The organism is Grimontia marina (genome assembly GCF_900060185.1).
GTDB classification, from domain to species: domain Bacteria; phylum Pseudomonadota; class Gammaproteobacteria; order Enterobacterales; family Vibrionaceae; genus Enterovibrio; species Enterovibrio marinus.
In genome coordinates, this window is the sequence record NZ_FIZY01000006.1 from 57,672 (window position 1) to 152,315 (window position 94,644).

At 47.1% G+C, this 94,644-nt stretch carries 97 protein-coding genes, 1 tRNA gene and 1 pseudogene (1 of these 99 cut by a window edge); 32 read left to right on the top strand and 67 right to left on the bottom strand.

What is annotated here, in order from left to right; genetic code table 11:
* Window positions 1-626, bottom strand: partial view of a spermidine/putrescine ABC transporter ATP-binding protein PotA gene (gene potA, locus GMA8713_RS04725; protein WP_062706280.1) — the 5' portion only. Its footprint begins 490 nt before the window's first position; only the first 626 of its 1,116 coding nucleotides appear in the window; it begins with the start codon at window positions 624-626; its stop codon lies off the left edge, out of view.
* Window positions 627-968: 342 nt separating this feature from the next.
* Between potA and GMA8713_RS04730 the strand changes: the two genes are divergently transcribed.
* The 11 genes from GMA8713_RS04730 (at window position 969) to GMA8713_RS04780 (ending at window position 11,521) form a co-directional block, all read left to right on the top strand.
* Window positions 969-1,778, top strand: coding sequence for a DUF2189 domain-containing protein (locus GMA8713_RS04730; protein ID WP_062706283.1), 810 nt, complete (start codon window positions 969-971; stop codon window positions 1,776-1,778).
* Window positions 1,779-2,552, top strand: a complete 774-nt coding sequence (locus GMA8713_RS04735; RefSeq protein ID WP_062706287.1) for a glucosaminidase domain-containing protein — start codon at window positions 1,779-1,781, stop codon at window positions 2,550-2,552.
* Complete coding sequence (locus tag GMA8713_RS04740; RefSeq protein WP_062706291.1) at window positions 2,549-3,193, top strand: DUF2987 domain-containing protein; 645 nt, start codon at window positions 2,549-2,551, stop codon at window positions 3,191-3,193. The genes GMA8713_RS04735 and GMA8713_RS04740 overlap by 4 nt, the downstream gene beginning before the upstream one ends.
* A 179-nt stretch (window positions 3,194-3,372) precedes the next feature.
* Window positions 3,373-4,266, top strand: coding sequence for a tRNA 2-thiocytidine(32) synthetase TtcA (ttcA, locus tag GMA8713_RS04745; RefSeq protein WP_062706294.1), 894 nt, complete (start codon window positions 3,373-3,375; stop codon window positions 4,264-4,266).
* Window positions 4,267-4,552: 286 nt separating this feature from the next.
* Window positions 4,553-5,020, top strand: coding sequence for a TRAP transporter small permease (locus GMA8713_RS04750; protein WP_062706297.1), 468 nt, complete (start codon window positions 4,553-4,555; stop codon window positions 5,018-5,020).
* Window positions 5,021-6,325, top strand: a complete 1,305-nt coding sequence (locus tag GMA8713_RS04755; RefSeq protein WP_062706300.1) for a TRAP transporter large permease — start codon at window positions 5,021-5,023, stop codon at window positions 6,323-6,325.
* Window positions 6,326-6,350: 25 nt separating this feature from the next.
* On the top strand, window positions 6,351-7,358 hold the full coding sequence (locus tag GMA8713_RS04760; protein WP_062706304.1) for a TRAP transporter substrate-binding protein: 1,008 nt from the start codon (window positions 6,351-6,353) through the stop codon (window positions 7,356-7,358).
* A gap of 50 nt (window positions 7,359-7,408) precedes the next feature.
* Entirely contained in the window at window positions 7,409-8,386 is a 978-nt protein-coding gene (locus GMA8713_RS04765; protein ID WP_062706307.1) for a VOC family protein, read from the top strand.
* Between the two features lie 6 nt (window positions 8,387-8,392).
* Window positions 8,393-9,889, top strand: a complete 1,497-nt coding sequence (gene mhpA, locus GMA8713_RS04770) for a bifunctional 3-(3-hydroxy-phenyl)propionate/3-hydroxycinnamic acid hydroxylase MhpA (protein ID WP_062706310.1) — start codon at window positions 8,393-8,395, stop codon at window positions 9,887-9,889.
* A complete protein-coding gene (locus tag GMA8713_RS04775; protein ID WP_062706313.1) occupies window positions 9,886-10,728 on the top strand; it encodes a fumarylacetoacetate hydrolase family protein in 843 nt (280 codons plus the stop codon). The genes mhpA and GMA8713_RS04775 overlap by 4 nt, the downstream gene beginning before the upstream one ends.
* 19 nt (window positions 10,729-10,747) lie before the next feature.
* Window positions 10,748-11,521 (top strand): DNA-binding transcriptional regulator, encoded by a 774-nt coding sequence (locus GMA8713_RS04780; protein WP_062706316.1) that lies wholly within the window; start codon window positions 10,748-10,750, stop codon window positions 11,519-11,521.
* Between the two features lie 92 nt (window positions 11,522-11,613).
* Here the strand turns inward: GMA8713_RS04780 and uspE are convergent, their stop codons facing one another.
* The 10 genes from uspE to ccoN all read right to left on the bottom strand — a co-directional run bounded on the left by uspE (window position 11,614) and on the right by ccoN (window position 20,539).
* Window positions 11,614-12,564: a universal stress protein UspE gene (gene uspE / locus GMA8713_RS04785; protein WP_062706319.1), complete on the bottom strand. Its 951-nt coding sequence runs from the start codon at window positions 12,562-12,564 to the stop codon at window positions 11,614-11,616.
* A 140-nt stretch (window positions 12,565-12,704) separates the two neighbouring features.
* Entirely contained in the window at window positions 12,705-13,448 is a 744-nt protein-coding gene (gene fnr / locus GMA8713_RS04790; protein ID WP_062661551.1) for a fumarate/nitrate reduction transcriptional regulator Fnr, read from the bottom strand.
* Window positions 13,449-13,511: 63 nt separating this feature from the next.
* Window positions 13,512-14,186: a sulfite exporter TauE/SafE family protein gene (locus GMA8713_RS04795; protein ID WP_062706323.1), complete on the bottom strand. Its 675-nt coding sequence runs from the start codon at window positions 14,184-14,186 to the stop codon at window positions 13,512-13,514.
* Window positions 14,187-14,378, bottom strand: a complete 192-nt coding sequence (gene ccoS, locus GMA8713_RS04800; RefSeq protein ID WP_062706327.1) for a cbb3-type cytochrome oxidase assembly protein CcoS — start codon at window positions 14,376-14,378, stop codon at window positions 14,187-14,189. It abuts the gene before it with no gap.
* A 4-nt stretch (window positions 14,379-14,382) separates the two neighbouring features.
* On the bottom strand, window positions 14,383-16,776 hold the full coding sequence (locus GMA8713_RS04805; RefSeq protein ID WP_062706331.1) for a heavy metal translocating P-type ATPase: 2,394 nt from the start codon (window positions 16,774-16,776) through the stop codon (window positions 14,383-14,385).
* A complete protein-coding gene (locus GMA8713_RS04810; protein ID WP_062706334.1) occupies window positions 16,773-17,264 on the bottom strand; it encodes a FixH family protein in 492 nt (163 codons plus the stop codon). Before GMA8713_RS04810 ends, GMA8713_RS04805 begins: the two co-directional genes overlap by 4 nt.
* A gap of 78 nt (window positions 17,265-17,342) precedes the next feature.
* On the bottom strand, window positions 17,343-18,314 hold the full coding sequence (gene ccoP / locus GMA8713_RS04815; RefSeq protein WP_062706337.1) for a cytochrome-c oxidase, cbb3-type subunit III: 972 nt from the start codon (window positions 18,312-18,314) through the stop codon (window positions 17,343-17,345).
* Window positions 18,311-18,478, bottom strand: a complete 168-nt coding sequence (locus GMA8713_RS04820; RefSeq protein ID WP_002537147.1) for a CcoQ/FixQ family Cbb3-type cytochrome c oxidase assembly chaperone — start codon at window positions 18,476-18,478, stop codon at window positions 18,311-18,313. The genes ccoP and GMA8713_RS04820 overlap by 4 nt, the downstream gene beginning before the upstream one ends.
* 9 nt (window positions 18,479-18,487) lie before the next feature.
* Window positions 18,488-19,099: a cytochrome-c oxidase, cbb3-type subunit II gene (gene ccoO, locus GMA8713_RS04825; RefSeq protein ID WP_062706340.1), complete on the bottom strand. Its 612-nt coding sequence runs from the start codon at window positions 19,097-19,099 to the stop codon at window positions 18,488-18,490.
* A gap of 12 nt (window positions 19,100-19,111) precedes the next feature.
* Window positions 19,112-20,539 (bottom strand): cytochrome-c oxidase, cbb3-type subunit I, encoded by a 1,428-nt coding sequence (gene ccoN, locus GMA8713_RS04830; RefSeq protein WP_062706343.1) that lies wholly within the window; start codon window positions 20,537-20,539, stop codon window positions 19,112-19,114.
* Between the two features lie 275 nt (window positions 20,540-20,814).
* On the opposite strand from ccoN, the gene GMA8713_RS04835 reads away from it, so the two are divergent.
* Entirely contained in the window at window positions 20,815-21,225 is a 411-nt protein-coding gene (locus GMA8713_RS04835; RefSeq protein WP_062706346.1) for a hypothetical protein, read from the top strand.
* A 115-nt stretch (window positions 21,226-21,340) separates the two neighbouring features.
* On the opposite strand, the gene GMA8713_RS04840 is transcribed toward GMA8713_RS04835, so the two are convergent.
* A complete protein-coding gene (locus GMA8713_RS04840; protein WP_062706349.1) occupies window positions 21,341-21,961 on the bottom strand; it encodes a hypothetical protein in 621 nt (206 codons plus the stop codon).
* A 156-nt stretch (window positions 21,962-22,117) separates the two neighbouring features.
* On the opposite strand from GMA8713_RS04840, the gene GMA8713_RS04845 reads away from it, so the two are divergent.
* Together GMA8713_RS04845 and GMA8713_RS04850 are read left to right on the top strand one after the other, a co-directional pair.
* Window positions 22,118-23,311 carry an FIST signal transduction protein gene (locus GMA8713_RS04845; protein ID WP_062706352.1) on the top strand — a complete coding sequence of 398 codons (1,194 nt, stop codon included), beginning with the start codon at window positions 22,118-22,120 and terminating at the stop codon, window positions 23,309-23,311.
* A complete protein-coding gene (locus GMA8713_RS04850) occupies window positions 23,308-25,389 on the top strand; it encodes a PAS domain-containing sensor histidine kinase (RefSeq protein ID WP_062706355.1) in 2,082 nt (693 codons plus the stop codon). Before GMA8713_RS04845 ends, GMA8713_RS04850 begins: the two co-directional genes overlap by 4 nt.
* Before the next feature lie 46 nt (window positions 25,390-25,435).
* Here GMA8713_RS04850 and GMA8713_RS04855 read toward each other — a convergent pair whose 3' ends face one another.
* The 5 genes from GMA8713_RS04855 to GMA8713_RS04875 form a co-directional block, all read right to left on the bottom strand.
* Entirely contained in the window at window positions 25,436-26,362 is a 927-nt protein-coding gene (locus GMA8713_RS04855; RefSeq protein ID WP_062706357.1) for a LysR family transcriptional regulator, read from the bottom strand.
* A gap of 34 nt (window positions 26,363-26,396) precedes the next feature.
* The gene (locus tag GMA8713_RS04860; RefSeq protein ID WP_232314354.1) at window positions 26,397-28,745 is read right to left on the bottom strand and encodes a nitric oxide reductase activation protein NorD; all 2,349 of its coding nucleotides are present in this window, start codon (window positions 28,743-28,745) and stop codon (window positions 26,397-26,399) included.
* 32 nt (window positions 28,746-28,777) lie between these two features.
* Window positions 28,778-29,599 carry a CbbQ/NirQ/NorQ/GpvN family protein gene (locus GMA8713_RS04865; RefSeq protein WP_062706363.1) on the bottom strand — a complete coding sequence of 274 codons (822 nt, stop codon included), beginning with the start codon at window positions 29,597-29,599 and terminating at the stop codon, window positions 28,778-28,780.
* Window positions 29,600-29,712: 113 nt separating this feature from the next.
* Complete coding sequence (locus GMA8713_RS04870; protein ID WP_062706365.1) at window positions 29,713-30,072, bottom strand: ribulose bisphosphate carboxylase small subunit; 360 nt, start codon at window positions 30,070-30,072, stop codon at window positions 29,713-29,715.
* A 29-nt stretch (window positions 30,073-30,101) separates the two neighbouring features.
* Window positions 30,102-31,520, bottom strand: coding sequence for a form I ribulose bisphosphate carboxylase large subunit (locus GMA8713_RS04875; RefSeq protein ID WP_062706368.1), 1,419 nt, complete (start codon window positions 31,518-31,520; stop codon window positions 30,102-30,104).
* Window positions 31,521-32,022: 502 nt separating this feature from the next.
* Here GMA8713_RS04875 and tkt point away from each other — a divergent pair.
* The 7 genes from tkt to GMA8713_RS04910 all read left to right on the top strand — a co-directional run bounded on the left by tkt (window position 32,023) and on the right by GMA8713_RS04910 (window position 39,784).
* Window positions 32,023-34,131, top strand: a complete 2,109-nt coding sequence (gene tkt, locus GMA8713_RS04880; protein ID WP_084387651.1) for a transketolase — start codon at window positions 32,023-32,025, stop codon at window positions 34,129-34,131.
* A gap of 36 nt (window positions 34,132-34,167) precedes the next feature.
* Window positions 34,168-35,232: a class II fructose-bisphosphate aldolase gene (gene fba / locus GMA8713_RS04885; RefSeq protein WP_062706371.1), complete on the top strand. Its 1,065-nt coding sequence runs from the start codon at window positions 34,168-34,170 to the stop codon at window positions 35,230-35,232.
* A gap of 45 nt (window positions 35,233-35,277) precedes the next feature.
* Window positions 35,278-36,204, top strand: coding sequence for a phosphoribulokinase (locus tag GMA8713_RS04890; RefSeq protein ID WP_062706375.1), 927 nt, complete (start codon window positions 35,278-35,280; stop codon window positions 36,202-36,204).
* A gap of 9 nt (window positions 36,205-36,213) precedes the next feature.
* Entirely contained in the window at window positions 36,214-37,263 is a 1,050-nt protein-coding gene (locus tag GMA8713_RS04895; protein ID WP_062706378.1) for a class 1 fructose-bisphosphatase, read from the top strand.
* A 90-nt stretch (window positions 37,264-37,353) separates the two neighbouring features.
* Window positions 37,354-38,232: an inositol monophosphatase family protein gene (locus GMA8713_RS04900; protein ID WP_062706381.1), complete on the top strand. Its 879-nt coding sequence runs from the start codon at window positions 37,354-37,356 to the stop codon at window positions 38,230-38,232.
* Between the two features lie 123 nt (window positions 38,233-38,355).
* On the top strand, window positions 38,356-38,868 hold the full coding sequence (locus GMA8713_RS04905; RefSeq protein ID WP_062706384.1) for an SLATT domain-containing protein: 513 nt from the start codon (window positions 38,356-38,358) through the stop codon (window positions 38,866-38,868).
* Window positions 38,869-39,355: 487 nt separating this feature from the next.
* Window positions 39,356-39,784, top strand: coding sequence for a phage protein (locus tag GMA8713_RS04910; RefSeq protein ID WP_062706387.1), 429 nt, complete (start codon window positions 39,356-39,358; stop codon window positions 39,782-39,784).
* Window positions 39,785-39,822: 38 nt separating this feature from the next.
* Here GMA8713_RS04910 and GMA8713_RS04915 read toward each other — a convergent pair whose 3' ends face one another.
* The 23 genes from GMA8713_RS04915 to GMA8713_RS05010 form a co-directional block, all read right to left on the bottom strand.
* Complete coding sequence (locus tag GMA8713_RS04915) at window positions 39,823-40,227, bottom strand: hypothetical protein (RefSeq protein ID WP_062706391.1); 405 nt, start codon at window positions 40,225-40,227, stop codon at window positions 39,823-39,825.
* Between the two features lie 146 nt (window positions 40,228-40,373).
* Entirely contained in the window at window positions 40,374-40,523 is a 150-nt protein-coding gene (locus GMA8713_RS27230; RefSeq protein WP_157515470.1) for a hypothetical protein, read from the bottom strand.
* Window positions 40,524-40,526: 3 nt separating this feature from the next.
* Window positions 40,527-40,667, bottom strand: coding sequence for a hypothetical protein (locus GMA8713_RS27655; protein WP_198159449.1), 141 nt, complete (start codon window positions 40,665-40,667; stop codon window positions 40,527-40,529).
* Window positions 40,664-40,789, bottom strand: coding sequence for a hypothetical protein (locus tag GMA8713_RS28410; protein WP_269747439.1), 126 nt, complete (start codon window positions 40,787-40,789; stop codon window positions 40,664-40,666). The genes GMA8713_RS27655 and GMA8713_RS28410 overlap by 4 nt, the downstream gene beginning before the upstream one ends.
* On the bottom strand, window positions 40,789-41,013 hold the full coding sequence (locus GMA8713_RS04920; RefSeq protein ID WP_062706393.1) for a hypothetical protein: 225 nt from the start codon (window positions 41,011-41,013) through the stop codon (window positions 40,789-40,791). Before GMA8713_RS04920 ends, GMA8713_RS28410 begins: the two co-directional genes overlap by 1 nt.
* Entirely contained in the window at window positions 41,006-41,329 is a 324-nt protein-coding gene (locus tag GMA8713_RS04925) for a hypothetical protein (RefSeq protein ID WP_232314356.1), read from the bottom strand. The genes GMA8713_RS04920 and GMA8713_RS04925 overlap by 8 nt, the downstream gene beginning before the upstream one ends.
* Before the next feature lie 46 nt (window positions 41,330-41,375).
* Window positions 41,376-41,828, bottom strand: coding sequence for a structural protein (locus tag GMA8713_RS04930; RefSeq protein ID WP_232314358.1), 453 nt, complete (start codon window positions 41,826-41,828; stop codon window positions 41,376-41,378).
* Window positions 41,770-42,078, bottom strand: a complete 309-nt coding sequence (locus tag GMA8713_RS04935) for a hypothetical protein (protein WP_062706407.1) — start codon at window positions 42,076-42,078, stop codon at window positions 41,770-41,772. The genes GMA8713_RS04930 and GMA8713_RS04935 overlap by 59 nt, the downstream gene beginning before the upstream one ends.
* A complete protein-coding gene (locus tag GMA8713_RS04940; RefSeq protein ID WP_062706410.1) occupies window positions 42,075-42,524 on the bottom strand; it encodes a hypothetical protein in 450 nt (149 codons plus the stop codon). Before GMA8713_RS04940 ends, GMA8713_RS04935 begins: the two co-directional genes overlap by 4 nt.
* Entirely contained in the window at window positions 42,524-43,051 is a 528-nt protein-coding gene (locus GMA8713_RS04945; RefSeq protein WP_062706413.1) for a hypothetical protein, read from the bottom strand. Before GMA8713_RS04945 ends, GMA8713_RS04940 begins: the two co-directional genes overlap by 1 nt.
* Window positions 43,051-43,485 carry a hypothetical protein gene (locus tag GMA8713_RS04950; RefSeq protein WP_062706415.1) on the bottom strand — a complete coding sequence of 145 codons (435 nt, stop codon included), beginning with the start codon at window positions 43,483-43,485 and terminating at the stop codon, window positions 43,051-43,053. Before GMA8713_RS04950 ends, GMA8713_RS04945 begins: the two co-directional genes overlap by 1 nt.
* The gene (locus GMA8713_RS04955; protein WP_062706417.1) at window positions 43,475-43,870 is read right to left on the bottom strand and encodes a hypothetical protein; all 396 of its coding nucleotides are present in this window, start codon (window positions 43,868-43,870) and stop codon (window positions 43,475-43,477) included. Before GMA8713_RS04955 ends, GMA8713_RS04950 begins: the two co-directional genes overlap by 11 nt.
* Window positions 43,848-44,057: a hypothetical protein gene (locus tag GMA8713_RS04960; protein ID WP_062706419.1), complete on the bottom strand. Its 210-nt coding sequence runs from the start codon at window positions 44,055-44,057 to the stop codon at window positions 43,848-43,850. The genes GMA8713_RS04955 and GMA8713_RS04960 overlap by 23 nt, the downstream gene beginning before the upstream one ends.
* A gap of 9 nt (window positions 44,058-44,066) precedes the next feature.
* Window positions 44,067-44,381, bottom strand: coding sequence for a hypothetical protein (locus tag GMA8713_RS04965; RefSeq protein WP_062706421.1), 315 nt, complete (start codon window positions 44,379-44,381; stop codon window positions 44,067-44,069).
* 9 nt (window positions 44,382-44,390) lie between these two features.
* Entirely contained in the window at window positions 44,391-45,182 is a 792-nt protein-coding gene (locus GMA8713_RS04970; RefSeq protein ID WP_062706422.1) for a major capsid protein P2, read from the bottom strand.
* Between the two features lie 226 nt (window positions 45,183-45,408).
* The gene (locus GMA8713_RS04975) at window positions 45,409-46,062 is read right to left on the bottom strand and encodes a hypothetical protein (protein WP_062706423.1); all 654 of its coding nucleotides are present in this window, start codon (window positions 46,060-46,062) and stop codon (window positions 45,409-45,411) included.
* A complete protein-coding gene (locus tag GMA8713_RS04980; protein ID WP_062706425.1) occupies window positions 46,052-46,543 on the bottom strand; it encodes a hypothetical protein in 492 nt (163 codons plus the stop codon). Before GMA8713_RS04980 ends, GMA8713_RS04975 begins: the two co-directional genes overlap by 11 nt.
* 30 nt (window positions 46,544-46,573) lie before the next feature.
* The gene (locus GMA8713_RS04985; RefSeq protein ID WP_062706427.1) at window positions 46,574-46,801 is read right to left on the bottom strand and encodes a hypothetical protein; all 228 of its coding nucleotides are present in this window, start codon (window positions 46,799-46,801) and stop codon (window positions 46,574-46,576) included.
* A 2-nt stretch (window positions 46,802-46,803) separates the two neighbouring features.
* Entirely contained in the window at window positions 46,804-46,989 is a 186-nt protein-coding gene (locus tag GMA8713_RS04990; protein WP_062706429.1) for a hypothetical protein, read from the bottom strand.
* A complete protein-coding gene (locus GMA8713_RS04995) occupies window positions 46,973-48,757 on the bottom strand; it encodes a rolling circle replication-associated protein (protein WP_062706431.1) in 1,785 nt (594 codons plus the stop codon). The genes GMA8713_RS04990 and GMA8713_RS04995 overlap by 17 nt, the downstream gene beginning before the upstream one ends.
* Window positions 48,747-48,968 carry a hypothetical protein gene (locus GMA8713_RS27660; RefSeq protein ID WP_062706433.1) on the bottom strand — a complete coding sequence of 74 codons (222 nt, stop codon included), beginning with the start codon at window positions 48,966-48,968 and terminating at the stop codon, window positions 48,747-48,749. The genes GMA8713_RS04995 and GMA8713_RS27660 overlap by 11 nt, the downstream gene beginning before the upstream one ends.
* A complete protein-coding gene (locus tag GMA8713_RS05005; protein ID WP_062706435.1) occupies window positions 48,965-49,195 on the bottom strand; it encodes a DUF3850 domain-containing protein in 231 nt (76 codons plus the stop codon). Before GMA8713_RS05005 ends, GMA8713_RS27660 begins: the two co-directional genes overlap by 4 nt.
* Window positions 49,192-49,359 (bottom strand): hypothetical protein, encoded by a 168-nt coding sequence (locus GMA8713_RS05010; RefSeq protein ID WP_157515475.1) that lies wholly within the window; start codon window positions 49,357-49,359, stop codon window positions 49,192-49,194. The genes GMA8713_RS05005 and GMA8713_RS05010 overlap by 4 nt, the downstream gene beginning before the upstream one ends.
* A gap of 137 nt (window positions 49,360-49,496) precedes the next feature.
* Between GMA8713_RS05010 and GMA8713_RS05015 the strand changes: the two genes are divergently transcribed.
* Both GMA8713_RS05015 and GMA8713_RS26550 read left to right on the top strand, forming a co-directional pair.
* A complete protein-coding gene (locus tag GMA8713_RS05015; RefSeq protein WP_062706439.1) occupies window positions 49,497-49,760 on the top strand; it encodes a helix-turn-helix domain-containing protein in 264 nt (87 codons plus the stop codon).
* Window positions 49,761-49,946: 186 nt separating this feature from the next.
* Window positions 49,947-50,114, top strand: a complete 168-nt coding sequence (locus tag GMA8713_RS26550) for a DUF3653 domain-containing protein (RefSeq protein ID WP_306456045.1) — start codon at window positions 49,947-49,949, stop codon at window positions 50,112-50,114.
* 168 nt (window positions 50,115-50,282) lie between these two features.
* On the opposite strand, the pseudogene GMA8713_RS28015 reads toward GMA8713_RS26550, so the two are convergent.
* Window positions 50,283-50,468 (bottom strand): annotated as a pseudogene (locus tag GMA8713_RS28015) (hypothetical protein); the annotation flags it as partial.
* A gap of 246 nt (window positions 50,469-50,714) precedes the next feature.
* Here GMA8713_RS28015 and GMA8713_RS05025 point away from each other — a divergent pair.
* Window positions 50,715-51,008, top strand: a complete 294-nt coding sequence (locus GMA8713_RS05025) for a putative outer membrane beta-barrel protein (RefSeq protein WP_062706441.1) — start codon at window positions 50,715-50,717, stop codon at window positions 51,006-51,008.
* Between the two features lie 148 nt (window positions 51,009-51,156).
* Here the strand turns inward: GMA8713_RS05025 and GMA8713_RS05030 are convergent, their stop codons facing one another.
* From GMA8713_RS05030 to GMA8713_RS05040, 4 genes are all read right to left on the bottom strand, one after another.
* The gene (locus tag GMA8713_RS05030; RefSeq protein WP_084387654.1) at window positions 51,157-53,040 is read right to left on the bottom strand and encodes a methyl-accepting chemotaxis protein; all 1,884 of its coding nucleotides are present in this window, start codon (window positions 53,038-53,040) and stop codon (window positions 51,157-51,159) included.
* Between the two features lie 226 nt (window positions 53,041-53,266).
* On the bottom strand, window positions 53,267-53,728 hold the full coding sequence (locus GMA8713_RS05035) for a GNAT family N-acetyltransferase (RefSeq protein ID WP_062706443.1): 462 nt from the start codon (window positions 53,726-53,728) through the stop codon (window positions 53,267-53,269).
* 99 nt (window positions 53,729-53,827) lie between these two features.
* A complete protein-coding gene (locus GMA8713_RS27235; RefSeq protein WP_157515477.1) occupies window positions 53,828-53,980 on the bottom strand; it encodes a hypothetical protein in 153 nt (50 codons plus the stop codon).
* 15 nt (window positions 53,981-53,995) lie between these two features.
* A complete protein-coding gene (locus tag GMA8713_RS05040) occupies window positions 53,996-54,619 on the bottom strand; it encodes a phosphotransferase-like protein (RefSeq protein WP_422615190.1) in 624 nt (207 codons plus the stop codon).
* 251 nt (window positions 54,620-54,870) lie between these two features.
* Here GMA8713_RS05040 and GMA8713_RS27240 point away from each other — a divergent pair, with 251 nt between their 5' ends.
* A complete protein-coding gene (locus GMA8713_RS27240) occupies window positions 54,871-55,023 on the top strand; it encodes a type 1 glutamine amidotransferase family protein (protein WP_157515479.1) in 153 nt (50 codons plus the stop codon).
* Window positions 55,024-55,356: 333 nt separating this feature from the next.
* Here GMA8713_RS27240 and GMA8713_RS05045 read toward each other — a convergent pair whose 3' ends face one another.
* From GMA8713_RS05045 to GMA8713_RS05070, 5 genes are all read right to left on the bottom strand, one after another.
* Complete coding sequence (locus GMA8713_RS05045) at window positions 55,357-55,749, bottom strand: sortase family protein (RefSeq protein WP_062706449.1); 393 nt, start codon at window positions 55,747-55,749, stop codon at window positions 55,357-55,359.
* Between the two features lie 13 nt (window positions 55,750-55,762).
* Window positions 55,763-57,886, bottom strand: coding sequence for a marine proteobacterial sortase target protein (locus GMA8713_RS05050; RefSeq protein WP_062706451.1), 2,124 nt, complete (start codon window positions 57,884-57,886; stop codon window positions 55,763-55,765).
* Window positions 57,887-58,090: 204 nt separating this feature from the next.
* A complete protein-coding gene (locus GMA8713_RS05055) occupies window positions 58,091-59,317 on the bottom strand; it encodes an RtcB family protein (RefSeq protein ID WP_062706453.1) in 1,227 nt (408 codons plus the stop codon).
* A 56-nt stretch (window positions 59,318-59,373) separates the two neighbouring features.
* The gene (locus GMA8713_RS05060) at window positions 59,374-60,528 is read right to left on the bottom strand and encodes a slipin family protein (protein ID WP_062706455.1); all 1,155 of its coding nucleotides are present in this window, start codon (window positions 60,526-60,528) and stop codon (window positions 59,374-59,376) included.
* 239 nt (window positions 60,529-60,767) lie between these two features.
* Window positions 60,768-60,836, bottom strand: a tRNA-His gene (locus tag GMA8713_RS05070).
* A gap of 294 nt (window positions 60,837-61,130) precedes the next feature.
* On the opposite strand from GMA8713_RS05070, the gene rtcR reads away from it, so the two are divergent.
* Window positions 61,131-62,738 carry an RNA repair transcriptional activator RtcR gene (rtcR, locus tag GMA8713_RS05075; protein WP_269747440.1) on the top strand — a complete coding sequence of 536 codons (1,608 nt, stop codon included), beginning with the start codon at window positions 61,131-61,133 and terminating at the stop codon, window positions 62,736-62,738.
* 189 nt (window positions 62,739-62,927) lie between these two features.
* On the opposite strand, the gene GMA8713_RS05080 is transcribed toward rtcR, so the two are convergent.
* From GMA8713_RS05080 to matP, 3 genes are read right to left on the bottom strand one after another with little or no spacing between them, the layout of a single operon-like run.
* Window positions 62,928-63,332 (bottom strand): PPC domain-containing DNA-binding protein, encoded by a 405-nt coding sequence (locus GMA8713_RS05080; protein ID WP_062706457.1) that lies wholly within the window; start codon window positions 63,330-63,332, stop codon window positions 62,928-62,930.
* A gap of 17 nt (window positions 63,333-63,349) precedes the next feature.
* Entirely contained in the window at window positions 63,350-63,640 is a 291-nt protein-coding gene (locus GMA8713_RS05085; protein ID WP_062706459.1) for a DUF3634 family protein, read from the bottom strand.
* 9 nt (window positions 63,641-63,649) lie between these two features.
* The gene (gene matP / locus GMA8713_RS05090; RefSeq protein WP_062706460.1) at window positions 63,650-64,099 is read right to left on the bottom strand and encodes a macrodomain Ter protein MatP; all 450 of its coding nucleotides are present in this window, start codon (window positions 64,097-64,099) and stop codon (window positions 63,650-63,652) included.
* 262 nt (window positions 64,100-64,361) lie between these two features.
* On the opposite strand from matP, the gene GMA8713_RS05095 reads away from it, so the two are divergent.
* Together GMA8713_RS05095 and fabA are read left to right on the top strand one after the other, a co-directional pair.
* Window positions 64,362-66,044, top strand: a complete 1,683-nt coding sequence (locus tag GMA8713_RS05095; RefSeq protein ID WP_062706509.1) for an AAA family ATPase — start codon at window positions 64,362-64,364, stop codon at window positions 66,042-66,044.
* Window positions 66,045-66,107: 63 nt separating this feature from the next.
* Complete coding sequence (gene fabA, locus GMA8713_RS05100; protein WP_002537089.1) at window positions 66,108-66,626, top strand: bifunctional 3-hydroxydecanoyl-ACP dehydratase/trans-2-decenoyl-ACP isomerase; 519 nt, start codon at window positions 66,108-66,110, stop codon at window positions 66,624-66,626.
* A 219-nt stretch (window positions 66,627-66,845) separates the two neighbouring features.
* Here the strand turns inward: fabA and rmf are convergent, their stop codons facing one another.
* From rmf to pepN, 10 genes are all read right to left on the bottom strand, one after another.
* Complete coding sequence (gene rmf, locus GMA8713_RS26560; protein WP_082111327.1) at window positions 66,846-67,016, bottom strand: ribosome modulation factor; 171 nt, start codon at window positions 67,014-67,016, stop codon at window positions 66,846-66,848.
* Between the two features lie 165 nt (window positions 67,017-67,181).
* The gene (locus tag GMA8713_RS05105; RefSeq protein WP_062706462.1) at window positions 67,182-69,035 is read right to left on the bottom strand and encodes a DUF3466 family protein; all 1,854 of its coding nucleotides are present in this window, start codon (window positions 69,033-69,035) and stop codon (window positions 67,182-67,184) included.
* Window positions 69,035-70,954, bottom strand: coding sequence for an ATP-binding cassette ATPase Uup (uup, locus tag GMA8713_RS05110; protein WP_062706464.1), 1,920 nt, complete (start codon window positions 70,952-70,954; stop codon window positions 69,035-69,037). The genes GMA8713_RS05105 and uup overlap by 1 nt, the downstream gene beginning before the upstream one ends.
* Complete coding sequence (locus GMA8713_RS05115; RefSeq protein WP_062706466.1) at window positions 70,941-71,195, bottom strand: glutaredoxin family protein; 255 nt, start codon at window positions 71,193-71,195, stop codon at window positions 70,941-70,943. Before GMA8713_RS05115 ends, uup begins: the two co-directional genes overlap by 14 nt.
* Complete coding sequence (gene rlmKL / locus GMA8713_RS05120; protein WP_062706511.1) at window positions 71,195-73,327, bottom strand: bifunctional 23S rRNA (guanine(2069)-N(7))-methyltransferase RlmK/23S rRNA (guanine(2445)-N(2))-methyltransferase RlmL; 2,133 nt, start codon at window positions 73,325-73,327, stop codon at window positions 71,195-71,197. The genes GMA8713_RS05115 and rlmKL overlap by 1 nt, the downstream gene beginning before the upstream one ends.
* 1,136 nt (window positions 73,328-74,463) lie before the next feature.
* Window positions 74,464-75,012, bottom strand: a complete 549-nt coding sequence (locus GMA8713_RS05125) for a cell division protein ZapC (protein ID WP_062706468.1) — start codon at window positions 75,010-75,012, stop codon at window positions 74,464-74,466.
* A gap of 141 nt (window positions 75,013-75,153) precedes the next feature.
* Window positions 75,154-76,164, bottom strand: coding sequence for a quinone-dependent dihydroorotate dehydrogenase (pyrD, locus tag GMA8713_RS05130; RefSeq protein ID WP_062706470.1), 1,011 nt, complete (start codon window positions 76,162-76,164; stop codon window positions 75,154-75,156).
* Window positions 76,165-76,221: 57 nt separating this feature from the next.
* Window positions 76,222-81,039 (bottom strand): NAD-glutamate dehydrogenase, encoded by a 4,818-nt coding sequence (locus GMA8713_RS05135; RefSeq protein ID WP_062706472.1) that lies wholly within the window; start codon window positions 81,037-81,039, stop codon window positions 76,222-76,224.
* A 155-nt stretch (window positions 81,040-81,194) separates the two neighbouring features.
* On the bottom strand, window positions 81,195-81,422 hold the full coding sequence (locus tag GMA8713_RS05140; protein WP_062706474.1) for a DUF2835 domain-containing protein: 228 nt from the start codon (window positions 81,420-81,422) through the stop codon (window positions 81,195-81,197).
* A 67-nt stretch (window positions 81,423-81,489) separates the two neighbouring features.
* On the bottom strand, window positions 81,490-84,099 hold the full coding sequence (pepN, locus tag GMA8713_RS05145; protein WP_062706476.1) for an aminopeptidase N: 2,610 nt from the start codon (window positions 84,097-84,099) through the stop codon (window positions 81,490-81,492).
* Window positions 84,100-84,496: 397 nt separating this feature from the next.
* On the opposite strand from pepN, the gene pncB reads away from it, so the two are divergent.
* Window positions 84,497-85,657, top strand: a complete 1,161-nt coding sequence (gene pncB / locus GMA8713_RS05150) for a nicotinate phosphoribosyltransferase (protein WP_062706478.1) — start codon at window positions 84,497-84,499, stop codon at window positions 85,655-85,657.
* A 61-nt stretch (window positions 85,658-85,718) separates the two neighbouring features.
* Here the strand turns inward: pncB and GMA8713_RS05155 are convergent, their stop codons facing one another.
* The 4 genes from GMA8713_RS05155 to GMA8713_RS05170 form a co-directional block, all read right to left on the bottom strand.
* Window positions 85,719-86,384, bottom strand: a complete 666-nt coding sequence (locus tag GMA8713_RS05155; protein ID WP_062706480.1) for a lipocalin family protein — start codon at window positions 86,382-86,384, stop codon at window positions 85,719-85,721.
* 249 nt (window positions 86,385-86,633) lie between these two features.
* Entirely contained in the window at window positions 86,634-88,637 is a 2,004-nt protein-coding gene (prc, locus tag GMA8713_RS05160) for a carboxy terminal-processing peptidase (RefSeq protein ID WP_062706482.1), read from the bottom strand.
* 17 nt (window positions 88,638-88,654) lie between these two features.
* The gene (gene proQ / locus GMA8713_RS05165) at window positions 88,655-89,311 is read right to left on the bottom strand and encodes an RNA chaperone ProQ (RefSeq protein WP_062706484.1); all 657 of its coding nucleotides are present in this window, start codon (window positions 89,309-89,311) and stop codon (window positions 88,655-88,657) included.
* Window positions 89,312-89,425: 114 nt separating this feature from the next.
* The gene (locus GMA8713_RS05170) at window positions 89,426-89,884 is read right to left on the bottom strand and encodes a GAF domain-containing protein (protein ID WP_062706486.1); all 459 of its coding nucleotides are present in this window, start codon (window positions 89,882-89,884) and stop codon (window positions 89,426-89,428) included.
* A gap of 330 nt (window positions 89,885-90,214) precedes the next feature.
* On the opposite strand from GMA8713_RS05170, the gene GMA8713_RS05175 reads away from it, so the two are divergent.
* The 3 genes from GMA8713_RS05175 to GMA8713_RS05185 all read left to right on the top strand — a co-directional run.
* Entirely contained in the window at window positions 90,215-91,429 is a 1,215-nt protein-coding gene (locus GMA8713_RS05175) for a paraquat-inducible protein A (protein ID WP_062706488.1), read from the top strand.
* Complete coding sequence (locus GMA8713_RS05180) at window positions 91,416-94,040, top strand: PqiB family protein (RefSeq protein WP_062706490.1); 2,625 nt, start codon at window positions 91,416-91,418, stop codon at window positions 94,038-94,040. The genes GMA8713_RS05175 and GMA8713_RS05180 overlap by 14 nt, the downstream gene beginning before the upstream one ends.
* 170 nt (window positions 94,041-94,210) lie before the next feature.
* On the top strand, window positions 94,211-94,644 hold a 434-nt coding region (locus GMA8713_RS05185; RefSeq protein ID WP_198159450.1), incomplete at its 3' end, for an IS110 family transposase.

Here is a 94,644-nt window from a genome sequence, read left to right on the forward strand (position 1 = left end):
GACATCGACAGGGCTTCTTCCTGATCGTGAGTAACGAAGATGAAAGTAATGCCAAGCTTACGCTGGAGCTGTTTCAGCTCCATCTGCATTTGTTTACGCAGTTTGTAGTCCAGCGCTGAGAGAGACTCGTCCAATAGGAGTACTTTTGGTTTGTTAACCACGGCTCGTGCAATTGCAACACGCTGTTGCTGACCGCCTGAAAGTTGGTGTGGTTTACGGGGGGCGAATTTCTCAAGTTGAACCATGCGAAGGGCTTCCATCACACGTGGTTCGATTTCACTTTCAGCCACTTTCTGCATACGCAGGCCAAAAGCAACGTTGTCGAACACAGTCATGTGCGGAAACAGTGCATAACTCTGGAAAACGGTATTTACATGACGTTGTTCTGCGGGGATAGCAGTCACGTCCTGCTCATCAATGATAATTTGGCCATCGTCTGCATCTTCAAGACCAGCAATCAAACGAAGTACTGTGGTCTTGCCACAACCTGACGGACCTAGAATCGTTAAAAACTCACCGTTGTTTATTTCAAGATCAAAGTTCGAAATAATCTCTTTGCCATCGAAGCTCTTACACAGCCCTTTCAACTGGACAACGGGTTTTTTAATTGGTTGTGTTGCGTTCAATTCTACTCTCACTCCTTACACCGTGGGCGATTAGCTAAGTAAAAATTCCCCTAAAAATAGACGGCGCATGATAGACGCGCGAATCATGAAGTTAAAGCGTTTTTTTATGTTTTATCGGCAATTTTTCACCCTAAAATTGACGCGGTGCAGGAATTTGTAGAAACCGCGAGCAAATCCGATTCTTGCGACCTGCGTCGATAAATTAGGGACGAAGGCGTTCGGTAGTATAGACCGTTAAGGTGACGTCTAAAAATGCGACACCTTGAGACGTGTTCAAAAAATATCACCTATAACTTTAAGAGTGGGGAGATTTCTTAGGCTAAAGACAAAAGTTACTTTGCTATGAATAAACAACAGTTGAGCAACGCACTTCACGTTGGCGGCACCCTAGAAAATGCGCTGAGTGGCAATTATACGCTAAGTGCTTCCAGTGTGGTTCAAGAAGCGGTCAAGCTGACGCAGAAGCATTTTTGGCAATTCCTACCTGCGACAGTGGTTTTGACCATAGCGCATGTGTTGATTTTCCTGGTTGCGCTTACGATTATGCAGGACACACCCTATACGGTGATGGAAGCCTTTATCGGGAAACGGCAAATGACACCTGATCTTATGGCGTCAGCCAGAATTGCTGTTTTCGCTGCAACAGTATTATCGGCACCGCTATATGCAGGGGCGAGCCTGATGGGCCTAAGCCATGCCATCGGGTTTCGGACCAAGCCACGACACATTATTAAGGGTTTGGCTTATGCACTTGCCGTAACGCTGGCCATGAGCTTTATCAACGCATTACAAAGCTTCAGCAGCCAACTCATCCCGTTGCTGGGAATCTTCCTCGGCATTACCTTCTCCATGACCATTCTGCTTATCTGTGAAAAGCGGTTGCGCCCGGTGGAGGCGATGATCGTTTCATTTAGGGCGATTATAAAAAAACTGATACCATTGACCTTGGTTTACATCGTCATTGCTATCTTGTTTGTCTTTTCTTATGCGACAGCAGGGTTGGCCTTGGTCTGGGCGCTACCATTCATGTTCAATGTTAAGGGCGTGCTTTACCGAGAAATGTTCGGTGTTGGTATTGAAGTGACCGTGTCACAAGAAGGCGATGATGATTCTTCTTCTGATGACGGTAATAAAGAGGTTTTCAACGCGTAAATGAAGCTTTCTCATGCTGTATTGGCTTCGGCTCTATTTCTTTCTGCGTGTAGCGACGCCCCACAACCCCCTCTCACTGTAGACACACTCCAACAGGCTTCTCCGCCACCTTCGATGGTCGAGAAGCCTGATTTTGGTTCTTACCAAATTGTTGATGAGAAGAAAAAAGCGTTTGTGGATTTTATGAAACCCGGCATCAACTATATCAACGGACTGATCGAAAACGCGCGCACACGACTGGTTGAATTGGAAAAAGGCAAAACGCCAACGACAGAAGACAAAGCGTTCATTGCCCGTGTCGCCGAGTTGTTTAATCTGACGCTTCCAGGAGCAGGTGCTGATCAAAAATGGTATCAAGAAGCACTTAAACGTGTTGATGTGATACCTGCAGATCTTGTTTTAACTCAGGCAGCTAAAGAATCTGGATGGGGTACATCACGCTTTGCCCGTGAAGGAAATAACTACTTTGGACAGTGGTGTTACACTTCTGGCTGCGGCATTGTGCCAAGCGCACGTTCGCAGGGTAAAACCCATGAAGTCGCCGTGTTCAAAGACACTTATCAATCAATTCGAGCGTATTTCCTTAACGTCAACCGTAATAAAGCGTATGCCCCGTTGCGAGATATTCGTGCTGAACTGAGAAAATCAGGTAAGCCGGTTATCGGCGTTGCATTGGCTAATGGATTGAAAAGCTACTCTGAACGCGGACAAACTTACGTCGAAGAAGTGCAAAGCATGATTCGATATAACCAGAAGTATTGGAGCCAAGGATGATTAGAGGACTTACGGCAGTCTTACTGGCCGCTGTAATTTCATCACCTGTCGCTGCGGCGCAGGTGAAATTCAGTTACAGCAAGCTATATACCCAGCTTAAGCATAACTATGGTGAAAACCATCCAGATGTGAAAATTGGATATTTTATGATTTCTCCTAGCAATGGGGACACTTGCAAAATCACCAAAGCCTGGATGACCAAAAAAGCGCATTACGAAGAATTTGAGATCCCGGCATCGCAAGAACTCCCGCTTCCTATCGACAGTCACCTTCGTAAAGTGAATCCGGACGTGTTTATTGAGACCGCCGGCACTCAAGCCTGTGATATTTCATTTCAGGTAATGGCAAAGAAAAGTTTCGGTTCAGAAGTGACGGAAGAACAGGTCAATAATCTTGTTCCTCAGATGACGACCATGATGAAGGATTTAGGGGGGATGTTTTCCTCCTGGTTTATGCCGGAAGTTGAAGGGGTGACCGTTCATTTTGCTAATGTCCAACCCGAACTAAAAACCTCTGAAGGACGCGCTATTAATGTGGAAGGGAAAGTTGCCATTATCCGTTTGAATGAGATGAAAACTGGAGAACGTGTTTTCTTTCCGCAAAAGCCACTGAAAGTCACGCCTTGGATCCCGCAACATTAAACCTTTAGTCGCCTCGTTAGCCATGGTTGTAGGGAGGCACTAATCAGGTCGCCTGAATGGAATTGGACATAGGCGGTTTCGGATTTTTCACCCAGGGATTTCAACGCTTCTAAAAGATACGTATAATCCACCGCCTGTTAAAATACACCGTTGACTCAGTCGACACTTTGAGAACGCCAATGAATCAGAAAGATACGAGAAAAGAGACACTTGAATTCAACAAACTCCAAAAACGCCTGAGGAGGAATGTTGGTAGTGCTATCGCCGACTATAACATGATCGAAGAAAATGATGTTGTGATGGCATGTATCAGCGGTGGTAAAGATTCATTTGCTATGCTCGATATCTTACTGAACTTGCAGGCGGCAGCACCTGTAAAGTTTGACGTAGTTGCGGTCAACTTAGATCAGAAACAACCTGGTTTCCCAGAGCATATTCTACCTGAGTACTTCGAAAGCCTGAATATCCCTTATTACATTGTTGATAAAGATACCTATTCAGTTGTTAAAGAAAAGGTCCCTGAGGGAAAGACGACCTGTGGTCTTTGTTCGCGTTTACGTCGAGGGACTTTATACTCATTTGCAGAGAAAATTGGTGCGACCAAATTAGCACTTGGCCATCACATGGATGATATCGTTGAAACTATGTTTCTCAATATGTTCCATGGCTCCCGATTGAAAGCAATGCCGCCAAAACTGCGCTCAGATGATGGAAGAAATGTTGTTATCCGGCCTCTAACTTATTGCCGAGAGAAAGATCTAGTTAAGTACGCTGAGCATAAAAACTTCCCAATCATTCCTTGTAACCTTTGTGGGTCGCAAGAAAATCTCCAGCGTCAGGCAATCAAATCGATGCTAAACGAGTGGGATAGAAAAACACCTGGCCGCGTGGAGAGTATCTTTAAGTCCATCCAAAATGTTAGCCCAAGTCAATTGGCAGACCGAGAGCTCTTCGATTTTGTTAATTTGCCTCTGGATCGTGAAGGCAACCGCGGTGAATATGAGTTCAGTGAGGCAGTAGTTTCATCGACAAACATTGACGAATCACTTTGTATTGACGTCACTAACGTGTAGTCATGTACTTCATTTATAAATTGCAATATAAGAAGGGAGCCATCGGGCTCCCTTTCTGTATCCATTCCTGAACATTATCCCTGATGTTTTCCTGAAGTTCGTATGAATAAAAACTGCCATATCAAATTCAATGGATGGCAGCTATTTCTATAAAGTCTTGCTTCTTTCAGTATCAACGACTCTAAGTGTCCGACAGGCGGACAAAGTAAGCCCTTCTGTGGAAACATTTTGTTAACAACATTACCGTTATATTACAGGTCTAGACTGCGTCGTAGAGGTGGTGTGCATGAGTGGCGAAGTTGTTAACCGTTATTCACTTATTTTGTCGGCACTGTGCTTTATGCTTGGTGCGATGATGACAGTGTTAGACGTCTTTCTCCGTGCTATTTGGAACGCTAATTTGCCAGGAGTCATCGAAGCTACTGCTTTGTCTATCGGCTTAGGGGCGCTGCTCTCAATGCCGGCTTGTTATCTTAAGGATTCCAATGTTACGGCGCGCCTGCTTAGTGAGTTGAAACCTAAATTATTCGAGCGCCCACTTCTTATCTTGGGTAGCGCTTTTTCACTTGTGTTTGCCATTTCGCTTTTCTACATCATGACAACGTATGTCATAGAAAGTTGGGGCACACCAGAATCCACGCCTGATTTGGGTCTCCCAAAAGATTTGCTGCTCTTGCTTATCTCCCTGTCTTTCTTTATCGCAATATTAGCGGCATCTATGCGTTTGACCAAAGCGCTGAAGGGAGTCAACTAAATGGATGCGGGGATCGTAATCGGTGGGATTGGTTTTGCTGCGACATTGGTGCTTATCCTCCTCGAAGTGCCAGTTGGCGTTGCAATGGGACTGGTCGCACTGGCAGGTTGCAGTTATATCATCGGTACTGAAGGGATGCTGACAATTGGGGCAACTACCGTTTGGGAGTCTCTGACTAATTACACCCTCGCTATGCTCCCCCTTTTTGTTTTTATGGGTAATATTGCAGTGCAATGCGGGCTATCGAGTCGACTCTATGAGGCCATGCGAACGTTGTTAGGCCATCAGCGGGGTGGTTTAGCCATGGCGACGATCAGCGCATCTGCAGGTTTCGGTATGATCTCTGGCTCTTCTCTTGCTACAACAGCAACAATGGGGCGAATAGCATTGCCGGAAATGGCGCGAGCAGGTTATTCACAAAGTCTGGCTTCGGGCACAGTAGCAGCTGGCGGCACATTAGGCATTTTGATTCCTCCCTCGACAGTGTTAGTGATTTATGCGTTTCTCGCAGAGCAGTCTATTCGTCAACTCCTTTTAGCCACTGCTGGCCCCATTTCCATTGCTATTCTGCTTTACTTCTCTGCCATCTGGTTTTCACTAAAAATTAGCCGCTCAAGCGCTACTGAACGCCCAAGAGCCTCTAAGCAGGAAAGATTGAATGCTTGGAAAGAATTGGGGCCGCCAGTAAGTGTTTTCAGCTTGATTATGTTAGGTCTATATAGTGGCTACTTTACGGCTAACGAGACGGCGGCTGTGGGGTTAGTGCTTGTGCTCGGATATGGCGTGCTCAGTCGACGCCTTTCTAAAAATGGGTTTGTTGAAGCCGCAACGGATACAGCCAAAACTTGCGGTGCTCTCTATCTCGTGCTCATCGCTGCAAATTTATTCAACTTTTTCCTCGCGCTTTCCGATTTACCTTTCTCATTGACGGCGATTTTTTCCGGTGTTCTCGATTCACCACTGATGGTGATTCTCTTAATGACATGCATCTATCTGGTTTTAGGAACCCTGATGGATAGCCTGGCAATGTTGTTATTGACCGTTCCGCTATTTGTCCCTGTCGCGGATGCCGCAGGTATAGACCTGGTTTGGTTCGGTATTTATGTGGTTATGGTCGTAGAAATGGGGCTGATTACACCACCTGTAGGAATGAATTTATTTGTTTTAAAGGCGACGAATGCAGACATACCCATGGTTGCTCTTTGGAAAGGGGTTCTGCCTTTCGTCGCCGCAGATTTTATACGGATAGGCTTGATTATCGCCTTTCCAGTACTGGTTATGTGGTTGCCCGATGCTGCCAAATAGCATCTGACTCAAGGAGGGTCGTTTTATGAAAAAGACAATGCACTTTTTGTTCGTAAAATCAGGCTTGCTTGCCGTTTTGCTTTCGCTGACGGGATTTGACGCTATTGCAAAACAAATGAGGGTGTCATCCTTTGAACCAGCCAAAGGCTTTTTTTCTCAAACACTTCAGGCTTGGATTGATGAGGTAAACCCCAAATTAACAAAAGGAAATAGATTTAAACTCTATCCCGGCTCGATCCTAGGCGCTCCACCTGCTCAGGCCGAGTTAGTGGCAAAGGGCGTCGCTGATGTTGCTTTCGTTGTTCCCACTTACACCTCAGGCTTGTTTCCCATGACTACAGTTTCCGAAATACCCGGACTAGTCAAAGACTCGAAAACGGGTACGCGAATACTCAACACCCTCAAACAAGAAGGCCTGTTGGGCACTGAATTCGCAGATTTTAAGGTGATCGCATTGTTTACCACACCTGGGTATCGGATCTTCAGCGCCGATAAACAGATCAAAGTGCCGAGCGACTTATCAGGCATCAAAATGCGGTCTCCTTCACCTTACGGCTCCGAGTTACTTAATGAAATGGGGGCTTCTGGAGTGCCTATTCCAGCTCCACAAGTTTATGAAAATATGGAGAGAAATGTTGTAAGCAGTGCAGCATGGACAATGGATGCGTTTAAGAGCTTTCGGCTGTATGAAGTCGCTCCGAATGTGACAAACACACGCTTTATTGCGACACCATTGGCTTTTCTGATGAACAAGAAAACCTATGAGCGTCTGCCAGATAAGGATAAAGCAGCTATCGATTCTATGTCTTTAAGCGAAAGAAGCGCCTGGGTAGCTGAGCGTATCGATGCTAGCGAGACAGATATTGAAGCGCAGATGAAAGCTAAACCTGAGCTTCACTTTATACAGCTTAATACAGAGCAAAACGCAGCATGGACTGATGCTTTTGTCGATGCGAGAAACTTGTGGCTATCAGGAAAGCCAGATGGCGCTGAAGTAGTACTAAAAAGGGCAATTGAGATTGCCGAAGAATGAGTGAGTACCTTTCTAGACATTGTTAGTTAAAGAAAAAAGGGGACTGAATTTTGGCGATATGTGCTTTAGGTTACCTCGGCATTGGCTCTGACAAATTGGATGACTGGGCTTCTTTTGCCAGTCACATCCTTGGGATGCAGAAAGTTGACCGAGCAGGTCATTCATTGTCGTTTCGCATGGATGATAGAGAGCAGCGTCTCCATATTTCAGGTGAAAAAGGAGATACACTCGCTTTCATTGGTTGGGAAGTAGAGTCTGTTGATGATTTAACATTTTTCGCTGCAAAGCTAGATGCTGCAGGGTATCAAGTTAATCTGGGTACACAAGAACTTGCAGACAGACGCTTTGTTGATGCGCTCATTTGGTTTTTCGACCCCATGGGTAACCGTGTTGAGCTCGTATTTAAACCTGCAATTACTTCAGACCCCTTTATTCCTGGCCGCCCAATTGATGGATTTAATACAGGTCCCCTCGGTATGGGGCATGCTGTGCTGCACGTGGAAAATATTGAAGTCATGTTGCCTTTCTACCGAGATCTTCTGGGTTTTAATGTCTCTGATTACGGCCTGTCTCCTTACGGCATGTACTTTTTCCACGTCAATGGGAGACATCATAGTTTTGCGATGATTGGATCTGGCCAGGTTGGCTTTCATCACTTTATGGTCGAATACCAAAATCTTGATGACGTCGGACAAGGCTACGATCTTGCGCAACTTAGAGAAGATAGCATTGCTTACACGCTTGGACGGCACACCAACGACTACATGACGTCTTACTATGGCTACTCACCTTCCGGTTTTTTTGTAGAAAGTGGTTGGGGGGGGAGAGTCATTGATACTTCCACATGGAAGCCACATGAAACCACGGTCGGACCGAGCTTCTGGGGTCATGAACGCCTTTACCTTCCCGAAGATGGCGGACGCAAAAGGCTCCGAGACATGCGTCTTCAAGCTGCCGCCGAAGGGTTAAGAGCGCCCCCCATTATCGATTGCCCCTGGCTATACAACAAACTTACTTCTCAAAGGTAAATCACAATGAAAATCGCTGCTGAACATGACATTTATGATGTCGTGGTAGTTGGTTTGGGCCCAGTGGGAGCAACGCTGGCTAATTTACTCGGTATGTCGGGTGCCAAAGTGCTCGTACTAGAGCGAGAGGCATTGGCTTATCACTTACCAAGAGCCGTTCATTTTGACGATGAAGTGATGAGGGTTTTCCAATGGATTGGTATTGCAGAAAAGCTCTTGCCTAAGATACGCATCAACCCTGGGATGAAGTTTGTTTCAGGCGATGGTGAGCTTTTATTGGACTGGCCAAGGCCACAGGAAGAAAGTCAGCATGCCTGGCATCCCAGTTGGCGGTTCCATCAGCCGGATTTAGAGGCCTCACTGAGGCAAGCGCTAGAGACTTACCCAAACGTGACGATAATGAATCGTTGCGAAGCTTTCATGATCGATGGTTTGCAGGACGAAGTGTCTATTCGATTTGAGAACATGTCCAACGGAGAAATCAAACACGTTAGGGCCTCTTATCTCGTTGGGTGTGATGGGGCGCGATCTCTTGTAAGGCGTTTTATTGAATCTCCAATGAAGGACTTTGGGTTTCATGAGCGTTGGTTGGTCGTTGACGCTGTGTTGAAAACAAACAAACCAAGCCTTGGTGATCACTCCATCCAGTATTGTGACGCGACCCGGCCAGCGACATACATAAGAGGTCCTGGCAAGCGCCGACGCTGGGAGATATCCGTTAATCCTAGCGAAAATAGTGTTGATATAGCGAAAGAAGAAAGTGTCTGGAATCTTCTTGCACCATGGTTGACACCAGATGAGGCAGAAATTGAAAGAAGTGCTGTTTATACCTTTCATTCTCTTGTGGCTAAAACATGGAGTAAAGAACGCTTATTCATCGCTGGGGATGCCGCCCATCAGACGCCGCCATTTATGGGACAGGGAATGTGTGCAGGTATTCGAGATGTCGCAAATTTGGCATGGAAGTTGGTTGCCTGTTTACGCCACGGACATAACCCAACACTTTTAGACACTTATCAAACTGAAAGAAAACCCAATGCAGAGGCCTTTATAGAAACGGCTATCAGGCTTGGACATTTGATAAATACGGCAAATGGCAAGCCTGCGCTAGAAGCTGCAATAAAAAGTGATGATGGACATAGAGAGATGACATCACTTTATCCTCCTCTTGGCCAAGGGCTTGGCGACGGCGTGCATTGTGGGAAACAGTTTAGTCAGCCCAAAAATCATCTTGGTCAACGAATGGACGACTTGTATCCATACGAGTGTTTGTTTGTCGTTGAGAACGCAATGGAAAATGAAGTTAAACAACTTACAGGTATTGATGTCGCATCGACTTCAGAGTTTCCGTCACTCAAATACTACCTCGATGGGCTCGATGCTAAAGGTGTTTTGTTACGCCCTGACAGATACATATTGGGCACGGGAAATACGGTAGATGAGATCGTTGAACTGATATCACTCCTACCGTATGACATTAAAAATGGAGAAGGCATAAAATGAAATTTTGTTCATTTAAAGCAAAAGGAAGAGAGTCTTTTGGCATAGTGAAAGACTCTGGCATTGTTGATTTAGGCAAACGTACACATTTTTGTTCTCTGAAGGACTTTATTGCTATGGGGGACTTGGTAAACATCGACGCTCTCACCAAAATTCCCTCTGATTATGCCTTCGATGAGGTCGAGCATCTGCCTGTGATACCAAATCCCGATAAGATTATATGTGTAGGCCTTAACTATCATGATCACATTAGCGAAACGGGCAGGGAAGAAACCCCAAATCCTGTTTTATTTGCTCGCTTTTCTGGTAGCCAAATTGGCCATAATGCGAATCTTATCAAACCATTAGAATCAGATAAGTTTGACTATGAAGGTGAGTTAGCCGTCATTATTGGTAAAGAATGCAGACGTGTTCCTGAGGAAAAAGCACTAGATGTAGTGGCTGGCTATGCGTGTTACAACGATGCGTCAGTACGTGATTGGCAGAAGCATACCCATCAGTTTATGCCGGGTAAAACATTCTACGGAACAGGCCCATTTGGCCCTTGGATGGTGACCTCGGATGAAATACCGGACCCTTCAAAACTGTATTTGCAAACACGATTGAATGGAGAAGTGATGCAAGATACCACCACGAATTTAATGATTGCTTCTGTTCAAAGGCTCATTGCTTATTGTTCAACTATTCTTCCATTGTTACCTGGTGACGTTATTGTTTCTGGTACGCCCGGTGGCGTGGGTGCTCGTCGTAATCCGCCAGTCTTTATGAAAGAAGGTGATGTTTGTGAAATTGAAATTTCGGGTATTGGAATACTGAAAAACCGCGTTATTTCAGAGAAGTAGGATTTAGTCAGGAGAAGCGATGCATACACGTTATTCAGATACAGTCAGGGCATTAAAGCGGGGATTGGACGTATTAAAGTTCATCAATCGTCAAGGTGTTTGCAAAGTGTCTGAAATCGCAACTGCATTAGACATACCCAGACCTACCGTTTATCGCTTATTAGAAACGCTGGAAGAGGAGGGCTATGTTGCATTTTCCTCCACTTCGAAACGTGTTCGGGTGACACGGATGGCTGCCTCGCTAAGTGATGGGTTTGCCGCCACAACTGAAGTCTGTCAATTGGCTGGCCCACTGCTTGCCAAGTACTCGAAAAAGCTAGTATGGCCTTTAGATTTGTCTACCTATGACAACGGGGCAATGGTGATACAAGAAACTACGCATATGAGGAGTCCTTTATCCATAGATAGAGGAATGTCTGGCTTTAGATTACCTATGCTAAGAACTTCACCAGGACGTTGTTATCTGGCGTTTTGTCCTCCGGAAGAACGAAGGATGATTATTGAGCATATTCGGCGACTCCAAGATCCCCTTGATCCTCCGTTTTTGCTCGACCATGTTTTGCTTGCCATGATCAAAGAGGTTCAATTTAATGGTTATGCAACGCGTATTGGTCAAGAGTTTCAGTCAAAGACGTCATCGTTCGCGGTACCTGTTTTTTCATCAGGTCGGGTCGTCGCATGCGTTTCTATGGTTTGGACAAGAGAGGCTATGACGCTAAAGCAGTCCCTGAAGATGGCGGAGAAGGAAGTCAAAGAAATAGCAACAAAGATTAAAGCGGGACTGGATACATAAGGTAGAAGCGAAAAGTAAACATCTAACACTTACTGAGGTAGGTCGTTTAGGGTTGAAAAAAGCGCCTTTCGGCGCTTTTGGAAATATTCAAATTAACCCAATCCAACATTGGGGGCGAGTGGGCTAATATAGCCGTCAGGTTTAATAGCCAATACGTCGCAATTGAGTTGGTCAATGGTGTGCTCTGCTGTATTGCCTATAAAGATAGCGGACAGGCCGACACGCCCTGTAGTTCCCAGTATCACCAATTCGGCATCTAACTCTTTGGCAACGGCGGGGATAACATCCTCGGGTAAGCCTTCCATACAGAAAGTCTGATCTTCATCAATGCTATGTTTTTGCCGCAGCGCTTTCATTTGAAGCAAGTGATGGCCCCTTACAGCATCGGTATAGGAAGCAGGATCGAACTCGGGCAGTTCAATGGTGACATTCACCGGTGTCGCAGGATATGCGTTGACCAGATTCACTTCTGCGGTGAGAAGTTTGCTCATGGCCTTGGCTTCATCGATGAGCTTATCGTTGAGCGGCTCATGGGTTTCATTTTCAGAAGAGACGTTCACCGCAGTAAGAATTTTTCCGTTTTCAGGCCAGCTATGTTCTTTAACCAAAAGAACCGGACAAGGGCACTTGCGGAGCAAATGCCAGTCGGTAGGAGTGAAGATCAGTGAACCGAGCTTGTCGTGTTGATGTGTCGCTTTGATTACCAGATCATGTTCGCCATCAAACACTTTTGCGATCATGCTTTCGTATGGACGGTTATGCCAAACAACGTGTTTAACGATCTCAAGCTCTTCAGACGCATTCTTTTCAATGACTGAGTCTATCCACTCTTCACGTTGCTTAAGCACTCCTGCTCGCATTGCCTGACGCTCTTCTGCAGAAAGCATAGAGGTCATTTCATAAGAAAAGTCATAAATGGCAAGGAACAGGGTGATTGTCACTGGTGCACAGGATTTTCTTGCGATGTCCTTCGCACGGGACAGAGCAGGCTGTTCTTCATGGTCGGGATCTATAGCGACGAGCAAGTTGGTATATCTGTTCATAACAACCTCCAGCTTTGTGATGCCGATACTTTAATTTAACTCATTGTGGCAGGATCTTGCGATAAATTCAGATAGATATAAGCCAAAAAAGAGAAATGGCGCGTATAGCGCCATTTCGAGATCTATATTTAAAGAAGGGTTTACTTGGATACACCTGCTAAACGGCTCAGTTCTTCATGATCAAGAATGGTGATATATTTGCCTTTTACACTCAGCATGCCACTTTTCTGGAAACGACCCAGCAGGCGGCTGATGGTTTCAACAGTCAGGCCAAGATAGTTACCGATATCACCACGTGTCATGGTAAGGCGAAATTCTTTCGCTGAGAAACCACGTGCAGAAAATCGGGTAGACAGGCTATGAAGGAATGCTGCAAGGCGCTCTTCAGCATTTTTCTTAGAGAGAAGCAGGATCATTTCCTGGTCGCCTTTAATTTCACTACTCATCAAACGCATGATTTGCTGGCGTAGCTTGGGCATTTTACCTGACAGGTCATCGAGTATTTCGAATGGAATCTCACATACCATAGAAGTTTCCAACGCCTGAGCAAAACTAGGGTGGGACATATGGTTAATTGCATCAAAACCCACTAAGTCACCAGCTAAATGGAAGGCTGTAATTTGTTCATCACCTTGTTCTGTGATGGTGTAGCTCTTGATAGTGCCTGAACGAATGGCATACAGAGAACGAAGTTGATCACCGGCTTGGAATAAAGGCTGACCTTTTTGAATCGGCTTTTTACGCTCGATAATTTGGTCAAGCTGATTCAGTTCACTCTCGCTTAACGTAAAAGGGATACAAAGCTGACTGATGCTACAGTCCTGACAATGGATTGCGCAACCACCAGATTGAACACGTTTAGTAGGAATTTTGTCTTGAATCATGAGCCTGCTTAGCCGAATTGATTTGAGTCAATATTTTACCATTTCCTAAAAAGAAAGCGAGACTTAGTACAACTGATTGTATACAGAATAAGCGGTAATAATTCCATACATTAATAGTATCAATGATGATAATCTTCTAAAAATCAAGTTGTTAAGTAGGTTTCTTGTTACTTCTGCAGCAGAGCCAACCAAAATCATTGCGGGGAGGGTACCTAAACCAAATGCGAGCATTATCAACAATCCATCTAACGCATTTCCGGCCACTGCGGCCCAACTCAGAGCTGAATAAACGAGCCCACATGGTAACCATCCCCACAGCATACCAAACGGCAGAGCTGCAAAAGGCGATTTCAGCGGTAGCAACTTAGACGAAAGTGGAGAAACTCGCTTCCAGAGTAGCTGTCCCAAACGCTCTATGTAGGCGAGACCATTCCAGAAACGGCCTATATAAAGCGCAAGAAGAATCATCATGATGGCTGCGACCAATCTGAGCCAAAGAAGCTCTTGTGTTACTAGAGTAACGCTCATCACTCCAGAAACTAAACCGCCAGCAATTGCCCCGATTATTCCATAAGAAAACAGGCGACCGCCATTATAGAAAAGCAGGAAGGGAAGTTTATGTTGGTTTTGTGGAGTACCGATAGAAACGGCAGCGGCGACGCCGCCGCACATGCCTAAACAGTGACCTGCGCCAAGCAGGCCAACCGTGAAGGCAGCAAAAAGATCAGTGACGGGCATCTACTTATCGTCCGAGTTAATGCCATCCTCTCTCTTGGACTGGGAAGAAGAATCGTCGTCGTCGAGAAGAATATTCATGCCTTGTCTTTCCAAATCTTCAAATTGCTCTGATTTCACCGCCCAAATGAAAATACCGACGGCAAAGCACACCAGAACAATAGCAATAGGGATGAGGATATAGAGACTTTCCAAACTGTTACACTCCCTTCAGCGTTTCAATCAAATCTTTTTTATACAAACGGAGCGAGTTTGTAACAACGATTACCGAACTGCCGGACATACCTGCTACGGCCACATATGGTGCGACAAATCCCATCACCGCCAGTGGCAAAATCACCAGGTTGTATCCTAAAGCCCAGGCCAGATTCTGCCGAATAATTTTTTGTGTAAAAGCCGCCAATTTGCGTGCATCAAGCAGTTTTGTCAGGTCATCACCCAGTAAGACCATGTCGGCAGAAGCCTTGGCGACGTCCGTGCCGCTTCCCATAGCAACCGATAGGTGTGCGCCGGCTAAAACTGGTGCATCATTCACACCGTCACCAATCATCATAGTGATTTGGTCGCCCGGGAGGAAGTTCAAATACTCGAGCTTACCCTGCGGAGAAACACCTGCGACTAACTCGTCAATACCAAGTTTGTCAGCAACGGCTTGGGCGGTGGCTGAATTGTCACCCGTCAACATCGTGACTTTGATGCCCGCTTCGTGGAATTTATCGATTAGCGTTTTACTGGACTCACGGATCGGGTCAACCAAAAGGAAAGAGGCAATTGCTTCGCCATCTCGTGATAACCAGATTTGGTGAGGACTATGTTCAGCAATGGTTGAGTTGCTTAGTGCAAATTCAGGTTTACCGATCCGCCATTCATCGCCTTCGAATTGACCTTTTAAACCTTCACCGATGACGTTTTCTACGGTCTCTACGCCTTCAGCTTTGTCGACATCGCAAAAGGCTGCCGAGATAGGGTGGTTGGCATAGGATTCCAAAGACGCAGCGATTGAGGTTGCCCGCTTCGCATCGATGTTCGCGTAAAGCTGGGTCTCAGAAATCGAAACGTTACCTTCGGTTAGTGTGCCGGTTTTATCAATGACTACACGGTTAATGTGCGTCAGCGTTTCAAATACATGACCCCGACGCAGAAGAATACCTAATTTGCCAAAGGTTGATGTCGAGCAAGTCAGTGCGGTTGGTGTCGCCAATGACAATGCACAAGGGCAGGTAGCTACCAGAACAGAAAGCATAATCCAGAAAGCATCTTCTGGGCGGTGGCTTTGCCAATACCACCAGGTGCAGGCTGATATAATCAGAATTGCTGCAACAAAGTAACGCGCTACGATATCGGCGACCTCTGCCACTCTTGGCTTGGCGAGCTGTGCAGCATCTTGAAGCTGAACGATATGCGCAATAAGCGAGTCTTTTTTCTCAGCGATAACCTCAACATCGACGTTTCCATCGATATTCATGGTGCCCGCAAAGACTTTATCTCCGTTTTGTCGAGACTCAGGCATAGATTCGCCAGTGAGCATAGACTCATCGACTGTTGTCACACCGTCAACGACTAAACCATCAGCAGGGAAGGGTTCACCGGGAAGAACACGGACAACGTGACCAATAGTTAAGGATTTCGCGGGAATTTGTTCACCTGATGATAGCGTTGCCAAACGCGGTATCAGCTTGAGAAGGTTCGCGCTGGCGGCTGCAGCTGTTCTTCGTGCTCGCATTTCCAGAAATCGCCCTATCAACAGGAAAAAAGTAAACATGGCGATAGACTCAAAGAAGACTTCCCCTTTACCAGTCATGGTGGCATACAAGCTGGCGAAATAAGCGAACAGGAGCGCTATAGAGACAGGGACGTCCATCCCCAGCGTTCTTGCCTTCAGGTTCCGCCAGGCATTGACATAAAACGGCATCGCAGAATAAAGAAGAACGGGGGTGGCGAAGATCAAACTAACCCAGCGGAAGTAGTCGCGAAAAGACTCATCCATATCGCCAAACACTTCGAAGTACATTGCTACCGCAAGCATCATGACTTGCATGGTAGCGAGCCCTGCGATACCCAGCTTATACAGGTATTGCTTCATAGTGTGATGATACTGTGCTTCCTGGTTGTCCGCTTCAAAAGGAGCTGCTTTGTAGCCAAGTGCATGGATCTTGTTTAGTAGGGTGCTTAGCTTGGTCTTAGATGGTTCCCAACGAAGTGTGGCACGGTTTGTGGTGGTGTTAACGCGAATACGAGATACACCTTCCTGATTGTTCAACTGCTTCTCAATCAGCCATGCACAAGCTGCACAAGATACACCATCAACGGACAGCACCACCTCGTCGATGCCATCTTCATGACGCACGAACTCCTGTTGGACATCTTCGTTGTCATAAAGTGAAAGGGATTGAAGTTCTTCTGGAACAAGGTTGGCTTTTTCAGCTGGTGCCGTGCGGTATTCATAGTAAGAGGTGAGGCCGCTTGCCACTATCGTAGTGGCGACCGCTTCACACCCAGGGCAACACATGATGCGGTAAACACCCTGAATTTCGACTTTATAGGAGTCACCAGTGAGAACCGGCTCTCCACAGTGATAACAGTCTTTTGTCATTCCTTGCTCTGACCATACAACTTAACAGGGTCTTCAGAGGGGAAATTCGCTCGGCCGTTCAAGGCCCATGTTCCATCAAATGCGTTTACTTCAACATACCAGGGGCCAGAGAGCGGTTCACTCAAAGGCAGTCGATAACGGCCAGAAGCGTCGGCATTAACCATTTGTTCAATATCTCTATCAGCAAGTGTACGGTGTTGGAATGTAATTTTTAGCGTAGGATATTGCATGAGCTCACCTTTATCCAAGGTGAAAACTGCAGTGTCATTCTGTGCAGACAGGAAAGCGGAGATGGAAAGTTCATCGGCTTTCTTTAAGCGGGATATATCGAGGTTAATTCCTTTGCCTTCTTTGTAATAGTCTTCCGCTACAAGAGATACCTGATTTTTACTGAAAAGAGTAAAGGTAAAAAGACTAGCAACTACAACGCTGCCTGGAAGGGCAATCAGGAACCAGGGCCAGAACTGCTTATACCATGGCTTATTCATATCGCTTTCCTGTGTGTACTGAAATTCTTGGGGAAAAAAGCCCCTATAAGCAGGGGCTTAACAAATAAAATAATAATTTTATTGATTTTGTGGTGTGCCTAGCTGCCAAACGTAAGCAGAAAGCAACTGGATCTTATCTTCGTCCAGTATGTCTTTCCATGCTGGCATAACGCCTTGACGTCCGTAACGGATGGTTTCTTCAACCGCTTTACGCGAACCGCCAAATAACCATACGTTGTCTGTCAGGTCAGGTGCACCAAAGGCTGGGTTACCTTTACCGTCAGTGCCGTGACAGGCTGCACACACTACAAAGCGTGTTTTACCTTTCGCCGCTTCCTGGGCATCAACCTTGCGACCAGACAGGCTCAGTGTGTAAGAAGCTACTTCACGGACGCCGTCATCACCTAAAGCGTCGATCCATGAAGGCATGTTACCCACACGACCGTGCAATATAGTTGCCTTGATAGTATCTGGCTCGCCACCATACAGCCATGCTTTATCAGTCAGGTTAGGAAAGCCCGACTGGCCGCGTGCATCAGAGCCGTGGCACTGAGCACAGTTCTGGATGAACAGACGCTGGCCTACCTTGATTGCTTCTGGATTCTTAGCAATTTCAGCAATTTCCAACAGCTCATCTGAACCTGGTTTGTAAGCGAGCTTACGGTAGGTTTCACCAAAGATAGCATTTGCAGTGGTTAACTCACGCGCGTATTGATTAATAACATCGCTGTCTGCGAGTCTCTGACGAGACTCTTCAATGTTTGCAACGTCCTGCGCGGAACTCTGCCAGTTAAATACGCCTTTCCAGTTACCCAGACCAGGATACAGTACGAAGTAAACTGCACCGAATACGATGGTCGCCCAAAACATGTACGACCACCACTTAGGCAGTGGATTATTCAGCTCACGAATACCATCGTATTCGTGGCCCATATCTTCACCATCAGCTACGCCATCAAGGTCTTTGCCACACCAAATAATCAGTGCGGCACAACCTACTAACGTACCGATAGTAATGACAGTGATAAATAGACTCCAAAACGTAGTCATTTGTTATCTTCTCCTGTCTTTTTATCGCCCTTTTCCTCATCAGCGAAGACGAGGTTAGCAGCTTCGTCGAATTCCTTTTTACGGCGACTGCTATAGGCCCAAAGCACAATCACAATGAAGCAGACGAAAATCGCTAGCGTCCATAGGGCATGAAAAGATGCCATAAGAGCTCCTTACTTCATCGCGTGGCCGAGTGACTGCAGGTAAGCGATGACGGCGTCCATCTCAGTCTTACCTTCAACGTCTGTTTTCGCATTTGCGATTTGTTCATCAGTGTATGGGACACCGAACATATCGCGGAAAACAGTCAGTTTCTTAGCTGTGTTGTCGCCAGTCAGAACATTCTCTTCCAACCAAGGGAAGCCAGGCATGTTTGACTCAGGCACAACCGCACGAGGATCGATAAGGTGAACGCGGTGCCACTCATCAGAGTAACGGCCACCAACGCGCGCCAAATCTGGACCTGTACGCTTGGAACCCCACAGGAATGGGTGTTCCCAAACACTTTCACCCGCCACAGAGTAGTGGCCATAACGCTCAGTTTCTGCGCGGAATGGACGGATCATTTGACTGTGACATACGTTACAACCTTCACGGATGTATATGTCACGCCCCTCCATTTCAAGCGCAGTGTAAGGGCGCAGATTATCGACAGGCTCGGTCGTTTGCTTTTGGAACAGCAGTGGCGTGATTTCAACAAGCGCGCCCATGCTGATAGCAATGACCGTTAGAATGGCGAAAAGACCAACGTTCTTTTCAACTATTTCATGACGACTAGAACTCATTCGTTGGTCTCCTTATACTGCTTGCTCGACGGATTTGAGGCTTGCTTTTGGTGCGGCAATGGTCTTGTAGGTGTTGTAAGCCATTAAGATCATGCCTGACCAGAAGATTGCGCCACCAACGAAACGAACAAAGTAGAACGGATAAGAAGCTTCCAAAGACTCTACAAAGCTGTAAGTCAGTGTGCCGTCAGTGTTAACTGCACGCCACATCAGACCCTGCATTACGCCGGAAATCCACATTGCAACGATGTACAGCACGGTACCAACAGTTGCTAGCCAGAAGTGGACGTTGATCAGGTTGATAGAGTACATACGCTCTTGCCCGAACAACTTAGGTACCAGATGGTAAACTGCACCGATAGAGACCATAGCCACCCAGCCTAACGCGCCTGAATGAACGTGGCCGATTGTCCAATCGGTGTAGTGTGACAGTGCGTTGACTGTCTTGATTGCCATCATCGGGCCTTCGAAGGTAGACATACCGTAGAAAGACAGAGAAACAATCAGGAATCGGAGGATTGGGTCATAACGTAGTTTGTGCCAAGCACCTGACAGCGTCATGATACCGTTTATCATGCCACCCCAAGATGGAGCAAACAGGATAATAGACATCACCATACCCAGTGACTGAGTCCAGTCAGGCAAGGCTGTGTAGTGCAGGTGGTGAGGACCCGCCCAAATGTACAAAGATACCAGCGCCCAAAAGTGAACGATAGAAAGGCGATAGGAGTAAACCGGACGACCTGCTTGTTTAGGTACGAAGTAATACATCATACCCAAGAAACCTGCAGTCAAAAGGAAGCCTACAGCATTGTGACCGTACCACCATTGGATCATGGCATCTATTGCGCCTGCATATATCGAGTAAGACTTCATTCCAGATACTGGAATAGCCATGCTGTTCACAATGTGCAGGACAGCGACGGTGATGATGAATCCACCGAAAAACCAGTTCGCTACGTAAATGTGCGAGGTTTTTCTTTTGATTAGCGTTCCGAAGAACACAACGGCGTATGAGATCCATACAACCGCAATAGCGATATCGATTGGCCATTCCAGCTCTGCATATTCTTTACCGCTGGTGAAACCCATTGGTAGTGTTATTGCTGCAGACAGAATGATTGCTTGCCATCCCCAGAAGGTAAACTCGGCCAGCTTGCCTCCGAACAGCCTTGTCTGACAGGTGCGCTGCACAACGTAATAAGACGTCGCAAACAGTGCGCTTGTACCGAACGCAAAAATCACCGCATTAGTATGCAGTGGGCGTAAACGGCTATAAGTCAGATAAGGAATGTCGAAGTTCAGCGCGGGCCATACCAGCTGAGCGGCAATTAGAACACCAACACCCATGCCCACAATTCCCCACAGGATAGTTACCAGGGTGAATTGACGGACAACGCGGTAATTGTATTCCAGTTCAAGCTGCTTTTCTTGGCTCATATTGCATGCTTCCACTTTTTGATTACTACACTCACGTATTACAAAGTGACTCAAATGTCACAATGCCACCCCAGAATCAATGCAATGCAAATAGTGATTGATTTATATCCACTTGATGCATTCCATTGCTATTTCATTGTAAAAGTGGCATTTTCGACAGTGATAATACTTCAGTTATTCAGTTAAATACAGGGTCGCACTCTCACTCGATTTACGCTCGGGTAACATTTCTACTAAAACTTTGAGCTCTGTAACACGGGAAAAGTATAGTTCTTATGGCAGCAGAAAAATTAACCACAGGTCGTTTAGTTCAAATATTAGTCGTTATGGCTGTACTCATAACTGCATTTATCTGGAGAACGCTAGAACACAATGAACCCGCCACCATGGTGAAATGTTCTGTTGTGGTGGGTGCTTGCAGCGTTTCTTTAAACGCTGAAACGATCGAGATTAAGACTGAAAATCAAGATGATAATTCACGGGTTTTAGTAGTAAATTCAGTGTACGAACCAGGTGAGCTTCGTTTGTTAGGTGACCCTGAAATTGTCATAACTTCTCAGAAAATTATGAAAAGTGCTGGGGAAAAAAGCGCCTATATTTATGCTTTACCCGATGATGTTAAATATGAGTCAACGCAAAAATGGATTTTAATCATTGATCGAGATCAATTGGTAATTAACTTTTAACATTGAATTAATAATTGTGCGATATGGATTAACAATTTATCATTTGGACACTCAATTTAATCGAACGCGCCAAATTTCATACCAAAGTAGCTATAAGCTGCTTTTTTACTGACAACTAGTCTTCTGAATTACTAAAATAAAAAGCTTGGTGACGTACCGCGTTAGCACTTTTAGAGGAGAGGTAATGGATGAGATCTGAGGCGTTAGTTGCTATTTCGACACACTTTTCGCCTTGGGTGTATTGATAGCAACTGATGACGATGTGATTAACTTTTATTCCTTTGTCCTTGGTATTGTTTTTGTGTGAAAGCTGACAAAGCTTTAAGTGAAGGTCCTCAAGAGAGTGACTGGTTTCTTTGTCATTATCAGGGACGATGACGTATGTTAGGGTTAGTTCGCAATCTGCTTGTGATATGTCATAGGATAACGCCGCAAAGAAGCTCTCTTCCAGTGGCATTGTTAACTGGTCAATCGATTTCTCAGAGACGAGGACAATAATACCATTGACCGGCGCGACATTCCTTGTGACCCATTTAAACTCTTCTGCGATCTTGGAATGAACGAAGGGAAAACAGTGGCGATATCGGACCCGGGGTTCATCTGCTGCGATAGCGTATCCATCCTGCTCATTATCTGCCAGATAAACCACGTTATTACCTTTTTGGGCGAGACGTTTGCTAATTATTTGTCCTAAAAGGAGATTCGCATTAATTACAATATAAAGCTGGCTGTCCATAGCGCGCGCGGATTTTTGGAAAGATACTGACGATTCTATCGTCTATTAATAGAGAATTCAGTGATTAAGCGTAAAGAATTACAGTAAAAACTGGTATTTACAGAAGTGGGGGAGCTATTATTTAAGGCATTGCCGCAAATAGCCGTGTAGATCTAAATGAGAATTGCGACATCATCATCGAGTGCTCCTAGTGCCATAGAAGCTATTCAAGCCATCGCGGAAGAGATTTCGAGAAAGATTTCGACCCCTTCTTTGATGCTTGTTTATTACACCGAGACGCAGGATGCAGAATGTATCAAGCGAGAACTCAATCGGCATTTTCCCAACACATGTGTTATTGGCTGTTCATCATGCCAAGGCACTATGACGGATAAAGGCTATGTAGGTGGACACACCTTGGCTGTTTGGGCAGTAGAAGATGTGGAAGGTGCTTATGGATCAGCGCTTTGCGAATTAAATCCAGATGATGACATAGCAGAATCGGCTAGGGCAGTTCTTAGTCGCGCCATCGACAGCAGCGGTAGACCCGGTGAACTTCCGGCGCTCATCACGCTTCATGCAACACCTGGTCATGAGGAAACCATCCTCACTGCAATTCGCGAAGAACTTGGCATAAATATCCCCATTATTGGTGGCTCCGCTGCGGACGATGGCGTCAGCGGCAAATGGTCGCTAATGGATAATCAGCGTGTCACGTCGTGCGGCATTTCAATGGCTGTATTTTTTCCCTCTGCACGTGTCAGTTACTCTTTCCATAATGGCTATGCAGCAATGGGGCCAAGTGCCGTAGCCACTAGAGTTGATGGCAGAACTTTGGTCGAGTTAGACGGGATGCCCGCTTTTGATATATATGCTAAGTGGTATTTCGACGCTACAGGCACTGAGATAAATACCGAAGCTTTGTTTGCCCGATCTACACTCTTTCCGCTGGGACGTCAGACGGGCAACATTCATGGCATGCCTTATTACACGCTTTCTCACCCGGCAACTGTATCATCGGAAGGTGGAATCCAGATGTTCTGTAACATTCAGGAGGGTGAAACAGTGCATTTCATGTCGGGTACGACAGAGATGTTGGTTTCCCGGGCAGGACGCGTTGTCGATTCAGCCAATGACCACGATAAAAATACTTGCGATCCAATCGGTGGATTAGCAATTTATTGTGCAGGATGCATGTTACATGTTAGTGATTCTCTGCACAGCGTCGCAGCGAACATGCGTCTTTCTATGCATCATGCTCCTTTTATTTGCCCGTTCACATTTGGCGAGCAGGGACAGTTTCTCGGCGGGGAAATTGCCCACGGTAATTTGATGATATCCGCCGTTTTGTTCCACAAGGAAGAGCTATGACAGGAGCAATCTCAGAGAAATTGCAGGAAACACTGTTTGAACTGAACCGTGTTGAAGAGAGAGAGCAGAAATTTAAAGAAGAAAACCGCGCAATCCTGTCGGCAATATCAGCCATGTCTGGTGCAAGCAATAAAATTGAAGTCTTCAATACGTTACTGACAGTGATTGAACGTTATGTATCCTTTGATAATGCTTTGGTACTCACCCGAAACAAAGAAACAGAAGACTCGTATTCCTGTCTGGTTTCAACTTCGCACAACGTAGAGAATTTCCTTTGGCAGGATGGCGGCACGTTTTCGCGTTGTGTGAATGGGCAGACAGTGGTGCTCTACGCGCCAGAGCGTGTAAAAGAGTTCGAACGGCTACAAAGCGAGGATTTTGATTCCTGTCGCTCAGCAATTATTACTGGCATGACGGTGAATGCCAGCGAGTCCATTTTAATCCTGTTCGCAGCAGAGAAGGGACGTTTCGATACCAAAGCGCAGCAAGTTGTCGAACGCTTTCGGCCACTTATTGAACGTACTATCATTGATATTGATTACCGTGAACGTCTTCAATGCTTGGTTTCGGTTAAAACCCAAGAACTGACAGCGAGTCGGCAACGTTTCCGGGACTTTGCCAAAACCGCTGGCGACTGGTTCTGGGAAATTAACAACAATCTTCAGTTTACCTATTTGTCGTCACCTTCCAATGAATCGTTTACCGCTGAGCCTCAGGCGATCATGAACCAATTTAACCGGCAGCCGGATGTGAAGCACAGACTTTTGGATCTCATCCAACTGGAGCAGCCTTTCTCAGAAGTAGAGTGGAAGGTTTACCAAGAAGGAAGAGAACAGTGGATTAGCCTTTCCGGACGTCCTTATTACGACAAACGCGGCAATTGCATGGGTTTTCGCGGTACAGCAAAAGATATTACTGCTCGTAAGCAGCGTGTTCATGAACTCCAGCAGGCGAGACAACAAGCCGAATCGGCCAACGCCGCGAAATCTCAGTTTTTGGCAATGATGAGCCACGAAATTCGCACGCCATTGAATGCAGTGATGGGATTATTGGATACGCTACAGCAGTCACCGCTTGATGGAGAACAGGCTGTTTGGGTTTCCCAAATGGATAAATCAGCACAATTACTGCTCACGATCATCAACGATGTCCTTGATCTATCGAGAATAGAATCGGAGCGATTCTCACTGCATCCTGAGGCGATTAATCCTCGTGACAGTGTCACTGTTGTGTTTAATCAACTACATGAAGTGTCATCCCGCAAAGATATTCAGATGGAAATGGACATTGCAGATGATGTTCCAGAGAGTATTTATCAGGATGGAAATCGATTTACTCAGATCCTGTTGAACCTTGTTGGGAACGCTGTGAAATTTACCAATCACGGCAAAGTAAAGGTCTCTCTGCGTGTCTTTAACGGAAGACTGATACTCTCGGTGGAAGATACAGGAATTGGTATTAAGCCTGAGCGTAAGAAAGATATATTCCAGCCTTTCACGCAGGCAGATGGAAGCATTACCCGTCAGTACGGTGGGACCGGATTGGGGCTGTCTATATGTAAGAAGTTAGTTTCCATGATGAAGGGCAGTATTGATTTTGAAAGCGAGCTTGGAGTAGGCACCACTTTTTATATTGATATCCCATTAGTCGAATCCTCACCGACTGAGCACGTGAAGAAAGATAATACTGACGACAACGACCTAGACTCATTAAATATTTTGGTAGCGGAAGATAGCAAGGCTAACCAGATGGTTGTGAAGTTGATGCTTGAGAAAGCAGGGCATCATGTCGTTGTTGCGAACAACGGAAAAGAAGCCATCGATTTTGTTCACGACGGACATGTGCAATTCGACATGATTTTGATGGATATGTCGATGCCGGTACTTTGTGGTGTTGAAGCAACAAAACAATTACGTGCTGAAGGATACACATTGCCAATTATCGCTTTGACCGCAAATGCAATGAACGAAGACAAAGAGCGTTGTATGGAAGCAGGGATGGATGATTTTGTCACCAAACCAATTCGCGCAGTCGTACTTAAACAGGCGTTACGCCGTCACGTGAAGGTTGAAAGCTGAGCAAAGCGAGGAAATCGCCTTTACCTTAGAGATAAAAGTGACAATGTCAGATTTTAACAATGCGCTGTTCGGCGAACATATCCTCATGATTATTTCTACTTAACAGATAGTTACTGAACGCTTTGGCAATAGGTGATAATGCTTTATCGCTTCGGTGCACTAAATACCAGTGTCGGATAATCGGCATATTTTCCACATCTAACACTTTCAGTTTTCTGGCTTCGAGCTCAAGAGAAATCGTGTGACTGGACACGATGCCCAGACTCAATCCCGCAGATACCGCTTGTTTGATCGCTTCACTGGCACTCATTTCTGCGGAGACATTTAACTCGTATCCATGTTGATGGAAGAAGCGCTCAATAGAAAATCGTGTGCCAGAACCTTTTTCTCTGACAACCATGGGCTCTCTGGCGATGACGGACAGGGGAATATTTCTTTGTTGGCAAAGTGAATGGTTAACAGGAGCGATAACAACCAAAGGATTTTCCATAAATTCCACCGCTTCAACATCAAATTCAGCCGGGGGCTTACCCATGATCACCAAGTCACAATCGTTGCTCTTAATGTCTTTGAGCAATTGTTCTCTGTTTGTCACTTTCAGACTGATTTTAACGTCAGGATGTTGCTGGGAAAACTCAGCCAGAAGTTTGGCAGCAAAATAATTCGCAGTGCTCGCGACGGTTATTTTAAGTTTGCCGCAGGTTAGCGATTTCATTTTTTCAAAAGCATCTTCAGCATCACGCAGTTGTTCAGATATCCGCTCGCAATAACCTAAAAGTTCATCACCGGCATGAGTAAGAAAAAGTGATTTCCCCAAATGTTCGAACAGTGGGAGGCCAATGTTATCTTCGAGTTGTTTGATTTGCATAGAAACGGCAGGCTGAGTGAGGTGCAGTTCAGCGGCTGCGCGCGTGAAGCTTAAATGCGTTGCTACCGCCTGAAATATGTTGAGCTGTCTTAACGTCAAATGCATAACAACCTTCCTTGTTACTTATGCAGAGAGGGCTTTAGGAAGACGTTCGGGTAATGCTCGCGAATAAATGCGGTAAAACCTCTGGAAGTCTACTTGTATCATCCAATACTGAGTAATGTCCTTCACCAAATATCTGACCAACATAACTGTCTGCTTCTGGATCAATCGTCAAACAGAAGGGGGTGATGCCTTGCATCAACACATCATCTATTGCGTTTTTGGTATCAGCCTGAAGATAAAGCGGATCACGACTGTCTATGTCAGCGGGTTCGCCATCGCTGATCATTAATAGTAGCTTTTTTCGCTGGGGTTGCTGAGCCAAATATGTTTTGGCATGTCGCAACGCTGCGCCCATTCGTGTCGATAAACCACCTTCCATAGCAGCTAACCGGGATTTTGTTATGTCATCGTATGCTTCATCAAAATCTTTAAAGCGTTGGTAACGAACATCACTTCGTCCGTTGGAATTGAACCCATGAATGGCAAATGGATCTCCAATACCGTCAATCGCCTTTGCCAACATCACTGTCGCTTCCTGGGCAATATCCAGCACTCTAAGATCCCCGTGATCTCCAGGCAGTGAATCCATGGTCGATTGAGAGAGATCCAGTAGAACCAATACAGCTAAATCCCGCTCGCGCCGAATAAGCCTTTGGTCAATGTTCATATCCGGCAGCGCGCCACGACGAATTTCTTTCATGGCATCAATTGCCGCATCAAGATCTAATTCATCACCTTCAAACTGTTTTCTCAGTCGCTGAAGCCCTTTAGGTTGAAGCGCTTCAACGATGGCTTTGATTTTCCTGAGTTGAGCTTGTCGGCTTTCTACGAGTTCATCGATTTTAGAAGCAGTGCTTTTTTTTACCGAACGCTCTGTGAGTGTTACCCATGCAGGGCGCATTTGATTTGCCGTATAGTCCCATTCTGGATAGTGGAAGGGGGATGATATTTGTTGTTTGCCTTCCAATTCATTCATGCTGACGTTTTCAGGATCGCCATCCCGAAAAAACTCAGACTCAAGAATCCACACTTCCTGCGCGTTATCATCAGCCAGTTCGTTGTCTATTTCATTGACCATTTCCATCACATTGACGGTTCTCTTAACCTGAGGTTCGGAAAGAAGCGGCCATTGATAAAACTCATCACCGTTTTCAAACCAGAGGTAAGTATTATCGTCACGATAAAAAAGCTGATTAGGCAAATTGCCTTCATCATTGATATCTATATCAGAAGCTAAACGTCGGGCTAGCGTGTCTTTATGGACTTCCTGTTCTAAAGAGTTATCTATGCTCAACAAAGCATTGAACCTATTAACGACGTAAGTGAGATGAGCTGGCGCATCTTCAGCATTACCTGATAGCAATGCCAGTGACAGTTGGTTGGTTTCATCGTTGCTTTTTTTGACTTGCTCAAGATGGAAGGGCATCCATAGCTGGCGCAATCCAGGAAAATCTCTGATTGCTAACGCTTCGACGCGGGCATCTTCTACGAGTCCGTAACAGTAGCGCTGAATGTCAGAGAAACCGCCGTGTGGTTTTGGTCGAGAAAACATCAAGTGGGCTGCGGCATGCGTCACAGACGCCCGGTATAAATTTTTCGCCGAAAGTGTTGGATTGCTGGGATCCTGAGCTTCCATGGCATCCGGCAACAAAATAGTGCCGCTGTGAATAGCAGATAGTGGCGAAGAATTTTCTTCATTTTCGGCGTCATTGATCTCGATGATTCTGGGACGGAGAAAGAAATCGCGGCCCCAGATGGCACGTAGGTAAAAATTAAGTTGGCGCTGGGTATCTACAAAAAGGGTACCGCGGCGCTGTCTTTGAAAAATATTCTGACTTTCCGGTGACGCGAGTGTGAAGTAACTGTGTAGGGAATCTATCTGGTTTGCATGTGCTTTAGCGCCAATGAGTGCCCAGTGACGTAAGCCTAAAATGGGTAACGATGTGAGAAAACTGGGAGATCGCGTGAGAAATACTTTAAGGCACCTAGGCGCAGTTCGAGCTAATTCCTCAACAAGCTTTTGGTAGATGTTCAAGCCGTCCTTTGAGCAAAGCCTTTCCGCGACAGCAGGCAGGGTATTCAGATATTGCGATAGGCGCTCCGAACCTAACCATTCAGACAAGATAACAATGGTATCTTTCACATCAACAGTGACACTGTCACTTAATTGCTTCTGAATATTTGGAACGGATAACAGGAACGCAGAAACTGATTCATCTGATTGATATTTTGAGAATAAATCTAAGACGGCCGTCAGGTATTCATTCAAATCAATGACGTTCATCAGCGCTTCAGCTTCCTGAAAGCCAGTTTCAAAAGCGAGCTTTAATCCATCCGTTTTTTCTACCAACTGCGCTTCAACTCTTCGTTTATTCGCGCGCATTTTATCGTCCATAACCAGCCCCAAATATCGTATCAAAAGCAACCTTGAACCGTCGCTTCCAACGTTTCCCGAATATCAGCGTCATCACTCAAAGGGCGAACCAAGGCCATGTGACAAGCAGCCACAGGGGGAATTCCTTTTTGAATGAGTTGTGCGGTATAAACCAATAGTCGGGTTGATATACCTTCGTTGAGTCCATGCCCAACCAGGTTCCTGGCATGTTTTGCTATTTGAATTAGCCGGCCCGCTGTAACTTTGCCTATCCCGGTTTCATGGCACACGATAGAAACTTCGGTTTCCTCGTCCGGATATTCGAACTCTAATGCTGCGAAACGCTGTTTGGTAGACGTCTTAAGATCTTTCATCAGCGTCTGGTATCCCGGGTTGTAGGAAATCACTAACTGGAAGTCCTCATGAGCCTGAAGCAGCTCACCTTTTTTCTCTAATGACAACGTTCGGCGATAGTCTGTTAGAGAATGGATAGCAACAGTCGTATCCTGTCGTGCCTCCACCACCTCATCGAGGTAGCAAATTGCACCAATTCTCGCTGCGGTCGTGAGAGGGCCATCTTGCCAATAGGTGCCATCAGCATTGAGGAGATAGCGACCAATCAAATCAGATGCCGTCATGTCCTCATGACAAGATATAGTGATAAGCGGTTTACCTAAACGCCACGCCATGTGTTCGATAAAACGGGTTTTACCACAGCCTGTTGGACCTTTTAACATCATTGGAATGCGTGAATCATAAGCCGCTTGGTAAAGAGAAATTTCGTCGCCGGATTCTTGATAATACGGCTCGCTGGGAATCAAATATTGATTCTCCCGAGGCATACTTTGAATTGCCTGAGTCATAACTAACTCCATGTTTCTTGTTAGGTAAAAGAAAAAGGGCTGGGATACACAGGACTAAACGTTCCCAGCCAAAGCCAAACTACACCGGAGAGAGAGCCTGGGTAGATCCGGGGTTACTCAAATCCTGGGGCGCGGTAAATAACCATCGATGCCCCCTGACTTTGGCGGTAATTGTCATATCCAATCAAACGAACATGGTGGTTCGGATTGAGGTTATGGCATAGTTGCGCCTCGTTCAGGATCTTATCGACATTGGTTTCACCAAACATGGGCAGTTTCCACATGTACCAAAATGAACCCGTTGCCTCTTCTGGCTCGGTATGCTCAATGGCAGGGTTCCAGCCTTTACTGACGATAAACTCAACCTGACGGCGAATTTGATCAGCGGTCATTCTTGGTAAGTAAGAGAAGGTTTCGAACTTTCGGCTGTGCGGATCCGTCAATCGCGACGAATAATCCATAACTTCACTCATGAGAATCTCCTTGATGTTGTCGCAAGTGACTAGGCATGAACCACGTCCAGCTTGTCTACTGTGTCGAATTCAAACTTAATTTCTTTCCAGGTTTCCATCGCTGCTTTTAGCTCGGGACTATGTTTCGCTGCAGCAGTGAGAATATCTTTGCCTTCTCGCTCAAGTGAGCGTCCTTCATTGCGTGCTTGTGTACAGGCTTCCAACGCCACCCGGTTAGCCGCCGCACCAGCAGCATTACCCCACGGGTGTCCCAAGGTACCGCCACCAAACTGGAGTACGGCATCATCGCCAAAGATGGAGACTAAAGCAGGCATATGCCATACGTGGATGCCACCAGAAGCTACCGGTAATACGCCGGGCATAGAGCCGAAGTCTTGGTCAAAGAAGATTCCACGAGAACGATCTTCCTTAATAAAACGATCACGCATGATGTCTATCCAGCCCAGCGTTGCTTCACGATCGCCTTCGAGTTTACCCACTACGGTACCTGAATGAAGATGGTCACCACCGGATAGGCGCAGACATTTCGACAGCACTCGGAAGTGAATGCCATGGTGTGGATTTCGGTCGAGAACGGCGTGCATTGCGCGGTGAATGTGCAGCAGCATACCGTTCTGACGACACCAATTTGCAAGACCAGTATTGGCGGTAAAGCCTGCTGTGAGGTAGTCATGCATAATGATTGGCATGTCGAGTTCCTTGGCGAACTCTGCGCGACGATACATTTCTTCGGGGGTAGGCGCAGTCACATTCAGGTAGTGGCCTTTACGTTCGCCGGTTTCGCGTTCTGCGCGATGAACAGCCTCAGCGACGTACTCAAAGCGATCTCGCCATCGCATAAAGGGTTGAGAGTTAACGTTCTCATCATCTTTAGTAAAGTCGAGCCCACCACGAAGACCTTCGTAACAAGCACGGCCATAGTTTTTTGCAGACAAACCCAATTTGGGTTTGATGGTACAACCCAGTAGAGCACGGCCATATTTATTTAGCTTATCGCGTTCAACCTGAATACCATTTGGCGGACCACCGCAAGTTTTCACATAGGCAATTGGAAAACGGACATCTTCAAGGCGCAAAGCACGAATTGCTTTAAAGCCAAATACATTGCCCACTAGCGAAGTCAATACGTTAACTACTGAGCCTTCTTCAAATAGGTCAATGGGATAGGCGACAAATGCATAGAAAGAAGTATCGTCACCTGGGACATCTTCGATCGCATAAGCGCGGCCTTTGTAGTAGTCCAGGTCGGTCAGTAAGTCTGTCCATACTGTTGTCCAAGTTCCTGTAGAAGATTCCGCAGCCACAGCAGCGGCTGCTTCTTCTCTAGGAACCCCTGCTTGAGGCTCTATTTTAAAGCAGGCCAGAAGATCGGTGTCGGCGGGGACGTACTCGGGCATCCAATAGGTTTCCCGGTATTCCTTTACACCTGCCTGATAACTCTTTGCCATAACCAATTTCCTTATTTATTGCCGTTGAATTAAATATCATCGCAGTATAAATGCGAACTGCGCTTGCCATTTATTTAGTGTTGTTATTTTTAAATTAAAGTGAAATTGGAAGTTTTTATGACAAGGATAACTATTATTTAGCATGCTGTTTTTAATGGCCATCATGAATGAAAAAGAAATATTTTAATCTGTATTTTAAAAATAAAATCTTTAAATAACATATTCATACATTAATTTTGCGTCAGGAAAAAATCAAAGGAAGCAATCAAATAGAAAGAAATAAGTTTTTCTTATCTTTTTCAGAAATATTCCTGATTGGAGAGTTTAATCCAATCTGTTTAATTTCAAATTCAATCACCTTTTATATGTAAGGTTTTGCGTGATTAATTTGAAACTAAAAAATAATGACTTATCACGCTAACGCATTGGAAAGAAAGAATAAAAGCGACAACCCATTCCGGTTGACGCTAATTATCAGGAAATAAAGATAGGGAATACTTCAATGAGCAAGGTAAGTCAGTTATCTGAGGAGTACAAAACGGCTGAAGCCGAGATACATTTTTCACCCACATCCGACGAAATTCATGAAGATTGCGCTAACGCTTTGCGTATTTTGGCCGTCGATATGGTTCAAAACGCCAACTCAGGACACCCCGGTGCTCCCATGGGGATGGCCGATATTGCGACAGTCCTGTGGCGTGAATTTCTGAAACACAATCCACGGAATCCAGATTGGTCAAACAGGGACCGCTTCGTGCTTTCAAATGGTCATGCTTCCTGTTTGATTTATGGTCTTCTGAATCTGACCGGATACAACGTCACCATTGATGACCTTAAGCAGTTCAGACAATTAGGAAGTAAAACGCCAGGGCATCCAGAGATTGGTGTAACGCCAGGCGTAGAAACAACTACTGGTCCCCTTGGGCAAGGGCTTGCGAATGCGGTGGGCATGGCGCTAGCAGAGAAAACCCTTGCGGCACAGTTCAACAAACCCGGTTTCTACATCGTTGATCATTACACCTATACCTTTTTTGGTGACGGCTGTCTGATGGAAGGCATTTCGCACGAAGTGTGCTCATTAGCAGGCACAATGAAGCTGTCAAAGCTCATCGCCTTTTATGACGACAATGGCATCTCTATTGACGGTGACGTAGAAGGCTGGATGACCGACGATACACCGCAGAGATTCCGTGCCTATGGTTGGCATGTGATTGAAGATATCGATGGGCACAACCATTACTCCATTCGTGAAGCCATCATGGATGCCCGTGCGGTTGAAGATAAGCCAGTGTTGATTTGCTGTAAAACTGTCATCGGCAAAGGATCACCAAACAAAGCAGGATCGCATGATGTGCACGGTGCGCCGCTGGGTAATGATGAGGTAGCCAAGACCCGTAAGTCCATGTCCTGGAATCATGATCCTTTCGAGATCCCCAAGAAAATCCAAACTTATTGGAACGACAAAACACAAGGTGCTTTAAGGGAAAACCTGTGGAATGCGACTTTTGCAGCCTACAAAGATGAATATCCCGAGCTTGCAGCGGAATTTACCCGTCGTATAGAAGGGCAACTGCCTAGAAATTGGGGAGAGGAGTCGGAGCAATTCGTTAGAAAAGCGGCATTGCAGGCCCAAAGCATCGCCAGCAGACAAGCTTCTCAGCAATCGCTAAACGCCTTTGGTCAGATTTTACCAGAACTGATAGGCGGATCTGCCGACCTCAGTCCTTCAAACAATACGTTTTGGAAAGGCGCTACCGATAACAACCCTGAGTCACCAGACGGTAACTACATACGTTTTGGTGTGCGTGAGTTTGGTATGAGCGCAATAGCAAACGGCCTTGCACTCCACGGCGGATTTATCCCTTATTGCGCGACGTTTTTGGTGTTTTCTGACTACGCGAGAAATGCCATCCGGGTAGCTGCGCTTTCCAAGGTCCACGCTATTTTTGTTTTCACTCATGACTCCATTGGGCTGGGTGAAGATGGCCCAACACACCAACCAATCGAACACCTAACCAGCTTTAGGGCGATGCCAAACGTGAAAGTGTGGAGACCCTGTGATGCGGTTGAAACGGCGGTTGCATGGAAGAAGGCGATTGAAGATCAGTCTGGTCCTCATATTTTGGTGTTTTCACGTCAAAGCCTTTCATACCAGCTTCGCCGTGCTGACCAACTTCCACTCATCGAGCGGGGCGGTTACATCCTGCAAGAACATGAAGGACGCATGGGTGATGAACCTGACATGATTCTTATCGCCACAGGCTCTGAAATCGAACTCGCTGTTGAAGCCGCTATTTTACTGAACCGTAAATCGATTCATGCCCGCGTGGTCTCTATGCCTTGCGCTGATGTTTTTGACCAGCAGCCTGCCCACTACCGGAACAGCGTACTTCCATCATCCATAAAATGCCGGATATCAATCGAAGCCGGTTCCACGTTGGGCTGGCACAAATATGTGGGAAGTGACGGATTTCCTTTAGGTATCGACACCTTTGGCGAATCCGCACCTGCCGCTGCGCTATTTGAACACTTTGGCCTGACGGTAGAAAAAATCGTCCGACGCGCAGAACGCATGGTCAAGCAATTACGCCCGTCCAAGTCACAGCGTTAAACGACTTCTGAATCATTGAAATGCAAGGAGAGAGTTATGGCACTCGTTAGTATGAGACAAATGCTAGATCACGCTGCAGAGCAAGGATATGGCGTCCCTGCTTTTAACGTGAACAATATGGAACAGGTTCACGCCATTATGGGGGCAGCTGCCGCCTGCGATGCACCTGTGATTCTTCAAGCTTCTGCCGGCGCGCGTACCTATGCCGGTGCGAGTTTTCTCCGCCACCTAATGCTGGCTTCAGTAGAGCAGTGGCCTTCAATTCCAGTTGTGGTTCACCAGGATCACGGCGCTTCACCTGCGGTGTGTTTGCAATCGATCCAACAGGGGTTCACCTCCGTCATGATGGACGGCTCATTGCATGAAGATATGAAAACACCTGCAAGTTACGAATATAACTGCGACGTGACCGCGAAGGTAGTGGAAATGTCCCACGCCTGCGGCGTATCGGTTGAAGGAGAACTTGGCTGTCTTGGCTCATTGGAAACAGGTACTGCTGGTGAAGAAGATGGCTCCGGCGCTGAGGGTGTGTTAAGTCATGATCAACTTCTGACCGACCCAGAAGAAGCCGCGATGTTCGTGCGACAAACTGGGGTGGATGCATTGGCTATCGCAATCGGCACCAGCCATGGCGCGTACAAGTTTACCCGACCGCCAACGGGTGACATTCTTGCGATTGACCGAGTAAAAGCAATTCACGAAAGGATCCCTGATACACATCTCGTGATGCACGGTTCATCTTCTGTTCCTCAGGATTGGTTGCAAATTATCAATGAGTTTGGCGGCGACATGGGCGAAACCTATGGTGTGCCGGTAGACGAAATTGTGGAGGGCATCCGCCACGGGGTACGCAAAGTGAATATCGATACCGACCTCCGCATGGCGAGCACTGGAGCAGTCCGTCGTTTCCTTGCTCAGAATCCAAGTAACTTTGATCCACGCAAGTTTCTTGCTGCCGCAACGAAAGCCATGGAGGCACTCTGTAAGGAGCGTTATGAAGCCTTTGGCTGTGCGGGTATGGCATCGCAGATCAAGCCAATAAACCTTGAAGACATGTCAACGCGATATGCTTCGGGTGAATTAGACCCTTCCGTCAGATGAGTTCTAGCTGATTGTTACTCACATTCCATCTGAAGGAGAAAAACTATGTCTGTAAAACATCCTATTGTGGCGGTAACTGGCTCATCTGGAGCAGGAACGTCCACAGTAAAAAATGCGATGGAGCAAATTTTCCGTCGTAACCAATTTCAAGCTGCAGTTATTGAAGGCGACAGCTACCACAAATACGACCGTGCCGACATGCGCGAGCGTCTAAAACGCGCCCAGGAAAAGGGTAAAAACCTAAGTCACTTTGGCCCTGAAGGTAACGACTTCTGCGAGCTCGAAAAGACATTTCGTGCATACGCTGAAACAGGCACCGGACTGCGACGTTACTACATCCACAATGAAGAAGAAGCAATGCTTCACGGTTCGAAACCTGGCACCTTCACTCAGTGGTCGTCAATTCCAGAAGGCTCAGACCTTCTCTTCTATGAAGGTCTGCACGGCGGTGTTGTAACCTCTAACAGTAATGTAGCGCAATACGTGGATCTGCTTATTGGTGTCGTGCCGATTGTTAATCTTGAATGGATTCAGAAAATCCATAGAGATACCAATGTGCGTGGTTATAGCCGAGAAGCGGTAACGGACACTATTTTGCGTCGTATGCACGATTACGTTCATTACATCACACCACAGTTCTCGCTGACGGATATCAACTTCCAGCGTGTTCCCATGGTAGATACATCAAACCCCTTTATCTCCCGAGATATTCCAACGTTGGATGAAAGCATGGTGGTGATCCGTTTCCGCGATCCAAAGAAAGCCGGTGTCGATTTCCAATACCTTCTTAACATGATTGATGGTTCAGTCATGTCACGCCGCAATAACATTGTAGTGCCGGGTGGGAAAATGGGTTTAGCGATGGAGCTCATCATGCAGCCATTAATTGAGGAGCTAGTGCTGCATGGCTCAAACCGAGTAAGTGTTGAAACCACTCATGACCGCTTTTCAAAGCGCGTCCCCGCGCTTTAAGGAGGCAATATGATCAGGAAAGGGACAACATTTACCCGGTTTATTATCGAAGATCTGAGAAAGCTTCCGGAAGCAACGGGAGACTTTACGCTTTTGTTAAGCACAATCGTCACTGCATGTAAGGAGATTGCTGATGATGTGAGCCGCGGACAGCTTATTAACGTGTTAGGATCCGCGGAAACTGAAAACATTCAGGGTGAAACCCAAAAGAAACTTGATGTCATTTCTAACGATATCCTTATTCGCGCCCTTGAATGGTCTGGCCATCTTGGTGGCATGGCGTCAGAAGAGATGGAGGAAGCGTATCCGATCCCGGCCAAATTCCCTAAGGGAAAATACCTGCTGGTCTTTGACCCGCTTGATGGCTCATCAAATACCGAAGTGAATGTGTCGATTGGGACAATCTTTTCCATTCTTCGCTGCCCGCCGGGTATTGTCGAGCCTACCGAAGATGATTTCCTTCAGGCAGGAGCAAAACAAGTCTGTGCGGGGTATGTTCTATATGGACCCGCTACCAATCTGGTGCTGACGACGGGTCAGGGTGTGAATGGATTCACCCTGGATAGAGACATTGGCGAATTTATCCTCACACATCCAAAGCTAACTATCCCGGAAAAAACCAACGAGTTTGCCATCAATATGTCGAATCAGCGCCACTGGGAACCTGCAGTGAAACGCTATATCGACGAAGTGGTAGCCGGACAAGAAGGGCCAAGAGGAAGGGACTTCAACACTCGCTGGGTTGCATCCATGGTCGCAGAAGTCCATCGAATCCTGATGCGGGGTGGCATCTTCCTTTATCCCAAAGATAACCGAGAGAATGTGAAAGAAGGGCGCCTACGTCTCCTTTATGAAGCGAATCCCATGAGCTTCATCATTGAGCAAGCTGGAGGTGCGGCATCAACGGGAAGAGAGCGGATCCTTTCCGTAAAGCCACAAAGGTTACACCAACGCATCCCCGTCATTATTGGTGCAAGAGAGGAGGTTGAGCGGGTAGAGCGCTATCACCTGACAATGGATAAATTACAGAGTGAATCCCCGCAAACCACCATTGGCTAGTACCGGAAAAGGCCCACAAAAATGGGCCATTTTTTGCGAATAAACCAAATGGCACTAAAGCGTCGATGACCAAAAGGAAAGGGGAGTAGAATGAAGATGGAACCGTCAGATACCCATGAAAAAAACACACTGCAGACTTTATTGAAAATGACGGAAATAGATGTCAGATCTCTTCTGTCCGATATAGTGCGAAGTGCAGCAATCAAAGCGGTTTTACCAAAATTCCACCGAGGGATAGCGACATCAGACATCAACTACAAGGCTAATTGTGACATTGTCACAGGTGCAGATTTGGAAATGCAACAGCTGCTAATAGAGGCACTAAGAACATATTGGCCGCAAATACCAGTCCTGGGAGAAGAACAGTCCCGGGCTATTCAATTCTCGATATTCGAAGAACAAGATCAGCCTTTTTGGGTATTAGATCCTATAGATGGCACCAGTAACTTTGCTTTTGGCATTCCTTACTTCTGCACATCGCTCGCATTGCTTTACAAGGGTCAGGTTTGGTTGGGGCTGGTTTACGACCCGAATAGAGACGAGTTGTTTTATGCCACTTTGGGCAGAGGTGCAACATTGAACAGTATTGATTTAGACTTTACTGAACTGAAAGCATGCGACGACTTGAAGAGTTCTATGGCGTTGATCGACTTTAAACGCCTGCCCAAAGAATTGGCATCCCATCTGGCAGCTCATCCACCTTATCGCTCACAGCGCAGTTTTGGTGCTAGCGCTCTAGATTGGTGTTGGATTGCTGCTAATCGTTGTCAACTATACCTTCACGGCAATCAAAAGCTTTGGGATTACGTCGCTGGGAGTTTGATCCTGCAGGAGGCGGGTGGTGCTTGTTCGTCTTTTGATGGTACAAAGATTTTTGATAACAGCATGCATTCAAAGGCGGTAATCGGAGCAACCTATCCGGATCTGTTTAGACAATGGCGCGATTATCTTGATCCATTTCTTTCGTAGCTTGAGGAAGGTTCCGAGTTCTACTGTTTGAGAGTTTTAGATACGAATTCTAATAATATAGGCATAGAATCTACGGGGGCGAACTAAGCTTTTCTTGTCTATATTATTGATATTGCGTGAACTATGTGTATTCAAGAACTACGGAAAGAATTCGAAGCTGCGGTCGAAGTTGCGCAGGCAGAAGCCGACTATTACAAAAAATGGCAAGGTCGATTTCGGCGGGCGTCATTTTTTATCAGGGTATTTTCCGTATCCGCATTTTTGATAGCGACAGTTACAGCGTTTGGGGCGAAAGATAGCGAGAAGCTTAGCTTGGCACTAATGGCAGTAGCCGGGATTCTGGGGATTTGTGACCAGGTATTCTTGATTAGTAGCAATTGGCGACGTTACGCCAAAGCTAGGTTAGAAATCGAGTTACTCATAGCGGTCGCCAACATTGAGTGGGCTGAACTGTTGAGCAAAATGACGAGTGAAGATGTCGTTAGCCCTGAACATCGACAAGCAGCATTTCAGCTTTTCAAAAATTTGGTGAAGGACACCAAGGAAATTTCAATTTCGGAAACCAGAGGTTGGGATTCGGAGTTGGAAGTAGCAATGAAGCAACTTGGAGAACTGACCAAATCCAGCAACGGCTAAGCGGATTCCAGTGCAAAAGCTTTTCACGATAATTCACCAAAGCTAGAAGAACTCTGTTGGAACAGAATGATCCGATATGAGCGTCTTAGAGAATTGGTAATTATCTATTTTATGGTAAATAGATAATTACGTTCAATATACTGAAATCCTTGAAGAAAGCGGGTAATGACAGACATAGGAGGGGCAGATTTAGCGTAGCTATAGATAGTATTTAACATAATATACATAATGCGCACTGAGAGCCTGATATTTAACAAATGCCCGTTTCCTGATTCGGTATCACTTCATGTTACTGATTTTAGACATTTTTTCCCGATACATTTCACCTGCGCTACCTTGCCTCGTTTCACTCACACTCTGCATACTATTTTACGCAGTTTAACCCTGTTGCCTTCGTGCGTCCGGTTAAATCTGCTTTGCCGATGGTGCGCGCCGTCATTAATCGAAAAAAACATTCAAGCAACGGTTAGTTGTGTGAGGTAAACCCATGTTACTTGATGCGTTCCGCGCGCTGTTCTGGCGTGAATTCAACTCGATACACGATGGCGCGGCCTATTTTCATGTGCGACCTGTGACGGTCAAACGCTGGCTGGATGGCTCGACGCCACCCAATCCGATGGCTGAAAAACTGCTGATTATCAAAGCCCGCGGCTACCTGCCGAACGATTTGAACTGGCAAGGCTTTAAAGTCAATGAAGCCCGCGCCGTGATTATCACCCCGGATGGCCGCGAGTTTGCACCGCGTGAGCTGGAAGCCTTTCCGCTCTGGCGTGACCAGTACCACGCGCTGAAAGACCGCTACGGCCTGATTGAGCGCCCGCCTGTCAAACCTGCCGCCGCGCCTGTCACAATCTACCGAGGAGGGAAACGCAAGCAGCCCGCGCCGTGGATACCCACAAGGGACAAAATGAAGTGAAGTAATAAAAAAGCCCGCGATTGCGGGCTTCTTTGTAGTTAACGTTTTTCAATTTTATCTGACATGAATTGATAGACTTGAACAACCCAAGTCTCGGTGTGCTCTTCGATGTCTGAAAATTTAATTTGAAACTCTTCTTTTTTGGGGAGTTTGACGAGCGCTACGGTGCTGTTGCGAGGTATCATTGAAAAAACTTTCACGTCACCTAAACAGACTTTAACTGAATTTAGGACGCTAGTAGCTTCAAACTTGACGTCACGAGACTGTTTATTGATTTTTTCAACTGCATTTTGCATTGCATTGTAAAGAGCGTCTGCCTGCTTTTGCACGATGTTGTCCTTTTCTTCCTGCTCCAACCTTGCCTTTTCTTTTTTCAGCCTGTCAGATTCAATATTGGCTTTTCGTTGTGCATCAATTTTGTTTAGGGACTCTTCTAAAGACATTGCTGATACCTCCTATATGTTAAACAGCCATACATATATGGGGGTTATTGCATAATTTTCAATGCTTACTAAGAAAATATTTTCATTATTTTCAATTGATTAAAAAAGCCGCACTGTGGCGACTTTGTGTTCGAACCTAGCACTAACTAAAACAGCTTTCTCTGCTTTCTGGCTTTTGCGCCTTTCTTGCCTGCGGCGCTCAATACCTTTTTCATCCGGGTGCGAAATTTGGCGTCATTCTTCCACTTGCGCGCGGTGGCCTGACCGCCCTTTTTACCTGCCTGCTTGACGTTCATGTTTTATCCTTTCAATCGTTTCATGGCCAGCGCACCAATCACCACGACGAACCCTGCCAGCAACATAGTGCGTTCAGACACGTCTATGGTGAATTTCAGCGGCTCCGGGGTGGCGACGTTTACGCCAAATTCGTTCGGTATCATGCGACCTCCATCCGGGTTTCAATGACGGTAATGCGTCGCTCCATACGCCAAATCAGCAGCCCCACCCCAATTAGCAATGGAGAAAGCCCCATTTGATTCAGTTCAATGAGCGTTTGACCCATTACGCCCCCTTGAACTGGTCGCGAACGGTTTCCCAGAAACCGACCGCAAACGGAATCGCTGCGCCAACAATGCCGCCATAGCTGACGCCTGCATCAGTCACGGTCGCGGTGAATAAATGCCCCTGACCGCTTGCCAGTGCCACGCCTGAGCCAATCAGCGCCAGCCCGCGCACCGTGGAGGGTTGTTTCAAACGGCGCTTTAACGCCTCAAGATAGTTAGCCATTAAATGAAATCTCCTGATTAATGAGCGGACGGTAACGGGGCAGCATCGCCCCGCCCCGTTCCCCGAAAAGTTTGGTCAGTGCAGGTTGCCACGGCTCCCAATTCCAAAGCGTTGCTTCTGCCTCTGGGGTTAACCGGTACTCGCTGGTGAGGTAGAAATCACGAATCATCAACGGGCGTAATTCCACCTCATAAGAGCCGCTTTGCCATTGGGTGAACTCAGCGAGCAGCGAGCCCGCCGGGGCGGTAGCGTCGCTCACTGCGTCATTGACCGCACTGACGGCCTTACCTGCCAGTTTTCGCGTGAGGTACCACACCGCCACGCCACCCAAGACGACGAAACCTAAATCGACCAGACGCCGATTAAGCGAGGGCGATAGCTTGAGTGATGAGGTCATCGTCATAAGGCTGCATCCCGTTTTCGTGTTTGATAATGGTTTTCAGCAATAGCGGATAGTGACCCAATCCCAACGGCGCGTCAGGCGAGACACCAAGTCTAGAAGCCACATGATGGATATACGCCTCTGTGTTGTTTTCATGGGATGGCGCCCAGCGGTTGATAATGCCGCGCACCGTGTGAATCTGATGCTTGTGGCGGTAAGTCATCAGCACGCGGTAAAGCGCACGAATCCCCCACTGTGGCGCGTCGAAGATGATAAAACGGCCATCATTGCCGCGATAGCCTTTCCACGGTGTGCCGTTGTCTTCGATGTTGCCCGGGTTATGGTTGCGGATGCCTCGCGGCGAACTGGATGATTTAGAGAGCATCAACACCCCCGCCAGTGCCGCCAGAATCAACAGGTGTTGCTGCTTCATCGGCCTTTTCCTTTTCTACGGCGCGTTGATGTTCATCCAACAGCCACGCATAGTGCTTATCAAACTCTGTCTGCGTCAGGGCGCTATTATTGCGGGCGTCGGTGTATTCCACCTCGCCGCGTCCGGTCACGGTGTCAAAATGCACCGCCCATTCCCCGCGACGCATTTCAAAGCCGCCATGCGGCCTCATGTCAACGCCTACGCCGTTAACAATGATGAGTTGGTCTTGTGTGATGGCTGTGATTTTCATAATTTTCTAATCCAAATAACGGCGATTGATTTTTGACGGGTATTAATCGTGGTTGATGAACTGGACGCCCCCGAACCGTGACTGTGTGCATGTGAAGAGCCATTGGAGCCTGTATTGGTCGAATAACCACCGGAAAGGTTTCCCGATTTCGGTGAATAAGGTAATGAACCGCTACCACTGGATTTTGACTGCTGCATGCCATGCGTATGACTTGGCATTTGCGCATTGCTTAACGTGTGATTATTCACCCAAACTCTTGTTGTGATAATTGGCCTAGCTTCATCTGAGCCAAACTGTTGGCCAGCCTTGTAAGCACGACCCGCACCCACCACGGCGCGGTCAACCATATCGGCGGCCAACACCCACCCGCTCGGAATGTCGTTCAGCGTACCGGAATGGATTTTTACATCCCCCGATTTCCAACCGCCTGCATTTAGCCGTGGCATCAGTTCAGCTCCTCTAAGGTGCGAACGGTTGCCGCCGTTGGGGAAAACCCAAACACCGCCGCCTGTGTGCTGATTTCAAGGCTTTCGCCAGCATCGACACGAATACCTGTTTCTGCATCCAGCCCCGTCCCGCCGATATAGGTCAACACATCGCAGAAAATCAGCACACTTCGACGGCCAAGCCTCGCAGGAACGATTTCCGCCGCTTGATTGGCCGTTAATGTTGCTTTACTGCTTTGCAGGGTGGCGGCACCAGTGAGAACGGTTTCTAAACGGTCATCAACCAACTTTGCGAGACTCGCAAAAACCGTTAAATCCTGCGGGGTGCCTGACGAGATAAAAAAGCTTTTAAACGGCTTTGGGTGCTCAATGGCAAGCCCCTGGTACAGCACCGTTTCCAGCTCGCTGTCGTCGTGGTACTCAAACCGCACATTGACTGAGCCTGACGCACTGACCACCTTGAAAAAAGTTCCGGTCAGGCCATAAGGCTTAGGCAGGGTATCCGCTTTGATTTTTAACATGCTCATCAGAACTTACCCCGCAGCGCGACGGCCACGCCTACTGCTGCCAGAGACAAAGCGACGTATTTAGTCATGGTTTGCGCAGAACCCGCTTCACTGGACAGGGAGAGGTTTTTTGCCACATCCAGCGCGGCACTTGTGGCACCCGCTGAGGCGGTCAGAGATTGACTAACAACGTCGCGTGACAAATCCCCCATTTCACTGATTGCCAAACGTGAAACGGCCTCATTGCTTTCCAGTGCTTCAGAGCTTGATTTGCTCATCGCTTGCAGTGCTGCCGATACTGCGCCGTGGTCGGTCATGGTAGCGTGAATCGTGGAATCTGTGACACCACTTAGGACGACGCCATTATTGGCACCCTGAATCCCCACGCTCGAATTCAGATTGGTGGTCGTGGTGGTGTTGGTTGTGGTGTTACTGGAGCTACTTTTACCGCCCATGCAAAACCATCCTTAAAACGTATTCATTGGAGTCCGGACGCCATTCGACAAGATGGAACGGCAAGCCCAACATATTGAGAAAACGCAGCTCCCCGCGCCGCTGGGTGTGCACCCGAATAGAAGTACAACCAACCCTTTCAGCCGTTTGCACGATGTGAGGTGCAACACTGGCAAGGCGGTGCCTCCCGGTAAACCCGACAACAACCAGTTCGCGCCCTTCGGGGCGGAGACACATCACAGCGCCGTTACAGCCAAAAATAAACTCATTACCGAGTGCGGTTTGCTCTTTGGCGTCCGTGATGTAATCCCCAAGGCTGAGCGCCAGTGCAGGCGCGGCCACCTCAAAAGGGAGCGGAAACAGGTCAGTTTTTGCGGGTGTAGACATACAGTGCCGCGAGCCCGGTTAACAACAGCGCCCAAGAGGGAATCCCGTTGTTACTGCCGAAATTAATCGCGCCCCCTGTAAAGCCGCTGTTGGTGGTGTGCGTGGTGGTGTTGTGCGCGGCAGAGGGTCCCGCGCTGCCACCTTGCAGCCCACCGCCACCCGTAAGCGAGGTCATCGAGCCAAACATGATGCCCCCTTACTTTTTCAGCAGCAGGACAACAGCACAGACACCCAGCGCGCCAATCATCAGCATTTGATTGCTGACACCCGGCACCAGTGAACCGCGCATCGGTTGCGGGTTAATCTGGCTGGAGTGCTCCGGCTGGCTGGCTACGGGTTGCTGTGAGGCGCCCGTCGCGTCCTGCCCTGCCTGAATGCGTTCATATTCCAGATACGCCCCGGCGGCAGAGCTGAAAAGGTCGCCCGCCTTATCGACAAAGCCACCCCACCATGCATCACCCGAAGGTGCGCTCACGGCGTTAGGGTTCAACGCTCCAATTGCTTGCGCCATCTCGCCCCCTTAGATGCCTTGGTATTGGTCGAGGTACTCGACAACCACATCAACGGCGCCCGGATTTGCCAGCGTCGGACGGATACGGAAATCCTGCACGCCTTCCAGTACCAGCGCCTGAGACATATCGCCTTCGAGCATGAAATCGAGCGACATTTTGTGGGACGATTGCGGGTCGCGGGCATAGTCGGTCTGGATTTTGGCCGCGAGTGTCTTGTCCATCTCGAACACACGCAAGCCGTTCATGTCCAGCTCGCAGCGGGTCACGTCCGGGCTGTAGAGATGTACCGACGCAATGCGGGCACCGCGTGGAAGCGGCAAGTTGTCGATTTCCTGCTCGCCAGCGGTGGCAAACGATACCGGGAAGGTTTTCACCTTGGTGATGATACCCAGCGGTGACTGGTTGCCTTTGATGGCGTGCCCGGTCAGTTTTGGCGCGGTCGCATCGTCTGCAATATCAATCAACAGGGTCAGGGTTTGCACGTCTGAGGTGCCGACCGCGAACACTCGCTGCTGCGCCGGGTCATCCATCTCGGGACGGATAAACCAGATAGGTAGACTCGAAGCCGTGGCCGTGCCGCGCTTGTAGTGCTTGTTCAGGGAGTTCAGGCGCTCGCCATCTTTCCACTTCTGCACCACTTTGCCGTTCACTTCCAGACGGATGTTTTTCATCTGGGCCAGCGCCATGCCGGAGAACTCCAGCAACAGCATGTGATACGCCAGACCTAACGGCAGTTCAAGTGTTGCGGTTGCGCCTGCAACGACGTTCGAAAAGGAAGGGAGTTTATGGGTTAAACGCATAAGTCATACCCCCTTATGCGTAAACGATTTTTTTCACGGGCTCAACGCGGTTAGCGACCCACAGGGTAGCCAGTGACACCAGAATGAGCGGCGCGTATTTCTTAATCATGTGAGTTTCTCCAAAGTGACGTCTCACGACGTGAACAGGGACGCTTCACAGCGTGCCAAGGAGTTATTAGTCAATATCATATTGACGCTGTTTTCAAAGGTTTTTTACAACTTTCCGTTACGTTACGGGCGCTCGGACTACGGTCTCCCGTTGGTGGGTCAAATTGCCCTTTGTGACGGATAAATCCGAACGTTTGAACGCCACCCAATCGAGTTTCACCAGTCCGGCCAGTTCGTCCGGGTTGATGTTCATTTCACGGGCGACGCTGACCCGGTCAGCATCGCGCCCCAACAACCCGGTACGGATAACCGCCGCCTGACTGAGTGCGGTTTTATCCGCCTCTGCGGGGCGTTGGGTCACGGCCATCACCTTAATCGCCCGCTTACGGCCACGGCGCAGCAATCGTCCCCATGCAGGCGGCGCTTTGGCCGGGGTGGTGACATCGGCGATTTCTTCTGCCACCGCCACACAGCGCCCCCACGCAAACACCGCATTACCCCAAAAATCAAAGGCGTCCTGTCCTTCACTGACGAACGCAATTTTTAACCCGCCCGCCGGATGGCGGTAAAGATAATCGAGAAACTGCCGCGCACTGGTCACACGGACAAAGCCGGGCTGGTCTCCATATTCGTCATCCGGGTCAAACACGGCCACGCGGGGCGCCTTATCAATGACGCGTTTGACGTGGGAGGACTTGCCCGCGCCCGTCGTCCCGCATATGTATTCATGCTGTGCATCGAGTGAGGTATCAATCCGTTTCCTATTGCTCATGCAGTACCCCTTCTTGTAAGGCGTTGTCAGGATTGTGTACCGCGCCCGCCGTGTCGTCCGGCAGAGCGTCCTGTTGCGTTTCCGGTGGTTTCTCCTTCGGCGGGATACCCATCGCCAGACGTGACCCGGCGACGCCTGCCACCACCAGACCAAAACCCACCGCCGGGTGGTCAAGGTTGGCGTCAGGGAAATAGTGTTGCAGACACACAGTGCCGCTTTCGGCAATGGCGTCCACCTCTTCGGGCTGGATTTTCCAGTTGGGGCAAACCAGCGCAGACAATACCGTGGTTAGCGTGGCAATAGTGCCTTTGAGCACCGGGTCAGCCGCCATCGGCTCAGCGGGTGCGGCGTCAAATTCCATGCCCTCGCCCGGGTCGCTTTGTGGCGCGTCAGCAGGCAAAGGTTCGCCACCGTCGAGTGCGACGGCAGCAGGCGCGAGCAGTTTCAAATCTGCCCGCACGTCGTGAAGTTCATTATCCATGTCTCTGTCTCCCGACAGTGAGTTGTGTGATTATCCCCAAAGGGCTTTCATGAAACCCTCTTCCTCTGGAGGTGTTTCTTGGTTGTGCTCAGGCAAAGGAATCATTTGCTTTTTGAGCCAGTTTTGCCCGGCGGGCAGATTGGGCTTAATCATACCCGCCTCGCCCAAGTAGTAGAGCTTGCCGCGCTTGTCCTCGCGCACTTCGGCCATGTCGCCCGCAATCGGGCACTTTACGTGCCCTATCGTCTCTCTCGGCATGGTTAGCCCTCCCCGTTTTCAATGGTGGCAGGCTGGCGCTCATCGCTGTTCATGTAAGCGCGGATTTCACGAAGTTCGGTGTTGACCGCTCTCACCCAAACCACCATGAGGCGCAGCGGTGCCAGAAATCGCCCATACACCGGGTGACTGGTCGCCTTTTTCACCTCTTGGTCAATCTCGTTCGTCACTGTCTCCAAATTCTTGTTTTTCGCCATAGCTGTTTAGCTCCAGTTGTTCCGGGTCCCACCCGGTTTCTTTTAGCCAATTGACGCGCGAATCATGAATCATCAGCTCATCCCTGTACGCGGTCAGTTCCCCTGAAAATTGTATTTTGATTTGTTGTTTTAACAGGCGACAGTTCTCAATGTCATCGCTCTGCATATCCCACCCACGACACCCCGTCGCCCAGATTAAGAAACGGTCGAGGTGTTGACGGGCGTTTTCCCCATCGAAATGCACAAGCGGATGGTCATCACTGACCGTGCGCCCGCACTCACGAATTTTGGCGGCTGTGGCATCCATCACCCCGTCCAGCTGAGATAACCTGGCACTGAGTTTCTGCACCCGGTTTTCAATCTGCTCCGGGGTCAGTTTCTTGGATTTTTTCACAATCTGAAGTGCGCGAGCACTCGCCGCGATTTTCTTTTTGGTCTTACTGCGCAAGCGGGTAATCGGCTTTTTCCACTTACCCAGACGGTGACGGTATTCAGCGATAATCGCGCCCATGCAATCGGCCTCGAAGGTAGCAAGGCATTCCCATCCGGGCGCACGGCTACACTTTGCGATGCCGTAACGGTTGCCACGAATCAACCCCTGCTCGCCGTTGTCACCTTTGGCGGCATAGCCCACCGCCTTGATGATGTATTTGCCCGCTGCTTTGCCATGTTTGATGCGCTCAAGGTGCGCAAGGCCATGACCCCATAATGATTCAATGCGTTCAGCCCACGCTCTAAAAAGTGGCTTAGGTACTTGCCAGTTAAGCAACACATGCACATGCGGATTGGGCTCGCCGTCTTCATTGGCCGGACATTCTGCCACCCATATGTAATGAAAATTCCCGTTACGTGGGCGCACTTTCAGTGGGTCGCTTTCCGTTACGTAATGTAACGGGTGGTCGTCTCCGTCGCGTTCCGTTACGTAATGGAAATCAAACCCACGCTGGTAAACCTTTTTTGCCCCATCCAGAAACCGGGAAACCTCACGGCCAATGGTGGTTTCTGGGCTCTCCTCATCTCCGGCAAACAGTTTTGCCCTCGCCTCTGGCGAAAACGTGAGGGTGAGAAAGGTGGTAAACCCGTTATGTAACGTTGCCACGTAAGCGGCAGATTCGAAGATTTTCCCCACAGCCTTCGGTGTCAGTCGCTCGGTGAAACGCGCACCTGTGGTGGGTGCTGGCGCATCCTGCGGACGCGGCTGCACGAATATTCCGGCGCGGTACTTGCCCGACCATGGCTGATGCATGATGCGAAATGCCCGGTTACGCTCCGACACACGATGGCCGTTATGGTGGCTGTAGTCGTCGTGGTGCGTTCTCGGGGTCTGGTCAGCAAACTGAATGCCGACTTCACCGCCGTCCGCTCTGTGTTGCAGGAGCTTTGCCTGATTGGCTATCAGGGTGCGTCGCTGCGCTTCTTTCGTCCGTGTCGGACTTTCGCACCCTTGGACGAGCCTAGCCTCTCCACCGCTTCGCGGTGCGCCTGCGGCGGGCAGGTTTGGGCGTTGGGTATCACGTACTTTCATCCAATGGTCAAAATCCGCATGACGCAGTTTTTGCGCTTGGCTTTCCAGCCACGCTTTCGGGGTTTCCCCGGTTACCGGGTTTTCAAGGCGGGATAAAAGGATGTCGCCGGGGAGAGCTGCCCCGGCGATAAATTGAATGTCTTTTTGGGTGAGCGTCGGGAACGAATCAGGGGCTTTCGCCCCGTCATCGGTGACGCTTAGGGATTCATCGTTCATTTATGCGCTCCAGTATTAGCACCTGAAGCTTCATTAGCACATAGCGACTAATCAGCAACGAAGCCAGATTAGCTCTGATTGCCTCATCATTACGCAAGTCAATCGCCCGCCCTAAATCTTCTTTTCGGCGTAAATAATCACTGTGAGCCAAAGACGCCGCCCGCCGTAGCGCGTTAAATTCCGTAAACATTAGCTGATACATGTAATTCATACCCCACCCCCAGAAATATCTTCTAGGGAGAAAACCACGTAACCGGGTTTCTGGGCGTAATCCGTAATGTAACCAATTTTTCCTTTAGCCCACCTACTACCATCGGACATCATGACCAAATCGCCGACCTCATAACCCCTGTCGTTCTTGCGAATCTCAAAGGGCTTTTTACCCGCTAAAACCGCAGTCAGGAATTGGGCTTCGATTTTCAGCATGTGATTTTTCATGCTGCACCCCCCATACGTCGGGCTTGCATCATGCGTTTAGCGGCACGTTGAAAACGGTCGGAGTAACGAAGGTCAGGACAACCTTGCTTGCGGTTTGGGTCTTTTTTTAGACCGAGGTCGTTACGGATTTTATCAATCCAATACTGATGATTAACTTGTTCCATGTCTGCATCCCCATGCATTAGCGTCAATATTTAGCTTTACATCTCGCACCAATTGACGTCAATACGGGTATAGACTGTGGTATCCGACAAAATGTCGAGCTAAGATTTAACAAATAGCGTCAAGGCGAGGGTGACAAGTGGAATACTTAAATAAACTTTTGGACGATGTAAAAGACAGGTACAACATACCTTCAGACTATGCGTTAGCTCAGAAGTTAGAGGTTCCGCGCGCTACGGTTAGTAGATGGCGTCAAAATAAGAATTGTGCCGAGTGGGATGTCATCTTCAAATTGGCGGATTTACTGCAACTGGATGATCAAAATGTCGTCTATAACATCCTTGCCGAAAAGACCAACAATCCCCGTGTAATCAAAGCCTTAGAGTGTGGTCGCCCTGCCTAAAATCTATTTGCCCTTTTATACATAATGCGCACTAAAATATTTAGATTTAACACTCAATATCGCTATAGATTGAGCTTCAGTTTGCTCATATCAAATCATGATTGTCAGCTTTCTATGTTACTTCTGGTTGGCATCATTCTGACAAAATTGAATCTATGTTTCCTCTAACGTCTTTCTGTTTTCATCTTGCAGCCAAACCTCAAAGCCGAAAAGCTAATCCTCATCAAAGCGTGCATCTATCTACCGAACGACTTCAACTGGCAAGGCTTCAAAATCGATCAAGACCGCGCCATTCTTATCACTCCGTCAGGTGCGGTGTTCCATCCCAGAGAGCTTGAAGCCTTTCCTATATAGCGCAAGTATTTTGCGCTGGTTCGCCGCCATGGACACGTCCCGGATGCGCCATAGCATCTCCCAAACCGCCAGTAACCGAATACCGATGAACAGGCTGCGCCACCCAGTGCCTATTGAGATTGCAAGCGTTTCCAGTATATCCACCCTAATTTCTTTCCATTTAAACGACAGATAACACACGATTGAGCGAAATCCAAACGTATCAATGACCACCGCTGCAACTACATACCAGAAATATTCCGGGACAGCTTTCAACGCGGTAAAACCTGCATCCACATACGGCGCATAATCCGGAAGAAACGACAGCATCAAGGGCACAAAGATCACCAGTAAAATGAATTCATCTTTCATACCGCTTTTATAGGCATTACCCCAGCCAAACGTGCAAATACACTTCCAACCCACTGCGCTATTTGCTTCATTTTTCGTTACACACTTTGTTACAGCACTAAGCACAAAGGTAATGGAAACCATAATCGAACACTGTATTATTGTCGGAGAATGTTCACATTCGTATGGAGTGATTCGGCATTTGCCAAGGAAGTGAACAAGGATCGTTGAGCAAGGAAGTCTTAAATACGGCAATAAAAAGGCTTTAATATGAACAAAATGACTATCGCACTGGTTGTCGCTTTATCCGCACCCTCTTTTGCGTCTGAGACATCAGACAATACTTACCTTTTCGGCGGATACAAAGGTGGTGACCGCAGCGGTTTTAACCTGGGGGCTGGATATCAATTCAATAATAATCTGGCTATCGAAGCATCGTATGCATATGGTGGGGATGAAAGTTTCTATGAGTTTGAAGGAAACAATGGCACCTATCGAACCAAAATTAATGTTACCAATACCTATATGATGTCCAGCCCATCCAGTGATGCTTGGTGGGGGTAAATGTGGGGTATCGTTTTAGCTGACACTGGCGTAATACTGCAAGCATTAAAGAGTCCTGCTTGGGGCTCTTCTTTTATCTAGCTACTCTAACTTTCGGCCCAAAAATAAAACCCCCTTTCGGGGGCCTTTTCTTACGAGTTGTGTCTACTCATACTTTAAATTTGTTTAACTCATTTTCTTGCTGACCGGCTAAATCAGAAATCGCTACACAAAGTGTTTCTTGTTCTTTCGCCCGCTGTGACAGAGTTTCACTGATGTCACGAATGTTATCGGTGTTCTGCTGGATATCATTGGCGGTATCCCGTTGCTTAAATGAAGACTCTGAGATCTCATTGATCAGCTCGTTGATACGGTAAATGTGATTGTGAACGTCAGTGAGAGCAGAATTTGCTCCGAGCACCACTTCCTGTGTACTTGATGCAGTGTTGCGGCTCTTGATAATGACGCTTTCCGCTTCACCTACACCAGCTTGTAGCTGGGCAATCATATTTTTGATTTCTTCTGTAGAGGTTTGCGTGCGAGATGCGAGTGCGCGTACCTCATCGGCGACGACGGCGAACCCCCTACCCATTTCTCCAGCGCGCGCCGCCTCAATGGCAGCATTCAATGCCAGCAGGTTGGTTTGTTCGGCAATGTCAGTGATCACGGTAAGAATAGACTCAATGTTGGCGCTGTATTTAGCCAGTTCATTCACTTTAGATACTGCCGTTTCCATCTCTCCCATCAGTAAGTCGATCGAGGTTTTCGTTTTCTCTACAGATTCACCGCCTTTGTTGGTGGCTTCGGTGCTCTCTGCAACCACTTCAGCGGCATTGCGCGCCCGTTCAGCAACGTCATTTGAAATATCTGTCATCTCATGGATGGCGTGAGACACCAGACTGATTTCTTTGAGTTGGTGTTCAGCACCTTCAGCCGCATTTTTGGCAGATGATACTGTCTGGCGGACGTTGTCAGATACTTGATCTGATGTTCCTTTAATGCTTTTTACCAGCGTTTGAAGATAATCAATAAAACCGTCAAACTCTTTAGAAACACCGCCGAATTCATCGTTACTTTTAATAGCAAGACGTTTTGTCAGGTCGCCGTCACCACTGTTGATCTCTTCAAGGCTTTCACGCAAGTTGACAAGAGGTCTGAGCTGGCGCGAGGTCACCATACTCAATAGCAGCCCAATCAAAATCGCGCAAACCGCAGTAGTTATCATGGAGACAAAGCCGAACTCCTCGCTGTTAGCCATAAGAGTTTGTTCGTCGAGCACAACACCTATTAGCCAGTTGGTGCCAGTAAGCTTATCCAATTTATGGAATACAGTGAGTGCAGAACCGTTATCTGTTTCAACTTTCTGAAACGCTTCATCAAGTACTGGCAGGGTGTCGCCTTTGTAGAGCTTACTGATTTTCAGACCATTAAGATCGCCATTCGGGTGGCTGATGATGGTACCGTCAGCACTCAATAGAAAGGCATAACCTGTGTTATTGAAATTCAGTGTGTTAAGTGCTTTTGACACAGTGTCTAAGCTTAGGTCACCGCCGAAGGCTCCTTTCGAAACACCATTGTCATAAAGATTTGCAACAGCTGAGATGAGAATTTCTTTGGTTGCAGCATCCGCATAAGGGTCGGTGAGCCTTGCAGAACTATTCTTTTTAGCGAAAGGATACCAAGGACGTTTTCGAGCATCCCAGCCTTCAGGATTCCAACTTGGGTTATTGGTGATACGTTTCCCGTCGGTATCGAGCCCTCCGAATATCAGGATGAACTCTTCTTTAAGTATCGGAAGGTCGAAGGTAGTTTGAATAGTCTCTGCACTAAAGTCGGCATTGATGTTCTCGGCCATCATATCGATGAGGGCAAGTTTACCGTTTAGCCAGTTGGTTATTTGCTCTCCCATGGCTGCAGTGGTCTCAAGGGTGTTTCGTTTTGACATGTCCAGCTCTTCTTGTTTCACGTTCTGGTATTGAAACCAGGAAAGCGCAGAGAGCACTCCGATAACAACTGTTGTAGAAAGTAAAGCAACACGATAAGAAACTTTCATTAGCGATACCCGTACTTGATTCGTAGTAAATTGATTCAGTAGATCAATTTTTATTGGTATCACTTAATGAAGCAGACGATGTAATCTCAATCCAGAGCTTGTTAATGATTATTGAGTGTTTTGTAATTAAATTGAGCTAAATGTGTCATAAATTTTTACAATCTATTTATTCACTTAAACTTTGAGTGTTCAAGTAAAATAACAAATGAAAATAAACCGTCTATTTTTATAGACTCTTCATTCTCACTGACACTTTCACGCCGCGATATTCGACCTGCTCTATTTCTTCAAACCCAATCCGACTATATAAACCACCATCTAAATGCTCAGTTTGAAGATGAAGTTTTTCAACGCCTAAGGTCCTCGCCAATCGTTCTAACTCTCCGACCATCTTCGATGCAACCTTCTTGCCACGATGCGCTTTTTCTACATACACGCCGCCCACCCAGTGTTCTTTGTCGGTGTAGATGCTCATTTCATGATGGCAGAGGTAGGAGCAGCCAAGGATCTCGTCTCCTTCAACGGCATATATCATCAATGGCAGTTTATCTCTGTTGAGATATTCGCTGAGCTTCGTTTGATTGCGCTCAAGCGTGGCCGCTGCGTTTAGATGTCCCCATTCGTTTAAAAACCATTTAGCGACGGTAGGAAGCGTTTCTGGCTTATCTGCCAGGAAGATGAATTTCATGATTTGGCCTTATCCATAAGGTTCTTGGTTTTAACCAAGAATACAGACCATAGAAGATACCACCTAATGGAAATGCCCAAAGCGAGAATGAGAGCACTTCTATAAGCCTTTACCGGTAAAAAGCGGTGTAATAGCAGCATAAAAAATCGCGGTAGGAATTCCCCACAACAATACCCCGTAAATCAGTATATGTTTGGGCATCCCCACTGCGATTTTTTGTTCAAGTTTTTTAAGATCTTCTGGGCTTGTCACGGACGGCTCGCATGATTATGTGTCCATGCGTTGTTTATGCCTGCTGACTCTCTCCTGCAAAGTTGCGGCAATGATTGTTGAGAGTTCAGTCGCAGGTGTAGATGTGCTGTCGAGTTCAAGATCATATTTCAAATGGAATGGTGACGTTGAAAAGCCATGTCTTGCCTCATCTATCGTCCTATCCCCGCGATCAAATGTGCGTCTTTCTAACTCAGTCAGTTCGCAGTGTAGTCCGACATATAAACGCTCATGGTTCTCAAATGCCAAATCCATTTGCAGCGCACCCTGCGGAGTGGAGATAACAGCATCAAAAATGACTTTGTTACCCGCTTCTAGCAGTGCGTTTACGCAAGAAAATGCCCCTTTAATCAATGTGTTTGGATCGAGTGAACGCCAGTCATTTTCCTGATTGCAGTGCTCAAACACAGAAGGAGGAAGTGAATATACCAATGTATCAATCGAGAAATAGAGCCAGTTTTCTGGAAGAAACTGCTCCTGGAGAGCTTTTGCCAGCGTGGTTTTACCCGCCCCAGAGGCGCCATCGAGAACGATTAAGTTTGGGCTCATAGAGAAATTGCCTCTTTGTTGTTTTTGTTGGCGATATGATTCTTGTTCTGGCTTCCGGATGAAAGTTTTTATGGATTAGAAGACCCAAAAATGCGATCCATACGCACACTGTTTCAATGATGATTCACTCATTTTTATGCAATGACACTGCAAATCAAAGGGGCATTTGTAATTTAAAGCTGACTTATTGCACTGTTGATTGATGTGACTCGAAATATTGTATGACTTTCTTGTAGCCCGTTCTATCTGTACTAAGGTTCTTGAAACGCCAATAAAAAGCCCGACTTATTGGGCAAAATCGTCAGTCACTATCAGGAAAGTAAATGGCTAAAGATCCTATCATCGTCGGTGGTTTCGTGGAAGATTATATAACCATGGTTCCTTTCCAAAGTTCTGGGGTATTCAGTATCTGTGATTTGGCGGGAAAACCGGAACGCAAAACTATCAAAACAGCCATCCAAGATGGTTGTTTCTAACCGCACTATTTCTGCTTATCCCACATGCGCACCAGCATTCCCGGCGCATGCGGCCTAGCTAAAACAGTTCCAAGCAACACTCACTCGATAATTATAAGAATCCAACACTAAGCCTCCCATTTGGGCGCGAGTCGCGCCCTTTTTTTTTTTAGACTTCTCTTATTTTTAGCCTCATACTTTCAAACAAATAAGTAGTAAAACAGACAGAATGACGAGACTTTATTTTGTAGCTCCACCATTAGTTATAGTGCGTTATGTTTTATAGCCATTGTTTCATTTCAGTACTCACTGAATAGAAAACGTCAGGAGCGAAATCTCTAAGTGAGTCTGGTGTTAGCTGGGGTTTAGCCACCACGACATAGCGTAATGGGTGTCGTTATGACCGTATATGACAACATTTCCCCTTTTCCCCGGCAAAGCAGTTTGCATCTGCAGTGTGGGACCAAACGCCAGGTTTCGCATGTTGGCGCCAGACAACACCCACTGCGGCTTGTTGTTTTTCAATGCAATCTTGGCGATGGGATAAGTATCAGCCCACGGCCAAGGGGCTTGGTTCTCGCCCGTTTGTTTCTGCTTCTCCCAAGCATGAGCAATCATGAGTTGGGCGAGTTGCGCCTTAGCTTTGATGTATAGGCCATTTGCCATGATGACACCTCCACACAGGAAGCTGGCGATAAAAACGAGTTGCCAGGGCTTCTGTGGAAAATAACGACGGATGACTTCCATGTATACTGACCTTCTATTGGAAAACGTCACGTGATGCGCGACTGAAGCGAATCCCTACCGCACTGACAGCCAGCATCAACCCTCCCAGTAACATCATGAAGGTGCTTCCTAAACCACTTTGTAGCATGGCGACGTTGTTTTTGGGCGCATGAGGATTGATTTGATGTGGCTTTGCTTTCTCATCCAACGGTTGGCTTGGGTTGTTATCAACGGCGACCAGCGATGTATGCTTGGTGACAATGTGATGGTTTAAACCCAGCTCTGTGATTCGGTTTTCTTTCTCACCTGCACTCAAGCTTTGATTGAGGGTGATACTTTCTATTTGTTTGCGAGCCCAAAGTACGTCGATACCTGTCGCAGCGCCCGCCTGAATCGCTTCAAGGTCAATATCAAGTTGCCATGGTGCGTCACTTTGAAAGCCTGTTAGCTGTAATGTGCTCGCGTTTTCGGGGATGGTAAACGCCAAATCTAAAGGCTGGGCTTTGTACAGATCCGGCACTGGGTTTGGCCACGAATCGACAGGCTCGCCGTTATCCCATTTCACGGTGATGTCTTTCATTACTGGGCTTGAAAGCTTTTCAAACAGTGGCTTTAGGGATGTAGAAACTTCGTTGAGGTTACTGATATGAGTGAAGCTTCCTTTACCTGATACGGCAGCGCGCTGCATAAAGGCACTGTTTGGCGCAGAGCCGATCCCTACGGTAAACAGCCTCCTGTCCATCAAGCCTTTGGATATAACGCTGTAAAGTTCGTCTTCATTGCCAATGGCACCGTCTGTCATAAAGACAATTTGGTTGAGGTAACCAGTCATTGGCTCTGAGGCATATGCCAACTCTAATGCTGTCGCCATTTCGGTACCGCCGTCTGCTTCAATCCCACGAACAATGCTGCTGACTAAACCGATATTTTTGAGGGTTGCTTGCACAGGCACTGACGAATAGCGACGCGCTTCGTGGTTAAAGATAATCAGGTTGAAGTAATCGTCGGCTTCAAGGCTGTGCAGCGCGTAGATGACAGCCTCTTTGGCTTGCTCTATGGATTCACCATACATGGAGCCGGAGATATCCAACACCAAGGTGATGTTTTGTGGGATACTGTTGGTCTGCTTAGATTGCGGCGGCATCGCCATCAAAAGGCCGTATTTCTCGCCTTCCTTTTCCTGCACAAACATGGCTGCTACCGGCATGCTGGAAGCCGCTGGTCGCCATTTCAGTACAAAATCCTGATTGGCGATTTCCATTTCGCTCAGTGTGACGGAATAGCGACTATCAGAGACTTTCTGGACATTAATAGATGCCGTGGTGCTTTCGACAAAATCAATGGGCAAACCCATGTTGATGTCTGCTTCCAAGGTAAAAGCGATTTCATCTTCCAGCAATGGATCACGATACTCCGGCGTGATTTCATTGGCATCCGGCACCTGACGCGTTGCCACTGCCCATCCGTTTTGCATTTCCTGTAACGGTGTTACCACTTCTTCAACGCGTTGGTCGCCTTCTTCTACGACTGAGTCTTCGGCGTTCTTTCTTGCCTGCAGTGCCGTCGAATCTGGCAAACCCGGAATGTAGCGATGCGTGAAGGTGGTTGGGAAACGAAGGCTGAACTCGCCATCTTCATAGTGAACCGTCTCCTGATATTGGATATTCACCACAATGGTTTCACCAGGCGCGACATTGGCAATCTGCGTAGAAAACAAGTTCGCGCGGTGCTGTTCCACCAAAGAAGCTTTTTTGCCCTGCTCAGCGGCGCGATTGAAGGTTTCCCTCGCTTGTTGTTTCTTCTGGATTTCACCTTCAATGATGCGCTCACCGATTTGAATCGTCAGATGATCAACCGCTGCATTCTGAGGTAGCGGAAACAGATAACGGGCGTTAATCCAATCGTCTGTTGGATTGGTAAAACGCTGTTCGACCTTCACGCGATTGACCAGACCGTTTATCACCATATCTGCACTGGTGGAAAGCTGAGGCGCTGCCGTCCAGAGTTTGTCTTCGCTGTTTTGCGTTTGTATATACAAGCCACCTTCTTCCTCACTGGCAAAGGCAATTGCCGGGAGGAACATGATGAAAAGCGCTGTCAGCAGCCAATCTGCTAACGGCGCTTTGAATGAGATTTTGGAGATTTTCAGGGAGTACATTGCCACTTCCTTGACCTGTTGTTATTGACTGGCATTACACCAAATCAATCTGTCGGTTCCGGGTAGCAACTGAGGCCAATTCAGACCAATTGTGGCAAGATTATGGCAGCTCAACACCTTTAAGTTATAGTGCGTTAAAGGATGTAAAACAGCAGGAGACATGCTCCTGCTTAACTTATTGATTTAACGTGTGATCAGTCGTATTTACCCTTTCACACAAACCACTTGCTTCAGGGTATGCACCACTTCGACAAGGTCTTTCTGTGCTTCCATGACTTTGTCGATATCTTTGTAGGCGTGCGGGATTTCATCAATCACTGCTGCATCTTTTCGGCACTCAACACCTTCCGTCGCGGCAACTTGATCTTTGATGCTATAAACCTTTTTCGCCTGTGTTCTCGACATCACACGCCCAGCGCCATGACTACAGCTTTCGAAGCTTTCTGGATTGCCAAGCCCTCGAACGATGAAGGACTTCGCCCCCATGTTACCAGGGATAATCCCCAGTTCGCCCTTGCCAGCCCTCACCGCGCCTTTACGAGTGACATAGCATGACTTACCAAAGTGCGTTTCCCGCGAGATATAGTTGTGGTGACAATTCACCGCCACGTCTGCCGTTTCAAATGGCACTGGGATTTGTTTTCTCAGCGCTGTAATCGCATTGATCATCATGATTTCACGGTTCTTCGCGGCAAAATCCTGCGCCCATTCGACAGCTTCCACGTAATCGTTAAAGTAGTCGCTGCCCTCTTCCAAATACGCCAGATCCTGATCGGGAAGGTGGATCTGGTGTCGTTCCATCTCCTTCTTCGCCAGTTCGATAAAGTAGGTACCAATGCGGTTTCCTACGCCACGGCTACCAGAGTGAAGCATGATCCAAACTGCGTCGTTTTCATCCAGACAAAGCTCCAGAAAGTGGTTCCCCGTTCCCATGGTGCCAAGATGGTTAACGTGGTTGCTTTTCCTGATCGCCGGATGCTTATGGCAGATTGCCTCGAAGCGCAGTTCCAGCTTTTTCCACTCTTTTTCTACCACTTCAGGGATGTTATGCCACGCGCCGCGGTCGGTTTTTCCTCGCCCTAACGTTCTTCCATGTGGAATCGCCGACTCAAAGGCATGTCTGATACCACTGAGGTTATCCGGTAGCTGTGAGGCTTTCAGCGAGGTTTTGGTCGCGAGCATCCCACAGCCGATATCCACACCTACTGCTGCCGGAATCACGGCTTTAACCGAGGGGATCACGCTACCAATCGTAGCCCCCATACCAAGGTGGACATCCGGCATTACGGCAATATGGGAGTGAACAATATCCATAGATGCGATGTTATTAAGCTGTTGGCGTGCCTTATCTTCAAACGGTACGCCTTTGGTCCACGCTTTTATCGTTGCTTTGTTTTCGTTTTTAATTTCGATGTAGTTTTCAGTACACATTGTGCTTTCCTTGATGACGCGCCTTACCGTATTTGCTTCACGGCAAGACGCGTTTTCTATGTCATTTTCACCACGCCTTGCATGAGTCCTTCCAGACCACCGTAGACGTTGAGGTTGCTGATTTTGTCCGCCACTTTTTCAAGTGCTTCCAGCTCTTTCAGGCGCATCAGTGTTGGGTTATTTTCCATCACTTTGGCGGTGTTGTGCAGGCTTCGTGTCGCTGCCGTTTCCTCACGACGTTTGATCACGTTGGCCTCTGCCGCTTTTTGTGCTTCAACCACCTGGTTGAGAATCGCTTTGATTTCACCCGGTAAAATGATGTCTTTCATACCCACGTTGCCTAACTCGACACCGACTGCTTTCAGATTTTCTGCCACCAGCTCTTTCACGGTTTCACCCACGTAGAGCTTATCCAGCAGTAAATCGTCCAACGCTTTGGTGCCAATGGCTTCACGCAGCGCTAACTGCAGTAGTTTGTAGGCGTATTGCTCGACATCATCCACGCTGCTAGCTGCTGTTTCAGCATCCAAGATGCGGATGTTGGCGGTTAAGTTGATGCGCAGGCTAACGCGATCTTTGGTCATGATTTCCTGACCTGACACTTCCAGAATCTGGGTGCGCGTGTCATAGCTTTTCAACTGAAACTCACGGTTGAACTGCCAGTAGCCATAAGTACCCGGAGACAATTTTTCCGACAGCTTACCGTCGATATAAAGCAGACCGACATGGCTGTTTTTCACTGTCGCCACCGCTACGGGTTTCACTGCGACCGTCGATTCACTGCGTATCAAACGCGTCGCCAGGTTCACACCGGCTTTGTTGATCAAATACAGCGTTTTATCTTCCACCAGCGGTGTATCTGCAATGTCGATACGATCCAATCGGATCTCACCGGCATCTTTCCACATAAACAGACGCTCTCCCGGTGCCACCACACCACGCAACATGCCATCAAGATACAACATGCCTACTTCAGTATCCTGAAGTTTCTCGTGTTGGATGTGCTCCTTCAAAGAGGCTGAGCCTTGGTATAAGCGCTCTCCGTTTTTCTGGGAGAAATACAGCTCATCGATATCGAAAACTTCGAATTCAACATCGTCTTTCATGTCCCAAATTTTGTGTAAACCCGGCGTAAGCACTTGGGTCAGTTTCTGGTTTTGATAAACCAGTGCGCGTTCGTTTTCTGCGATTTTGATGGTTTTACGAAACATAATCTTTTTCCTTGTTTAGTGAGAAACGAAAGGACACAGCGTGACGATGCAGTGGCAACTGTCGCTCTTGGTAAAGGGAGCTTCCTGCCTGCTTTACCCCTCTGCGCGGTTGCGTCTTCATCTCATTGGTTGCTCCGTTCGTTTCCTTGCTTCCATTTGTAAGCGTTATCTGAGTGGGACTCGAACCCACGACATACGAATTGACTTCGCCGTTCTACCAATTGAACTATCAGTTAAGGTGACTAGAGCGGGAATCGAACCCGCAGGTGACGGAACATGTCCGCTGCTTTACCGTTTAGCTATCTAGTAGTTTTTGGGGAATCGAACCCTCGGCAGTTTCCTGCTCCCTCCCAGGGGAAGCGTGATTGGTATACACAGTCACAGTGTGAGGTGCACCGGGGTGGTATTCAGAACCACACGCCGCTAATCACGAACTTGTTATTCCAAGTCACGTGCCAGTTTAAAAAAATGAGTAAGAATTAATTTTTATTTTATTTTTTTTATTGAATTAAAATATTTTCAGTCGATTATCAGTCACCAGATTTATTGCCAGTAATATTTAAATATTAGATACTTTTGGATATGGATATATCTTTTTGGATATGAATGTAGTGATGAAGAAAACGATTGTTGTCAGCCTTTTGGGCACACAGTTAGACAGAATTGGAAAACGGGTTGATAGATGGACGCGCTGGAGACCAAATGTCGGATTGGTTCAACAAGAAAGCCTGTCTATCGACACGCTTTATTTACTGCATGACAACCATTCCAAGCGCCTTGCCAATAACGTTGCCGTTGATATCGAATCCGTTTCGCCAGACACAAGCGTTGCCTTATGCCAGATGAACTTCGCCGATCCGTGGGATTTTGAAGAGGTGTACGCCAAGCTTTATGACTTTTGTGAAGCGATGGATTTCGACATCGATAATCATGATTACCTTTTCCACATCACGACGGGCACTCACGTGGCACAGATTTGTAGCTACCTGCTGACGGAGAGTCGTCACTTTCCGGGGAAGCTAATCCAGTCTGCGCCTGATCTGTCCAAGGAAGATAAGACCATTGGCCGTGTGCAGATTATCGATCTGGATCTGTCTCGCTATGACCAGCTCGCCACGCGCTTTGATAATGCACGAATTGAAGACGAAACCTTTTTGAAAGGCGGCATAGAAACACGCAATGAAGCCTTCAACCTGATGATTTCGCAGATCGAAAAGGTCGCGATTCGCTCAACCGCCCCTATCCTGCTTACCGGACCAACAGGCGCAGGGAAAAGCCAACTCGCTCAGCGCATCTATCAGCTCAAAAAGCGCCGGTCACTTATCAAAGGCGAGCTTATCACCGTGAACTGTGCAACGCTTAGAGGCATGAATGCAATGGCAGCGCTGTTCGGACATACCAAAGGCGCTTTCACGGGCGCTTCTGCGGCGCGGGAAGGTTTTCTGCGCTCCGCCGACAAGGGGCTGCTGTTTCTGGATGAAATTGGCGAGCTTGGGCTTGAGGAGCAAGCTATGTTGCTTCATGCCATCGAATACAAGCGGTTTCACCCTGTTGGCAGCGATAAGGACGTAAACAGCGATTTTCAACTCATCGCTGGTACAAACCGTGATTTGAAAGCCATGGTGATAGAGGGCGCGTTTCGTGAGGATTTGCTGGCGAGAATTAACTTGTGGACGTATCCACTTCCTGGACTGAAAGATCGCAAAGAAGATATTGAGCCTAATCTGGATTATGAAGTGATGGCCTTCGCCGAGAAACATGGTGATCGCATTCGCTTCAACAAAGAAGCGCGTGATAAGTTCCTCTCCTTTGCACTCTCTCATCAGGCGACCTGGAACAGTAACTTCCGCGACTTGAGCTCTGCAGTCACCCGATTGGGCACATTGGCAGATTCATCGAGAATTGCAGTTGAAGATGTAGACGATGAAATAGCGCGTCTCTCTGGCATGTGGAGCGGCTCGTCATATGAACATGAACGTTCCTTTCTGTCTCTCCTTGATAACGAAGCCAGGGATGATTTGGACACCTTTGACGCGCACCAGCTTAACTATGTGTTGAGTGTATGTGACCGACATGATTCGATGGCATCTGCAGGACGTGAATTGTTCAATATCAGCCGAATGAAAAAGGTTCAGTCTAACGACTCAGCGAGGCTTCAAAAGTATCTGGCAAAGTTTGGGGTTTCTTGGAAGGAATTGAAGAAAAAGTGAGCTATGAACTACTGGTAAGGTGATGAAATTCCAATGGTAAATTTATAATAACGAATACTTACGCACAAACCATTTTATTTCCCTCGGAAAATTTTTCACTTGAGTGATAAGTCATTCAATTCAATGAATAAAAGACGTAAAACTGCGCGAATACAAAAACGGACGCTTAGTAGGCGTCCGTTCTTGTACTTAGTATTTGCTCACCACCAGCTCAGTGTAGCCAGTATCAGGATCATGCTCTCGACTGAACCCGTAACCATCAAACTTCAGTAAACACACTTCCGCGGTGTGACTGACAACACACCCATCCATCAAGTGCCCGCCTGTGACAGCGCCTTGTTCATCCGCAACCGAAATATGTAAATGAACATGCTCTGGCGTGAGCGTGCCTGACACAGAAATGATTTCGAAAGGCTCAGATTTTCTCAGCGTAGATTTTCCATCCGCCACACGAATCGTTAATTCAGACAGACACCCTACCAGCGATGCAACACAGCCAGCTTGAATGTGGTGCGATTTCACTGCATCGAGTATGGACTGCTTGAGATCTGCGCCTCTGGTAAGACGAAATGCAATGGGTTCAACAGATGACATGGCGACTTAAACGATGGTTATTTAAATGACTTGTGTGGGAAAACGTTGCAGATACGTTGTTGCACTTTGTGGTCAATATCTTTTGATAGAACCAGCTTGGCAGGATTAAAACGGTTTCGATACACCTTGATGGTGCCGCTGAAAGGCGTTCGTTTGTTGATTTCTTCACAGTCATGAAGAAAACCATGAGGGATTTTCCCTTTCTTATTAACAAGCTGACCGTCCTTAAACTTGATAAGAATAATAGGACGGTCAACCAAAAGATAAGCAAATAAAGCGATAAAGCTGGCTGCGAGAAAGTACTCCATGCAGACTCCTTACATGTCGAGCAAACTACTCAAATCCTTCTTCAGCGCATCTACTTTCTTGTTAGCATTCTGGGAACGGTTGGCTTCACCAATCAGGTATTCAATCGTGTCCGAGAGCGTCGCATCGAGTTCCTGCGCTTTCAAAGACAATTTTTCCCAAACTCGGAAGTCCAGGTCAATCGACTTTTTGCGAGTGTGCTCTTGTTCAGCATTAAAGTGACGCTTACGCTTCGCACGAATCGCCTGCTTGAGCTTAGTATCAAGCTCTGAAGACATATGTTCGCCGATCCATTCGATCACTTTTGTAGGCTCGTGTTCGAGCGCTAACAGTGACTTCACCGCAGCTTCGACCTCGCTGGTGTCGACATAACGCGTAACGTTCGCACCTTCTTTATGCTTTTTGACCAGATAGATCCATTTCCATCCGGCTTCGAGGTTTTCAAGTTGTTGATATTTCATAATTCGAGTTTTATTTGGTTGAGAGCAAAATAAATGTGAAATACAGTGACAGCGTAACAGCAGTTTACTTTTTAATCAAATTAACTCTGCGTATCTCTTTGATCTTTTCTATTCAGATATCAAAACTGAACCCTTTTGTATCGAGGCTCTATTCACTTCGTTTCTTTAACACCGACAACTGGTTATCTTCGCTACTTTGAAGGAGCGTATTCATTTATACTCATCGGTAATTAATACAATGAAAAAGTTGATACCCAAACGTATGCAAGAAGTTTCCTGGCAGTCCGTCGTGCCGCAGTTTTCTCATGTTGAAGCGCACATTCGTCAATACGCCGCTATCGAAGCGACCTCTCCTTGTGCATTGCAACCGAGATTAAAAAGCAGCATTGAACGTCTCGTTCATGAGCATCACTTCCCGCGTCTTCTTCTGGTGACAGCGCCAGATGTTTATGACTACCTGAAATTGCTCGAGAACATGGCGAAAGCGGCGCTACCGTCAGATGATATGCCTGTGGTCATCGCAGAGAATATCGATGAAGTTCAGCTGTTTGGCGCAGTGTATCCGAACAACTCGGATGTGACAACGTCACGAACTGTAAATGGTCTCCTCCATCAAGCAAATGGCGGCGTGCTTCTCATTTCTCTTGGCTGCATTCTTGCCCAACCCAACGTTTGGAGCCGATTGAAGTCTCTACTTTCAACAAACAAGCTTGGCTGGAAAAGCGCAAAGCCTGATGTTTACTGCGAGCTACCACCACCTTCAGAAATTTCCGTCAGAGTTATCGTTGTTGGCGATCGCGCATTGATGTCTGACTTTGAAGCTGGCGAACCTGAATTACATGGTTTGGCGAGCTACACCGAATTCGAACAGGACATGTATCTGACTGAAGAGAACGTTGGTACCTACCTGTCAGTGCTAAAAGGCCATCAACAAGCTTTTGGTATCAAGCCTCTCGATCCAGAAGCCGCTCAACGTGTTATGCAGGCTGGTGCAAGATATACCGAAGATCAGGAAAGATTGCCGCTCTGCCCGCTTTGGACACAAACCTTATTGCGAGAAGCTGACTACCAAAGCACTGGCGAGACAATTGTGGCAGCAGATGTTGAAGCTGCCATCGAAGCCAAATACTTCAGGGAGTCTTACCTGCCATTACGCGCGGTTGATGACATCCACAAAGGTCAGGTATTCATTGATACCCGTGGCGAACACATAGGTCAGGTAAACGGCCTAACAGTGATTGAAATGCCAGGACATCCGATGGCTTACGGCGAGCCCGCACGTATTTCCTGTGTGGTTCACTTCGGTGACGGCGATATTGCAGATGTTGAGCGTAAAGCAGAACTCGGTGGCAACATACACGCCAAAGGGATGATGATCATGCAGGCGTTCGTTAGTGCTGCGCTGGACTTAGACGAACCGCTGCCATACTCCGCCTCCATTGTGTTTGAGCAGTCTTACTGTGAAGTTGATGGCGACAGTGCTTCCCTTGCTGAGCTTTGTGCGTTTGTCAGTGCCCTGTCTCAAACCCCAATTAATCAAAGCATCGCCATCACCGGTGCTGTTGACCAATTTGGACGTGTACAGGCCGTTGGCGGCATCAACGAAAAAATCGAAGGCTTCTATCACATCTGTGAGCATAGAGGTCTGACAGGTGATCAGGGCGTTATCTTGCCCAAGACCAACCTCAACGCGCTGTGCCTGAGCAAAGAAGTCACTGAAGCTATTCGCGACGGAAACTTCCACATTTGGGCAGTCGAACATGTTGAGGAAGCTTTCCCACTGATCACAGGCTTACCATTTAGCGGTGATGAGGAAGAGGAAAATGGTGTTGAAACTGAGACACTTCTCGGCAAAATAGCCCAGAGAATTGATGTTTTTCATCACGGTGAGACCCGTCACACATCCTTAATAAATAAGCTTAAAAACTGGTTAAAACACAACTGATCCGAGTTGTTTAGCTTACACGTGTACGCTAATCTGCTCCTATCTTTTTGCAGGAGCAGTTTAATGCTAATGAAACGCCACTCTTATGACAGAGACGACCTCCTAGCCTCTAGCCAAGGAGAGCTTTTCGGCCCAGGTCGTCCACAACTTCCAGCACCTAACATGCTGATGATGGATCGCATTTCTAACATCACGGACGAAGGTGGTGACCACGGCAAAGGCTTTATCATTGCCGAGTTAGACATTACTCCAGACCTGTGGTTCTTCGATTGCCACTTCCCTGGTGACCCAGTTATGCCTGGCTGTCTTGGCCTTGACGCGATGTGGCAGCTGGTTGGATTCTTCCTCGGATGGGTCGGTGGTGAAGGTAAAGGTCGCGCACTGGGTGTTGGCGAAGTGAAATTTACCGGTCAAATCCTGCCTACGGCAAAGAAAGTGACTTATGAAATCCAGATGAAGCGCGTTATCAACCGCAAACTGGTGATGGGTCTGGCTGATGGCCGTGTGCTGGTGGATGGCAAAGAAATCTACGTAGCGAAAGACCTGAAAGTAGGTTTGTTCCAAGACACCTCTTCTTTCTAAGTCGATATCGACACGCCAAATTCTAAACCGCCTCCGGGCGGTTTTTTGTTAATTGTTGTTTTACCTCCTCTACTGTCCCCTTAACAAGCTAAATGCTAGCCACTATCTCTCAGTAGCGATGTGTAAGTAGGAGCAATATTATAAAGTTATAGTGCATTAAGTGGTAAACAAAAGCCCCGTTTTCCGGGGCTCATGTATAGTTTGGTATGGGTTAAAAAGTTACTTCAGCATCGATACTTTCGTATCTCGACCTTCGCGCCAACCTCCTAGCCATTGGCTGCGCGCGTCCATGGCTTGATAGGGACATGTCTCAGAGGATCGACCGTTTACACCAGCTTGATAGCCTTTCGCTTGTGCTCGCTCTAAACGATCTCGCTTCTGTCTTTTCATATATTCGCCCTCTTATCCTAAGATGGTTGTATCTTTTCAGTGAGGTTTCATTCAAGTTGATCTTTTATGACCCTCACCAATTAAGATTCACGCATGGTTAATAAATAATCAAGCATCGAAAGGCTCATCCAACATAAATTTGTGAAGATGAGCCAGAAAGTGAAATTACTTTTTACGACGGAAAATACCGCCTAATGCCAGCAAACCAAGGCCTAGCACACCAATACCACCACCGCTACGTTCTATGGTTCTTACTTCATACGGACGAGCAGTAATTTGAGCGGTATCGTCACGAGTCAGTTTGACCGCAACCAACTCTTCAGTGCCGTTACAACGTGCATCATGCGCAACGGATGAATAACCGCCAGCACAGTAGAATGCAGAAGCGGCGATAGCACCATCGTCATTGATATCAAAGGCTTCTGCGATACGGAACTGGTTATTATTGCCCGAAGCATTTCCGTCATTGGTCAGGTCATCTAAAAGCCAAGCAGACGAACTGCCAATCGCCCCACCATGTGCGTAGATGTAGCCACGTTGACGGCGTGAACGATCACGAGCGTTTTCAGTGTCTACCTTACCCACCAGCTCATTATTGACGTTGATAGCGGCGGCAGTACCGTTATAGCCAGTGAAGAAAAGTGCGTTTTGGGAAGAGCCAAGAAGTGTTGTCTTCGTTTCATCACCATTACCAGTCGGAGCATTTACAAAGATAGTTTCTGCATAAGCACCGTTATTCAAACGCGCGCTTTTCGCCACACCGACAACTAGACCGTTGCTGTTGATGTCAGTCGCTTCTGTATAGCGATAAACAATGTCGCCGCCTTGGCGTATATCGACGCCAGGGATGAGTGACATTTCCCAGCAACGTTTCGTTGCACCATCGATACAGTTAGCAAAGTCATTTACTGGTGTATATTTCACTGCTCGAGCATAGAAGCGGCTGTCATTATAAGTATTGAAGCCAACCATCGTTGGTGCAGTGGCACCAGATACCATAGCTGCAGCATTTACGCTCGCCTGAGCCGTATCATCGGTATTCCCCGTAGGCGCATTGCTTGGCGTTTGGAAGTCGGCAATTGCAAAAGCATTGACTGCATCATTTTCAGTGATACCAGATGCAAGCCAGATTGACGCTTGGTTTGCAAACTGGAAATACTGACAAGCGCGGTCTGAGTAATCAAGGCTATTTGCACAGCTTGAAAGATTCCCTAAGCCAATATCCTGTGGAACTTTGTTTCCATTCCCAGCATCAGCCATGTTTGCCACTGAAGCAGAACCGAAAACAATTGTCTTGCCTGCTGCGTCAATTACACCGTTGGCGTTGGTTTGCCCAATACCATCTATAACGGAGCCCAAACCAGTCGGTGGCAATAGCTCTGCGTCACCGTAGAAGCCTCTTCTTTGGAAAGCACGCGCATTGTTAGAGCCTACTTTGAAGTAAGGGCTACTTGAAGCACCTACCGGAATTGAACCACTAACTGCATTTATAACCACATTTGTCGAGGCTGGATCAGGATTGCTCAAAGAAGTATCCTCAATGCCATCGCCAAATGGATTTACATCAGCACCATCGAGCTTGGCAACACTATTGCTGCTAAACCCTTGTGTCCAAGCATCGATTTCTTTCTTTAGACCACCAAGACAGTTTTGTTCGCTGTCTTGGCTATTACAGACGGTTCCGCTGGCTTGAACGCCATACCATTTCTCGTCAGCCCACTCTTCACAGGTGTTATAGCCGAGATAATCACGACAATAGCGGTAAAGGTCATCCTGACTGTTGATGAAGTGCTCGACATCAACCATGTACGGAAGCTCTTCTGAATAATTCAGACCAACCGGGCCGCTTAGCCCTTCTACGGCTACCTTCGAAGAATCAGAAGAAATAGCGGTTGCCTGAGAGGAATTGCTTGAAGGCGAGTCCAATAGTTGAACTTGGTAATAAGCAGCATTTGCTACCGCAGGGATACCTGCTATCGCAAGCGCGATAGCAGATAGTTTGAATTTGTTGAATTGCATTACGATTCCTTTTGCATCTCTTCGAGTTCTTCCCATCGTTCAAAGGCGGTTTCCAACTCAGCTTCTGCCTCGCTCAAACGCTGCAGGACAGGCTGGGTTTCTTCCGTGCTTTTCTGGAAGAACGCAGGATCGTTTACCGATTCCTGTATTTGCGCGATTTCATTCTCTAGGTTTTCAATAAGCTGTGGAAGTGCTTCAAGCTCTCTTTGTAACTTGTAAGACAGTTTTTTGCCCGGCTTATTGTTATTTGCCTGTTTTTTAGGCGCTTCTTCCTTTGGAGTTTCCTTCGCTTTCGTTTTTTCTGATTCGATGGTCTTGAGGTAGTTCTCACGCTGCTGCATTGCATCGTGATAGCCACCGACAAATTTACGGATGACACCATCGCCTTCAAAAATCCAGCTATGGGTTACGGTATTGTCGACGAACTGACGATCGTGGCTCACCAACAGTAACGTACCCTGATAATTGGCAAGCAATTCTTCCAAAAGTTCCAGCGTTTCGATGTCCAAATCGTTGGTTGGTTCATCGAGTACCAAAAGATTGCAGGGTTTTAGGAAAATGCGTGCCAGCAGAAGCCTGTTTTTCTCGCCACCTGACAGCGCTTTTACTGGCGTACGGGCTCGACGTGGATGGAACAAGAAGTCTTGTAGATAACCGAGCACATGTCGCTTACGGCCCCCGACTTCTACTTCCATTTTGCCTTCTGCTAAGTTGTCGATAACCGTCTTTTCCGGATCCAGTTTTTCGCGGTACTGGTCAAAGTAAGCGACTTCCAACTTGGTACCCACATGGAACTTACCGGAGTCTGGTGAGATTTTTTCCAGCATCAGCTTCAACAGCGTACTTTTACCGCAGCCATTGGGGCCGATCAGCGCGATACGATCTCCGCGCATCACATTGAAACTGAAATCACCGATGATCTTTTTACCATCCCAATGGTAATCGATGTCACTGGCTTCAAACACAATCTTGCCCGAGCGTACAGCTTCATCCAGTTGAATGTTTGCATTGCCCTGCACTTCTACGCGATCTGCACGCTCTCGACGAAGCTGTTTCAGAGCGCGAACACGACCTTCATTGCGGGTACGGCGTGCTTTGATGCCTTGGCGAATCCAGGTTTCTTCCTGAGCCAGTTTCTTATCAAATTCGGCATTTTGCTCTGCTTCCACGCGGAGCATCTCTTCTTTGCCTTCGAGATATTTCTCGTAGTCACCCGGCCATGAAGTCAGTTGGCCACGGTCCAAATCGACAATACGGGTTGCCATAGATCGGATAAACGCGCGATCGTGCGAAATGAAGACGATGGCACCTTTGAAATCTTTCAGGAAGGTTTCCAGCCAGATGATGGTTGCCACATCAAGGTGGTTGGTTGGCTCATCAAGCAGCAGAACGTCAGGATCACACACCAGCGCGCGAGCCAGCGCCGCTTTGCGCTGCCAGCCACCAGAGAGCTCGGAAAGCTTTTTAGTGCCATCCAGTTTCAATGCGCCTAATACCGTGGTCAGTTGGTTTTCAAAACGCCATGCACCGGAATGTTCCAGTTGCTCTTGAACACGTGCCAAGCGATTAATGTTCTTCTCGCTTGGGTCATGCTCAATTAAGCCCAGAAGGTCGTGATACTCTTTGAGTTGCGCACCAACCTCTGCCAATCCTTCAGCGACATAATCAACAACACTTCCCTCAGCATCACGCGGAGGATCCTGCTCTAGTTGGGAAACTTTCAGATCTTGTTGGCGGTTAATGCTGCCGTCGTCGAGTTGAACGGTGCCATGAATCACCTTCATTAAGGTTGATTTACCTGCGCCATTACGGCCAACCAAACAAACCCGCTCGCCCTGCTGCAGGACAAACTCTGCGTGATCCAGCAACGGGTTATCACCATAAGCCAGTTGCGCGTTAGTGATGTTAATCAATGCCATGTTTTACTAACCAAGTGTTTAAAGCTGAAGAATCGAATGGCCAGCCCAGTTCATCGTCGACTGAGCCGTCATTATTTTGGAGAGAAAGCACCGGAATGGTGACGCCGTAACGCTCAAACAAAGCGTCATCAAACGCTATGTCTACAATGCGCAAGGCAGCGGTTTTACCCGCTGCCTGATATAGCGCCAATGCCTCTTCACATAAGTGACACCCTTCCGTGCTGTAGAGGATTAAGGCCATTAACCTTCCTTGTGTGTGATAATCCAACAGTTATGAATCTGCTTGTTACGCTCAAAATCCGTAGGGATTGAGCGATTTGTAATGTTCTGAGCTTGTAAGCCTACCTCTGCCAGCGCTTCGACATCCATTTTGAAGTTACGCTTGTTGTTAGAGAAGACGATTTCGCCGCCTTCACGCAGCAGGCGCTTAAGCTCTGTCATCAGTTTGATGTGATCTCGTTGGACATCAAACGTATCGAGCATGCGCTTAGAGTTCGAGAAGGTCGGCGGATCGATAAAAATCAGGTCATATTGCCCTTTCGCCAACGACAGCCACTTCAGGCAGTCTGCTTGCTCAAACATGTGTTGACGACCTACTTTGCCGTTAAGCTTCATGTTGCGCTCAGCCCACGCAAGATAGGTTTTCGACATATCTACCGTGGTCGTTGATTTAGCACCGCCTACTGCTGCGTGAACGGTCGCTGTGCCGGTGTAAGCAAACAGGTTGAGGAAATCTTTGCCTTTCGCTTTTTCACCCAGCATCTTGCGTGTATAGCGGTGATCCAGGAATAAGCCCGTATCCAGGTAATCGTAGAGATTCACCTCTAACGTCACACCGTATTCTTGAACTTTCATAAAGCGCTTGGCTTCACCTAACTTCTCGTACTGGTTGGTACCCTTTTGCTTCTCTCGGGTTTTCAACACCACGTTATTGGCATTGACGCCCGTCACAGCGATGGTTGCGCGAACCATGTCCAGCAGACGACGACGTGCCTTCTCTTCTGGGACGGTTTTAGGCGGTGCATATTCCTGAATAACAATGTTGTCGCTGTAACGGTCAATTGCCGCGTTGTACTCTGGCAGGTCTGAATCGTATAGACGGTAACATTCAACACCTTGTTGCTTAGCCCACTTTTCCAACTTCTTGATATTTTTGCGAAGACGGTTGGTAAACTCAGGCGCCACATCAGCGACCGGCGCAGGCTCACCCTGTGACGTTGTCACCTCACCACGTGCGGTAATGTGATAAGTCTTCATCACACAGTCAAGCGCACCATTACGGAGCTTGTAAGTATTGTCTGCTCGCATGCGCAAGCAGCTCAGCAACTCGTCAGAACCCGAGTAGATGGATGCTATCGAGCCTTTAAATTGGCTTTTCAATTGAACGCCAAGCTGAGTGTATAGCGCGATAAGACCTGGCGTAGTGCCCAGACGCTCACCGTATGGAGGGTTACAGATGATATTGCCTTCTTCGAAGCCTTCTGGACGTGCCAGTTCCGCTGCATCGCCCAACTCAAACTGAATCAGTTCAGCTACACCAGCACGACGGGCGTTTGCTTTGGCGGTTTCCAGTACGCGACGGTCGTTATCGAAGCCGAAGAACTTACTTTCGCACTTCGCAGGGCCTTTCTTCGACTTGAAAGTTACTTCTGCGTGTACTTCCATCCACTCTTCACGATTGAATGATTTCAGTGCTTCAAAGCCCCAACGCTTGCGTTTCAAGCCTGGCGCCACTTCCGCGGCCATCATCGCCGCTTCAATCAGCAAGGTACCGGAACCACACATTGGGTCCAGCAAAGGCTTATCAAACGTCCAACCACTTTTCATGACCAATGCCGCAGCATTGGTTTCACGAAGCGGTGCAGCGCCAGATTCAGTGCGATAGCCGCGTTGGTGCAAGCCAGAACCCACCATGTCGATACCCAGTAGGCCTTGCTCTTTAGAGAGTCGCATGTGAATGCGTAGGTCTGGTTGCTCACGATCGATGCTAGGGCGATCCAAGTCCGCCTTGACGAAGCGGTCTACAATCGCGTCTTTCACTTTCAACGCACCATACTGGCTGTTTCGGATTTCACGGTTTGTACCATTGAAATCAACAGCAATACGCTTTCTCTCGCTGAAATATTGTGGCCAGTTAATGGCAGATGCGCCCAGATACAGGTCCATGTCGTCACGCACTGCGAATTCACCCAAAACAAGAATGAAGCGTGACGCCGTGCGGCTCCATAAACAGCACGTGTAGAGAGTTTTTTCATCCGCGCGGAAGCGAACACCAGCGCTTACAGCTTTCACACTGCTGGCACCCAGTTTTTGTAGTTCTTCTGCTAGCAGATTTTCTAAACCGCGGGAGGTAATTGCTAAATATTGATTCATGGAAATGGATTCTGAGGAATGTTGCGCGCGATTATAAACGAATTCAGACGCCAAGGCTCTATCAAGGGTGATTTATCTCACTATTTTCCTTGATATCGAACGCTATTGTTTTTGCACTGAGGCTGAAGAAATTCACTGAGCGCCACAAGTCATTGAGTGGCTCCAAAAGCGCTTTGCAGTAGAAGCACCTTTCTCTTAGCAGCAATGCAACTCCCACTTTTATCCCTTTATCCAAAACACTAAATTACGTTTCCTCATGGAAACACTGGAAACACCACTAAACAAATACCTCATCTAGCATCACTTCCACCATCTTATCACTCAGTTATCATCATATAGTAAGCACACACTTATCCACAGAGCTTTAAATTTAAAGGTATATAAGTTTCAGCTCATTGAATACTATTTCCCACTGGGAAACACCACTCACCCCGCCAATCTGGTATACACCAAAGGTCAATTTAAACTAAAAATCAGGCAATAAAGGGGGAAATTGCACCCTTATCGTTTATATATTTGAACTAAATTTGGTGTTATTGGTGTGATAAGAAAGGATAAAAAGAGAGCTGATGGAATCTATTTATGTGATACAAATCACAATAAATACCTATTGAAGATATGTCTTAATTTTCATTTACAGAGGTGATTCCTTTCTAAACTGTCAGAAATTTTGTCAGTGATTTTGAGAATAACCTTGCCCTTATTAGAGAGCAGTTGACCTTAAAAAGACCTTTGTTAAGGATGGAATGAACCACAAAATGTAGTGCTACTAATACCTATTTCAGCAAATCATTACAATTTCGTTTCGTTGTTTTTCCGGTATTAGAGAGAGTGAAATGTCACGATAGGAGGTATTCAGCCACTTCTCCTTTCGGGGAAGAAGTACGCAAACAGCTGATATTGAAAGCATAGGTATATCTGTAACACTCGTATTCAGAGGTCATCAATACGTTCAATTCCAGGCGAATTTCGCGAGGAGTGGTGAGTGGCATAGATAAGTAGGCGTATTAAAGCCCTCTCTTTGAGAGAGTTGACTGGCGTCATGTATCTTCATGTTGATGGGTAGACAGAAAGAAAATCTTGGCGAGAGTATTAGATAAGAACAGAAAGAAATGGGGCTGATAGAAGCCGCTCTATCAGCCCACTAACGCATAATGACCACTGCCGTTATCGTATTGCTGTTGGTATGTCGATAATCGGTCATTCATTACTTTTATAGCTTCACAAAACCGCATTTTTTTAGTGTCGTTCAGCGTAAGCGGTGTCTCGCTGGCGTGCATACACAGTGATGCACAACCTGCGTTTTCGATCACCAGAAATGCTTCGCTGCCGTAATCGGTTTTAAGTTCAATGATGGAGCCTAATTCAGGAGAGAGGGCTCCCTCTTGATCATGAAAAAACCAGCTTTTAGGTAGAAGCGGTTTATGGAAGCGTTTTGCTGCCACTGCGTTCAAAACGAGTTCGGCCTTTCTAGGGCCGGTTATAGGTAGAGCACTTACTGCATCTGAGTAAGCTTGAAAGAGTGATGCGTCGTCGACTGAAAATGGGGTTTCAACAAACGCATCGGGGATAAGGTGCTTTTTTTCAATAGCAACACGAAAGACCATCTCCTGCCCCAAATCTAGCATCAGCGTTTGAGCTTCGGAATCGAAGTACCACTTCCATGCATTGTTTGGCTTCAACATTGTTTTCGCTCCTGCGACAACTTAAGATTCGGTCCGTGACCATCAAAATTAAAGGTGCTTGCAAAGAAGTGTAATTGGCGGGAGATAAAAAAAAAGGGGAAACAAATCCCCCTTCTCTTTCAATGCACTTAATTTTCTAGGTTAAATATTTCGAACTATATCTTTTATTAGACGCGGTCCATGGTAAATGAAACCAGAGTAAACCTGAACAAGTTCAGCTCCCGCCATTATCTTCTCTTTCGCCGCCATTACCGAATCAATTCCACCTACACCAATGATTGGTAGTTTGCCATTCAGTTCCTGATGCAAACGGCGAATCACTTCGGTGCTCTTGTTTTGAACCGGCCGGCCACTCAAGCCCCCCGCTTCGTGCGCATGAGGCATGCCTTCTACCAATGAACGATCTAGTGTGGTGTTGGTTGCAATCACGCCATCAATCCCATGACGAACTAAAGAGTCAGCGACCTGAACCAATTCGTCTTCCGTCATGTCCGGTGCTATCTTCAGTGCGAGAGGAACATACTTGCCTTTCTCATCTGCCAATTTGTTCTGACGTACCTTCAATGAAGAAAGCAGATCATCCAGGGCTTCGCCGTATTGCAGAGAACGAAGACCCGGTGTATTCGGAGAAGAAATATTGACCGCAATGTACCCTGCATGGTCGTAGACCTTATCCATACAGATCAGGTAATCGTCTTTGCCATTTTCCAATGGCGTATCTTTGTTCTTACCGATGTTAATACCGATAATACCTTCATACTTGGCCTTCTTAACATTCTCTACCAGGGCATCAACTCCATGGTTGTTAAATCCCATGCGATTAACAATACCCTCTGCTGGAAGAACACGGAACAAACGAGGTTTTTCGTTTCCATCCTGTGGACGCGGTGTCACCGTTCCCACTTCTACGAAGCCAAAACCCATAGCCCCAAATGCATCAATGCACTCACCGTTTTTATCAAGACCTGCCGCAAGGCCAACTGGGTTTTTAAAATGCAGTCCCATGACTTGAACAGGACGAGGAGGAAGATGCTGACGATAAAAAACGTCGAGAGGAGTGCCGGTGAAACGTGATAAGTTCTTCATTGCCAGATCATGAGCATGTTCTGGATCTAACTGAAAAATTGCCGATCTGGCGAGGCGGTACATCATGTAACCTCCAAAAAAAGCCCCGAGTAAACGGGGCTGTATTATTAACGCTTTATCGAATTAATTCAAATTTAAAAGCGTAAGTTCCCGCAATGCAACGGAGAATTTCGCGAATTCGTGGGCAGAACCGATTTTAAACTCGGCAACGATACTTTCCCAACGTCCTAAGCTCACCGCATGCTCGACCATCCAAGATTCTAAACCAAGCTCTGCACTATCATCTTTCTTCATGCCTTCCAGAAGGTGAGCAGTCAACATACGTTGTTGCCAGTCCAGATCTTCTCGGAATGAAGCACGGGCCAGTGCCTGCCAATGGTTTTCCACTGGTTGGTTAGTGATTTGTTTGAGAAACCAGTGAAGCGACAGCGTATCACCCAAAACAAAGTAAAGGCGGGCAACCACGTCGAACGGTTTCTTCATTTGGTCAGAAACCTGAGCAAGATCCAAACCTGCGTAGAAGCTTGTCAAACGAGCAACTTTATCCGCGATGTCTTTCGGCACACCTTGAATGAGGTACTCTTCCGCCTGTTCTTCATGCTCTTTAAGTTCAGTTGGAACCAAGTATTTATCAAGGTTATCAGCCAGATTCTTAACCGCAGGTTTGTAGAACGCAACCTGTTCTTCAAGGCCCATCCCTTTCATTGGGTTGCGAAGGATCCAACGCGTTGCGCGGCGCATCATTCGTCTACAGCGATACATTACTGCATACTGAACCTGAGCTGGCAGTTTGTTATCCAGAGCCCGAACATCTTCAAACGTCTGGCCAAAATCAAATACTTCACGGGCTATCGCGTAAGCCGCTGCAATATCTCCAACGCTTGCGCCGGTTTCATCCTGCATGCGGGTCACGAAGTTAAAGCCCATATCGTTCGACATTTGGTTGGCCAGGCTTGTCGCAATAATTTCACCACGTAGAGGGTGTGTTTCCATCGCATCACGATAGTTACGCTGTAACTCTTGTGGGAAATATGCTGGCAACAATTTACCGAAATGCGGATCTTCTGTGATTTGTTCAATCACCAACTGTTCTTTCAGTACCATCTTGCCGTAAGCCACCAGTACAGCAATCTCTGGACGGGTTAGCCCGACTCCACGCAGCTGACGCTCAGCCAATGTTTCATCATCTGGCAGGTATTCCAAAGCGCGATCCAACTTACCTTCTTTTTCCAGGTAATGGATAAACCGAATCTGCTCTTTAAGTAGAGATGCCTGCTGCTCGGATGTGACAGAAATAGACTCACTCTGGCAATAAGCGTCATCGAGCACAATGTCGGACACTTCGTCTTCCATGCGTTCAAGTACTTGATTACGCTGCTTGAAGGTCAGATCCCCTGCCGCTACCAGCCCATTGAGCAAAATCTTGATGTTAACTTCGTTATCCGAGCAGTCTACACCTCCGACGTTATCAATAAAGTCGGTGTTAACACGGCCGCCGTTCATGGCATATTCGATACGACCCAGTTGCGTCATACCCAAGTTACCACCTTCACCAACGATGCGCGCGCCCAGTTCATTGCCGTTAACACGCACTGCGTCATTTGCGCGATCACCCACATCGGTATGTGTTTCTGATTCCGACTTGGTATAAGTGCCGATACCGCCATTCCAGAAAAGATCCACATTTGTTTTTAGGATCTGTTTGATCAACTCGTTAGGCGTCATGGTCTGCTTGCGCACACCTAGCATCTTCTGTATTTCAGGCGTTAGTTCAATGGATTTCGCTTTCCGCGAGAACACACCACCACCCTTCGAGATCAACTTCGGATTGTAATCTTCCCAGCTTGAGCGAGGCAGTTTGAACAAACGATCGCGTTCCACCCAGGATTTCGCTGAATCTGGATTTGGATCAATAAAGATATGAAGATGGTTGAACGCAGCAAGCAGTCGGATATGTTTAGAAAGCAACATACCGTTACCGAATACGTCACCCGCCATGTCACCCACAGCCACACATGTGAAGTCAGTTTCCTGACAATCGATACCTATTTCGCGGAAGTGACGTTTCACCGACTCCCAACCACCTTTCGCCGTGATACCCATGGCTTTATGGTCGTAGCCATTTGAACCACCCGATGCGAACGCGTCGCCTAACCAGAAGTTATATTCTTCCGAGACCGAGTTCGCGAGATCTGAGAACGTCGCCGTACCTTTATCTGCTGCAACAACCAGATATGGGTCATCCTCATCATGACGAACCACGTTTATAGGAGGTGTCAGGTCACCTTCAACAATGTTGTCAGTGATATCCAAAAGGCCGCGTATGAAGATACGGTAGCAACGCTGACCTTCAGCGAATATCTCATCGCGTCCGCTTAGTGAATGTTGTTTCTTACAGACAAAGCCACCTTTCGCACCGACTGGCACAATAACGGTGTTCTTAACCTGTTGCGCTTTCACCAAGCCTAACACTTCAGTACGGAAATCTTCCTGACGGTCAGACCAACGCAAACCACCACGCGCCACTTTACCACCACGAAGATGCACACCTTCAATGTCTGGTGAGTAAACAAATATCTCGAAGAAAGGCACCGGCTTTGGAATTTCCGGAATATTCGAAGGCTGCAATTTCAGAGACAAATAGTCTTTGCACTCGCCAGTTTCTTTGTCTTTCTGATAGAAGTTTGTACGAAGCGTCGCTAAGATCATCTCCATATAGCGTCGGATGATACGGTCATCATCCAAGCTTTCAACCTGCTCAAGCTCTTCTTCGATCTTGCCGATGACTTGCTTCTGTTCTTTGTCGCTGCTCTTCTTCGGATTGAAGCGGTTACTGAACAATTCAACCAGTAGTTGCGCCAAATCCGCATGGGATGCCAACGTTTCTTCAATGTATGATTGACTGAATGGGAAGGCAACCTGACGCATATATCGCGCGTAAGAGCGAAGGATCGTCACTTCACGTCCACTCAGACCGGCATTCAGTACCAAACGGTTGAAGCCATCGTTTTCGAGTTTACCGTGCCAAATACCTGCAAAAGCATCTTGGAAACGATCACGCGCTTCGGATAAAACAAAACCTTTGTCTGCGCTGTGTAACATTGAGAAGTCGAGGATCCAGTATACATCGCCCGACGTGGTTTCTACCTTATATGGCGCTTCACCAATCACACGAAGACCGAGGTTTTCGAGCATTGGCATCACATCTGACAAGTGAATCGCTTCATCTTTCTGGAACAATTTCAGACGAACAGAACGTGAGTCCTGAGGTTCTTCCTGAGGACGATAGAAGAGCATATCTAATTTCTTCTCTTCGCTCAGGCCTTCAAGGCGTTCAATGTCAGCGACAGCCGACCCCGGCAACATCGCTTCTTTGTATGAACGTGGGAATGCCCCGAGATAGCGCTTCGCCACCGGCGTACCAAGGTTTTCACCAAAGGTGGTAATCACTGCTTCTTGAAGACGATCATCCCAGGTTGATGCTGCTTCAGTCAGGTTCTGCTCTAATTTCTTCACATCAATGTCAAAGTTGTTGTTATCTACACGGACAATGTAATGGGTCCTCGCCAAAGGACTTTCAGAGAAGAAAGTGTTAAACTCAACGTCTTGGTCTGAGCCAAAGTAGTTACCCAGGATACGTTGCGTTGCGCGGCGGAACTCAGTGTTATAGCGTTCACGAGAAGCGTAAACCATGCAGGAAAAGAAACGCCCAAATGGATCACGGCGCACGAAGATCCTAAGCATGTCACGGTCTTGAACTTGTACAATACCCATACCGATATCGAGCATTTCAGACTCGCTCGCCTGGAACAGCTCATCACGTGGGAAGTTCTCGATGATATTAGCCAGCGCTTTCCACGAGTGTGATCCCTCATAGTAACCACTGATCTCTAGGATCCTTCTAACCTTGTTCTTCAAAACAGGGATATTGCTAGTTGACTGGTTATATGCGGAAGACGCATAGAGTCCATGGAAGCGATGCTCACCAATCACATTGCCTTTCTTGTCAAAGCACTTAATACCGATGTAATCCATATAGGCAGGACGGTGAACGCGCGATTTGCTGCTGCCTTTATTTATGACTAACAAGTCTTTGCGAAGCGCAGTTGCACGCGCCGACTCCGGCATTTCAGACAACTTCAAGCCCTGTCGTTTAGGATCCAGTTTCTTCGCTAGACCAAGGCCTTCTTGAGACGAAGCTTTGAGCTCGTGGTCACCTTCAATAGCATTGAGTTCATAATATTTATAAGCCATAAAGGTGAAGTTGTGAGTAGCTATCCACTCCAGGAAGTCTACCGCTTCTTGCTGAAGATCTTTGCTGACTGGCGGTTTGTCTTTCTTCAGTGAAGCAATCACTGATTTGATCTTCTGCTGCATTGGTTGCCAATCATTAACAATCAACGCAACGTCCGTTAGGGTTTCGGTCAGTTCTTTTTCGAGTGCTGACATTTCCCTCTTTGAACGCATTCGGTCGATTTCAAAGTGAAAGACTGTCTGCCTTACACCTTTTTCATCACCGATGGTCTTAACATTGCCCTTTGCGTCTTTCTCCACAGACAAAGGCCCGTTGAGCATTAAGTGCGATGCTATGTCCAAGCGGTTGAGTGTCATTCGGACGGAATCGACTAAAAACGGAGCATCTGGAGTGAGAATTTCTACAATAGTATGAGTAGACTGCCATCCGTCCCCACTCAGTGTAGGGTTAAAGACTTTAACGAAGATTTTATCTTGTTCGAAAGCGTTCAAATGATGCCACAGGCTAATAACAGCACCGTAGAGGTCGGATTCATTCCGTTCCTGCAAATCATCATCTGAGATGGGACCCAAAATCCTTTTTGCCAAAGTTTCTACAAGCGGTTGTTGTGTCTTGTCCAGTTTTTCAGCAATAAGATGATAAACCTTCTCAAGTAACACCGGCACAATAGGGTCACGCGCGGTCATGGTTTACTCCATATATTTTTTATGTGATCGCTATGAGTATAGAGGTTAATTAGTCTTTGCGACTCATGGAGTAGTTTAAGGCGTCATTTATAATTTCGTTACATCAATTTTCGTTAATTAGATTCGAGTTTTTAGTTATGTGATTGCCGTACGGTTTAACCAATTTGTTCGAGCGATTTAAAGCTATTATGTTCATCAACTGTTAACCGAAATCGCCCTTTTACACCCAGTTGACTCAAATACGGACGAAGGCGTGATGCAGGCAGTTGCAGGGTTAAACCATTGTCAGTTCTTACAACTACGGTTGACGCTGCACCGCTATAATACTGTTGGAAAATGTGGTAAGCGATATCCACAGAAAATAAATAGACATTTGAGTTCATAAAAAAGCCGTCTCCTCTTAGACGGCTTTTAAATTACCTAATCGATATTAATTAGCAAGCGTACGGTTTAAGCTTCCAGTGCTTTGTTGATTTTCTCATAAAGATCCTTCGCGAGATTATCCAGCGCTGCCAAACGATCCAATTGGGCACGCATTAATTCCTGACGATCTTTATCGAAACGCTTAAATTTCAGTAATGGATCTATTAACCGAGATGCTACTTGTGGGTTAGATTCGTTCAATTTAAGCAATATTTCCGTCAAAAAAGCATATCCAGTTCCATCTTTCGCGTGAAAATGCACAGGATTCGCATTACAGAAAGATCCGACCAGCGAGCGTGTGCGGTTCGGGTTCTTCAAGCTAAATGCGGGGTGACTCATTTGCGCCTTGAGATTTTCGAGTGCGTTCGCCGCAGGATTACAACCTTGCAGTACAAACCACTTATCCATAACCAAGCCATCATGTTGCCACTTATCACTGAATGACTGCATCAGGGCATCGCGGTTTGACAGTTCAGCATGGTTTGCTGCCGCCAATGCTGCCGCTGTGTCGGTCATGTTATTGGATTCTTCATAATGCGCCGTCACCAAAGCTTCGCCCTGCTCGTTAGAAGCAAGATAGCTCAAGCAAACATTACGCAATGAACGCTTTCCGATTGCTGCATGGTCAATGGTGTATTGGTCTTGCTTCAATGTGTGATAAATCGCACTGAACTCATCAGCCAGGTCTACCGCGAGACGATGCTTAATTTCACCTCGTACTTTATTGATGGCATCAACGTCGACAACATCGAACCAACCGCCAATTTCATTTTCACTCGGCAGCGTGAGTACTTCTGCAATCAACGCCACATCCAAGTCTTTGTTGAGCAGGACACCACGGAATGCATCAACTACTTCGCTCGGCAGCTCCACACCCTCGCCTCGCTGGACTCGTGCAACATTTGCTTTGATATGTTTCGCCAACAACATCTGGCCAGCATCCCAACGCGCAAACTCATTACGGGCATGAACCATCAAGAAAGTCAGCTCGTCATCAGAGTAGTTGTAGTTGAGTTTGACTGGTGCAGAGAATTCGCGCAGCATGGAAACCACAGGGTTCCCAGTGACGTTATCAAACATGAAGGTTTGTTCTGCTTCAGTTACGTGCAGAACATGATGCACATTCCTACCGTTACGTTGTAACCCAATCACGCTACCTTTTGCATCATACAGTTCAACATCAAATGGAATCAGCAATGGCTGCTTCTCTTTTTGATCTGCTGTTGGCGGAGTGTGTTGCTTCACTGTCAATGCAAAAGTCTTGCTTGCTTGGTTGTAGTCACTAGTCACATCCAACACCGGCGTGCCAGATTGGCTGTACCACAAACGGAATTGGCCTAGGTCAATGCCGGACGCATCTTCCATAGCTTTCACGAAATCTTCACAGGTGGCAGCCGTTCCATCATGGCGCTCAAAGTAGAGCTTCATACCCTTCTGGAAGTTCACTTCACCGAGCAAGGTGTGCATCATACGAATTACTTCACTTCCCTTTTCATAAACGGTAAGGGTGTAGAAATTATTCATTTCGATCACGTTTTCAGGACGAATCGGGTGCGCCATGGGGCTGCAATCTTCGGCAAACTGCGGGCCACGCATCACACGCACATTGCTGATGCGGTTTACCGCTCTAGAACCCAGGTCGGAAGAAAACTCCTGGTCACGGAAAACGGTCAGCCCTTCTTTTAAGCTCAGTTGGAACCAATCGCGACACGTTACACGGTTACCCGTCCAGTTGTGGAAATACTCGTGACCGATAACCGCTTCAATGCCGAGATAGTCAGTGTCAGTAGCTGTATCAGAATTTGCTAGCACGTATTTGGAATTAAAGACGTTAAGGCCTTTATTCTCCATCGCCCCCATATTGAAGAAATCGACAGCGACGATCATGTAGATATCAAGGTCGTATTCAAGGTCAAAACGATCTTCATCCCACTTCATAGAGTTTTTCAAAGAGGTCATTGCGTGGGTAGCGCGTTCTAAATTGCCTTTGTCGACAAAAATTTCCAACGCGACATTGCGTCCACTACGGGTGGTAAAGGTATCTTCCAGTAAATCGAAATCGCCTGCGACCAAAGCGAAAAGATAGCTCGGTTTCGCATACGGATCTTCCCACTTCACCCAGTGACGGTCACCTCCAGCTTCACCTGAACCGACTTTGTTACCATTGCTCAGTAGAAAAGGGAATGCTGATTTATCAGCGGTAATTTTTGTGGTGAATTTCGCCAGAACGTCAGGACGATCTAAATAGTAGGTAATTCGACGGAAGCCTTCTGCTTCACACTGAGTACAGTAAGCACCATCTGAAAGGTACAACCCTTCCAAAGAAGTATTTGATAAAGGGTCTATGTCAGTTTCAATCAACAGCTCAAATTCTTCTGGCAGGTTTGAAAGCAACAATCCGTCTTTACTTTCTTCATACTGAGTCCAAGCTTCGCCATTCACTTCGACGCGCTTTAAGGACAACCCTTCTCCATCCAGAATCATAGAATCCGCACCGGCAACCTGTTGCGAAACTTGACTTTTCGCGACAACGCGAGTCTGTGATTCGTGTAAATCAAAATCCAAGTCGATGTGGGTTATCGTGTATTCAGGAGCCTTATAATCTTTGCGGTATTTGGCCTGAGGTTGTTGCGTCATGTCAGATTCCTTTTATTGCATAACGTAGACAGGCGAACAGTCTCGCCTGTTATAGAAATGGGACAATCGTCTAAGGTACTCGCTTGATAGCTCCTTTGCTACACGGCGATGGGTTAAAAACGAATCAAACTCGCTCTCATTTATTCATTTAGTAGATATAGATCCTACTCTACATACTCAATGACTATTATGGGTCGGTTAACCCCTTGGATATAGTAGGGCCTTCTTAATTGAACACATGAACACGAAACCGACGACTTCACGCACAATAATGGCTGAAAGACCCTATTCAGGTTGACTAAATAGCTACATTTGACGTTAAATTTGCTCCCTTAGGCTCGATTTGCAGCGACGTAGATTTTGAGGTTAAACGTTCATTAGAGGTTATTTACCAGGCATGCTTAAGCCAATCATTTTGTCATTATTAGACACGGATGCCTACAAACTGAATATGCAGCAAGCGATTTTCCACCACTATCCAGATGTGGAGGTTTCTGCTGAGTTTCATTGCAGAAGCGATGAAAGCCTTGCTGCGCTCAGAGAACGTTTAGAGTTTGAAATTCATGCTCTCACAGATTTGAAATTTACCGAAGATGAAATCACTTATCTCTCTAGCCTTGGGCATTACCAAGTAGACTACCTCGAATTCCTTGGTTCGTTTTCATTAAAAGCGAACCAAGTCACCGTTACTATTTTAGACGACCAACTGGCGATTCGTATTGATGGTTCATGGTTGGATGTGATCTTATGGGAAGTACCGCTACTCGCGATAATCTGCGAGTTACGTTGTCACATTAAGTACCCAAACGTTAACCAATCTGAAGCCGTTGAACTTTTAAAAGAAAAGCTAAAGGCACTGGACAATGTAAAAGAAGATTTTCACTTTGTCGATTTCGGTACCCGGCGCCGCTTTTCTAAAGCCGTCCATCATGCCATCGTTGAGCATCTATCTCTGAATTGTTCTCATTTTTCAGGAACGTCAAACCTGTTTCTTGCGAAAAAGCATGACATCCCAGCCGTTGGTACTCAGGCACATGAGTGGTTCCAGGCACATCAGCAGTTGACCGGTGATTTAGCTGATTCACAACAACTGGCGTTGCACCGCTGGTTGCAGGAATATCCCGATCGTTTAGGCATTGCCCTCACCGATTGCATTAACATGGAAGCTTTTTTGAATGACTTTAACCTGCACCTAAGCCAGAAGTTTGCGGGTTTGCGCCATGATAGCGGCGATCCTATTGAGTGGGGCGAAAAAGCCATTCGTCACTATGAAAGTCTTGGTATCAATCCTTTAGAAAAAACACTGATTTTCTCAGATGGACTGACACTGGAAAAAGCCTTGGCTATTCACGCTCACTTTACTGGACGCATCAACACCTCTTTCGGTATTGGCACTCAACTAACCTGCCATTTACCGAATGTTGAAACGCTTAACATCGTGATAAAACTAGTGACTTGTAATGGAAAGCCAGTGGCGAAGATTTCTGATGAACCCGGAAAATCTATCTGCCGGGACGACTCATATTTGGATGCACTAAGAAAAGCGTTCAATATCTGAACAGAGCAAATAACAAAGGGCGCATCAGCGCCCTTTGTTGGTTTTTGTAAGCATTGTTCAATTAAGGTGTTTGTTGCCGTTTCAACACTGTTTCCATACCAAATTGATTATTGGTTAGCGTGAGCGTGTCTGCATCCAGTTCAAACTGCGAGTCTTGTTGACCACCGCGGTAAATCAGTACCAAATGATCATCTTCCAAAATATAAACACCTCGGTGCGTAATAGACTGCCCTTCGGTACCGGATACTCTGACTGAGAATAGAAAATCAGGACGAAGCATCAGTGCCAGTTCAGCCACTCCATCATCAACATCATGCCCTTGAATGACATCGCTATACCAAGCGCCAGAAAGATTGTTTGGCAAAATTTTGGTGAATTTCGCGCCGCGCAGCATCAACTGATTATGGTTAAGTTTGTATTCATGATGTTGGGATTCGCCCTGATCGTCATTTAAAACCAGTGTGGATTCATCCAAATCGTAGTAGCCGTTGGCTTCTTCGACTGTGCCATCACGTTTTAATAGTTTTACGTTGAACCGATAGTCAGAGTTAAAGGAGATGTTAATGGCTTTGTATTGATTGTCTTCGCCTTCAGCTTCTTGCTGATCAGGGCTAAACCAATACCAATCGCCGAGGAGCAATGGGAAATCGAATTGGGTCAAATCTGATGCCTTTGCAGGCATAGACAAGCAGAAGAGCACGCTAAACAGGCATAACCACTTCTTCATAAGATTCCCCTTGTCAGGATGGCTGTCTTTATAACTTTAGACGCATATCACTTTTTGAGTGGGGAAAATTAACGTAATACAGAAGATAACTTATTGATATTTTCTATATATACCTAGACCTGTTGGTCTACATAGTCATCGCTATAGCCCTTTCCTCTGCCTGTAACGCATTCATATGAAATGAAACCAGAGGCAAAAAAAGCGGGCATAAAATGCCCGCTTTCGTTTTTGTGTTTTGATTTTTCTCGGTTAGCTATTCAGCTTCTTCGCGAGATCGACTGTGATAGCTGCTGCCTCGTCGAGGTAGGCATCAGGTTCTTCATAATCGTTTGGCACATCATCCAGTGTCTTGAACGGTTTCTCACCAAGCATCTTTTGGCGATCATTCAACCGAACAAGGCGTTTCTTATCAGCTTCTTCCTGCTCGGCGATACGCGCCTTTTCATTCAGAGAGATAACGTTATTGTCTTTGTCTGCCTTGTACTCAGCAATATCACTTAAGATAAAGCCAAACTCGGCATCTTGCTTGATACGCTGTTGATGCGCGTTATCCAAAGCACCAACCATTCGACTGATGGTGTCAGTTGATTGGTATGCCGCTGGGTTAATGCTATCCCAAGGCAAAGCATTATCTTCCACACTCTCACCAGTCTCTGACGGATCAACGGCTGTTGGGAATGGAATGTCAGGTACAACGCCTAAGTGTTGAGTGCTTCCACCATCAATTCGGTAGAACTTTTGGATGGTGTATTGAACATGACCTAACGGCTTATCGAACAAATCGTAGATGTGGTTAAGTGAACGGTGTTGTTGAACTGTTCCCTTACCAAAAGATTGCTCGCCGAGAATCACCGCACGTCCGTAGTCTTGAAGCGCAGCCGCGAAGATTTCAGACGCTGATGCTGAGTAACGGTTGATAAGCACTGTGAGTGGACCATCGTAATAAATGGTGTTATCACTATCGCTGTTCACTTTCACTCGGCCGTAGCTATCACGCACCTGCACAACCGGACCGTTTTCAATGAACAACCCCGTCAAAGCAGAAGCTTCGCTCAACGCACCACCACCGTTGTTTCGGAGGTCGATAACAAGACCGGTAACTTTGTCTGCTTTCAGTTTGGCGATTTCTTTCTTGGTGTCTTCCGCCAGTCCAACGTAGAAGCTAGGCACAGAAATCACACCCACTTTCTTGTTGTCCTGTTCGATCACTTCTGATTTCACCGCTCGGTCTTCAAGACGGATTTTATCGCGCACTAAAGTGACAGTGTAACTCTTCGCATTCGCGCCATCAGGCAAGATTTGTAGTAAGACTTTACTTCCCTTTGGACCCTTGATGAGCTGAACAACATCATCCAAGCGCCAGCCAATCACGTCGATAACTTTCTCTTTATCCTGACCAACACCGATGATGCGATCGCCTGGAGAAAGCTTTTTCGATTTAGATGCAGGGCCACCTGCGACTAAGGAACGAATCACCGTGAAATCATCTTCTACCTGCAGCACAGCACCAATCCCTTCAAGAGACAGGTTCATCTCTGACTGGAATTGTTCTGCGTTACGAGGAGAAAGATAGCTGGTGTGAGGGTCAACTTCGCGTGCAAATGCATTCAGGTAAATCTGAAAGACATCTTCACTTTTGGTTTGAGTCAGTCGTTTAAGTGCATTGTTGTAGCGTTTGGACAGCGTTTCCTGAATCTCTGGCCAAGTCTTACCCGCTAGTTTCAGGTTCAACGCATCATTTTTTACACGCTGACGCCAGAGCTCATTGAGATCCGCATCATTTTTCGCCCAAGGCTGTTCACTACGGTCAATCACCATCTCCTCATCAGCATCAAAGGTGATTTCCTTATCAAGCAGATCAAGAGCGTAGTGGTAGCGGTTGTAGCGGCTACGCAGCGAAGTATTGAATATATCGTAGGCTGCTGATGTATCACCGGAGCGAAGCTGATCGTCCAATGTCAGTCGCCATTTTGATAACGCATCAACTTCCTCTTGAGTCAGAAACAGCCGATTGAAATCCAGTGTTTCCAGATAGCGGTCAAAGACATTGGCAGAGAATTCGTCATCAAGCTTGAATTGCTTGTAGTGAGACTTTTCAAAGCGGCGAGTGATGCGTTTGCTAGCGGTTTCGTGCTGAGGTTCAGATACCAAAGTAGGAAGGTCAGCAGCATCGTAATTAGCCTCTAGGGCTTGGGCGGATGCCGCCAGCAAAAAGCCGGCAGCAATCGCGGAAAAGCGGAATCGACAGATCATGCGTCGAAAGTTCTCCTTTACGAACTGAGGTGCTCCGCTTTTACCAGCATGGTCAGGCCATTACTTAAACGAACGCGAACCTCGTCCTTGTTGAGTTCTACGATGGTGGCAGGCATGTTGCCGTTGCCCATATTAACGTTGACGTCTTTACCTACGACAATGTCTTCAGCCTTGAGTTCGCGGCGCGGCTCTGCAGGCTTCTTATCTAGCTTAGTATTTTTTGACTTAGCTGGTCGAGGTTTTGATGGATTAGCTGTTGATTTATTTGATTTTGGCGCTCTTTTTTCTTTCACATCAGATTTTTTATCGCCATTTTTCGCAGCTTGCTCTTTACGACGCTCAGCAGCACGCGCTTTGCTCTCGGCCAGCGCAGTCTGAGCATGGTCGATGTGCTCTTGCTCTAGCTCTCCACAATCGTTGCCATCAAGGTCAACGCGGACAGCACCAGCCTTCGCACCATAGAGGTAACGCCAGGAAGAGGTATATTGACGCAATGCGGCACGGAGTTGAGTCTTACTTACTTTCGGGTCATCAGCAAGACGCTCTGCCAAGTCTTGGAAAATGCCGATTTTCAGAGGACGAGCTTCACCTTCAAGGGTAAAGCATTGCGGGAAACGTTCAGCGATATAGGCAATGACTTGTTTGCTGTTGGCCAGTTTTTCAGTGTTTTCCATTTTTCTTCCTGTCTCTTTGCACATGAAAGGGCAATAGAGAGTGTGTACGAGTTAACAATTAAGTGCTGCGTATTATAGAGACCTGTGATTGAAAAACCACAGAGAAGCTTAAATTTAGAGGTGTTTTTGCAATTCATTGACCAATAAAGTGAGTCCGGTTTCATCCTCTTGATCAAATCTTGCTTTTTTTGGTGAATCAATATCCAACACACCTATCAATTTACTGCCTTTATATAGAGGCAGAACAATTTCAGAATTGCTGGCAGCGTCACAGGCTATGTGCCCTTCGAACTCATGAACGTTTTCTACCCGTTCAACGGCAGCTTTGGAAAACGCACTTCCGCAGACACCACGGCCATAAGGAATTCTCACGCAAGCCGGTTTACCCTGAAAAGGACCCAACACCAGTTCTTTACCATCATCAAGATAGAAGCCTGCCCAATTAATGTCGTCCAATTCCTGAAACAACAGCGCGCTAACATTTGACAAATTGGCGATGAGATTTGGCTCATCTTCTATTAGAGCGATAGCCTGGCGAGAGAGAAGCGAGTACAAATCCGCTTTGTTTTCCATATCTAGACTAATTCCTTAATGTTGAATGGCCTACGCTATGTTGAAACTGTCAGCGATTCAATCGTGGCATTGTCATATGACAGTTTTATCACCAATTACGGACATTGATTCAGATAGATGGGAATACCGTTTCCAGTATGAGTGTAATGAATTCCGGTTGTTTGGATATAACGGATTGATTAAGATACACATTGTATTCGGGATTCACTCAATTGCACATTATGCAGATGAGTAAAGTGACGCTAACCTGCAATAGTCAGTCATCACAGTTAGCTCCCAGGGATTGGGTATATCTAAACCAGTAATTCTATTGAAGGGGAAAGATACGCCATGCATGTACTGAGATGTGCGTCATGCGATCTGCTGCTAAATGAAATACCCGTTGCTAGAGGTTTCAGTGCACGATGTCCGCATTGTGGCACCCGGGTGATTAAAAACTCCTCAATCAGTCTATCTGGAGAGTTGGCTATTGCTATTGCTGCTCTGACACTTTTTATCCCGGCCCAACTCTACCCGTTGGTAACGATCAAACTCTTCGGCGTCCCGTTTTCGACCACAGTTACCAGCGGCAGCTTAATCCTTCTCGATACGTTCCCCTTTGTTGGCAGTTTAGTCATATTCTGCGTTGCGATTGCTCCGCTTCTTTACTTACTCACAATTCTTACTTCAAATTTCGCACTTTATACCCGCAACGCCAAAGCGCTGTATTACAGCACCAGGATTCTTAAGTACATCCGGCATTGGGTCATGGTTGATGTGTTTCTTGTCAGCCTCGCAGTAGGTTGCTTCAAAGTTCGCGATTTTGCAGAAGTGGATGTGGATGCTGGCCTATTGAGTTTTGTTCTACTTCAGATACTTACCGCTGCTTTGTTGTCACGGGTATCACCAAAGCGCTACTGGGACGCCTTCGGCGAGAATGACGACGGGCGTAATCCGCCAGAAGACGTATCTGGTAAGGAAATAGAACTCATCTCTTGTAAGCTTTGTGGTTTTACACAGCATAAAAGTCATCAGCATTGCTGCCGATGCGGCACGAAGATGGAGCATCGCGTCTTTCAAAGTATTCAGAAGACTTGGGCGTGCCTGTTGGCCGCTGTCGTATTTATCTTCCCAGCCAACTTCTACCCGATTTCTATTTTGCTTACGAACGGAAAAAGGCTTGAAGATACGATTTTCTCGGGCGTCGCATCTCTAATTAAACAAGGAATGTATGGCATCGCGATCATTATCTTCACCGCCAGCATTATTGTGCCAGTGGCAAAAATCATTTGCCTGGCGTACATCCTTCTATGTATTCACTTCAGAGTGGAATCCGGAAGAAAACTTCGCATGAAACTCTATCGGTTTGTTAGATGGATTGGTAAGTGGTCAATGATGGATCTTTGTGTCATTGCCATCATGGTTTCCCTGATTGATCGTGGGAACCTTCTCGATTTCACACCAGGACCTGGTGCCATCGCCTTTGGGCTCGTTGTGGTTCTCACTATGATCGCAGCAGAAAGTCTGGATTCTCGACTTATTTGGGACAAATATGAGCAACGTTGAAGACTCGCAGGTCAATGAGCCTGTGATTAAGAAAGACGCAAGTATCTCGCCGCTATGGATATTCACGCTATTGGCCTTTGCTCTCGCTGGCTGGATGCTATTTAAATCCGTCAATGAGGCCGGTGAACGTATCGAGATTTTCTTTACCGATGCTCAAGGTATTGAGGCCGGAAGAACAACCATCCGTTATCAAGGCCTTGAAGTCGGTATTATCCGAAAAGTCACGCTGTCAGACGACCTGAAAAGCATTTCTGCTCAAGCCGAAATTTATCCGGAAGCGAAAAAGATCCTTCGTCAGAATACAGTGTTCTGGGTCGTTCGTCCTCGAGCTTCAATCACAGGTATTAGTGGTTTAGACGCGCTGGTAAAAGGAAACTACATCGCCGTTCAGCCAGGTTCAGGTGACGAGCGTACAACGTTTGTCGCTGCAGACGAACCCCCGGTAAACGCGTTTGGTGATACAGGTTTGCGTATTCAACTTCGAGCGCCTGATTTGGGGTCATTGAGTGTCGGTTCAGGTGTTTACTACAAGAAAATCCATGTAGGCGAAATTATTGACTATCGTTTAAGGACCGACAAACAAGGCGTGACGGTGTCACTAAATATCAAAAATGAATATGCCAAATTAGTGACCAAAAACACCAAGTTCTGGAACGTGAGTGGTGTTGAGGCAGACATCGGCATTGGTGGCGTTGAGGTGAATATTGAGAATCTGGCGTCTGTCATTGCCGGCGGTATTGCCTTCGACTCCCCACAAGACAGCCCACCTGCCGAACCACTGGACGTGTTCGAACTTCACAGCTCTATCAATGAAACCGATCGCGGTATTGCCATTACAGTCCAACTTCCTGACAACCACGGCATCACCAACCCAGAATCCCCTATTCTCTTCCAAGGGTTAGAGGTAGGACGCCTGAACGGTATAAAATTCAACAAAGACTTCAGTGGCACTGAGGCCACAGCCAATATTAACCCCTCGATGACATGGCTGCTTAAATCTGATAGCGAGTTCATCATTGAGAAACCTGAAATCAGTCTTGCGGGAGTCAAACGACTCTCTAACCTTATCACTGGTAACACGCTATCCATCAAACCAGGTAAAGGCGATGATGCCAATGTGTTCTCCGCGAAAACGCAAAGCGATTTGGTTGTTGAAGACCCGCGCTCACTGATTGTAACGGTGACATCTGAAACCAGTTGGGGGTTAAAAGAAGGCACTAAAGTCCTATACCGGGGCGTTCAAGTAGGTTTTGTCAAAGGCACAAAACTGAGCGAACAGGAAGTAAAGCTTGTACTGGTGGTGTACCCAGACTACAAACATTTGGTGAAAAGCAGTTCTAAGTTCTTTATTCTTGGAGGCGCGACAGGCCAAATTAACTCTGAAGGCATAGAGTTCAGTGTTCCTACCGTGGCACAAATGGTAGAGCCCGCCATTAGTTTTACCAGTGCAGGCAAAGAGAAGCCGCGTACTGAATATACCTTGTTCAAATCGGATATTCAGGCCCGCAATGCCCTGAGTGCGACAAAAGGCTTCCACCGCTTCACGCTTATTGCTGACAAGCTCCCTTCTGTATCAGAGGGTAGCCCAGTGATGTACAAGAATTTCACCGTCGGTAAGGTTGAACGCTTTGAACTGACTAAGTCGCGCATTGAAGTGACTGTTCAAGTTGAAAACCGTTATCGACATCTGGTAACGAATAGTACTGTGTTTTGGAATCACTCAGGTGTGGATATTGAAGCGGGACTGGGTGGTGTAAAAATTGACACAGGCTCCTTGAAGTCAATTTTCTCTGGCGGTATTTCTTTTGGCGATATTGGCGGCATTGAAAACCGTAGCGGAAAAGACTGGAAGCTCTATGACAGCCTGACGGACGCACAAAACTACGGCCTGAAGCTTACCTTTTCAGCTGAAGATGCAAGCGGGCTTTCCACTGGTAGCAAAATTAAGTTCCAAGGCGTAGATGTCGGCGAAGTTATATCGCTTGCTCCCGCTTTTCAAACCGAAGGTGTCACCATTAAAGCCATGGTTTACCCTGAGTATTCAGGGCAACTAGCACGTGCCACCAGCTACTTCTGGGTTGCACAACCCTCACTGAGCCTAACCAAAACAGAAAATCTCGACTCTCTGTTTGGGTCTCATATCTCCGTGGTACCAGGTAACGGTGCTAAGCGTGACAGTTTTCAGTTGCACAAATCTGCGGAATACTCCGGAGGTCTGTCACTAATTCTGGAAAGTGAAAACCGAGGGTCTGTGAGTGTCGGAACCCCAATCCTTTTTCGTGACTTCGAAGTCGGCGCTGTCACGAGCGTGCGATTGGGCCGATTTGCTGATCGTGTTCTCATTGAAGTGAAGATCAGTGATGACTACAAACATCTTGTGCGCAATAACACGGTGTTCTGGAACCAATCAGGTGTGGATGTTTCTATCGGCATCACTGGGGCCAATATTCGAAGCGGCACGTTGGAGAGTATTCTAAAAGGCGGCATCGCGTTCGCAACACCACCTGGAGATAAACTGGCTAAACCTGCGCGCTCAGACCAACACTTCCTGTTACATAAAGCACCGGAAGATAATTGGACTTCGTGGCGAACGGCTATTCCTTATTTCTAATTCCAAGCCATTTATGAACAGCGCGGGCTCTATCCGCGCTTTTTTATTCCTCTATACCCAACAACCTGAAGGTGCTTGTTTGATGAGATGGTCTCCTCCTACTCCAGTCCGGCGTCATAATGCGCCAAGATAGAAGTGTTATCGACTATCTAGATAAGCAGGAGAAGACCATGAACAAGTGTAAAACGCTCGGTATCGATTTGGCAAAAAATAGCTTTTACCTCTTCGTGTTAAACCAGCAGGGAAAGCCCATCGGTAAGAAGAAACTGAGCCGGAGCCAACTCCTGCGGTACTTGGCTCAGCAAGAGCGCTGCATTGTCGCCATGGAGGCTTGTGCTTCTGCCCACTATTGGGGGCGTGAGATTTCGCTGCTAGGGCATGACGTTGAGTTGTTACCTCCTCAGCATGTCAAAGGGTATCTGCGGGGGCAGAAAAATGATTACAACGATGCACAGGCCATCGCAGAGGCTAGCGTTCATGGAGCCATCCGTCATGTTGCAGTAAAAAGCGTGGAGCAGCAGGATGAACAGACCTTCCTACAGATGCGGCGACACCTTTCGTCTGAGCGGACGCGTTTGCTCAATCACATTCGTGGGCTGCTGGG

What these genes read in the sequence shown, in the direction of transcription:
- GMA8713_RS05085 (WP_062706459.1), bottom strand. Translation starts at nt 63,640, where the DNA reads ATGGAGTACTTTCTCGCAGCCAGCTTTATCGCTTTATTTGCTTATCTT.
- GMA8713_RS05060 (WP_062706455.1), bottom strand. Translation starts at nt 60,528, where the DNA reads ATGTTTCGTAAAACCATCAAAATCGCAGAAAACGAACGCGCACTGGTT.
- uspE (WP_062706319.1), bottom strand. Translation starts at nt 12,564, where the DNA reads ATGAACAGATATACCAACTTGCTCGTCGCTATAGATCCCGACCATGAA.
- GMA8713_RS05030 (WP_084387654.1), bottom strand. Translation starts at nt 53,040, where the DNA reads ATGAAAGTTTCTTATCGTGTTGCTTTACTTTCTACAACAGTTGTTATC.
- GMA8713_RS05180 (WP_062706490.1), top strand. Translation starts at nt 91,416, where the DNA reads ATGAGCAACGTTGAAGACTCGCAGGTCAATGAGCCTGTGATTAAGAAA.
- rmf (WP_082111327.1), bottom strand. Translation starts at nt 67,016, where the DNA reads ATGAAAAGACAGAAGCGAGATCGTTTAGAGCGAGCACAAGCGAAAGGC.
- GMA8713_RS04930 (WP_232314358.1), bottom strand. Translation starts at nt 41,828, where the DNA reads ATGAAGCAGCAACACCTGTTGATTCTGGCGGCACTGGCGGGGGTGTTG.
- GMA8713_RS04955 (WP_062706417.1), bottom strand. Translation starts at nt 43,870, where the DNA reads ATGTCTACACCCGCAAAAACTGACCTGTTTCCGCTCCCTTTTGAGGTG.
- GMA8713_RS04920 (WP_062706393.1), bottom strand. Translation starts at nt 41,013, where the DNA reads ATGGCTAACTATCTTGAGGCGTTAAAGCGCCGTTTGAAACAACCCTCC.
- GMA8713_RS04780 (WP_062706316.1), top strand. Translation starts at nt 10,748, where the DNA reads ATGCATACACGTTATTCAGATACAGTCAGGGCATTAAAGCGGGGATTG.
- prc (WP_062706482.1), bottom strand. Translation starts at nt 88,637, where the DNA reads ATGATCTGTCGATTCCGCTTTTCCGCGATTGCTGCCGGCTTTTTGCTG.
- GMA8713_RS05080 (WP_062706457.1), bottom strand. Translation starts at nt 63,332, where the DNA reads ATGTCATCTGTTGAACCCATTGCATTTCGTCTTACCAGAGGCGCAGAT.
- fabA (WP_002537089.1), top strand. Translation starts at nt 66,108, where the DNA reads ATGCTAATGAAACGCCACTCTTATGACAGAGACGACCTCCTAGCCTCT.
- GMA8713_RS04735 (WP_062706287.1), top strand. Translation starts at nt 1,779, where the DNA reads ATGAAGCTTTCTCATGCTGTATTGGCTTCGGCTCTATTTCTTTCTGCG.
- GMA8713_RS28410 (WP_269747439.1), bottom strand. Translation starts at nt 40,789, where the DNA reads ATGGGTCAAACGCTCATTGAACTGAATCAAATGGGGCTTTCTCCATTG.
- GMA8713_RS04900 (WP_062706381.1), top strand. Translation starts at nt 37,354, where the DNA reads ATGAAGATGGAACCGTCAGATACCCATGAAAAAAACACACTGCAGACT.
- GMA8713_RS04810 (WP_062706334.1), bottom strand. Translation starts at nt 17,264, where the DNA reads ATGAATAAGCCATGGTATAAGCAGTTCTGGCCCTGGTTCCTGATTGCC.
- GMA8713_RS05035 (WP_062706443.1), bottom strand. Translation starts at nt 53,728, where the DNA reads ATGAAATTCATCTTCCTGGCAGATAAGCCAGAAACGCTTCCTACCGTC.
- proQ (WP_062706484.1), bottom strand. Translation starts at nt 89,311, where the DNA reads ATGGAAAACACTGAAAAACTGGCCAACAGCAAACAAGTCATTGCCTAT.
- GMA8713_RS05170 (WP_062706486.1), bottom strand. Translation starts at nt 89,884, where the DNA reads ATGGAAAACAAAGCGGATTTGTACTCGCTTCTCTCTCGCCAGGCTATC.
- GMA8713_RS27655 (WP_198159449.1), bottom strand. Translation starts at nt 40,667, where the DNA reads ATGATACCGAACGAATTTGGCGTAAACGTCGCCACCCCGGAGCCGCTG.
- pncB (WP_062706478.1), top strand. Translation starts at nt 84,497, where the DNA reads ATGCTTAAGCCAATCATTTTGTCATTATTAGACACGGATGCCTACAAA.
- GMA8713_RS04985 (WP_062706427.1), bottom strand. Translation starts at nt 46,801, where the DNA reads ATGCCGAGAGAGACGATAGGGCACGTAAAGTGCCCGATTGCGGGCGAC.
- GMA8713_RS04855 (WP_062706357.1), bottom strand. Translation starts at nt 26,362, where the DNA reads ATGCATTTGACGTTAAGACAGCTCAACATATTTCAGGCGGTAGCAACG.
- GMA8713_RS04730 (WP_062706283.1), top strand. Translation starts at nt 969, where the DNA reads ATGAATAAACAACAGTTGAGCAACGCACTTCACGTTGGCGGCACCCTA.
- ttcA (WP_062706294.1), top strand. Translation starts at nt 3,373, where the DNA reads ATGAATCAGAAAGATACGAGAAAAGAGACACTTGAATTCAACAAACTC.
- GMA8713_RS04950 (WP_062706415.1), bottom strand. Translation starts at nt 43,485, where the DNA reads ATGGGCGGTAAAAGTAGCTCCAGTAACACCACAACCAACACCACCACG.
- GMA8713_RS05115 (WP_062706466.1), bottom strand. Translation starts at nt 71,195, where the DNA reads ATGGCCTTAATCCTCTACAGCACGGAAGGGTGTCACTTATGTGAAGAG.
- GMA8713_RS04820 (WP_002537147.1), bottom strand. Translation starts at nt 18,478, where the DNA reads ATGGCATCTTTTCATGCCCTATGGACGCTAGCGATTTTCGTCTGCTTC.
- GMA8713_RS04960 (WP_062706419.1), bottom strand. Translation starts at nt 44,057, where the DNA reads ATGTTTGGCTCGATGACCTCGCTTACGGGTGGCGGTGGGCTGCAAGGT.
- GMA8713_RS05175 (WP_062706488.1), top strand. Translation starts at nt 90,215, where the DNA reads ATGCATGTACTGAGATGTGCGTCATGCGATCTGCTGCTAAATGAAATA.
- GMA8713_RS04895 (WP_062706378.1), top strand. Translation starts at nt 36,214, where the DNA reads ATGATCAGGAAAGGGACAACATTTACCCGGTTTATTATCGAAGATCTG.
- GMA8713_RS04805 (WP_062706331.1), bottom strand. Translation starts at nt 16,776, where the DNA reads ATGACAAAAGACTGTTATCACTGTGGAGAGCCGGTTCTCACTGGTGAC.
- rlmKL (WP_062706511.1), bottom strand. Translation starts at nt 73,327, where the DNA reads ATGAATCAATATTTAGCAATTACCTCCCGCGGTTTAGAAAATCTGCTA.
- GMA8713_RS04940 (WP_062706410.1), bottom strand. Translation starts at nt 42,524, where the DNA reads ATGCCACGGCTAAATGCAGGCGGTTGGAAATCGGGGGATGTAAAAATC.
- GMA8713_RS04965 (WP_062706421.1), bottom strand. Translation starts at nt 44,381, where the DNA reads ATGGCGCAAGCAATTGGAGCGTTGAACCCTAACGCCGTGAGCGCACCT.
- GMA8713_RS04890 (WP_062706375.1), top strand. Translation starts at nt 35,278, where the DNA reads ATGTCTGTAAAACATCCTATTGTGGCGGTAACTGGCTCATCTGGAGCA.
- GMA8713_RS05055 (WP_062706453.1), bottom strand. Translation starts at nt 59,317, where the DNA reads ATGTGTACTGAAAACTACATCGAAATTAAAAACGAAAACAAAGCAACG.
- mhpA (WP_062706310.1), top strand. Translation starts at nt 8,393, where the DNA reads ATGAAAATCGCTGCTGAACATGACATTTATGATGTCGTGGTAGTTGGT.
- GMA8713_RS04945 (WP_062706413.1), bottom strand. Translation starts at nt 43,051, where the DNA reads ATGAGCATGTTAAAAATCAAAGCGGATACCCTGCCTAAGCCTTATGGC.
- fba (WP_062706371.1), top strand. Translation starts at nt 34,168, where the DNA reads ATGGCACTCGTTAGTATGAGACAAATGCTAGATCACGCTGCAGAGCAA.
- GMA8713_RS04860 (WP_232314354.1), bottom strand. Translation starts at nt 28,745, where the DNA reads ATGCGCGCGAATAAACGAAGAGTTGAAGCGCAGTTGGTAGAAAAAACG.
- GMA8713_RS04845 (WP_062706352.1), top strand. Translation starts at nt 22,118, where the DNA reads ATGAGAATTGCGACATCATCATCGAGTGCTCCTAGTGCCATAGAAGCT.
- GMA8713_RS04905 (WP_062706384.1), top strand. Translation starts at nt 38,356, where the DNA reads ATGTGTATTCAAGAACTACGGAAAGAATTCGAAGCTGCGGTCGAAGTT.
- GMA8713_RS04840 (WP_062706349.1), bottom strand. Translation starts at nt 21,961, where the DNA reads ATGGACAGCCAGCTTTATATTGTAATTAATGCGAATCTCCTTTTAGGA.
- GMA8713_RS04760 (WP_062706304.1), top strand. Translation starts at nt 6,351, where the DNA reads ATGAAAAAGACAATGCACTTTTTGTTCGTAAAATCAGGCTTGCTTGCC.
- GMA8713_RS27230 (WP_157515470.1), bottom strand. Translation starts at nt 40,523, where the DNA reads ATGAACGTCAAGCAGGCAGGTAAAAAGGGCGGTCAGGCCACCGCGCGC.
- fnr (WP_062661551.1), bottom strand. Translation starts at nt 13,448, where the DNA reads ATGATTCAAGACAAAATTCCTACTAAACGTGTTCAATCTGGTGGTTGC.
- uup (WP_062706464.1), bottom strand. Translation starts at nt 70,954, where the DNA reads ATGGCATTGATTAACATCACTAACGCGCAACTGGCTTATGGTGATAAC.
- GMA8713_RS05155 (WP_062706480.1), bottom strand. Translation starts at nt 86,384, where the DNA reads ATGAAGAAGTGGTTATGCCTGTTTAGCGTGCTCTTCTGCTTGTCTATG.
- rtcR (WP_269747440.1), top strand. Translation starts at nt 61,131, where the DNA reads ATGAATGTAGTGATGAAGAAAACGATTGTTGTCAGCCTTTTGGGCACA.
- GMA8713_RS04850 (WP_062706355.1), top strand. Translation starts at nt 23,308, where the DNA reads ATGACAGGAGCAATCTCAGAGAAATTGCAGGAAACACTGTTTGAACTG.
- GMA8713_RS05105 (WP_062706462.1), bottom strand. Translation starts at nt 69,035, where the DNA reads ATGCAATTCAACAAATTCAAACTATCTGCTATCGCGCTTGCGATAGCA.
- GMA8713_RS04970 (WP_062706422.1), bottom strand. Translation starts at nt 45,182, where the DNA reads ATGCGTTTAACCCATAAACTCCCTTCCTTTTCGAACGTCGTTGCAGGC.
- pepN (WP_062706476.1), bottom strand. Translation starts at nt 84,099, where the DNA reads ATGACGCAACAACCTCAGGCCAAATACCGCAAAGATTATAAGGCTCCT.
- GMA8713_RS04980 (WP_062706425.1), bottom strand. Translation starts at nt 46,543, where the DNA reads ATGGATAATGAACTTCACGACGTGCGGGCAGATTTGAAACTGCTCGCG.
- GMA8713_RS05125 (WP_062706468.1), bottom strand. Translation starts at nt 75,012, where the DNA reads ATGTTGAAGCCAAACAATGCATGGAAGTGGTACTTCGATTCCGAAGCT.
- ccoN (WP_062706343.1), bottom strand. Translation starts at nt 20,539, where the DNA reads ATGAGCCAAGAAAAGCAGCTTGAACTGGAATACAATTACCGCGTTGTC.
- GMA8713_RS27240 (WP_157515479.1), top strand. Translation starts at nt 54,871, where the DNA reads ATGGCTAAAGATCCTATCATCGTCGGTGGTTTCGTGGAAGATTATATA.
- GMA8713_RS05140 (WP_062706474.1), bottom strand. Translation starts at nt 81,422, where the DNA reads ATGAACTCAAATGTCTATTTATTTTCTGTGGATATCGCTTACCACATT.
- GMA8713_RS04755 (WP_062706300.1), top strand. Translation starts at nt 5,021, where the DNA reads ATGGATGCGGGGATCGTAATCGGTGGGATTGGTTTTGCTGCGACATTG.
- GMA8713_RS04915 (WP_062706391.1), bottom strand. Translation starts at nt 40,227, where the DNA reads ATGTCTTTAGAAGAGTCCCTAAACAAAATTGATGCACAACGAAAAGCC.
- GMA8713_RS05025 (WP_062706441.1), top strand. Translation starts at nt 50,715, where the DNA reads ATGAACAAAATGACTATCGCACTGGTTGTCGCTTTATCCGCACCCTCT.
- GMA8713_RS04875 (WP_062706368.1), bottom strand. Translation starts at nt 31,520, where the DNA reads ATGGCAAAGAGTTATCAGGCAGGTGTAAAGGAATACCGGGAAACCTAT.
- tkt (WP_084387651.1), top strand. Translation starts at nt 32,023, where the DNA reads ATGAGCAAGGTAAGTCAGTTATCTGAGGAGTACAAAACGGCTGAAGCC.
- GMA8713_RS05005 (WP_062706435.1), bottom strand. Translation starts at nt 49,195, where the DNA reads ATGAAAAATCACATGCTGAAAATCGAAGCCCAATTCCTGACTGCGGTT.
- GMA8713_RS04835 (WP_062706346.1), top strand. Translation starts at nt 20,815, where the DNA reads ATGGCAGCAGAAAAATTAACCACAGGTCGTTTAGTTCAAATATTAGTC.
- GMA8713_RS04795 (WP_062706323.1), bottom strand. Translation starts at nt 14,186, where the DNA reads ATGCCCGTCACTGATCTTTTTGCTGCCTTCACGGTTGGCCTGCTTGGC.
- GMA8713_RS05135 (WP_062706472.1), bottom strand. Translation starts at nt 81,039, where the DNA reads ATGACCGCGCGTGACCCTATTGTGCCGGTGTTACTTGAGAAGGTTTAT.
- GMA8713_RS27660 (WP_062706433.1), bottom strand. Translation starts at nt 48,968, where the DNA reads ATGAATTACATGTATCAGCTAATGTTTACGGAATTTAACGCGCTACGG.
- GMA8713_RS04775 (WP_062706313.1), top strand. Translation starts at nt 9,886, where the DNA reads ATGAAATTTTGTTCATTTAAAGCAAAAGGAAGAGAGTCTTTTGGCATA.
- matP (WP_062706460.1), bottom strand. Translation starts at nt 64,099, where the DNA reads ATGAAATATCAACAACTTGAAAACCTCGAAGCCGGATGGAAATGGATC.
- ccoO (WP_062706340.1), bottom strand. Translation starts at nt 19,099, where the DNA reads ATGAGTTCTAGTCGTCATGAAATAGTTGAAAAGAACGTTGGTCTTTTC.
- GMA8713_RS04870 (WP_062706365.1), bottom strand. Translation starts at nt 30,072, where the DNA reads ATGAGTGAAGTTATGGATTATTCGTCGCGATTGACGGATCCGCACAGC.
- GMA8713_RS04750 (WP_062706297.1), top strand. Translation starts at nt 4,553, where the DNA reads ATGAGTGGCGAAGTTGTTAACCGTTATTCACTTATTTTGTCGGCACTG.
- GMA8713_RS05050 (WP_062706451.1), bottom strand. Translation starts at nt 57,886, where the DNA reads ATGTACTCCCTGAAAATCTCCAAAATCTCATTCAAAGCGCCGTTAGCA.
- ccoP (WP_062706337.1), bottom strand. Translation starts at nt 18,314, where the DNA reads ATGACTACGTTTTGGAGTCTATTTATCACTGTCATTACTATCGGTACG.
- GMA8713_RS05010 (WP_157515475.1), bottom strand. Translation starts at nt 49,359, where the DNA reads ATGGAACAAGTTAATCATCAGTATTGGATTGATAAAATCCGTAACGAC.
- GMA8713_RS04740 (WP_062706291.1), top strand. Translation starts at nt 2,549, where the DNA reads ATGATTAGAGGACTTACGGCAGTCTTACTGGCCGCTGTAATTTCATCA.
- GMA8713_RS04995 (WP_062706431.1), bottom strand. Translation starts at nt 48,757, where the DNA reads ATGAACGATGAATCCCTAAGCGTCACCGATGACGGGGCGAAAGCCCCT.
- pyrD (WP_062706470.1), bottom strand. Translation starts at nt 76,164, where the DNA reads ATGATGTACCGCCTCGCCAGATCGGCAATTTTTCAGTTAGATCCAGAA.
- GMA8713_RS05045 (WP_062706449.1), bottom strand. Translation starts at nt 55,749, where the DNA reads ATGGAAGTCATCCGTCGTTATTTTCCACAGAAGCCCTGGCAACTCGTT.
- GMA8713_RS04865 (WP_062706363.1), bottom strand. Translation starts at nt 29,599, where the DNA reads ATGACTCAGGCAATTCAAAGTATGCCTCGGGAGAATCAATATTTGATT.
- GMA8713_RS05095 (WP_062706509.1), top strand. Translation starts at nt 64,362, where the DNA reads ATGCAAGAAGTTTCCTGGCAGTCCGTCGTGCCGCAGTTTTCTCATGTT.
- GMA8713_RS04935 (WP_062706407.1), bottom strand. Translation starts at nt 42,078, where the DNA reads ATGAAAATCACAGCCATCACACAAGACCAACTCATCATTGTTAACGGC.
- GMA8713_RS04910 (WP_062706387.1), top strand. Translation starts at nt 39,356, where the DNA reads ATGTTACTTGATGCGTTCCGCGCGCTGTTCTGGCGTGAATTCAACTCG.
- GMA8713_RS04975 (WP_062706423.1), bottom strand. Translation starts at nt 46,062, where the DNA reads ATGAGCAATAGGAAACGGATTGATACCTCACTCGATGCACAGCATGAA.